Below are 98,508 nucleotides of genomic sequence, written 5' to 3'. Positions count from 1 at the left end.
AAATATATTTATTATTACAATAACTATAGGATCAAATTAAAATTAAACGGCTTGAGTCCAGTACAATACCGAACTAAAGCCGCTTAAATTAATAGTCATTTTTGTCCAAACTTTTGGGTGCACTACATGGTCGCGGGGTTTTGTTTTTTAGTTGAGCGTTTAGTCGAGTTCCTTTTGTATAACCCCGATTTCTTGGATCAAGTTTAAAAGTTGGGGGATTAGGCATAAAGCTTATATAATCTAAAGAGAAAAAATTCTACGTCCCGTACGCCTCGAAGAGCGTTTCTAAAGGACTTTATCTTCGCATTAAATGATTCAGCGGCAGCATTGGTAGCTCTATTCCTGAAGAAGTTCAGGATACTCATATAATGTATCCTCATAGATTTGACAACGGTTTTAAAGGATAATAACCCAGACTCGTCTACATCGTTGTACCATAGTGCAAGTTTTTTAAAGGCCTCTTCTTTACATTTAGAATGCTTGTAAATTTCACCCAGCTCAAGGGATAATTGATAGGACCTTTGAATAAGGGGATAATGGCTAAACAGCAACTCTGCCCGCTGTTTTTGCTCCTTGGTCCATAGTCTTGGGTGTTTAAATAATAGATATCTACTTCTGGGCAGTAGTTGCTTGAAGGTATCCCCATTATCAAGCCGGGTTGGTTCCCATTTCACTTTATTGCGTTTGGCCTGTTCATATTCCAGGTTCTCTTGTTCCATGGCCTCCCAGCGATGTTTTATTCTTATGGGTCAAGTTGAAAAGTTGGGGGATTAAGTAAATTTATACGCATACAATTTGGTTAATCTATAGAAGAAAAATTCAATATCCCGCGCATCTCTAGGAACGTTTCTAGAGGACTTACAAAGGAGCGGATCAAGTTGAATAGTTGGGAGATTAACCTACCCGTTAAATACAACTATATATATTCCCATCTTCGTAAAACTCATGAAGGGCAGCGCGATATTTATGCCAGTTGGCCGGCAGAGGTAACGCGCCGACAGATAATGAATGAGTATTGGAGTAATGGATGCCATTAGATAGTGTGGAAGCCTATATCATTAGTTTACAAAATATCCAATTTGTGATATTGAATAATACAAAAATCAACCCGCCGGGTAATCAATTTTTTATGGACGATAAACAACGTAGTAAAAAATTTTAGCAGGCGATAAAAAAATCGTATTTTGATTTTATAAATTCCACCCCTATGAAGCAAAATACAAACGGCCCTCAATTAATTGATACTACTTTTTATTCTATTGGATTTCCCTTTGAAGATCAAGAATTGCTCGTCACAAGAACACATTATCTATCATTAATTGAAGGTTATTTAGAGAAAAGCACAAATGTTGTATTTCTGGAGGGGGATACAGGTGCAGGAAAAACAACTATCTTGGGGCAATATGCAAAGCAGAAATTTAAGGAATGCATTTCCGTTTTTTTTAACCCTTTGAATAGTTTAGATTATAATATGGAATTTTTTTGCGAAAATATTGTTTTACAACTTAGGCACTTACTTGGTGAAAATGTGGATGCAAATTCAAATGAACATATTAATCAAGATACATATAGGACTACTACCTTTCAGGTGCGAAAAAAATATAAAAATTCCAATAAAAAAATAACACTAATTATTGATGGCCTTGAAAATAAAGGTTCCGATGATATCATAAAAGAGATTCTAGATCAGCTGCCATATGGAAACGAAATTTTCAATTTTGTTATTACATCAGACTCATCATTTAAAAGCAATTATTTTAAGAATCGGAATGTGAATGCCAAAACAATCACCGTTACCGGTTTTTCTGAACGAGAAATGGAAGATTTCTTGGGATTTGCTATTGAAGATAAGAGAAGTATTTTTAAAGTTACTAAAGGATTTCCTGGTAGGCTCAAGACACTTAAGCGAATATTGGCAACGGGTGAATATTCCTTGAATGACATTTCAGAAAATTCCCAATACAATGATTGGATTAATTTGGATTGTCAAAACGTAGATTTAAATAATTCGCGAATAACAGCCGTTTTATCGTTGGTGGCGCTCAGCGATATCGCTTTTTCAGTAAATGATATCGCTCAGATTCTGTTAATGGATGAAATTGAGACAAAGCATTTGATAGAGTTATCATCCGTTCTCGAAGTAGGCAATAAAGTTCAGTTTATCTCTTTTGATTACAGAAAGTACTTTGTGAACAATTTACGCACTTATAAAAAGAGAGTAGAAGAGTTGCTGATAAACCATTATAAAGCTATTCATTCCCCGCTAGCAATGGTTGAACTCCCTCGCCTTTATTCTGAAAAACAAGAGTGGAAAAATGTAATAGATGTTTTCGATGATGAATATTCTAATCGAATCATAGATAGTACAGAATCTATTATTGAGGTTAACAGGAGCTTATTATTTGGACTGAAGGCTGCACAGAACTTGAGCTCAACTCCTGATATGTACCGCTTTGCACTAGAAAGTAGCATGATTCATGAATTAGATAATTTTTTATTTTGGGAGTCAGAGGTGAATGCTAGAATTGCTATTAAAGACTTCTCTGGAGCAATATCATTGGCAGAATGTGCGATTTTAAAGATTGATAGATTTCAGCTGTTATCTTTAATCGCTAGAAAACAAAAGGAGATTCAGAAATATGTTGATGAGGATTTAGTTAGCTTGATTCAAGAAATTTATTTGAACACAGACTTTAGTACGGCGGGCTCTAAAATTTATGATATTGTCGCAAATTTAATTTATGGAATTCCAAACTTGGCCATTGAAATAATTGAGAAATCGTCAGGAAGTACCGTCGATACTGGTATCAATGACTGGATCGTAGCTAAGTTATCTGTAGCTGCTATTGACTCCAGCATAAAAGAAAAGGAAGATCCGGAGAAGTCAAAAACAATGCAAGCTCTTGAAAAGATGGGTAATGAAGATAGCCAAAAAATCAGCAAAGCGATATCGATGCTTGTCGGTAATTACTCTGGGGGAAAAGTTTTAGACGATGCTAAGCGAATTTCTGATTCAACGGAACGTCTTCGCCTTTTGAGATTGTGGTTAGTGAATAATCGTTCAAATGATTCGAATCTTGGACAGGTAATAAGAGTCGCACTTGATGAATTGGTTGCGTCTACATCTGAAGGAACTTATACTCTGGATAATTTGAAAGAACTTTCAGATCGCCTACCCTTTGTAAAGGACAAAAAAATATTAGACGAGTTATATTATCGATTTAAACAAATAGAAAAATCAACCCTGAAAGCAGGTTTAACTCGGAATAAGATAATTTATAGATTAAACTTATTTCATACTGAATATAATCTAAACGATGTTTTGGCATTTGATTCTTTGAAATCAATAATAACAGAGGCTGAGAAAATTGACGATACTCTTATTCAGCTTGAGAGTTATGCGGAAATTTATTGCAAGCTAAATTGGATAAATAGCAATCAATACCGACAACAGTATAATTTTGCCTACAGTCGAATTCTTCGTCTATCAGAGATTTTATTTAATTCAACTGCTAATCATTCGGCTTTGATTAAGGTTACAATTAAAACTATCGGAAAGCAAAATCCGGTATTAGCTCTCAAAATTGTTACCCTTATTAATTTACAGTGGAAGCGCGAAAGTGCTAGACATAATATTCTTGATGCCTATCTTAAGAATGGAATAAAGAGAATTAATATTGATCTCTTGATAGAGATACAAAAAAGCTTTGAATTTCCTAAATCTCATGAGCGGTTTTGCATAGCTATCCTTGATAGATATTCAGAAGCCAGTTCGCTACCTTCTGAGGTTATTAAACGGGTACTTCCAATTTTTAATATAGCAAGCAAAATTAAGTCGCCTTCAGGTAGAACATATGCCTTTGTTAAAGCATATCAGGTAATCGGACTGAATGATTATTGGAAAAATAAATTAGCCGATAGATATGAGAATTTAATAAAAGCGAGCCTGAAAAAAATAGAAACTGAATGGGAGAGGATTGACGTTGGATTCTCCGTTTGTGCTGATACATCCCAAACTAACATTGATTTTGCTAAAGTGATTTTTGATGAGACGAGTATAGTAAAGAATGATAATTGGATTGATTCTAATCACGTTGCAAAAACTTATATTCTAAGTCTGAAACTTGTTATTTTGGCAATGTCAGGCTTAATGGCTACGGATGATTTGAAGGAGAACGAAGTAAAGATATTTGGTGAGTTGATTGATCGTATTCCCTCAGAAAGCGAAAGGATAAAATTATGGACTGAGTTAGCTTTTTATGCGTATTCTTATGACAACTACCTATCACTTGCTAAGAGAATTTGTGATAATAATATTTCCCCAATCTTAGATAGTTTGATACGGAAAGATCTTGATGTTAGCCAACTTCTCGATTCGTTTACCTTGGTGTACGTATTTATGCAAACATTAGCTATTGAGAAAATTGAGAAATTGCCTGAAGAATTAAAAGAACGAGTCTATGATAATATTTGCTCTTTCTATGTAACTGCGGAAAATCCATTTGTCGAGTACGATTCTCATAATAATAATTACAACCCAAATTTTACCGATTTATCAAACGCTATTGAACTTTTGAAAAGAATGTCGACTGACTTCCTGATTTACGGACAAGTAACAGCAATAACAAAAGGCGTTGCAGAGAATAGAAAATTATCTAGGCCTCAGATTGCTGAATTTGTTTCTAATCTGACTAAAATCATAAGTACGAAACTTCCCGATAAACGGAATATTAAACATAAAGGATACTCTCTCCTTGCCCAGGTGAAAGTTGATCGTATTAACAAAGATCTTCCTAATGTAGCAGCCCATTGGACAGCTGTTATTTCTACTGCCAATCAAATTTCGAATTTATCAGATAGAATTTTTGTGAAAAGTATTTTACTTGAAGATTTACCTTGGGATAGGCTTCCAAATCAACTTCAGACAGAAGTATACCAGGGAATAGTTGACGAAATTGAGAATCTGACTAGTTACTTTGAGTATGTGCAACGTGTGGCTGATGTTTCGGAGGCGATGTTTTCTGTGAATAAGACTAAATGGAAAGATATAATTAAAAAAGCTTTTCATGTGTGTAATCAAATAGAAGGAGGGTCGAGTGCATATAAGTCCCAGCAGAAAATTTTAGATACAATTTATCGATTAGATAGCGCCTACGCGAAAGAATTGGTTAAAATTGCGTCTGAGGGGGAATCACCTTATAGGTTTAATAAGCTTCTGCAAAGACGAATGGAGTATCACGATACGGTTAAGAAAATTAATGAAGGAAGGACTTTGGAGGAAAGAGATAAGGAGAATAAAAGAAATACAGTAGATGCTATTGCTGGATCTCTTAGATTGATTAGTTCGGGTAAAATCCCATCAAAGAAATTTTTAGATGCCTCATCTTTCCTTTTTTTAGGGAATAGCCTCCCTCTGCATGAGGTATATCCGGTGTACCAATACTATTTATTCAATTGTGCTCAAACATACAAGACTAAACAGACAAAGGGGCCAATTGCTAACCTTCATAAGGAAAATTTCAAAAAGGCTGTGAATTCAACAAATTTGATTCGCATTTTATCATATAGAAAGAAAGGTGTAGAGTCGACTTTTCGTCAATTCTTTATAGATGAAGAATTTGCTACAAACCTAGCGGTTAAGCCAGGAAGCAGAGAAGAAGCGTTATCTTTTATTCGGACATGGTTGAGTGATCAAATGCAAGACTTTTTAATCATTGCTGATCCTTATTTTGAGAAAGAAGATTTGGATTTACTGAAAATTGTGAATGATGTTAACAAGGATGTTTCGGTAAGTATTCTAGGGTCCCTTAATGGTTATGATAGTATGGTTGAACAGAACTTCAAAGAATATTGGAAGAAAATTTCTAGTATTGAGCCTCCATTTACACATGTATACTTTTGCTGGATCCCTGAAGATGGGAATGGAACTCCTTTTCATGATAGATGGATTATTACAAAGGATAGCGGTTTAAGATTAGGAACCTCTGTAAATTCTGTAGGCAGGAAAAAAGAGAGCGAGATTTCAATTATGACAACGAATGACGCTTTTCGAATTAAGGAGCAACAACTAAGTGAATATCTTCAAATGCGTAAGCGGCATGTGAATGGATTTCGAGTAACATATAAAACTTTTTCTCTATAAAGTTCCGGTTGTGTTGTCATCTGTAAATGATGAAAGAAATCTCTATGATATCAAAATCAAGGGTATTATTACAAAAGTATGTCAGGGTAAAAGTATGTTGGGGTAATTAAAGATTTTGTTTTAATCGCTCATTAAACATAATATATCTAACCATATAAATATAATGTGAATTATAAGATGAATTATAAGATAAAAAAAGGCATTTTGGATACTAAAGGACAGTCATTAATATCTTCGCTTAATGCCCATAATTATGCTATATAAATAGGTCCAACATCAGAAGACGGTAAGTGGATAACTGAGAATCTTTATTTATGTCCTATTTGCTTGAAGTATTTTTTTTATTTGAAGGACAATGAGTTCGATAGAAACGAGGAGTTTACGGAAGATCATTTTCCTCCCAAAAGCGTTGGGAAGGCAAACGATTTTGGTGTGTAAGAAATAGCAGGTATAAGTACCCCAAATTTTTGTAGGGACTATTTCAGTAAGTGTGTAACTTAAAAATCGGAGGATTAAGTTAAGAGCTAGACTCTCCCTCTTTTATCAAAAAGAGGGACTATTTCAATAAGTGTGTAAACTTAAAAATCGGGGAATCAGGATAATAATTAGATTCTCACCCTTTTATCAAAAATAGTTAAAAACTGATTCAGGATCATACCCCAGTTTCTAATGGGCATGGTCCATTTTTTTGATACTTCCCGTAATGGCAGGTATACAGATTTAAGCACGGCTTCATCGGTAGGGAAGGATAGCTTGTTTTTGGTGTATTTTCTAATTTTACCGTTCAGATTTTCGATGAGGTTTGTCGTGTAGATGATCTGTCTGATCTCCAGGGGGAAGTCAAAGAAGACATACCCATCAGCGCACCACTGATCGCAGTCAGGATCAAACCTATATTGCGCACCTTACTGAAAAAAGGTGGGGTAGATGCAGTGAGTCGTTGTGCAAGTTTCATATACACAATTTAGCGTTAAGAAATGCCGGTCCATAAATGCCGGTGATTACATACCGGAAATGTCCACCAGTGCAAGGGCATTGTAAGTGCCATTTTTAAGGCCATACATAGTCCCGTTAACGTGCTGGTAAAACTCAACACCCAGTGCCAGGAACAGCGGTTTGGTGCTGTTCGCTGTCACATTCACCGTCAATGCCATAACAGCAGTAGGTGTAGCGTCGATGGGCAGTTCAGCGCTGGCAGTATTGCCATTCACGAACGTTTCCACTTCGAAATCAATCTCCGCACCGGCAGCCTGCACCTTGAAATGGGTAGCACCCATAGGAGCGGCCACCATGTTCACGGGAACGAACGGCGGAATGTCCACCTTCAGGGTGCCTGCAACGCGATCAATGGCGGTGATGAATGGAGCGTACAAAGCCCCGGTCAGCCGGCTGTTGTTGTTAAACTCAAAACCTTTGAGTAACTCAGCCTCTCCATCAATCACATTGCGAAGGCCTCTGGCGTTGGTGGCATCTGCCTGGATCACCTTCACCATTTCACGGGTCAGGCGCGACGCCATATAGCTGTCTCCGATGTTCAGTAGCATGGCCCGGAAGGCGGTCCGCAACACTTTACTTGCTTTACCAGCACGGCCGAATTCTGCTCCGTTTTCACGGGTACGGATAAACGCCGGATCGGTGGCAATCCTGTTGGCGTTCACGCTGGTTTTTTCACGTGCCAGGTGTCCGGATTTCGTCTTGTAAAACGTGATGTTGCCGATGGTTCCTTGCAGGGGAATAATTCCACTTTGTTTTGCCATATAGAAACAATTTTAAACAAGAATAGGGCTGTTTACATAGCCAAGCCCGTTAGGCTCACATCTGCGCAGGATGTAATAGTTTTATTGGTAACCATTCCAAACCTAAGCCGGTATTTTTGTTCAAAGAAATTTTCATTCAGATTAGCTCATTTTAATATGGAATTGTATCTGGAAGGGTAGTGGTTAATACAAAAAATGGCGATGAATGTCTGTTATATGTATAGAACAAGCTATAGGAGATGGGTAAATTTAGATAGTTGATGTACACGCTAACCGCACTGGTTGAAATTATCTGTAACTATGAGCCGTATCAACAGCGTGTTTAGAGTATAAGTATTTCACTAAAGTGATAACAGGATACCGTTATGTCCATTGAATATTACCGGTAGAAGTGAACGCCGGAGGATTTGGCGCTGAACTGGGGTCGCTTACCCGGGTTCTCATTTACTTCCGGCGCAAACATTCCCCCGGACACCGCAAATATCGATCGCCCTCACTCAAATATTCATCTCGCCCCAACGGTGTAATTCCTTCGGCTATTTTTACGTCATCATTAAAAACTACATCACATGAAAAAGTTACAAAAACTGGTTGCCAAAGAGGTAACATCCCCTGAAACCCTGAAAGGTGGCAGATTAATGCAGTTGGAAGCTTTCACCGACGGTGGTGACAAAACTACCTACAACACCGCCTCCTGGAATGGCAGACACTATGTTACTGACGTAAATCAGGACCCCGGAAATTAATCGTACTCCGGAAAAATGTTAACCTGTTAAATTGGAAAAACGATGAAAAAGAAATTGTCAAAACTGAATGCAAAGAAGGTGGAAGCACCTGCAGCCATTAAAGGTGGCCTGTTACAAATGGTCTCCGATACTTCAGGCGGCGATTGTTACTTCACCACCGCCTTTTGTACCCAAAGAGGGGATCAGTTCTCCTGCGATCACAAAACAGATTGTTAATGGATCACCCGGAAAAAAAACCGTTTAACCTTTAAATTAAAAAAACATGGACAAGAAACTGTCAAAACTGAATGCAAAAAAAGTAGAGAACTCCGAGGCAGTTAAAGGCGGCCTGATGGCGCTGGCTAGCATGGAAATGGATGGAGGCGTTACTACCCACTCTGCTACCCAAAGAGGTGATCAATACTTCTGCGATCACAAACAGGACAACTAATCAACCTTTATTTATTCATTCATTCAATATTACAATACATGAAAAAGTTAGAAAAACTGGTTCCAAAAGCGGTAGCATCGCCTGAAACACTGAAAGGCGGCTTAATGCAGCTGCAATGCCTGGAAAGCGACGACAAAACTACCAGCAACAGCGCTTCCTGGAATGGCAGACATTATGTTACTGATACCAAAGCGGACTAAGTACCCCCAAAAAAAAGCAGTTAACCTGATAAATTAAAAACAATATGAAAAAGAAATTATCCAAACTGAGTGCAAAAAAAGTTGAGGCCCCTGAAGTAATTAAAGGTGGCCTGATGGCACTGGCTAGCATGGAAATGGACGGCGGTGTTACTACCCACTCTGCTACGCAGAGAGGTGATCAGTACTTCTGCGATCACAAACAAGACAACTAATCAATCATTGCTCCTTCCGCATCATGATGAAGGAAATCAAGGAACTGCCAGCTATTGCTGGCAGTTCTTTTCCCGCAAAAAATCATATCCGGTCATGTCTAAAAAGATACTCATATTAAGTCAGTCCTACCTGGAAAGTACTACAGACCAGGTTTGCCAATGGATGGACTATTTGAAAATACCTTACCGGCGGTTGAATGGTGAAGACTTCTTCCGGTTTCAACAGCTTAGTGATCTGCCGGATAATACAGAAACCGCCGTGGTTTGGTACCGCAGGAAAATCGCTCACTTTCCCGCAGAGTTTAGCCTGAAGCAACCGGACATTAACAGCCAGTACACCCTGAAACGTTTTCTGGTAGACGAATTCAACGGCCTGCATTCTTTTCTGTTTCATTCCATTGACGCCCAAAAATGGCTGAACGATCCCCTGTCAGAGAAAAACCTGAATAAACTGCAGGTATTACAATTGGCCCGCCGGTTAAACATCCACACGCCTTTTACGGAAGTGGTCACTACCAAAGCAAAAATTATGGCTTTGCTGGAACAATACCCCGCATTGATCGTAAAGCCCCTCAGCGAATGTATTTTACTGGAGGATACGGAGCGCCGGGCTTATAAAATGCTGACCAGTACCATCGATCAAAAGAGCTTGAGCGCAGTACCGGAAACGTTTTTCCCCTCTCTGGTACAGGAAAGGATTGTCAAAAAATTTGAGATCAGGACCTTTTACCTGGATGGTGCATGTTATTCCATGGCCATCTTCTCCCAAAACAACCGGAAAACAACAGATGATTTCCGGAATTATGATAACCATCGGCCCAACAGGACCGTACCCTATAAATTACCCGCTGAGCTGGAACATAAACTGGACCAGCTCATGAAAATACTGCGCTTCCGCACGGGATCCATCGACTTGATGGTGGACATGCAGGGGAACTATCATTTCCTCGAAATTAACCCCGAAGGTCAGTTCGGCATGGTATCCCATCCCTGCAACTATTACCTGGAAAAAAAATTCGCACGGTTACTTCATCAATCTGTTCTCCATGAAAAAGAAATACATCAGCAACCTGAAAACAAAGAAAATGCTGCCCCTGCCACTGTATTTTCTGAAGCAGAGTGAATCTGTTGCCTCCCTGCCCATCACGAAGTTTGAGAAAGCCTCGAAGGTTAACGCGGAAGGATTCGAACTGTATAATTTCTATAAACCGATCTCAAAATTCTGATTTTCTGTCATGGAATATCTAAATATATACGCAAACTGTCAACTGGTAAAGGGCGCCAATATGTCGCTGCTCTGCGATCTGCAAATGCGCCGGTTTTATCACCTGCCGAATGATACTGCTGAAGTATTGTTGTTCCTGCAACAATATTCCATCGACGAATGTATCGCGCATTATGGGGAAGATAACCGGGAAGCTATCACCGGTTATGTGGACTTCTTCGTCAGCCGTGAGCTGGGATTTATCGACGACCGTATCCTGCCGGAGCTTACCGCAATGGAGCTCACCTGGGACCGCTTTGCGGATATTACCAATGTTGTTATTGAATACCAGGAAACCATCGACTATAGCGGACCATTTTTCCGGGAGCTGCTGGACCAGCACCTGGAAGGGCTGGAGATCAGGTTTTATCAACCAGTGGCGCTGCCTGAACTGAGGGAATTACTGGCATTGTTCAGCGATTCCACGTTGCGGCATATCAAACTGGTACTACACTACGAGAAAAGCCTGAATAAAGCCACACTGGACGAACTGGTGAAGAAACACCAACGGGTAAAATCCCTGTTACTACATAGTTCCCCGGAGGAAAAGCTTGAAAAAATATTCTCGAATTCTGTACCGGTATACCATTTCACCGGAGAAATCAACTCCTGCATGGCCTGCGGCGAAATACGTGCCAACCACTTTACGGTGAACACGGAACTGTTCACCGAAAGCCTGCGTTTTAATAGCTGCCTGAATCGTAAACTGAGCATAGATCAGCAGGGATATATCAAAAATTGCCCTTCTATGCGGGAGAACTATGGCCATGTCGCAGATACCTCCCTGCAGGCAGTGCTGGACAACAAAACGTTTAGCCGTTACAATCATATCCGTAAAGATGATATCGCTGTTTGTAAAGACTGTGAATTCCGGCATGTATGTACTGACTGCCGGGCTTATATAGAAAATCCACAGGACATCTATTCAAAACCCCTGAAATGCGGGTACAATCCATACACCAACAACTGGGAAGAATGGGCGCAACATCCGATGAAACAAGCCGCTATCGGGTGGTATGGAATGGCAGAGATAATCAAATGATATGAAGCTGAAAAAATTTCCTTTTTACAAACAGCCTGACGGGAAGGATTGTGGTCCTACCTGTATTAAAATCATCAGCAAGCATTATGGCAGGCTGACAGATATACAGGCTATCCGTACCCTCGCGGAAACAACGCGGGAGGGCAGCTCTTTAGCGGGATTGTCTGCGGCTGCGGAAGGATTGGGATTTAAGTCACTGGCGGTGAAAATAGATTTTTCCACGCTGGTGGAAGAGGCACCACTGCCTTGTATTTGCCACTGGGGACAACAACACTTTGTTGTCGTTTATAACATCAAAAAATCAGGCGGACGTACCCTCGTTCACGTGTCCGATCCGGCCTACGGGCTGATTACCTACACCCAGCAGGAATTCATTGACAGTTGGATGGGCAAGGGAAAAAAGGGAAATGATGAAGAAGGAATTGCCCTGCTGCTGGAAACTACGCCCGAATTTTACGAATCAGAAACCCATACACCTGCTAAGAGGAAGGATATTTCCTTCCTCTTTAGCTATTTTTTCCGGTACAAAAAACTGATTACTCAGCTCACCCTCGGCCTGCTGGCCGGTAGCGTGCTGTCACTGATCTTCCCCTTTCTCACACAGAGTATTGTAGACATCGGCATACAGAACCATGACCTGAATTTTATCTACCTGGTACTACTGGCACAGGTGATGTTGTTTGTGGGAAGAACCGGAATAGAAGTGATACGCAGCTGGATCTTGTTACATCTGTCCAGCAGGATCAATATCTCCATTGTATCGAATTTTTTTATTAAGCTGATGAAATTGCCCATCAGTTATTTTGATACCCGCATGACGGGGGACATCATGCAGCGTATTAATGACCACCAGCGCATAGAACAGCTGATGACCAATTCGTCGCTGAATACGCTTTTCTCCATGGTGAACCTGGTGATCTTCAGTATTGTATTGCTGTTGTATGATTACCGGCTCTTCCTGATCTATTTGCTGGGCGGGGTGCTGTCTATTGCATGGATCTCTTTCTTCCTCAAAAAAAGAAGAGACCTGGACTATAAACGTTTCTCCCAGGTATCGGAGGAACAAAGCAAGGTGATGGAACTGGTGAATGGGATGCAGGAAATCAAGATATACAATGCTGAAAGACAGATGCGCTGGGGCTGGGAGTTTATGCAGGTAAAACTGTTTAAGATCCATATCAGTTCCTTGTCCCTGGAGCAATGGCAAACCGTTGGTTCCAATTTCATCAACCAGATGAAAGACATCTTTGTCAGTTTCCTGGCAGCCAAACTTGTACTCGACGGTAACCTGACACTGGGTATGATGCTGGCAGTACAGTATATCATCGGTCAGTTGAATGGCCCGCTGGTACAGCTGATGGATTTCGTAAAGCAGGTACAGGACGCTAAGATATCCCTGGAAAGGTTGAGCGAGATCCACGAAAAAGAAGACGAAGAACGCAGTGATATACAAACGGTGATGGATATACCGGAACAGGATATTGTATTGGATAATGTTTCTTTCCGTTATGTAGGCGCTGGTTCCCCTGTATTTGAAAACCTGAGCCTGCGTATTCCGCATCGTAAAACCACTGCCATTGTCGGTGCTAGTGGTAGTGGTAAAACTACATTGCTGAAGTTGCTCATGAAGTTTTATGATCCGGTGGAGGGAGAAATAAAGATTGGCCATGCGCCCCTGAAACATGTTTCGCCGCGCTACTGGCGTGATCAATGCGGCGTGGTGATGCAGGAAGGGTATGTGTTCAATGATACCATCGCTAAAAATATAGCCGTCGGCATTGATGATATTGACCGGCCACAGTTGCGCAAAGCGGTTGAGGTGGCGTGCATCAGGGATTTTATTGAAAGTCTGCCCCTGAATTACAATTCAAAAATCGGCAACGAAGGTATCGGTATCAGCGGTGGCCAGAAACAACGCCTTTTTATTGCCCGGGCTGTCTATAAAGCGCCGGAGTATATCTTTTTCGATGAAGCTACCAGCGCGCTGGATGCCAATACGGAAAAGGCTATCATGGGCAACCTGGAACAGTTTCTCAAAGGGAAAACAGCGGTGATCATCGCTCACCGCTTGTCAACCGTGAAAAATGCAGATAAAATCATCGTACTGGATAAAGGAAGGGTAGTAGAAGAGGGGAGTCACGACGAACTGGTGTCGCTCAAAAAAGAATATTACAGGCTGGTAAAAAATCAATTGGAACTTGGAAACTAAAAAAGATATACTGGACACCGTGCAACTGCATTCGGAAGGGGTGCAGGACATTCTGACGCTGCCTCCGCACTGGATGATACGCTGGGGTAACACCGTTATTATGTTAATCCTGCTGCTCATTTTACTGATGAGCTATGTGATCAAATACCCCGAGTTTGTACCTTCCAAGGTGATCATCTCTTCCAGCAATCCGCCGGAGAAGCTGGAAGCACGCACCAATAGCAAGGTGGAAGAAATCTTTGTGGAAGACCACCAAAAGGTAACGAAGAACCAGCTTTTGCTGGTGTTGCAGTCCACTGCAGACTACCGGGACGTGATCCGCCTGCGTAATATCATGGATTCGCTGGATAATAAGGCATTGCCCCATTTCCCCTTGGTGGAAGTAGCCCGGTTTAAGCTCGGGGAGGTACAGGCTGACTATAATGCTTTTGCCAAAGCGCTCACAGATGAACAGCTATATACCCGCTTGCAGCCCTATTCTCCGGACTTCGCTGCGACAGAGAAGAGCCTCACGGAGTCACGTAACCGCATCCGCACCCTGCAACAGCAAAAAGAGCTGGAGCAAAAAAAGTATGAAGTCTCCAAACGGGAGTTCGACAGGTACCAGGAACTGTTTAACGAAAAAGTGGTGTCTGCGGCGGAGATGGGCCAGGAGAAAATCAAATTCCTGCAGGCGGAACAGAATATTGAAAATCTTAATGTTACGATTTCCCAGTTGCAGGAGAGTATACTGGGTATAGAAAAAACGAGAAGCGGTGTGGCTATCAACGCGCAAAAAGACCAGATTAACCTGAGCTCACAGACCGCCCAGCTGTTTGAGCAATTGCGACGGTCTGTTAAATCCTGGGAGCAAAACTACCTGTTCACCTCTTCCGTAGACGGCGTGGTAGGCTTTCAGCAGTTCCTGGGTAAAAACCAGTTTGTAAAGTCAGGTGATATACTCGTTGCCGTTATGCCGGAAGATAAAAATATGCTGATTGGCCGCCTGCAGGTACCAGCCACTAACTCCGGCAAGGTGAAAGAAGGACAGAAGGTACTGCTGAAACTGGACAACTATCCTTACCAGGAATTCGGCTCGGTACAGGGCAAGGTAAAAAGCATCGCTAATACCCCCGATAAAGATGGTAACTACTACGTGAATGTGATCCTCCCGGATGGCCTGAAAACCTCTTTTCACAAAACACTTGCCTTCGATAAAGAACTAAAAGGCAATGCAGAGATTGTTACACAAGACCTACGGTTGATAGAACGTTTCTTTTATCAGCTGCGAAAATTACTTCGGTTCGGGTGACCTTCAGCAAAAAAAACGGACAGTTTAAAAGGGGAGAAAAAGGTAATTATTGATGCTGCAAAGAAATGAATGATTTAATGGAAACCCAAGTCTGTCTACGGTAATAACCTTCATCTATTGGGTCTATTTCAAAGAGAGGATCTGCCAGGGATGCTTTTTAGTATATATGCTTCTGAGGACTGGAGTAACCTGCTACAGTTGGTGTATAGCAATCCGGGGAATATGACAGCCGCCATGATCTTTTCCAAAGATTCAGTCAATACCTTGCTACAGTCTAATAGTATCATTGATCCGACAAAAGAAATATCCCAACCGGAGAAAGCTATTGTCAGGTAATAACTGCTAAATATGATGTCCCCAAAAGTCATAGACCTTTTGGGGACATTATAAAAAACATGCTGGCGAAGTAAATAACTAATGCCAAAGCTATCTGTACAACCTCAAAAAGGGATTTATACAGTCAATTCGCCTTTCAGGCTGAACATTATGATCATAGTAAAAAGCAGTGCTATCAACATTAGGTTGGGCACTCCATAAAAAAAGAGGGCGCCCTTTGAGACACCCTCTTTACTTTTATCAACAGGAATCTTATTTTACCTCCAGCTTATAAGGCGGCGTATCCGCTGCCACCAATGACCTGAACTGTTTAAAGCGTTCTGTATTCTGTTGCTCACGGCCCAAAATTTCTAGATGAAATTTCATTCCGCTAACCTCTTCCTCCGTGTACTGATTCAGACTAAAGGCGCCAGATATTCCCAGATGCGCCTGGCAATTAGCACAGCCCCCAACATCCCAGCGGCTCAGCACAGACTGATAACCGACAAGATATCTTTTATCATCCCCTTTGGTGGCATATACACCAACAATAAAGGAGCCTTTGATACCTCCTCTGCTAAGCCCTGAAATATAGAGATGCAGATCGCTTCGCTTTGAATCAACAACCTTGGCAGCTCTTGCAGCTGCAACAACATCGTTTTCCGACAATGAGCCATCGGTATAGGTGTAATTCAGCTGTGATTCAATATTTATGCAATCTTCTGAGGTGAAATAGGTAGTATCTGGTTTTATAAATGGTTTCAGCGCAGTTTTCATAGTCAGTGTTTCATTCTCCGTTTGCCCGTGGGCAGGGCCTTGTCCGTTGCCACCATTGAAACCATTTGAGGTGCCCAGATCTGCGGGGTCCTCGATGATGTCAAAAGAATCCGTAAAACCATGCTTTTGCTGCCATAACCAAAACACACGATCTATATTACAGTGGTGAAAAAAGAAGATAGGATCCAGTCCTGCTGTATCGTTCTCACCCATATCACCATTTGCATCTGGTAGCTGAGATAAATCATAGCCTCCGTTATTTATGCCGGTAGGAAGATTAAAACCACCAACTGCCAAATGAATATCGTTGTGCGGATGCTCCAGTGCAGTGTACCCTTTACCATAATAAGCAGCAGATTGCGTATTGGAAAATATCGTATAATTAGGAGCGTCAAGACAATCACTGAATGCCTTTGCTATACCTGCCGGTCGTGTTGTCCCGTCTCCTGGGCCACATCCGGGTATGTAGTAAGTCACATTATTAAGCCATTGTAATACATTCGCATTCAGCAAGGCAATATTGGCGTTAGGATCGAAGAAATTAGCATTATACTCGTAAGTAGTGGCCTGGGCCTGCGGCGTGCCCACAAGGCCTGACAGCGGGTATCTTACTGTTTGGTAACCTTGTGGTTTGCTATAAACGGAGTCGTCATTGTTCACCTGGTCAGTTATTTTTTTAGGAAAAATAAATGAGGCCAGCGGATTGTCGATGGCATTATTATCATCCGGTACAATGCCCTTATCACGCAAACACTGCGGGAACTCTCCCTTGAATGTAAACTTCGGAGCTGTAAGTGCACGCGGTATACCATATGTTGTTGAGTAGGAATCTGTCTCATCCCAATAGGGTTGCATTACATCCTCACAACCAGGAGTGGCCTGCAGGGCTTTTTCCAGCTTGTATACATATACCCTGTGCCAGGTGGGGAAAAGCACATTCTGGTGATTACAGTAGCCACCCCACCATTGCGGGTTTGTAGCGCCTTCTCCGGCAAATGGTTCTCCGTGATACCCACCTATCACAAAAAGAGAGTTAGGGTCAGTAGGCGGTAATGCTTTAATATAAGCCCATGCTGTCATCAGTTTTTCCAGATCATTATTGATGCCTGCATCATAATCATTCTGAATTTCAATTATAGAGCGGCGAACGCCTTTGCCATTTCTTGTCATAGTTAAGCAATTTTATGTTTCTTGTGAATAAGTTTCAAGGATACATTGGGGAAATTATTCAATAAAGATCCTGTCAGGATCATGCCAACGCCCACAATCAGCGACCATTGCGCGCCAGGGAAGAACGCGCGGCTGCTCATAATAAAAACCGCACCCAGCATGCTGATAATGAAAGGCAGGTAGCCTGCCACTCTTATCCGCTTATACAAAAAGAAAAGATGTATCGCCAGGAAGACCATCATTACAGGCAGCAGCCATTTCATATAAGGTAGCTTCGCCAATCCCAGGCTACCGAACATACTCATATAAACAGCCCAGCACATAGGACATTTCGGAAAAAAAGCAATCAGGATGCTCAATATGACCGAAGGTACACTCCTGGCTGTTTTCGAGGACATCGTCCCCGATGATGGCTGCTCATCGGAATGCCTGACATGGCAATTACAAGTGTTGCATTCATTTAAATTTTCCATAGCCCATATTGATATTGTAAGAGGAAAGGCCGAAAGGTATTTTTACGTAATCCAGCCACGGATAATGATTTTATCCACGTCACTAAATAATTAAATCTCTAAATATCAACGTATTCATTTTTTCTTTTCTGCTTTCTCCAGCTTTTCAAATGAAGCTATATACGCTTTCAGTTTGTCGTCTGTTCTGTCGATATCTGGTACTTTATCCGGCTGATTAGAAGTCGCATCCATCAAGAAAGAGAAATCAGCTCCTATTCCCTGGGCAGCGCCATGGCAGCCCTGACAGCCTCCCATACTGTAATGTTTTCCATTTATGAAAACATTATGACGTCCATCATGAGGATGCTTGAAGCCGCTTCCTCTGAAATTTCCCAGTGTTCGATCTGATTCTATGACATAGTTAGCCAGGTAGAAGCTGAATGAAGTGCTATCATTAGTAGGCATGCCCTGCACACCTACCAGGCGGTAATTCAACCAGATGGATTTTGGATTCTTTTTCTTTAATTGATCCTGTACATATTTGGTGGAAGCATCTGCCACAACGGATATTGGATGAAAACGATCGTATCGTTGTGGTGTAGGATTGCCTTTTCGTGGCAACTCTATGTAACCCATGCTATCATTTTCAACATCTACATGTTCAAAGGTAGCAAAGGTGAAAGCAGGGTAGTTAGCAAGTTTATGGATGATATGAATACCTATAAGCCCGTATGTTTTGTTTACGGAAACCGTTTTACCTGTTTTCGGATCCTTTTCATAGACAATTACTTTCCGGGTAAAATGGGTATTTGCTTCTGCGTCATTGGTCATCTCTCTCCAGGCGCTCTTTACCTCCAATGCCCCGGTATATTTACCAAAACGTGTATCAGGATCCTTAGCGTTTCCACATGGCAGGCAAAATATACCGGGAGGGCAATTACAATTGCCTCCTGTATACTTACCACCTGGATAGTCTTTTGGATTATAATAGGCTGAATCCTTTTTGATATTGCTGGCAGTTTTATTTACCGCAGCTATTAAAGACGCCTCATCAGGATAATTCTTACGCTTGTAATCATATTCATCCCTGTTTACTTTTGCCTGATACAATACCTGATATTGGGTATTGTACAGATTGACTTTTGCATACAGGTCACAGGAGCCAATTTCATTGTTCTCGTCCAGGTTATTGAATAAAGTTGTATCAACACTATTATCCTTGCGGGGAATATATTTTTGATAATCATACCTCGGAACCTTATCGAAAGGGAGCGTATTCCCATGATTAGGTCTCAGCTCAACACGATGAGCATAGGTTTCCCATACTACCGGATCATTCATTGGGTAAGCGCTTTGATCATTATATGTCCATTGGGGATCCGCATATCCTCTGTATACGTGCGTATTTTTCTTATAACTTGATTTCCAGTTCAGCGCAAAAAACTCATTCCAGGCAAAGCTGCATAGAGCGGCAGAATCAGCGTATTGACTCAGTGTATTGGGAACGGTCGAATCGAATGTTATATTAAAACTAAACTGTTCCGCTTTTCCATGCACAGCCGCAGCCCTGGTGGGCGACTGCTTAAAAGAAACGATCAGGGCTGCCCCTGCTGCAATACCGGTGGTAATAATGAGGAGTGCTTTTTTCATAAGCTGAAGTGTTTGATAAATGGATAGAATTAACATTTTCTGTTGAAGAAATGAAATGACAGATCAGGCAAAAAGTACAATGCTTTCTGGCTTAATCAGGACAAAAAAAATAGGTAATATGAGCGCGTATCAAGTGCTGAGGTCAAAGGTTATTTGAGGGTTGAATTAAATGCTGTAACGGGTAACGTACTGTTGAATCTTATGAAACAGGGCGGATAGTTCTGAATAATGATTGTCTAATCTATTTAAAAAAATCCAAAAATCAAATTTTTTCTATACTATTACAAAGAAGCGGTCTAAAAAACATGGTTCATTATATACTGTTCGGATTGCTAATTATAAATTAGATAGAAAATATTGACCGGTTAGGAATATATTTTTTATAAAAAAATTCTTCCCGTCAAACAAAATAACATCTGCGCTTGTTGTTAAGGCAGCAACTTTTTATCATTAACTCAAAATAACCGTGATCTAAGGCGTTATACCCTACCCAAGATTACTGCACGAAAAGACTGGAAAAGCTATAACAAAAACATTTACGGGCATAAACATTCATCTGTAATGTTAACGGTTAGTCTTTACTGCCAGGACTTTACAGCCGTTTCATTCATGAATGCTTAATACATTTGGGGGATACTATGCCCTGTCATGATTGTTTTCTTCGTTTCCAATAGCTATTTCTTAAATAAATGGCGGATACCGAAAAGCCATAACAGAGTAGGTATAAACTTAAAAATCCTATTTTATGACAACCACAAGAACAAAACCAGTAAAAGGTGCTCACACAGATCAGTATGAACCAGCTGATATTGAAATTACCATAGTGATCGACACAAGCTATATAATTAAATATTGTGAAGATCACAAGATTGATCTTACCAAGTACACACAAGATAATCCATATCCGATAGACCATGATAGCGAATACATGGTTTGTACCGGATCACGCGGAATCATCAGTGGTCAGGGTACCGCCGACTTAAATTTCAAAGCACATGTAGAGGATACCGTTTCTTTCCGTGCAGTATCTGCTTCTGATAATCAGGATAATGCAGTGATTTTGTATGGTATTGTTAAGAACCCGAATGTATCAGGTAATGACGACGTATTTGACACATTTCAATATACCCCTGTAACAAGAACAGGTGCAGTAGTAGTAAATCCAGACAAAGATTCAAATGGGTTGCCTCCGAAACAGAAATCAGTCACCTTTTATTCCTATAAAGCAACGGTAGGTCAACCTGGAACCGAAGCATTTATGGTGAATTTTGCGCTATACACGTTGGATGATTCCGGAAATAATCAAACCATATATGGCTATTTCCAATGGGATCCAACCATTACGGTACCAAAACAATAACACACACATATCCAAAACTTAAGGCTGACTAAAAAGCATATGCCCGGTATATGTTTTTTAGTCAGCCCTCTGCTGTCATGCTATATCTGTGCATATTTAACCCTTCACATTTCTGGTAGTTATCTTACGGGGGGCTTGTTATGTTATAAACGCTCACTGCAGCTCTTCCCGATAGGAGATCTTATCTACGATCCACCATTTCCCGTCTAACTTTACCAGGTTAAACCGGTCAATGAACCGGAAGGTGTCAAAGGTCAATTGTACGTGGGCCGACCCGGTGTCCCCATCCCAGGTATATGACAGAAGTTCCGGTTGGCACTCCTGCAGTGTTGCCTGGGCAACCAGGTCCAGGTATTGTGGCAGTGTCCATTGAACCAGCTTTCCGGCTATGATGGTCCTGATGCGTGCATCGGGGTGAAACGCCGCCCGGAGCCTTTCTATGTCTTTTACCGGACGTCCCTGTAGATAGTCATTCAGTGTCAGCAGGATCAAATGCTTTTCGTCTGCTATACCGGCTTTGTTTACTGGAGTTTTCATGTGCTATACCCTGTTTTGTTTTGATGATACAAAGCTATGGCCTCACGCTGTTTTGCTGGTTGGTGTTATCAAATGAATAATTGTGAAATTCAAAGAATAGGATATCCCATACTTCATGGTGTCGATGAAAGTCGGTCTCGGCAAGTTATCCAGAACGCCGGCTTCCATTTTTATTGTATCATTGTGCTGCACCTTTCCGGTAGACCAGTTTCCAGACCAAATAACAACCATGAAAACGAACCTTATCACCCTGCTTCTTATCCTGGGCGTGTTCCGTGTAGGTTTCGCGCAACAGCCCGATATCGATAGTTTCATAAAAAGAGAAATGTTGGAACGGCGCATTCCCGGGTTGCAACTGGCGGTGGTGAAACATGGAAAGATTGATTTGATGAAGTCATACGGCATGGCTAACATTTCCAACCGTGTTCCCGTAAACAATCACAGCATTTTCGCGATTAACTCCTGTACCAAAGCTTTTACCGGTGTAGCTATTATGCAGCTGGTGGAGCAAGGGACCATTTCACTGGATGCTGCGGTAGGGGATTATATCGATAGCCTTCCTGAAAAGTGGCAACCGGTAAAGATCTGGCAATTACTGACACATATTTCCGGGTTGCCGGATTTGTTGAAACTGTTAACCGCCACCGGCGGTGGCTTACCTGCCGGCGCAACAGAAGCTGCTATATGGGAGAAGCTAAAAACAGTGCCCATGGAGTTTCCCACGGGAGAGCAGTTCAGTTACAACCAAACCAATTATGCTTTGCTGGGAAAGATCATCGACAAATACAGCCACCAGCCATTTAGTAAAGTATTTGAAGAAAAACAGTTCCGACCGGCCGGCATGAAGGAAACAGTTTTTGGCGATTCAAGAGAGGTAATCCCTGATATGGTACAGGGATACAGGTATGTAACATATATGGATGGGCAAAACCTGCCCGCTGAAAAACTGGTGATGAACTATGCAGAATTTGCCCCAGGCCGGCGAACAGCCTCCGGCCTGAACAGCACTGCCGGTGATATCGCTAATTGGATCATCAGTTTGCAGCAAGGTAAACTGTTTTCTTCCAAATCTTCCCTTACCCGGCTTGGGACGCCCGGCACTTTTAACAACGGTACGCCCACGCAATGGGCGCTGGGCTGGATGACTAAACCACGTCCCCATCATCGTGCCATTATCGCCACCGGCGGCGGACGCTCGGCATTCGTCGTTTATCCGGATGATGACCTGGCGATTGTTGTGTTAACCAACCTGGCAGGCTCCTACCCGGAAGACATTTTGGATGAACTGGCGGGATACTATAACCCGGATATTCCGGCCGCTGACCCAATTACCACCTTGCGCATGCAGCTTAATAAAAAAGGATTTGACCAGGCATTACCTGTTTACAGGGAACTTCAAAAAGCACGGCCTGGCTTTAACGCACCGGAAACGGAGCTGAACGACTGGGCCTACCGGATGATGAGCAGCCGGCGGCTGAAGGAAGCCACTGCTGTATTCAAACTGGTAACAGCAATTTATCCCGACAGCTGGAATGCTTATGATAGTTATGGGGAGGCACTGCTAAAAGGAGGCCTGCGGGAAGAAGCCATTAAAATGTACCAGCAGTCTATTAAGCTCAATTCCAATAATACCAACGGGAAGAAAATATTGCAAAGTTTACACCAGTAGGCTGCCGTGCAGGAACTTGAGCAAGCATTGTTAAACCTTATTATTACCAGTTATTATCATCCGTTTTCTTCTATGATAAGGGAAAACGTGCCGGCCGACAGCTTATTCTGGATGCCGGGAAAATAAAAATCCGCTCCGGCAGGCCGGAGCGGATACCTGTTATATCCCGATCATTTCATCATGTGGATAGGTTGCTTATCTTTTGCAGATAAGCTACTGGATAGTGGCCATAACAGTTTTTAATATAACCACCGTGCGGCTATCTTGTCATAGTTTGATAATACGGTAGCCCCGACATTGCACTGACCTCCATTCATCAGAGAATTTGCATCAGTAGCAGGCGTGCCGGGGACTATCGCACCGTTGGGTTCATTTGTGTGGGTGATGGAAATGTTATGCCCAATTTCATGCGTAATAGTGCGCTGGCGTTGTGCGAAACTGTTACCAGCAATAAGCGTTTTGTTGATTTGGATAAGATTACCAGCGCTGCCACCGGAAGGAAAGGTGCCCCGGCCGCAGATACCTTCACCGAGATCGGCATCCCTGATTAATATGTCATAGGGTGCATCGTCAACTATGCTGAAGTGTAAAGCTATATCGCCCCCGATATTGTTCCACTGGTCAATAGCAGAATTGATTTCAGGCATCATCGAAGTCATGCTGGGATCTACTTTGATGCGAACATTCAACGCATTAGCAGCAGTCAGCTTGCTACCTGACCACCTTTGCTCTGTGGACGCTTTGCCTCCAGGAACTTTCATGTCTTTAGGGAAGCGAATATCGTCATCAACGATATATGCGTCGCCGTTATCAACGATATTGCGCTGGGAAAAGCCCAGGCTTTGAATGTAAGTGAGCACTTTGGCTGCATTATCTTTTTTTTCAGGAGCTACAGGCGCATTAGCGCTTTTGCTGCATGAAGCCAGAAGTAGTGCTGATAGTACAATAGAAGAGAGTGTTTGAATGTTCTTTTTCATTGTTAATTTGATTTTGGGTAATTGTGGATAGTGATCGAAATATACAGGATGACATGTACAGTAGCAGAAATATTGCTATTTCGCTTCACTGCTGGTATGTTTTTAAGTTTAAAGCTTATTGCTATCGGGAAAACCTCCAGACTTGCGGTAGATGGAAGGATTCACACGGGTTGTATTTGGGTTTTTACAGGGTAAATTGTAGGTTTTATACTGCTGTAAACAGGTTACACCGTAATCATATTATATGCAAATAGGGCTCGATCTGCATCATTTTTCCAGGTTCACAGCTTTATCTCTTTTGTTATGGGTATTATTTTAATTAAGAAAAGGCGTGCATTTGATCATTGTCACTTACTGAAGGTATCTTATAATTACCTGGGCTATTTCAGCAGTTATGGCAAGATACGTCTTATCCTTTGCTACTGCAGGAAAAAATAAATTGCTCACTGGTTGAATGCACCAAAGATATCCAATGAAAATATACAAGGCTTATCGAATATTACCCCATTGTATATAAAAATTAACTTGTTTTAGTTAGGATGCTTGACGATAATAATATCGCACATTAGCTGTCGAATCCGGATAGCGTGACGACTGGTCGATGGTAAAACTAATACCTCCCTGGGCAACGCACAGCGAAAATTTTAGAAGCTCCTGCTTTTCAGACAATACCGGCATGTCTTGATTTTTTCAAAAATAAGTCCGAACTTACTATAGACGACCCAGCGCCGTCCACCCCAAACATTAATCCTTATGAGTATGCCCAATGCCGTGAAATGGATTAAGCTGGAATTTGTTCGTATCCACGAAAGTATGTTGACGTTGAACTATGAAGATAGTTCCGGGGAAAAGGCTATTGCCTGGGAAGCGTTTCAGATGCTTGAGTTAGAAGGTTGGCCAGAACCGTTGTTTATCGATCCTGTTCTATTGCAGTATATAGGGATATTTGTAGATAAACTGCCCAGATTGCTTGGAGACGAAAAGGAATCATTTTCCGTCTTTGCAGATATCGGGGGAATCTCCCTGTGGCCTCACCTGCCACTACTCCGAAAAGACGCTTTAATCCGGCAATTGCTGCCTGTCATTATCCCCCGGGGGGCTGATTGTCAGCTCTACTATTTTAATAAGTATATTCTTTCAAAGCCGGCAAAAAACTACCGGAGCAGAATTGGCTATGGGTTCGTCAATGGGATGCTGGTAGATCAGCTGTCTGATTTAATTTCCCCGGAATTCCCATTTGAGCGATTAAGCTTATTTGAAGGCTGGTCCTTATACGATATATTAATATTGGGGTATTGGGAGCTCATGAGTATTTTGCGGACAGGGGGATTTAATGAGTCCAATCGATTGATCATTGTAATAGTATCTGATGTTGACTATTACGACTACCAGGGAGATATTTTGAATTTTATTTATGAGACGCTGAAACTATTGCCTGTTAACAGTATTATCCTTAATTCATCTACCAGCCAGTTACGTTATTTACAACAATTATTTTATGGGTTGGCCAACGGTGTTTCTTTGCATGAGCAGTTGGGTTCTATCCGGGAAGAAAATTTGTATCCTACCCATCCGATATTAATGTCCAGCCCGGATGGTAATCTGGATTTCCATTTTCTCCCTAAGAAGGATAATATATTTGTAACGGAGGCTGCTAATGAGCGGATGTCCAGCACTAAAGGTGAAAAATGGATACTGATAGATGACGACGATAATAAAAGTAAAAATAACGACGCCAACATACAAGAAAAGGGTCGTAAAGTAGATGTAGCAGTTGAGGAGGGGGAGCGCCCCGGGAAGTGGTTAAGCAAATATTCGCGGATAAAACGTGGTGCTTTTTATCGCCTCCATGTCAAAATAGGTCAGATAGGGTCGCATAGCCTGATGACAGGGAAGGAGCCTTCGATAGACCCATTGCTGCCTGACCTTAAATATGAAAAGGGACACGAGATTGATATCGTGGTGTTTCCAAAGGATTTTGCATTGAAGTCAGCATCGTTGCAGACGATATTTTTACCGTTGGAAGGAGAATCGAAGGTGGCCACGTTCGACCTGGTGACCCCTGAAGAGGGGAAAATAGCCAGCTTGAGGATAGGCATTTTTCACCGCAATGTTTTACTGCAGTCGTTTATCCTGGAGGCCAGGATGGCAGGCTGGATCAGTTTTTCTTTGCTTCCGGCTATTAGTGTAAGGTTGGATATTGCCAACTCGGAGAAATTTGATAACCTCAGTGAGCTAAAGGAACGGAGTTTGTTTATTGGCGTGAACGGGAATCAAAATGGAACACATTCGATTTTCTTTAAGAAAGAGGAGGTCGCAGAAGAGATTGCCGGGATCAATCAAGCCGATATTGAAGCGGCGCAAACCCAATTTTGCCAGCTGATCAGGGATATTTATGGTGGACAGGAGGTGCCCAGGTATAACCTGAAAGAGCTGGAAGGGCGGCCACTTAGCGAGTCGTTTTATGAAGATGTACGCAAGTTGGCCAAGTTCGGCTCTGGTAGATATAATTTATTTTTTGAACCTTCCAAAACGCCCCTGGGTAAGAAGTTAAAGGAGATCAGGGAGATTTCTGACCAGCAGATCACGATTGCCAGGCACCAAATGGATTTTGCCTTTCCCTGGGCAGCTATTTACGACTATCCGATGCCCACAGACATAAAGGGGAGTGCTCCGCACCCTGTTTGCACCGGTAAGCCTTTTGATCCTGGTCTGTACAAGGATTTTTATGATGCGTCCTGGCAGGGATGCCCGCATAACCCTCATTATAAATGTTATTGTACTTCAGGTTTCTGGGGTATACGTCACCGTATAGAACAGCTGTTAACTACAAACGCTGCAACTAATTCGGTAATGACATTGAGCGTTAGTGCCAATCACCGTATTATTTTCTCCAAAAATTCTACCGACCAGGCCACTATCCAGTTAAGCAGCGATTTGCAATCACTTCCGGCGCAACTCACAGAGATGACTTACGATAAGGATCTCCTCTCGCTGTTGTGGGATAGTAAAACCAGGCCGTTAGTGCTCGCCGTGATCGGGCACCTGGAAACAAATCCCATCAATGGCGAGCCGGATTGCTCCAGGATTATTACGTTCCCGAAAGCGCTATGGCCTGCAGGCCTTGGCACTATTCCGCCTGAGAAATGGATCTACCAGCAACTATTGCAAAATAAGATTATGCGCGATGATGCCTGGGAAGGAGAGCCCCTCCCCATGGTGTTTTTAATCAACTGCAGTAGTATGGCCATGAATTTTAATAGCCTGGACTCTATCTCCAAAGCGTTTCATACCGCCGGCGCAGCTGCTATCATAGGTACGGAGGGTACCATACACGCCAGTATTGGCACCCGGTTCCTAAAGCAAGTGCTCGAAGATCTCTATTTGAGGCAAATAGAGCTGGGAGAGGCTATCCAGGCATTTAACAAGGGTATGTTTGCGTTAGGGGCCCCGGTGGCATTTATCTTTACCTGTTTTGGTAATAGTAATCTCAAACTTGTCAAATAAATAACCTCATGAATAAGGTCTTTATTTTTTTTGTATGGCTGGCATGCTGTTTTGGAATGCCCGTCGCAGTAAATAGCCAGGCTCCGGGTCCTTTTTCAGCCGGACTGGATGGTACGGTGAGTATCGATACGATTTCGATTCCTATGCCACTGGAAAATGGCCACCCTTTGAAACTGTCTCTTGCTTCCCCCAGGCCTTATACGGTTAAATCAGGCGGTAACCTGTTAGGAGAGCAGTATACCCGGGCATTTAATATCTACCTGGATGAGAAAGGGTTTCCAACTATAGGGATTGTCGTAGATATGCGGTTGCTGGCAAAGGCTGGGACTTACGAATTAGCGGTAGTGGTTAAGAAAACCGATTCTACCCTGGAGACTATCACGGTAACATTGCTGCGTCCCGCTCCTGTCCTGGATACGATTAGCACCGCCCAGGTTACTATAGATGGTTGCACGCCCTCTTACAGTACAGCGCTTGTATTGAAAGAAACAAGTAAGCTGGCCAATATTAGTGGGCTCGTGGTACACCCGCCTTATTTTAATATCTGCAATGACAGCACGTTGATAGCCATCGACAAGCGCCCTGTTAATCTTCCTGCCGGTACTGCACTCGAGTTTATTTATCATCTCAATAATACCAGTATAGATAAACTGCCTCTTGGAAAAAGCATAGGATTTGCCCAGGTTACCTCACCCAATTTGCAGACGCCCCTGGTTATTCCTTTTGAGATTATCAATAAGCGCAGCTCCTGGTGGATAGTCGTAGCCATTGTACTTGGGCTCATTACGGGCCTTGTCGTAAGACACTACCTGGCAGATAAAAAACAATGGGAGCAACAGCGGATGAATGGATTCATCTGTATTGAAAATATCCAAAAGGAGGTGGCCCAGATACAGGATAAGCCCTATCGCGATGCCGTAGCGCAACTTTTACTGGGGCTGAATGCGTTGCTCGAAAAGGCAGGAGGGGCCGCCTATTTTACCGGTGTTGCCGATCCGGATATTGCCGCGAAAATACAGGAAGTAACTACGGCCTATAACGGCCTAAAGGCAGGCCTGGAACAAAGATTAAAAGACCTTGATGGACAACTTAAAAAAATAGCTGGCTGCTTTGAAAATGATCCTCCTGATTCTTTGATGACAAGGAAACTGGCTGCCGCCGGGCTTTCCTATAAATTTGTCTTAGAAAGGATGGAAGCCTTTGATCCCACTGCCGCGGAGCCCTCCCTGGCAAAAACTATTTCCGGTATTAGAGAAGCTATAGGAGATATTAAAAGCTATTTGCTGTCTGTTCAGCAACTATTTTCAAAAGACGAGAGTTATCCGGCCAGCATGCCTCAGCAGCTGAAAACCACTATCAAAACCACGACAGGTACGATAATGGGGAGCCTGTCTGAATTAAAGGATGATCCAAACGATCTCCAACAGTTAACCGCCAACGTTACCGTTTTGCGAAAGATGTCGGGGAAACTTACCGCCTTAATGAATTTCTATGGTGAAAGCCTGGACAAAGCGTATAAACTGCCGGCAAATAAGAATAATCCTGCTGTCGTGAAATTTGTACAGATCCTTGCAGCATGGAAAACTAAGCTTTCAGACATCGCCACCAATGCAGCTGGCTCTCCGGATGCAGCTACCTATTTTGACGCTTCTTTTGTCCGGCAAATAGAACAGCAGTGGGCAGAGGTACTGAAGGTAGAAGATCCGGCATTTGGCTCCGAGGCGGTAAGTCCTGACACCTATAGTTACACTGCTGTAGCTACCGGCGGGCAACAGCCGGCCGTGCCGGCGACTAATATATTTGACAGCAACAGCCCATTCTGGCAACAGATCAGCGCTGAAACCACTGTTACCAGGAAAAAACTCATATTTTATGGGCTTCTGCAGACCATTATATTGGCTGTTATACTATGCGCCATTGCCTATAATACTTACGGTCCAGGCTTTATTGGCACCTTTAACGAGCTACTCGTTTATTTCCTGTTTGCCTTTTCAATTGATATTACGGTGGATACAGTGCTCAAGTATAAAGGGGGGAAGGTGGTATAAGGTACTTCATGCGGTAGCGGGGAGATGCCTGGTTAGTCCTCTTTCAACAGCCCGTTAAGCCTGCTATATTCCACGGCTTCCTCTATGCTGTTCACCTGGAATTTACGCAGGATGTTCATCCGGTGCGCTTCTATCGTACGAATACTGATGTTCAGCGATTCCGCAATGTCTTTGTTGTTGCGCCCCTGGCTGAGCATTCGCATGATTTGTTCCTCGCGGCGGGAGAGGGAGATATCGGGTGTGCCGCCGTTTCCGGTTGTTTGCCGGGCATCCAGGTATTTCTTTACGAGTACGTCGCTGACTTCGCCAATGAAGTAATACCGGCCCTGGTGAATGGTACGGATGGCGCTAAGGAATATTTTGTTGCTGGTATCTTTCAGGATATAGCCGCTGGCGCCCATTTCCAGGGCGGCTGCTACATAATCGGGTTCGTCAAAGAGACTGAAGAAAAGAATTCTTACACGGGGATTTTTTTCCAGCAGCTGAATGCTGGTTTCCAGGCCGTTCATTCCAGGCATGCGGATGTCCATAATGATAACATCTGGTTGTAGCTCAGATAGCTGCTGTATCGCATCTTCACCGCTGCTGGCTTCACCTGTCACTTCCATATCAGCTTCGCTGTTGATCAGCTGTTTTAAGCCATTCCGGAATATTTCATGGTCATCCACTAAAAAAACGCCTGTCTTTTTCATTGCTAAAATGTTAACGCTAACTGTATAATTGTTCCGGTGCCGGGCTGTGAATCAATCTGGAGCGTTCCTTCAAGCAATTCCGCCCTTTCTTTCATATTACGGATACCATTTACTTTCCTGGCCTGTTCGTTAGAGTAGAGCTGGTGACTGTCGAAGTGAAAGCCTTTGCCATTGTCTCTTATGGTTAGCTGCAGGAAGTTGGCGGCGCCGTCAATATCTATTTCAATGATGTCTGCATTCGCATGCTTAATGGCATTGTTTAATGATTCCTGCAAGATACGATAAACGCCTATTTTAACTTCTTTTGGCAATGTTGCGGCTGATAAGGTTTCTTCCAGCCGGAAGTCGATACCAGGTGCGGTCTGCCGGCATAGCCTGAGCAGCTCATCAATAGCGGCCCGCAGTCCGAAGTCCTCCAGCACGCTGGGCAGCAGGTCAGCGCAAATGCGTTTGGTTTCGTTGATAATGCTGTACATCATGGTATTTACCATGGCAATTTCAGGATCGCGCTGCATGCTGCGGTCTTCTATCTGTTCCAGCTTCATCCGGAGGCTGGTCAGCATTTGCCCGATGCCATCATGTATTTCCGCGGCAATCCGCTTGCGTTCCTTTTCCTGTCCGTTGATAATGGAGTAAGACCGGATGCGCTGTTCCATTTCCTGCCGCAGTAGTTTTTCCTGGTTAGCCAGCTGTACTTCTTCGGTTAACTTTCGGGCCTGTTCCTGCGCATCTACCAGGCCCCGGATAATTTTGCGGATGCGGGTAGATAATGGGTAAAAGATCAGTCCTGCTTCCAGCATCAGGGTAAACAGTACCAGGCCAAGCACGATGTATTCAATTTCCTTTAGGTTGCGGATACGTTCCTTTGAAATACGGTCATAGTCGAATACAATCAGCTCCATGCCCAGCAGGTACGATTTCTCATATGCCAGGATGGTTTGTACATACGGGCGTATACGCGATGCACTAAATGTGGTATCCTGATTCAGTACAATGATCATGTTGCTGGCGGCGCCCCATATTTCCTGGTGCGGGTTGCGGATGATTTCAAACATCTGCTTCAATTCATCCTGGTCGTTTGCCGGCAGGTTAAGGAAATTGCTGCCAGACTGTAAGCCTTCGTGCGATTTCTGCCACTGCTTCAATGTATTTATAAACTCTTTCCGGTTATCCTCTATATCGCGGCCCGACTCCAGCAGCAGTGCCAGCTTACTAAGCGTTTGACTGTAGGTGCGCAGCCTGGCTGCAAAGTTGATCACGTGCGCATCGTTCATCTGGTGGCTCAGCGCCTGCTGGATCTTTATCTGGCTGAATACAGACAACAACGCAATAGTGGTGAGTGCCACCGCATAAAGGATGGTGAAAATCTTAAAAATACTTCTTTCTTCAGATACAGGATGCATAATGGTAAAGATAAACAAAACCCCTACTCGCCTTAGTTATACGGCAATATGTTTTTCTAGCTCGGTGTGTTTCAGCTCTTCAGCAGTACCATCCAGCACCATCCGGCCGCGGTCCATAAAATAGTAATGGTCCGTTACCTGGTTGGCAAAATCAATTTTCTGTTCTACCAGTAAAACAGACAACCCTTTCTCCTGCACCAGCTGTTTCAGAATGCCCCCGATCTCCTGGGCAATGGAAGGTTGTATCCCTTCTGTAGGTTCGTCGAGAAGCAGGAGGGAAGGGGCGCTTACCAGCGCCCGTGCAATAGAAAGCTGTTGTTGTTGTCCCCCGCTGAGGTTTCCTCCCGCGCGTTTACGGAAATCTTTCAGTATGGGAAACAGCTGGTAGATCTCTTCTTCCGGGACCTTCGCTTTGCGGTTGGGATGCGCTTCCAGCCCCAGTAGCAGGTTTTCATACACGGAAAGCTTTGGGATGATTTCCCGGCCCTGCGGCACGTAAGCAATACCAGCTTTTGCTTTTTTATGTGGCGGCAGGGAGGTAACGTTTTCGTTATTGAAAATAATACGGCCTTCCTGCACCGGAAGCAGGCCCATGATGGTTTTTAGCAGGGTGGTTTTTCCTACGCCGTTGCGCCCCATTACGGTAGTAATAGCTCCTTTTTTTACCGCAAGGCTGGTGCCACGTAAAATGATACTCTGCCCGTAAGCGGCGGAAATATTGTTAACAGTTAATACCGGTGTGTTACTCATAATGTTTCAAGTTGTGCGTTAGTACGTCCCAAATAACAATCTATTACCCGCTGATCGTTCTTCACTTCAGCAAAGGTGCCTTCCATTAGTCTTTTCCCGCGAACCAGTACTGTTACCAGTTCGTTGGCTATCTGTTCTACGAATTTCATATCGTGTTCTATCACAATAATGCTGTGAGATTTCGACAGTTCAAGAAGCAGGGCCCCTGTACTCTCCGTTTCTTCGTCGCTCATGCCCGCTGCGGGTTCATCTATGAGCATAAGCGTTGGGTCCTGCAGCACCACGATGGCTATTTCCAGCCATTGCTTTTGTCCGTGCGACAGATCGCCGGCGGGTTTATACATTACGTTGGTGAGCGACAGTTTCACTGCCACGTGGTGTATCTTCTCTTCCAGCGCGGGCGTGGATTTGAAGAAAAGGGAGGTGAAGATATCTTTCTTCATTTTTGCGGCCAGTAACAGGTTGTCGTACACAGTGAGCCCCGGAAATACGGATGGCTTCTGAAATTTACGGCCAATGCCGGCCTCCGCTATCTTTACTTCCGATTTGCCGAATATAGATTTGCCGTTGAAGGTAATTTCTCCTTTGTCGGCTTTTGTTTTCCCGCAGATGATATCCAGGAAGGTGGACTTGCCGGCGCCATTAGGGCCAATAATTACCCGCAGTTCTTTGTCGCGCAGGCTGAAATGATCGAGGTCCAGTGCATGTACACCGCCAAATGATACTGACAAATTATTTACATTGAGTAGCATATCAGTGGGTTTGAGATGTTTTGAGCCGGGCTGCGGAAAATTTCTGCCGGATGGTATCTCCCAGTCCCATAAATCCTTTATCGAAATATAATACCGTAATTACAAACAGGAAGCCCAGGATGAATAGCCATGAATCCGGGAATAAACTGGTGCAGATGCTGTAGAGGAAGTTTACCAGCAAGGCGCCTATCACCGCGCCTTTCAGGTTGCCCCTGCCACCAAGTGCCACCCACATGACCATTTCAACCGATGCTTTTACATCCATACGACCTGGTGTTATGATGCCTGTTTGCGGAAGGTACAGCATGCCGCCAACGGCTGCTAACAGTGCCGCCACTACGAAAACGGCCAGCTTGTAGTCTACCACTTTATATGCGGTGTAGCTGACCCTGGATTCGCTGTCGCGGATAGCCTGCAGTACTTTCCCGAACTTGGAATGCGTTATCCGGTAGCAGCAGAAATAGGCGGTACAGAGTACGGCCAGTGAAACCAGGTACAGTGCCAGCTTTACGGAAGAAGAAGACAAGGGGTAACCCAGGATGCTATTAAAGTCGGTGAGACCGTTGGTACCGCCAAGGTTGGTTTCATTCCGGAGAAATATTAACCACATGGCTAACGTCAGCGCTTGTGTGATGATGGCCATGTATACGCCTTTGATCCGGCTTCTGAACAGTACCAGGCCAATGATGAAAGCAAATGCCGCCGGGATCAGCAGGCATAGTGCCACCGACCATCCAAAGGAATGGAATGGCTGCCAGAAGAATGGCAACGTTTCTATTTTATTCCAGGCCATGAAGTCGGGCAGGGTTGCCCCGGATGCTACCGTTTTCTTCAACAGCAGGTGCATAGCAATGCCGTAGCTGCCCAGGCAGAAGAAGAATGCCTGGCACATAGACAGGATACCGGTATATCCCCAGATAAGGTCGATACCCAATGCAGCGATGGCAAAGCAGAAGTATCGCCCCCACACGGAAATAGTGTTTACGGAGAGAAAACCGGTCAGGTAGCCTGCGGGTAGCAGGATGGCAAAGAAAGTGATGAATAGAATATATAGCAGTGTGTTGTTTTTCGTTTTCATGTTCCGTTTTTTTTAATCTTCAGCAATGCGGCCTTTGTCGGGAAACAGTCCTTTGGGTTTATACTGCATGAACAACATGATGAACACGAGGATAAATACTTTGCCGTATACTGCCTGGAAGAAAGACTCGGATATCTTTGTAAAGAAGCCAATACCCAGGCCCGAAAGTATAGTTCCGGCCAGCTTGCCCACACCGCCTGTAACTACTACGAGGAAAGAATCTACGATATAAGTCTGGCCCATATCGGGTACCACGTTGCCGATCAGCGTAATGGCGCAACCGGCCAGCCCGGCGAGGCCCGAGCCGATAAAGAATGTGATGGATGCCACACGCCTGGTTTCTATACCGAGGCAGGCGCTCATTTGCCGGTTCTGCGTAACGGACCTGATCTGTAAACCAAGCCTGGTACGGTACAGCATCAGGTAAGTAAATAATACCACGAGCATTGACAGCGCGATGATGAAGAGGCGGTTGTAAGGTAAGGTCAGATGTGGCGAAACCTGCCATCCACCTGCCAGCAGTTGTGGCGTTTTAACAGCTGTCAGATCGCCGAATAACAGGCGGGCAGTCTGGATCAGTATCAGGCTCACTCCCCAGGTAGCCAGGAGGCTCTCCAGTGGTTTGGCGTACAGGTGACGGATGACCAGCCGCTCCAGCACCCATCCCAATGCGCCTGCCACGAGGAAGGAGCATGGTAGTGCAAAGAAGAAGAAAAGATCTGTCTGCGGAATTCCCAGTGCTTTGGTGAATACGATCTGCGTGCAATAGGTGGTATAAGCGCCGATCATCATAAACTCCCCATGCGCCATGTTGATAATACCGGCTAAGCCATATACAATGGCAAGTCCCAATGCAATCAGTACGAGGATGCTGCCAAGACTCAAGCCACTGAAGAAGTGCTGAACACGCTGGAGGTTATCGTAGCGTTTTTCCAGGCCAGCGGCTTTTGCCGCAGCATATTGGGCTGTTTCCTGGTTCAGGAAGCCTGACCTGGCGTAGTCCCTTAACAATACAGGTGCATTGTCGCTCCAGTTGTCGGCTATGCTGTCGATGTTAGCTTTGGCACTTACTGTGGTGGAGGCCTTGTATAGTTGTATAGCGTATAGTGCATCTTTCCCCGTGCGGAGTGCATCGGCATTACTTTCCTTTGCCAATGCAGCTTTCAGAATACTGAGCGTTGCGCTATCACTCGTGTGTTTGAGCTGTGAGTAGGCGAGGCTGCGTTTCTGCGGGTCGCTGTTGAAAAGGTTGAACAGCGGGGCAATTCCTGCCAGTTGCAGGCGGTCAGCCCGCGGGATGTCTACCGTTTTGAGGGCAGACAATGGCAACAGCAGCGGTTGCCCGCTGCTGTTGGTGAGGAGAGTATTATTGGGATAAAGAGAATAAAGCCGGTAGGTTCCTTCGCTGGAAGGATTGCTGTCTATCGTAACCGCTTTTTCATCCAGCAGGTATAGCTTTTTATCGTTAATCGCCATCAGCAAAGGAAAGGTGGCCGGTATGCGGAGAATGGCCAACCTGCCAATAGCCTGTGTGCGCACGGAATCGGCCGTTGGTTGCAGAAGCTGTGCGGTGTAAATGGAGGCGCTGTCCTGGCCGGCCGAAAACAGTGGCAGCAGCAGTAGGCAACACATCAGCATCCGTAGTAAGGAAGTATTCATCGCATCATTTTTGATAAGTTGGAAATAGCCTGTCTTTAATGAATAAAGCCCGTTTATTTTTTAGCGTAGGTGCCGTTGTGGTTAACCCAGTCACAATCTTTATCGGGAGAGGTGAGTGGCGACCATGGCTGTGGGTCTACCAGTCCTCCGGATTTCCAGATGATATCAAATTGTCCGTCGGGTTTGATCTCGCCGATCACTACCGGTTTTGCCAGGTGATGATTGCGTGGGTCCATTTTTACGGGGCCGTCAGGTGAATCGAAACCCAGGCTGTATAATGCGTTACGTACTTTTGAAACATCGAAGGAACCTGCTTTTTCAGCGGCTTTTGCCCACAGGTATACGCCGGTGTAAGCCCAGCAGATAGGGTCGTCAGTTACTCTTTTGTCGCCGCCGGGTAAACCTTTTTTCGCGCAGAAGGCTTTGAAATCGGCCACAAATTTTTTATTCTCCGGCAGGTCGTTTGACTGGAAGTAGTTCCATGCAGCGAGATGGCCTACCAGGAATTCGGTATCCATCGATCTGAGTTCATCTTCCGCCACGGAAAATGCCATGATCGGACAGGTGGCTGAAGAGAGGCCCTGGTTAGCAAACTCCTTATAAAAAGGCACATTGGAATCGCCATTGATGGTGGAGAGTATGCAGGCTTTACCATCTGCAGCAAAGCGTTTTACTTTAGAGATAATGGTTTGGTAATCCTGGTGATGGAACGGCGTATATTCTTCAATGATGTTTTCTTTGGGAATGCCTTTAGAGAGGAGGTAGGCTTTGAGTATTTTATTGGCGGTGCGTGGAAATACATAGTCTGTACCCAGCAGGTAGAACTTTTTGTAGCCTCCGCCTTTTTCACTCATGAGATATTCGGCAGCGGGAATCAGTTGCTGATTGGGAGTGGCACCGGTGTAGATAACGCTATTGGAGCATTCTTCTCCTTCGTATTGCACCGGGTAGAAGAGCAGGCCATTGTTCTGCTCAAAAACCGGGAGAACCGATTTACGGGATACGGAAGTCCAGCAGCCAAATACGGCAGATACCTTTTTATCGATCAGCAGTTCTTTCGCTTTTTCGGCGAACAGGTCCCAATCTGATGCCGGATCTACGATGACTGGTTCTATTTGTTTACCGAGTACACCACCTTTGGCATTGATTTCATCTACGGCCATCTGTACGGCGTCTTTTAAGGAAACTTCAGATATAGCCATCGTGCCGCTGAGGGAGTGGAGTACGCCTATTTTCACCGTTCCTTTTGTGGCGGAGGAGTCGCTGCCACCGGTTTTTCCGGCGCCGCTGTTACAGGAAGAAAAGAGTGCGGTAGCGCCCAGCAGGAGGATTGATAGTTGATGCAGGAAAGCGTTTCTCATGTTGACTTATATTTTATGGAGAGATGATGGAATGTTTGATAATCAGAAAATGAAAAATTGAGCCTGAAGCCATACTTGCCCGAATGTCTTTTTCGTATAGTCGTCTGGTATAGCAGTGGCTACATGGTAGGTACGGGCGGTATAGGAGAGGCGTAAGTTAGTGCCGGTGCCGTTGAAAAAGTAATTGAGCCCGCCACCCATTACTGTGCTGGACTTGAGTTTGTCGAAGTTCGCCGGTTTAACGGCGCCGGTTTGGGCGGCATCCGCGTTAACATCCTGGTTTTCGTAGCGTATCCACGGCTGTAGTTTCGATTTTTTGAAATAATAGCCGAGTTCCAGGAATTGGACCGTTTGTTTGGGAATGAGCGTGGCGAAGGAGTATTTGGAGTCTGTTTGTGTACCGCCGGTCATGTACTGGTAAGCAGCATTGAGTGTAATAGAGCCTGCATTGCCGAGTGGGTGGTCAAAGAATACATCGGTGCTGAGGTTGTAGTAATTCGCTTGCGCGTCCACACCGGCTGCCCAGGTCAGCGTTTTGCCATTTCCCAGTTTGGTGCCGGCGTAATAGTAATCTTTTTCAGCGTCCAGGAAGTTATAGGCAACGCGTCCTACGGTACGAAGGGGGGCGCCGCCGTCCACGTTGCGACCAGTGAATACACCGAGACGGTATTCCAGTTTGTCGTTTGCGAGAAACCCGCGGGCATTGATACCGAGATCACGTCCGAAGTTGCCCTGCAGCGGACTATTCGCAAACAGGTTATACGGATACTGGAAGAAGGTAAAATCGTTGGCCATTAACCCGGCAGCGCCCTGTAGCCCATTACGGTTATTGGATACCAGCTGCATGCCTGCTATAAGCTGGAATGCCGGGTTAAAGGTGTATTCGAGCTGCGCATCGAGGATGATGGGAGAAACTTTTACATTCTTTTCTCCGTTGGATTGGATACCAATGGGCGAGGGTATCTCTGTTTCCATGAAAAAGCTGGCTTTTTTAGTGAGTTGCCCGCCAACCAACACCCTGGCGCGATAAACAGAAAAGCCCTTGTTCCAGTCTTTCGCGGTTTTGTCGTCACTGGGGGTACCAAATCCTGTTTGCTCCCCGGAAGCAAACATATGTACAATGGCGCCTACCTGGATAGATGGCTTAAAGGGGAGCTCTGATGACTGGAAAAGGGTAATATTCCTGGTACTATCGGTGCTGGTATTTAAGGATGCCGGTAATTCAATTAAGTAACTGCCTCTCTTTTTCTTTCTGGGGGGATCGTTGTTCTCGGCTTTCACAATAAAGGGAGCAGTGGCAAACAGGAAGATAAATGTGGCTGAAAATTTCATAAAAGAAGTAATTAATAATTGAACAATCTACTTAAGTACTTTTTTGGTTGATCGATCAGTGTACTTAAGTATAAAAGTAGAAGATTAATTTACTTAATTCATAAAATTTTTATGAAAATGATCTAAATTCTTGCCATTAGTTGATTTTATTGATATATATATTTATATATAATATAAATGTGCTTGTGGTTTGTTTTTATATTAATATATTGATATAAAATTGTTTATAAGGATTTACTGTATAATTGAAGCGATAATTGAATGAATTCATATTTTCATAATTTGAATAATTATATAAAAACATAATATGATTTTCGAAAATGAACTTACAAAATGTGGGATGCGTTTTTCTGAATCAGGCATAATCTGCTGCAATGCCACAAACAGGCATCGCAGCAGCTGCAGACATGCAGCCACTGCGATGTCTCAAAATGATCAGCTGGAAATACGCCAGCCAGTTATTTCTCGCTGGCATATTTCCTTAAATAAGAGATGTTATTACTTATGGGAGGGATCGTCCTGTACATTCACATAGGTTACTCCGGATGGGCCGAAGCCAGTAATTTCGACAATAACCGGTTCTTTTCCGGTCATCGCAAAATGGTTTTGTCCCGCCACCTCTGAATAGATACTCCCCGCGGGTAATGCTTTGAGTTGTGTTTTATCAAATTTATCGCCATAGCCAAAGTACCAGGTACCGGACAATACAGTGGCCGCCCGTTGATCAGGATGCAGGTGGGCAGCAATCTTTGTATTTGGTGCTATCTTAAGCAGGATGGTGTAGATACCTTGTTTGGAAGGGTCGCCCATGACAACAATTTCCTTAACGGCAGAATAATTCGATGAGCCGGGAGCATTGGCCCCACTACTACTTTTGAGCGCCTTGATTTCCGTCAGGTTCAGGCGAAACTGGCCGTTACCGGAAACCTGGGCCTGGACAGCACCCACGCTGAATAAAAGAACCGGCAGAAGAAAAGTACGTATGCTTAACATAAACGTTTATTTTAAATGATGAGAGAAAAATGGTTATTTACCCAGGAAAAAGGTCAGCAGGTCTTTTTGTACCTGCGCGGTATTCTCTTGTACGAGCCAGTGCCCGGAGCCTTTAATATTGGAACCTGTTACATTTTCCGCTACGAGCTTGCAGTGCTCAACGAGGAAGGCCGCTCCAAAATGTTCTCCACCCATGGCGAGTAAGGGCATCGTCAATTTATGTTTCATGAACTGAACATTGTCTGCCGCATCCTGATTAAATGCGTCAAACCAGTGGAAAGCCCCCGTCATAGCACCTTTTACTGAATAGGCCCGCACAAACTCCGTCACTTCCTCCTTCGTAAAAGGATCTTTTACATAGCCCACTACCGGCCAGAAATTGGTCATGAATAATTGTTCTTTTCCTGCCACCAACTCTCCCGACGCCGGCCATGCAAAGAAGCCAAACCACCACGCCGAGCCTTTTACCTGGCTCCATACCGGCTCTACGCCAGGTAAGAGTGCATCCAGTAACGCAAGCTTTTTTACTTCGCCGCCAAATTGTGCCGCGTAGGCGTATGCCACCATCAGCCCGATGTCATGCCCGGCAAGATCAATAGCGTTGTAGCCTAGTTTATTCATGAGGGCATGCATATCGGCAGCCATCGTTTTTTTGTCATATCCTGCGGCGGGTTTATCGCTTTCGCCAACACCCCGCAGATCAGGAGCGATCACCGTAAAATGTTTGGAAAGCTCGGGCAACAGCCGGTTCCACATGTACCAGTTCTGGCCAAACCCATGAACAAGTAGCAGGGGCTCACCCTGGCCGCCGATGACGTAGTGGATGTTTACACCATTTACCAGTGCATACGCATGCTTAAAACCTGCCGGGGGAGCCGCCGGTGCTGCGGCTTGTACTGCAACGACGCCGTTGCCTTCTGCGGATTGCTTTTTTTCTGCTGGCTGATTACAAGCCATTGTCAGGGCAATAATAGCAACCGCAAATATGCTTTTTATCATAGTCGAGGATTTTAGTGGTGATGATGAGTTAATGATGAATAGATAACAGCAGTCGACTGGAGTCAGGCGCCTTGCCTGTTCAGCCAATCCAGGATAAAATCAGCATCCTCTTTCCAGGTGGGTTGCCCCAGTACAAAATGATTTCTTCCTTCAAATGCTTTATAATCCGTTACTGAATTGCTTTTCCGGTATTTTTTATAATTGGCGTAATTCAGGGAAGCGGGTATGGTATGGTCGGTGGTGCCCGAGGTAAGCAACAGGGGCGCATGCGGGTTCCTGAAATTTACCCGCGCTGCTTTGGTAATAGTATCCCGCACAATCAGTTTTGACTCGGGGATGGCCTGCTTGTAATAAGCGTCTTTCTGTGCATCATCATTCATACCATTGGTGAACGCATATTTCCATTGGTCAAACGACATCATAAATGATTTTTTCGCGGAGGTGAAAAAGCCAAGTGGCCCCCAGCCGGCTTTCAGGAATGACCATTTAAAGGTCATAATACCCTGGGGAGGTACGGAATGAATGGCTACCCCTGCATAGCCCAGTCCCTGCTGCAATAATAGCTGAACTATCAGCCCGCCGATGGAATGCCCGATCAGGATGGGTTTTTCCGGAAGGGCTCTTACTTTTTCATCATAGTACCTGGTGAGGTCCTGTAATCGGTTAGCGGCAATCTGCTTGTTGGGGTGACTGTTGCGAAGTTCTTCAGCAGGGGCATTTTTATGCGGCCAGGGTGGAGCCATCGTTGTATAGCCTTTACTTTCAAAATAGCTGCGCCAGTCGTCCCAGCAACTATGATGGACAAATGCGCCCGTAAGAAATACAATAGTTCTTTTGGAAGGAGGTATCATGGTTTTCAATATTTACATTCAGCATGTCTAACCGGGTGCCAATAAATCATTTGGTTAGCAATCAATAGATTAGGATGTCTTTCAGTGCGTCATCTGTACGATATGCCGTGATTTTCAACGAGCGGCCACGAAATATCGTGATTCATTTTTTTGAAGCAGGTCAGGACAAAATTTAAAGACACCTACATGCCTGATACATCGTACATTTATAGATAGAAAGAGGAATTGTGTGATCGCCCCGGTTAAAGCCAGAAATATGCTATTGCGAATAATACTTGCAGGGTCCCTCATTACCTTTGTGAACCTTTGTTCAGCGCAGGTTACCTCCAGCCTGTCGAAAGCACAACTATTGAAAGAGATAAAAAGAGAATTGCCGGACAGCATGCGTCAGCGCTATTATAATCAATTAGGGGAGGCCTATGTTGCTGAAGCATTCAGGAAAAATGACGTTATCGACAGTGCATTCTTTTTCCTGAGAAAATCAGTGTACCTGGTTGACTCCAGTAATGTAGCAGATAACGAAATCACTCGCCAGGGCTTATCGCTTCTTGGTATGGCCTATATACGCAACAAGGATTTCCGTAGCGGCATAAAAGTTTTCGACCAGGTAATTAATAGCTATAAAAGAACAGGGAATAAGGAAAAGGAAGCTGATACACGGATGAGCGAAGCGAGTTGCCTTTCTTATTTTGATGTATTCCCCGATATAGTGGAGCAGCATTTTAAAAGCGCTTTTTTACTTTATACGATATGCGGAAAAACAAAAAAAATAATTGATGCAGAATTGGAGCTTGCCAATTTTTATATTCAAAATAACAAATTTTTTTTAGCAGAGGATGATTTACACCTTGCTCTAAAGGATACCATCAAAAATAATTTCTACCGGGTACCGGAGATTTATTGCCTGCTATCAACAGCAAGCCGGTATGAAGGCAATTTCAACAAGGCATTGAAATATGCCTTCAAATCAGTAAACAGCTTAAAACCCGATAGAGACAGCGACATCCTTATTATATGTTATGGAGAGTTAGGGCTTGTTTACCAGGAGCTGGATCAACTGGAATCCAGCATATACTGGTACAAAAAGTGCCTGGAAGTCAGAACAGGCATCCCGACAGATCGCTTTGCTTATTGGACCGCCTATCTCACCATACTTCAAATGATCAAGGCAAATCAAACCAAACAAGCCTTTGATCTGCTGCGAAAGCTCAGCAGCAGCTATCCGCCCGTACATGTCGACGAAAAAGCGAGCCTCAGCCAAAGCCTTGCGCATTGCTATAACGCCATGCATAATTATGATAAAGCTGAAATGTACTTTTTCGACATGCTTAAGCAATATGATAAGGGCGACAAAAATAGTGAGATATTAATGATAGCCAACTATGATATAGGGAAGTTCTTTGCAACCAGGCAGTATTATAAGAAAGCAAAACCTTACCTGGAAAAAGCAGCAGCGTTAAGCAAGTATACAACAGCATCAAGAGAAATGGATCTCCATTTCCTGCTGTTCAAGGTGGATTCCGCAGAAGGTAATTTTACGGCAGCCATTCAGCACCAGCAAAAATCCAAAGCCCTCAGTGATTCCATTTTTACCGTGACAAAGAACCAACAAATAGAAGAGTTGCTGATACAATACCAAACTGAAAAAAAAGACCAGAATATCCGGTTACTTGAAAAGGAAAGCAAATTGCAGCACACAGCACTCGTATATGCCCACCAAACGCGCAATTGGTTAACTGGTGTGGCGATTCTTTTCGTGATTATTTCAGGTTTACTTATTTATAATTCGCGGTTAAAGCAGCGAACCAACAAAAAACTCCAGGAGCAGCGAAACGAGATCGAAGAGAATAATTATGCGCTCCAGCATTTGGTGAAAGAGAAAGAATGGTTGGTCAGAGAAATTCACCATAGGGTAAAGAACAATTTCCAAATGGTCATGGGCCTGCTCGGTAGCCAATCTGAATACCTGGAAACAAATGAAGCCATTAAAGCGATGACGGAGAGCCAACACCGCATCCAGGCCATGTCGCTTATTCATCATAAACTGTACCAGTCCGATAATCTGTCTGCCATCAACATGGCTCATTATATTCACGACCTGGTGGATTATCTCAGGGACAGTTTCGATATCCGGCAGTCGGTATTGTTTAAGTTGCAAATAGAACCAATCGAGCTAAATCTCAATTACTGTATTCCTATGGGGCTATTGTTAAATGAAGCAATAACCAACGCTATCAAATATGCATTTCCGAAAAATACCAAAGGTGAAATTACTATCCTTTTTAAAAGAGTAACAGGCCATGAGCTGCTCCTGGTCATCAGAGACAATGGTATGGGGCTGCCATCGTCCTTTGATATCAGCAGGCTGGGGACATTAGGTTTAAAACTGATGAAAGGTCTCAGTGAAGATATCGACGGCGTGTTAACAATCAATAGCAATGGCGGCGCCGAGATTATGATTAGATTTATATATGACCCGGAGAGGGCTAATTAGACGACCATGGAAAAACAGCAACTTAATCCGATGAAAGAAGAAATACTGATAGTGGAAGACCAGTTTGTGGAAGCTGATTATCTTCGGCTGATGCTAACCCGCGCCGGTTACCGCGTTATAGATATTGCCCGTTCTGTAAACCAGGCATTGCTATTTATACAACAGCAACGACCGGATTTTGTTCTCCTTGATATATTCCTAAAGGGAAAGCAAACGGGCATCGATCTTGCCTGGCAGCTGCAGGAGCAGGGCATTCCATTTATTTACCTGTCTGCTAATTCAAGCGAAGATGTCTTAAATGAAGCAAAAGCAACCCAGCCATATGGCTTCCTGGTAAAGCCCTTTAGAGAAAGGGATTTACTCGTTACACTTGAAATCGCAAAGTATCATCACCAGCACAGCCTGGAAGCCAAATACAGGAAGGAGGCCCAGTTAAAGACAACATTAAACAATATTGTTATTGAACCCCTGGAATCGGAGCACAAATTCCTGAAAATAATCACCGCTATCCAGCCGCACATTCCATTTGATTTCGCCGCACTGGGATTTGAGCATACGCTTCAGCCAGATGTCAGCAGTATATCTTTTTTAAGGGTGGGATTTAACCAATATCAACCTATTGGGTTCACGGAGCTATCAACGATTACACGAAAGACCGGAGAAGAGTTGCTCCACCTGCAGTCAAATAATGTGAGCGCAACGAACGTGGTATTTTATAATGATGAGGTATTTGATAATATATGCGGGCAAACTTCCCTGGACAAATTATTGGCAAACAGTTTTCATTTGCGATCTTATCTCTGCATCCCGATAAATACCCCTGGGGGCAGGTCATTCAGTTTCCGGTTATACAGCCGCAGGCCTGACGCTTATAATGCAGAACATACAGCACTATCTGAGGTGGTACGGCTACAGTTAACCACTTGTTTTGAAAACATACTGCAAGGGGGAAGAGCGCATAACGCAGTTCATCATGCGCCCCCGGCGTTATCCGGCCATGCAGCCGTGGGCCGGCCGGTTGCTTTTGAAGGTATCATCGGGAAAAGCCACCTGTTATTAAACGCACTCGACATGGTTGGTGAGGTCGCCCTGATGGATACTTCCGTATTGATACTGGGGGAGAGCGGCACGGGGAAGGAAAAAATTGCAGATTGCATTCACGCTTCTTCAAACAGGAAGAGTGGTCCTTTCATAAAACTAAATTGTGCAACATTACCGTCATCATTGATCGAATCAGAATTATTCGGGCATGAAAAAGGGGCTTTTACAGGAGCTTTGGAAAAGCGGATCGGGAAGTTTGAAAAGGCAAACAAAGGAACCATTTTCCTGGATGAGATAGGCGAAATGCCGGTAGAGTTACAGGTCAAGCTCCTGCGTGTATTGCAGGAAAGAGAGATAGAACGGGTTGGAGGAAATGATGTGATCAAAATTGATGTGCGGGTGATTGCCGCAACGAATAAAAACCTGGAAAAGGAGGTGGCGGAAGGCCGCTTTCGCCTCGACCTTTATTATCGCTTAAATGTTTTTCCTATTCACATTCCCGCACTCAGGGAACGTAAAGAGGATATACCTGCATTAGCCTATCATTTTATGAACCGGTACAATCATAAGGCAGGCAAAAGGATCAGCGGTTTTTCTGATGATGCATTGAAGAAAATGATGATGTATGACTGGCCGGGAAATATCCGTGAACTGGAAAACCTTGTGGAAAGACAGGTATTATTAGAGAAAGGGCCAATTATTGAAGATGTTTCTCTCCCAATACACCGGGGCATACCGGAAGCGCCCGCGATAGACGAAAAGCGTATGAAGACCATTCACGAAAATGAGCGGGACTATATCGTTGCTGTGCTGAAAAAATGTAATGGCAGGATATGGGGGAGTGGCGGCGCCGCGGAAATACTGAACCTGCCCCCTACCACCTTAACATCAAAGATGAAAAAGCTCGGAATAAAAAAGGGGTATATCAGTTCTGAAAGTGAAAAATAATAGTGTAGCAACAGGCAGCATAGCATATGCCTGCTAACGTTTCATTAGCAGGCATACTGTTGTTTATTTTGCATCTGTCATGGCGGAGAGGTTCATTTGTATCTCATTTTTTTCTGGTTGTAAACGAAATGCCGCGCCATTGGTAGGTTTGGAGAAACTGCCTTTACTAACGGAAAGCAGGTAATTAACTCCTTCAAAGTTGCCGTCAACCTGTCTGGGTGAAATGTTGGTGAACGGCAGCCTGGCTCCCGGTGCTGTTTCGAGATCCAGGAACCAGTTGACGGACCGGTTGCCCGTTAGCCTGATGGACGCAGTTTTCTCTCTCAGCCTCATTTCTATGGTTCCGCTCCCGCTGAGTGGCCAGCATACCAGTACGGTTTCCTTATCCATATTTTTGAATATGGGATCTTCGCCTTTTAGCACAACTTCCTTTCCATTAACCAGCGCCTTAAGCCGTAAGCCTGCCAGTTGTTTGGGTTTACTCCAGAGGTACCCATCTACCACGGGTAATGTAAAGAACGTGCATTCATTGGAGGTGGCTTTCCGGGTGGTGTAGATATCCGGAATATTTTCATTAAAGAGATGAATGTCCCGGATACGGAAACTGCCATCTTCCCATAATATGTTGATCCTGTAGAAGCGGCTGTTGTACCATAAGGTTTTGCGGTCGCTTCCTTCGATATCTCTTGTAACGGAAAACGAGGTGGCTGGTGTTACTTTGTAGTTTGCTTTGAACCATTTGCCCGATTGTTCCAGCGTTTCCAGCCTGATCTTGCCGCTGTCCCTGAGCCTGGCGATCAAAGGCATCTGTATTTGAAAGCCTTTGGACATGGCATCCCAGGTGAAAGAATTTTCCTGGCCTGCCTGGGTGTAGTTAAAGTTCAGCGCGGGGGCCTCAGTGAATGTTTTGAAGAACCAGTTGACCCAACTTTCACTACCGCCAGCCCCGGGGTATACCGGCTCCAGGGTGATCACACCCTGTCTTTGTGCGCTGATGCCCTGATCATATTGCCGGACAGGGTCGCTTCCCAGCATCCGGAAAACGGGTACGGGAATCTGGCTGGCGGCCTTTTGAGCCGGCATGTAAGAGTTGATCCTGCTTGGGTAATAGGCCTGATTCCAGTAGCCTCCCCACAATGTATAGCCATCAGTGCCATACTGGTCTTTACAATTTGCAGAAGCAACGATGCTGTATTTGTCATACAGGTATTGTAAGGTATGAGCATCAATAAACCAGGAGGCAACGGAACGGGGATAATAACCAAATATGCTTTTGAAGCTGTCCATATATGCATCTGCTATCTTTTCTCGTTCAACCGGTGTATAGCCGGTGCTAAAGCCAATATCGGCATGCCAGTCCCAGGGATAGCGGCCCCGCCATTTTAGTCCCGCTTTTTCGATCAACGGTTGCGGAAGCTCCCACCAGGCGCCTATCTCAAATGAATCCCTGGGCAAGCCTTTGAGTAATTCCTGGTAGCGATGATCCATCAAGGCATCATATTGCAACAGGAATGTACCTGTCAGGTGATATTGCCTCATGATGTTTACCTGCTGTACTACGGTCTGGTATAGCACGTCTTGTGTGATGCTGTGATCCCTGGGTTCGAGCAGGCGAATAAAATTGACAATGTTGACAATCCTCGGCCCCTGGCCGGTAGCCTTCCGGGGTAGGCTGGTCATGCCTATAACGGTCAGCAGCAGCACTGCTATTGTTCTTGTTCTGATCATATTGAGCTATAAAAAAGTTAAGCATGTTTGGGGTTACCAACCCGGATTTTGTTCCAATGCTTTTCCATTGGCGGTATAAAAGGCTACTTCTTTTGTGGGTAGTGGTTGTAAATAATCTTTTGACGGATTGAATTTCCGGTTTTTCTCCGTAATCAGGAAGCCATTTGCGTCTACTTTGGTTAAGTAAGAAGGGTCGCTGTAAGGCGCCCGGGTGGCCCAATCGGTGCCGGTGATCTTAATACCCTTTACATCCTGGGGTAGTTCGGTTTCCGCTGTTTTCCAGCGACGGATGTCATCATACCGGAATCCTTCCAGGGCCAGTTCTATGGTACGTTCCCGTCTGAGTTCCGTACGTATGTCGAGCTGATGGGCAACCACAAAGGCGTTGGTCAGATGCGGCATATTCGCCCTGTCCCGTAACTTGTTTACAGACAGGTTGAGGTCACCATCGCTAATGATGCCATTTTTTTCGAATATTGCTTCTGCATAAATCAGCAGCACTTCTGCATAGCGGATCAGGTGACGGTCAAAGTCAAACAGGCTGGCATCTCCAAGGCGGCCGGAGTTATTTGCTGCCGGATCTTCCGACATATACTTGTATAGGATGTATCCAGTATTAAAGTTACGCTGCGGCTTATCTGGCCAGTTAGCCACTTTGGTTACGGGGTAGAATACCCGGTTGGTGAATGTGCCGGGGATGATCATGGTCATGGTCATTCTGGGGTCCCTGTCCTGGTATTCGGAAGTGAACGTGCCGTAACCATGAAACACGGTACCGGCGGCTGTGATGGGCAGCCCATTTTTGTCGAGGTACATGTCTGCCAGTTTACGTGTTGGATTATAGCCATCCTGGTCATACATATAAGGCGCGTCCTGTCCTAATATATTGCGGGCAAACCGGCGGTCCAGTATACACTCCTTCGAATCATCTCCGGGCTCCAGGAAGAGGTAGCGATAGCTTTGTGCGCCGCTGCCGGTATACAGCGTGTATACACCGCCGTTAATCACTTCCCTGGAGCTGGCTATGGCTTTATCCAGGTATTTAGCGGCGTCCGCTACTCCCCGGAATTTCTCCCAGGTACCTTCAAAAAGTGCTACCCTGGCGGATAAGGCTAGTGCGGCGCCTTTGCTTATCCTGCCTATGTCCGGAGTGGAAAGTTCCGATTGTAAAGGCAGGTCGTTTTTTGCTTCGTCCAGGTCTTTTAGGATCATATCGGCTGTTTCCATACGGCTGGCGCGTGGTGTAAACAGTTCGGGATCTCCGGTAGAAAGCACTTTGGTAATAAGCGGAACCCCGCCATAGATTCTTAGGAGCTTCCAGTAATACCAGGCCCTGAAAAACTTTGCTTCTGCTACATATCTTTTTATATCAGTGTCTGTAGTGCCGGCGCCCTTTTCAATGATAGTATTGGCAGACCTGATATATCCATAGCTGGTATTCCATTGGTCGGATGTTTCCGAGGGTTGCAGGTTGCCGTTGCTAACGGAGTTGGGTACATTAAATGCGATATCTGATTCAGTATCTTCTTCACCAAATCTATCCAGGCCATTGTACAGGTTGTTGGCCGCCAGTTTGAAGTCACTGTCCGTTTTCCAGAAAGTGGCATCGGTAATACTATCTTGTGATACCAGGTTAAGGTGCTTGTTGCAGCTGCAGCAAACAACTGTGAACAGGAACAGGTATATTTTATAATAAGAGAGTTCAACTTTCATAATGCGCCGTAATTAAAATTTTACATTTAAGCCCAGTGAATACACTTTATTGAAGGGATAGGTGCCCTCGTTACGATAGCCGTCTTCCGGGTCGAAATTACCGCCCAAAGTGCCTTTTGAGAAGGTGAAAAGATCCTGCCCACTGAAATAAACACGTGCTGATTTTATCCTGGCTCTTTTTGCAATGTGCTCAGGAATAGTGTACCCCAGGGTGATCACCTTAAACCGGAGATAGGCCACATTCCGGAGTGTGAGGGCGGATGCGCGGTAATTATAGTTTTTTACATCATCATATCCTAAATTGCCTGGCAGGTACCGGGGATATTTTGCATCCGGTCTTTCCGGCGACCAGGTTTTGCCGTAGAAATATTGCAATGAGGGCCAGAAGAAAGTATTGGGTTGGCTGATGGCGCCTTCATAAATCACATCCCGTTTGCCAACACCCTGGAGGAAAACCTGTACATCAAAATTTTTGTAGCCTGCGCTCAGGTTGGCGGAATAGGTATACCTCGGAGTAAGATTGCCCAGGTATATCATATCGCCGGACAGGCCTTTGGTTTTATCGCCGAAGGCGGTCAGCTTTCCATCGCCGTCAACATCTTTATACATTACATCACCCAGCGAGATCCGGGAAGGAATGCCCTCCAGTTTTTTATAATTATCCAGTTGTTGCTGGGTTTTGATAATTCCGTCATACACATAGCCAAAATAGGAGTAAATGGGATAGCCTTGCCGGTACTTATTCAGCCCCTCGCCATAATTATCTGTATTCTTCAGCTCCACGAGTTTATTCTTGCTGTCGCTCAGCTGCAGGGACACACCGTACCTGAAATCATGTACCTGGTCTTTCCAGGTGAGCATCATTTCAAAACCTTTGGTGTTCAGTTTGCCCTGGTTGGTAGAAGGAGGCGTGGCGCCAAAGGATGCCGGCACGGCTACATTTACGAGCATATCGTTGTTGATCTTGTTATAGTAATCGAAGGAGAACGAGAGTCTCGATTGCAAAGTGGCGAGGTCGATACCAATGTTACGGGTTTCTATGGTTTCCCATGTCCTGGTAGACGACGCGGGGTTGGCGTTAGCGCCCGTCAGACCGGCGTTGGGGGAGCCTATGGGATAGTTGCCGTTAATGGAAATAAGCGGGATATAGTCATATAAACCCAATCCTTCCAGGTCCTGGTTTCCCATTTTGCCATAGGATAATCTCAGTTTCAACAGGTCAAGTACATTCATCTTTTTGATGAACCTTTCTTCAGACAGGTTGTAGGCAACTGCCGCTGAAGGAAATACTGCGCTCCACCGTTTATCTGGCGAGAATTTGGAGCTTCCGTCGGCCCGCGCGGTAAAGTCTACAATCAGTTTTTCCCTGAATGTATAACTTAACCTGCCGAAATAGGACACCAGTGCCTCGTTGTTCAGGTACCCGGTAAAATTTGCGTAGGCTGCTTTGGTCCTGTCGGCCAGGTTTAATGTAAAGATGTCGTTGCTGATAAAATTATAACCGTTGGTAGATTGGCCTTCTCTCCTGGTTTGCTCCAGGGAGGCGCCGCCGGTGAGATTAATGCTATGGTCCTGCGATAGTTTCTTATTATAATCCAGGTAGGCCTGGTACAGCTTATTCAATACCTTATCATTGCTGTAATTAGCAGAATTGGGTGTATTGCGCACATCCTGTATGCCTCCGTCCCAGTTATAACGGGTAATCGTACGGTTGGTAGTGCTGCCATTTGCATAGTCAAGTCTTACCGCACTTTGCCCGGTAAGTTTAAGACCCGGAATGATGGTGTAGTCTATTTTAATATTTGCGCCAAAGCGGGAAAGGTTGCTTAGTTGTGTACCCCCTTCGGCCAGGTACTGTGCCGGGCTTTCATAGCCCTGGTAGCCGTAGAACTGTCCTGCTTTATTGTAAACAGGCTGATAGGGGAATTGCCTTGTTACATTTGTGAGGGCGCTGCCAAGCAAAGTAGGCGTCACCACTGCCCTGTTATCAAAATAGGAGCGTGTTTCCACCGCGAAATGATTATTGAAGCGGAAATCATAATTGAGGCGGATGTTATAGCCGTTTGAATTATTTTCTCCAAATCGTACGATACCATTATCGCGGTTGTAGCCGGCAGATAACAGGTAGTTGTTATTCTCCCCCCCGCCGGAAACGTTGATATTATGCAATTGCTGCGTCGTGTTTTTGTAGATGACCTTATTCCAGTCGGTATACCCATAGAAGCCGGGATAGTTGGTAACGCCATAGTTCCAGCCGGTGGGATCCGGCGGCGCGTTGGTGGCAATTTTGTCAAACACTTCCTGCGAAAAACCGTTGATACCCGCATTGCGCAAGCCTTCATCCATGAACCTTGCAAATTCCATTGTGTTTTGCATTTTCCTCAGGTAGGTTGGTGTCTTATAACCAATATTGGTGGTGTATGTAACGGAAGGAGGCCCTTTTTTTCCACGTTTGGTGCTCACGATGATCACCCCGTTGGCTGCTCTGGCCCCGTAAATGGCGGCCGCAGCATCTTTTAAAACTGTTACTTCTGCAATATCATTGGTATTGATTGTATTGATGTCTCCGGGGATACCGTCGATAAGCACCAACGGGGCGTTACCGTTTACGGAGGAATAACCCCTTACCTGGAAGCCATAGGTAGTGCTGCCGGGTTGACCGCTTGCCTTGGTGATGGTAAGGCCTGGTATTGTACCCTGTAAAGCATCGTAGCTGTTATTTAGCGGCCTGCTTTCAAATACATCAGATTTTACTGTAGTGATGGCGCCTGTGATGGCTCCTTTGGTCCTGGTGCCATACCCTACCACCACTAATTCTCCCAACCTGGCATCTGAGTGGGCTAGCTTTACCTGCAGTGTTGTTTGGCTGCCTACAGGTACCTTTTTTGTTTGAAAACCTACATAAGAAACAACGAGTACAGTACCAGGCCCTGGTGCATCCAGGGCAAAGAAACCTTTTTCGCCTGTACTGGCGCCAATAGCAGTTCCCTCCACCACTACAGATGCACCTATTAATGGCTCACCATTGGTTTCATCGGTAACAGTGCCGGTTATTCTCAGCTTTTGTTTCCTGTAATCATTGATCTCTGGCTGCCTGGCAGGCCTGGCCATAATTAATACCGTTTTGTTGGAAATAGAATAGCTAACCGGCTGATCGTTGAAACACTTGTCCAGTACTTCCTTCAGATTGGCATCCTTTACATTCAGGGTAACCGGTTTTACATGTTTGATTACCTCGTTGTTGTAAAGAAAATCATAGTCTGTTTGCTTTTTGAGTTGGGCAATCACTTCTGTAAGCCTGGCATTGTTGACGTTAACAGAGATTTTCTGCGCAAAGGTCTCTGCTTTTAGCTGGATGACGGCTATAACTATTAGAATGGCGGTGAGCTTCATTTTTAAGTGGAAATTGGACCGGGCATAAGAATGCCGCCTGAACAATAATTCAGTAAATTTTTTATACATTTGGTTGTCAGGTTTACGTTAATGTTATGATACAGCGTTAATCAGGATGCCTGGCAAATAGCCAGGGACGCTTCCGACGTTCCTGGTTTTCCTGGCGATCCAACGTGGAAATGTGTTAGTTTCGTTTTCTCAATATTGCTCCTTTTTTAAGTGTTTGATAATATTGTTATGGCATTTCAGGTTTACTGAACGGGTGTTGTAACGGTCACTTTCCCGGGAAAGAGTTTAAAATGTACATGACCGATCCGCTCCAGGTTAGTAAGTATTTCCTGCATGTTGGATGAGCGTGAGAAAGTCCCTCCAAATCTTTCGCTGCCCGGTGGTTCCCTGTATTCGATATCTACATCATACCACCTGCTTATTATCTTCATAATGCTTTTTATATCCTGATTGTCAAACAGGAAATAGCCGTTCTTCCAGGAAATGGCATCATCTGGATGTACGGGCTGGATGTCCAGGCCCCCGCTGTTATTAATGATCCTGGCCTGCTGGCCGGGCTTCAGCACGCCGGTGGCGCCGGAGATGGTGTTCGTCACCTTCACGCTACCGGTCAGCAAAGTGGTGCTGATTTCTGGATCATCGGGGTAAGCCTTCACGTTGAAATGAGTGCCTAACACAACGATCTCCTGCTTGCCGGTATGTATTTTAAACGGCTGACCATCCCGGGGAGCTACTTCAAAATAGGCTTCACCGCTTACCGTTACGATCCGTTCCTTCGCGTTAAATGCAACAGGGTAGGAGATGGAAGAGGCGGCGTTGAGCCATACCTGTGAGCCATCAGATAAGGTGAGATGGTATTGCCCGCCCCTGGGAGTGGATAAAATATTGAGTGCCGGCACGGCAGCTGAGCTTTGTTTGGAATGACTATATACCAGTTCCCCATCATCTGTTTTGTTAATGGCAACGGAGGCGTCTTCCGTGAGTTTGCCGTTGTGTGCTTCTTTTAATACGATTTGCTGTCCATTGGATAGTGTTAGTGTAGCGCGGTTACTACCAGGCTTGTATTCAATAGCCGAATCCTGGTTCGCAGCTATTGTTGTGTAGTTTCGCTTTTTACCCGGTGCGATGGCGAGAAAATACGCCGTACCTGCCAACAGGAGGAGTACGGCGGCGGCGGCAGCCAGTGATTTCCACCTGTGCCCATAAGCTGGCGCGCTATCCTCTAGCTGCAAAGATTGCCACACCTCATTTTTAAGTGTTTCTATCTGCCCGTCAGAAACATCCAGTGGCTCCCGGCGTCTTTCGATATACCAGATTTCCAGTAAAGCCATCTCTTGTTCTGTTATGATGCCTTTTTTGTATTTTTCTAATAATTCCCTGATATCTGGTGTCTGCATATAAAATCTTTCTGTAGCCTTATTATATTGACAGGGAGTGGTGGGGGCAGGGGGGTAAAAAAAATAAAATAATTTTAACGGGGTAAATATTATCATTACAATGCATTACGCTAGTAAACCGGGTGTTGGTTTGACACTTATTGTGTAGTTTTAAAATAGCTAAATCTTTTATTTTCCACGGGATGAGTTTAATCATGGCAGAATATGATCGCATGAATGATCTCGAATTGGTTAATTTGATCAAGTCTGGCAATAAACGTGCTTTTGCTCAAATATACGACCGCTATTTTGGCGTACTCTATTTACACGCCTATCGCCAGTTAAGGGATAAGGATGAGGCTAAAGATCTGCTCCAGGATCTTTTCTCTTATCTGTGGAGCCACCGGGAAAGCCTCTCACCGTCATCTAATTTCTCCCATTACCTCTATATGTCTGTAAGGAACAGGGTGCTTAATATCCTTGCCCATAAGTATGTCGAAGACAAATTCCTGTTATCGTTGAGTCATACCGGTAGCCGGGCAGAAGCTGTCACCGACCACCGGGCCCGGGAGCGCCAGCTGGCTGTAATCATAGAGCAGGAAATACAGTTACTACCCCCAAAAATGCGGGAGGTGTTTGAATTGAGCCGGAAGGCGAACCTATCACATAAGGAGATTGCAGTCAGGTTAGGACTGAGCGAGCAGTCTGTCAGAAGCCACGTAAAAGGAGCACTGAGATTGCTTCGAAGCCGGCTGGGGTTATGGGTATATCTGTGTATGATAGCCGGCGCCATAGCTGGTGCCAACTAGCCTGGTTCTCAAAAAGTATGACATTTTACATTTTTAAAGGGATACTAAATGGAATAGCCGGGAACTGCCCTGTCAACGGGAATAACAACTTTTTAACATTATAAGACGGCATATCAGTCCAACCACTTCGCCGTTTCATTTGTTTAATGATTATTATGCTAAAAGATGGGTTTCGCTATAGCAATTGATCGATGAAACAATGTCCCTGTAATTCCCTCAAAAAATTTAAAGTACCCCTTAAAAAAACAATTGAAATGCGTACACTATTAAAAGTTACCTGCCAGGTAGAAGCATCAAACAAGGCCGTGGCCGATGGAACACTTCCCAAACTCATGAAGTCTACGGCGGAAAAATTAAATCCGGAAGCAAGTTACTTTTTTGCGTCCGACGGATGCAGATCGGCGATGTTCATCTTTGATCTTAAAGATCCATCTGACATACCAGGGATCGCTGAGCCTTTCTTTATGTCGCTTAACGCCAAAGTAGAGTTTAGTCCTGTTATGAATGCCGAGGACCTGCAAAAGGGACTTGCTAATGGAGGGACGTTGAAGTAAAAGTCAATATCGGGATAGTTATGGTGTTAGCCCTTGCCCCAATGGGATATTCATTCTCTCTTCGGAATGGAGTGACGGGCTATTTTGCTTTATTCAACAACGGTGACATCAAATACTTTTGTATTGATGGCCTGACCATCTTTTTCCCATACTCTTCTTTGTTCAAATGTAACAGTTGTACGGCCTGGTGAAATGCCGGTGATCAAAAATACTTCATCGTTACTGGTGCCGGCATCACGGCGCATTGAATCTACGGTATAGTCATATGGCTTTACTTCAACACAATGTTCATTTTCAACTTTAACGAACCATTGAAAACCTGCTGTACCTAAGCCTGGTAAAATGATAGGAAGATCGCCTCCTGCTTTCAATTCTTTGGGTATGATTTCCATATATCAGTTTTGGCAAAGTTACGAATTACGGATTACAGAAGGGAAGCGCTTTTTAAATCAGGCAGCTTCACGCTATCGCCTCCATATGGAGCCGATCGGTAGTCCGTAATCCGTAATTCGTAATTTATTGCTTATGCAAACCATTTATGGTACATAGCAGAATCGGTGCCTTCTACAAAGCAGTCGAGCCGGCCAGCCTGCCAGGATGATACGCCTACGGCTGAGGATAAAATGCCGCCCAGGTTTTCATCTCCGCTCCAGGCTTTGCCATCCCACCATTTGTGCATCATGTTGTAGTTCTGTCCGGGGAAGAATACATCTATCCTGTTAGGTCCCCATGAAACGGCGCCAGGGCTATCAAACATGTTTGACTGCAGGTTTTCCCAACCGCTCCAGCCTTTGTCAAACCATTTGTGCCAGAGTTTATTGTCTGTTCCACGGGCAAAGCAGTCTAATCTGCCAGGTGCCCAGGAAGATACTGCCGGTGCGGAAGTAATAATGCCTCCAAGGTCTTCCCATCCATGCCAGGTACCATCAAACCATAGATGCCACATGGAGGAATTCATACCACGTGCAAATATGTCGATTCTGTTAGGACCCCAACTTACACAGGTTGGTTCGGAAGAAAGGGTTCCTCCCAGGTCTTCCCATTGGCTCCATCCACCCTGGTAGTATCTGTGCCAGAGGTGATGATTCAGTCCTAATGCAAAGATGTCCAGCCGGCCGGCGGTCCAGGAGCAGATGGCAGGAGCGCCCTGTATTTGTCCGCCCAGGGATTCCCAACCCTGCCAGGAAGTACCATTCCACCATTTGTGATATACGGCAGAATCCAGACCGCGTACCACTACATCGATCCTGTTTGCTGCCCATGAAACGGCATTAGGCCTGGAAGTGAGTAAACCGCCCAGGTTTTCATAGCCGTGCCATCCTGTTTTTTGAGCAGGGAGCACTACACCACTGGCAGTCCAGAATGGGAATTCTGTATCTATTCCCGCTTGTCCATAACCGATTTTAAAGAATCCACTTTTACCCCATCCAGCGCCCCAGGAGTTTTTACAGATCCAGCAATGTTCTGCTTCGGAATACCCGATAACAGTAACACAGTGTAATCCTTTGTCAACGCCGCTTACATGGGTATATACGCCGTCTGCATAAGAAAAGAAATCTTCAAAAACGTGCATGACTGCGGAGCAGGGACCATAGGTAGAAAGATAGTTTTTGCGGTCAATTACATTTGCGATGGTAGTAGAATTGGTGATTTTTACCGCACGGGCGTCCCTGTTAGGTCCTATCGTGCAGTGGGGAGGTTGTTTCCAAATGTTGTTGTCGGGGAATGCGGTAGCATAAGGGAAGCAGGCTTCGTCGGGGATGCCACGGGTTTTTATTTGACTGAAAGCGTCGGTAGGCCACCAACCGCCGCAATTAGCGCCATGATTGGAGCAAAAATGCAGATCTGCTTCAGAAAGATCTAATAACTGGCCATGTTCTATAGAGGCCATGGCTTCTGTAACAGAAGTGGTACAGAAGGAAACGCAGGAACCACATCCTCCCTGATCTTTTACAGGGGTAATATGGTTGCCGTTGTGATTACGCCAGTCTACCTCAGGGGCGTAATTGGCTACAGGCGCAGCGCCTGCGGTAGGTTTCATTACGGATGCCAGTTCCGCAGTGTTAACAATAACGCCCAGCAGGGCTTTTTGTTGATCTTCGGGCAGTTGAGAAACGGATGTTTCCCTTGCCTGCCATCGGTTAGGGCTTTTTGCAAGATCAGCAACGAGATCTGTGATTTTCAGGTTCGACATAAAATGGTCTTTTTTTGAGGTGAGTAATAGAAAGAATACTTTTTATGGATAGTAGGGCCTCTGATGCTATGACAACATATCAACAGCGGTAAATGAAGGAATTTGGGGTATTAACTATAGCACCAGTCATAGAACAACTTAACCAGCCTAACGATAATAGTAAAGGAAATTTTGGGGCAAAATCACAACGCCTTTCGACAGCAATTACATGACAGGAAACACCTGTGTTTTTTAACGAACCCGAAAATAGGAAGTAATGGGAAACGAAAAAAAAATACTTTTATAACAATCGTTTGCAGCAGAAAAAAAATAACAGAGGCTCTACCGGGGTGTATTACCATGAATATCTCGAGAATTTATCATAGCAATATAATATGCTATACATCTTTGTTTTTTTGAGAGTCGTGCAGGGGCGGTTTCGCCAGGATCATTAAAAAGACAATGGCCCTCATCAAACGGCTGCGTATGCTTTGAACTGTTGGAGGGAAGCCAGTGATATTGAAAAAAGCCCTTGGATAGAAAATCCAGGGGCTTCCCGATAATAAATAACCTTTTTCCGCCAGACCAAGCCTCACAAAAGATCTGTAGATAGATATCCACGGTCTTTTTCAATGGAGGATTGAATGTATCATATTTATCCATGCCACGCAGTGAGTGTTAAAGTTCCAATATTTTGACATACAGAATAGCCAGTAATCTCTAATACTGCAGGCGATAGCAAAACTATGGGAAAAGCGTTGTTTACACGGGATATAATTGTATCTATTCCGGGGTAAAACTGGTGATTGCCTTTCTAACTGGCGCCAGCCTGTGCTTTCGTTGCTGTTACAAAAAAATGCCCGTAGATATAGATCTGCGGGCTTTTAAAAAAAATGGGGAAAGATATTAGTGCATATTTATAGATATGCATCGTTATATCTTACAAAACACTACCGTATCCTAATATGCCTATGCCGGGGCTGATACGTGTCAAATGTACATATTAACCTGGATGCGCAGGGGGAAATAAGTGTGTGTTTCGGGGTAAAATTATATAATCTGGAAGCGCATCACAGTATCATAAAATTGCCCCAAAAAAAAGGAAAATATTACCCCTGTGCCCGGATTGTTTTGGGCTATTTTTACGGTTAATCCGGGTTGCATAGACAATGAAATTAAATAGAGAGAGCACATTTTATTTTTGAAGTAACTGGTACACTTGGTGAAATCCTGCTGATCTATATCTGCAGGTGATTTTTAAATTATGCAGGTGTTAATTGAGCACTGCTGCACCTAAACCAGAATAACATTTATTCCCACTCCCGCTGAGGGATATGGTTTTATGCACACGGTCAGAATATAAAGCGCTAATATAAAAGTGGAACAATAGTCCTCACAGGAGATAGCTATTCCTGTGATTTCTGAATTGCAGCAAGAATGTATGAGGAAGAGCAAATTATTAATTGTTGAGAGTAACTGTGAGATATCGTTGATGGTAGGCGATTGTATTACACACGATTATCAGATACTGACGTCGGCGGATGGCATGCAGGCATGGGCACTTGTAATTGCTGAAGAGCCAGACCTGATCATTGGCGAGTCTAACATTTGCCACTTGAATGAATATGACTTATGCAAGCAGCTAAAAACTGATGAAAGGACATGTCATATACCATTGATTATACTGACGGAAAATACCCGGGAGGAGCATCAGGTCGAAATCCTGGAGTGCGGGGCAGATGTATGTCTGTTCAAGCCATACCACAGGCAGCTGTTACGATCTTATGTCCAGAATATGTTGTTGCTGAAGGAGGCGCTCCGGCAACGGTATGGCAAACAGATTTTTGGCGTGCCACTCGATATGGATATGAGCGTAGCGGATGTTGTTTTTGTGAGAAAGTTGGCGGCTGTTGTTGGCAGACGAATGAATGAACACCATTTCAACATGACCCTGCTCGCCAGGGAAATGAATATGAGTAGATCGCAATTGTACAAGAGATTTTACGCCGCTACCAAATTAACGATAGGTGCATTTGTTCGTTACCTTCGGCTGGAAAAGGCGGCGGTGCTGCTATTACATTCCGGGTTGAATGTAACAGAGGTGGCGTATGAGGTGGGTTTTAGCGAGCGCAAGTATTTCAGCAGGGAATTCAAACGTTTCTTTGGCCAATCGCCCGTAGATTTTGTGGCGGATAAGATGAAGGGTTCGCAGTGAGCGCATTGTACTTAGTGGAGGGGAGCCTGGCGTGTCTCTACATAACATCGTAGCTTTTTATTGTCGGTGCTGGGATCTTGTCTTCTTTATTTCTGTCTGATATTCCGATGGTGATATGCCAAAGTATTTTCTGAATTCCTTACTGAAATATTTTCGTTCACTGAAACCTACTTCCCAGGCTACTTGAGTGATATTTCTCCTTTCAGAGGAAAGGAGAAATGCTGCTTTTTTCAGTCGCAGTGATTTGATAAGTTCGGCAGGCGAAACATGGGTTATTGCTTTGAATTTTTTATAAAAAACAGCCTTGCTCATCCCCAGTTCTTTTGCAAGGGCTGAAATACCGAAATCAGCATTGTCGATACTGGCTTCGATAATTGCCGTTACCTTCTCTATCAAGTTTGTTTTTACGACGCCAATTTCTACTGCCAGCGGTTCCAGGAATATTTTTCCGCTGTAACATTGACGGAGCGTTTGCTGCAGGCGGAGGAGATTGGCAACGTAGGCGCGCAATACCTGGATATTAAATGGTTTGGTGAGATAAATGTTGGCGCCACTTTCCAATCCTTCTAACTGTTGTTCTATCGTTGTGTTGGCAGTCAGCATAATTACTGGAATATGACGGGTACGCTGATCTTTTTTGAGGTTGCGGCAAAGCTCATGGCCATCCATCTCTGGCATGACTACATCCGTGATGATGAGGTCTGGCAATGCCGTAATGGCTGTTTCCCATCCTTGTGTACCAGTGGGCGCTTCCAATATTTCATAATCTCCTTTAAGTTGGTTCCTGATAAACGTTCTTACTTCATCAGAATCCTCGATAGTCAATATTTTGTTTTCTCGCATTTGGTGCTGTTTGATGATTAATAGGACTGTGTCCGTTGAATGTGTCTGTTTCGGCTGATCTAACTGGTAGTTGGCCCATTTACTACCTAACGGCTAGATTAAATGCAGCTATCGGATAACAGCATTTTAGAATTTGGTTGTGGAACTCAGGATGAAAATGTTACTTTAAATACAGCACAATAGTTTGTAGGACGCCTGGCGGGAACATCTATCATCAAATTGTTTCTCATTTGACGAAAATTTATTTTTTGACTAGAGCCGAGGAGTTTCATTGTCTTTATTTTTTTAACGTCCGCGTTATTTAGCCCCAGGGAAGATAAACTGATTTCGCTTTGTGCAGGGTTCAGCACAAATATATACAAATGGTTTCCACAAGTGGTAAACCGTACTTCATCATGCCCATAAGGATTGCTTTTAACCGTTCGTTGATTGAATTGTTCGGAATTTACCTGCTTTTTCACTGCTTCCAGGTCAGCATTCGTTATGTTATTGGCTTGTTTTAAAAATGAATTTAAATTGTCGCCATAAATTTTCCAGGGCTTGCTGGCATAAACCGCTTCGCCGTTTATATGCAACCATTGTTTCAGGTCTTCTAAAATTGCACTATCCTCAGGTGGAATTATACCATTGGGCTTTAACTCAATATTTAAAACCAGATTACCGTTTTTGCTAATAACGTCCGTAAGCATTTCGATAACAGTACGTGAGTTATGTACCATTTCTCTATCTTTTTTATAGAACCAGTTGGCGCCTGTAGTGATAATACTTTGCCAGGGCGTGGTACTGATTTTATTTGCGGTACCGCATTCAATGTCCTTCACAACACTGGGTTCATCAGCAATTTTTCCCGCAACTATTGCCGTTACTTTTCCGTGTTCTTTCAAACTGTTATATAGGTAAGTGCGGCACACCTCCTTACCATATTTGCCATATGGAAACCCGTAACCGTCAAACCAGAGCATATCGGGTTTGTAATTGGTAACTAATTCTTTCATGCGGTTAACGTAATTCTGTTTTACACTATCGAGCCATTCAGCAGTTCTTTTTGCAGGAGGGAGGCCATATAAATCGGCGGGATCAAGCCCTTCCCACCATTTGCCTTTGCCATCCGCCTTAGTAAGGTTCCCATCATAGGGTATTCCCTTTTTGGGACCCGTTTCATCGGCGCCAAATGCAGGCAGCCACCAGTTTAAGAATCTGTCGTCGTGGGAGCTCACGGCAAAAGGCAGGTGATATTTCCTGGTTGCTTTTTCGAATTCTCCAACAATGTCACGCTTCGGACCAACGTTTACCGAATTCCATTTTTGATAGGTGGAATTAAAATTATCGAAATGATCATGATGGTTGGCAAGGATAATAAAATATTTGGCCCCTACCTTTTTAAAATAGCTGATCAAAGCGTCAGCGTCCAAATATTCTGCTTTCCAGGAATGGATAACTTCCTTAAAACCCACATCCGAGGGATGCCCATAGGTCTTTACGTGATAAGGGTATGCATTTTTGCCAAAGGTTTCTCCCCCTACATTTTGCATATACATATGCCTGGCATACCAGCCACCGCCTTCTTCCGGTTGCGATTGAGCTCCCCAGTGGAGCCAAATGCCAAAACGGGCTTCCATGTACCATTTTGGGAATTGATAATCTTTACAGAGTTCTTCCCAAGTGGGTTCTATATTTTGCGCCGATAGCTGCATATTTAAGGCTGTAAGAATGAACAGGCAAATGATTCTTATTTTTTTCATGTGTTTTTTGTGCATTTAACCAGGGTAATTTTAATATACAAGGGATTGTAAACAATACATAGGGTTTTCGCTTCGGAAAACGGGTAATTTTAGATGATGGGAAATGATGAGTTGCTTATTCCACTACATTATAGACATGACCACATTCTCCGGGGAAGTCTTTCAGTTCTATTTCCTTATCAAATTTTCCCAACGTTTTTCCGGTAAAGAAATCGACAAGCGTGTAAGGGGTCTTTATTGGTATGTGGTAGCTGTTATGATTTTTCTCGCAAAGAGGCGTGGAAGAGGTATTGACATTCGTTCAGATTTCCTGATAAAATGAGACAATCGGGATCATTCCACCATAGTTTTCCATTTTGCCAGCTACGATAAAGATTCTCCTTACCGGTACGTTGCATTGACTGCCAATCAACCACAATGTCCATAGATGTTCTGGACGCATGTATTGATTGCTTCCCGGTGGACTCCATCAACATTTCCTGTCACCAGATGATTTTCTTCTTTAACATGAAATACCTTTCCGTCAATTACGAAAGTAGTTTTAAAATTGTTCGGGATTTCTGCATCAAGTGATTATTTTTGGGCCTATATTAGCAAAATGAGAAAATTGTGAATGGAATTATGTTAATATGAAGCCTGTTTTTGCAAAAGTACTGGAGGGCCTTGAGAACGAAGTTTTCCTTACCAGGATAATACAGCGCCCCTATTTTACGACGGAATTTCACTTTCATCTGGAATGCCAGTTCACCTACATTGTTGAAAGTGCCGGACATAAAGTGATCGGCGATTGTGTAGAGAGTTTTGAACCAGGTGAGCTCACACTACTGGGATCTTATATACCGCATGTATGGTACAATGACCCGGCAACGGTGTCTTCAAATAAGCAACGAAAAACTCCTGCAAAGTCAGTGGCATTATTCTTTAATCCGGAAAAAATGGGGGAGTTGTTGTCTTTTTTTTTTAGCACCAAAAAACTGCTGAGTGTGTTGGACCTGGCCAAACGTGGTATGAAATTCTATGGTCATACAAAAAGCTCACTGGCAGCCTTGCTGCTACAGATGGCGGAGGAGCCACCAGGGCCTTCGAAAATGATCCTGTTGCTACAGGTATTGCAGATTTTGTGCACTACAAATGAGTATGCGCTGCTTGCCGGACCAGGATATGCGAACCGTTATTCCGATCGCGATAGCGCAAGAATGGAAAAAATTTTCAGATATGTGTTTGCTAATTTTTCAACGGAAATAAGCCTTGATAAGGCTGCCGGGCTGATACATATGAACAAACAAGCTTTCTGTAGGTATTTTAAAGGTCGTACCCAGCGTACGTTTGTGGATTTTGTGAATGAAGTACGCATTACACAGGCCTGTAAACTCCTTGCAGCTGGTGATGATTCGATTGGCGGTATTGCGTATAAATGCGGTTTCAATACACTCAGTAATTTCAACCGTTATTTCAAAAAGATAAAGGGCACTTCCCCGAGAAATTACAGACAGGATCTTGAAAAGTAATTTGCTGCCTGAATTTCCTGATATATAACGAACAGGAAAAAGATCATTCGTAATTATTCTCAAACCATCATGTGTGAATTGACCATATTAAATTATGGTGTACATAATTTAATGAATTTATTAACCAGTCGTTAACAAGATAGCCTGCCATAAACGATTTTACCCCTAGAAAAGGAAGAATAGCCCCCTGTCGGATCTTTGTTAATTCAATTGCCGGAAATACTTTTGTTTGATATTGTCATGTGTATTAAATACTTGTGCATGGGTATCCCATTCCTTTCTATAACTCCAACGGACAAACGTAATCACTTCAGGAATTGCCGAACACCCTTACTGATTGCCTTTCTCTGCCTGGTATTTCTCGTGCGGGTACATGCACAGTTTACTATTACGGAGAATTTTAAAAACAATACAGCTGGTAATGTAACGCTGGGTGGTACTGCGAAACTTACTTCCGGTACAATTGATCCTGCTGGCAATGGATGGTTGCGGCTTACGGAGGATCAACCCGGTCAGGTGGGATATGCATATGTAAATCAGTCGTTCCCATCAACACTTGGAGTAGTGGCTGACTTTGAATATCTCTCCTGGCGATCAGTCAACAACGCAGGTGCAGATGGGTTTTCTATGTTTCTTTTTAGTGACACGGTTACTGCATTTCGCATTGGCGCCCCGGGAGGTAGCCTTGGATATGCAAATAGTAATGGTACGCCGGGGCTCAATGGTGGTTATGTGGGAATTGGCGTAGATGAATATGGCAACTATGGAAACTGCGGATTTGGGAAGTCAGGAGGCCAGACTACCAATTGTGGCACCTTGTTCAAAGACTATATTTCCGCTCGCGGACAGGCTCCCACCTATACATATCTCAGTGGCGCCTACGCAGGAACATCACTGGATTATGATGTAGTAACCGCCTCCCGTCCGACACAGACGCAGTATTACAGGAGAATCCAGATGACAATCCTGCCGAATGGTCTCGGACAGTATACTTTGACGGTAAAATGGAAAACTTCCCCTACCGGAAATTTTTCCACCTTATTCGGTCCTTATACAATGCCAACACCTCCTCCGGCCCGGCTTAAACTGGGCTTTGCTGCGTCTACCGGCGGATCTTATAATAAGCATGAAATTCGTAATCTTATTATCACCACCCCGGGTAATATCCGGGTGCAGAAACAGGTAGACAAAAGTATCTCCATACCAGGAGATACACTGACTTACCAGGTTACCACATACAATGAAACTGCCTCGGCATTAAGCAACCTGCCAATAATAGATAATTTTAATCCTGCCAATGGCTTCAATGTTACCAGCGTTGCGTTCTCCAATGGCGGATTCAGCGGTAATACCGCCAGTGGTTATACGAATTCCAGTTTTTCTAATGTAACGGCCAATATGGTGGCTAATAGCAGTATCACCTTTACCGTTAAGGGAACTGTTCAGGGAAAGCCACCTGGATTAGGTAACCTAATCAATACGGTGTATGTAGACCCTGCCGCTACCGGCATCTCTGATAACGACCCTTCCAACGATACCTCCCGGGCTACCACACAGATTATCATACCGGACCTGGCCATCACCAAAACACATAACGGTAATATCCGCAAGGGTGCTAGTGGCAATTATGTATTAACCGTTACCAATGTGGGGGCTGATGTAAAAATGGGCCCAAGTACCGTAACAGTCAGGGATGTAGTGCCTGCGGGACTCGTTGCCGGTACGCCTACCGGTACCGGGTGGGACTTTACCGGTACTTCCGGAAACTCTATTGTAGCTACCAGGACAACCAGCCTGGCGGGAGGAGCGTCGTATCCTGTCATCACCATACCCGTGACAGTACAGTCGACCGCGCCGGATCGCATTATCAATACGACTACGGTGGCAAATGAATATGAGACCATTCTTAGTAATAATACTGCTAGCGACACAGTAGATACTCGTCGTAAGATTGACTGGGAACTGGTTTCACTGGTTGTACCTCCATCCAGGCAAGCCTGTGCGAATACCCCATTTCAGGTACAGGTAAATGTGCGGAATAACGGTCCGGACATGGCTGTGAATGGACGCTTCAATTTCAACTTGCAAAATGCCGCCAATACGATATCACTGGTAAGCAGAACCATTACTTCAGGCACCGGTAGCTTCGGCGCCGGCAGCAGCACTTCCGCAAATGGATACGTGGATTCTGTAAATCTTTCCAGTGGAGGTACTGCGAGATACCTATTTTCTATAAATGCTTCGCCTGCAGTTGCCGCTAGTCTAACAGCATCGCTCCTGCGCGCTGCTACGGACCTGGATACGGATGCATCCGATACAGCAGTGGCTTTTCCTTCTGATCCACAGCACGAGTGTGATGGGGCACCTTCCGGCGCATCGTGTAACAATATCAAGTCTGATACTATTGTTATAACTGATCCCCCAACACCTTCCAATGCAGGCAATGACCAACGATGGTGTAATCTTGCATCTGTTACGCTGAACGGTAATGCGCCGTCTTCAGGAACCGGCTACTGGACACAGTTTGATGGCCCCAATACCGCTACTGTTACCAATGCTGCACAAGCTAACAGCACAGCTACCGGCCTGTTGCCGGGTACCTATCATTTTGTATGGACAATCAGCAACGGCGCCTGCTCCAATTCATCAGACACGATGGCAGTAGTGATTGACGCTCCACCAACTACGGCAAATGCCGGCCGCGATCAGCAGCTTTGCAATGCGACTTCCGCTACAATGGCTGCTAATACAGCTGTTTCCGGCGCCGGCAGCTGGAGCCAGGTAAGCGGTCCAAATAACGCTGTCTTCGCAGATGCAACGAATGCTGGTACCAGTATCAGCGGACTGGTCCCTGGTACTTATACTTTCGTATGGTCTATAGGTAACGGCGTTTGCCCGTCGTCAACGGATACAATGCTGATCATCAATTCTCCTGCACCTTCATCAGCTAATGCAGGCCCAGACCAGGTACTGTGTAATGTTACAGTTACTACGATGACTGGTAATGCGCCAACGGCTGGTACCGGGAACTGGACCACTATTGCTGGCCCGGCCGGAGCCACTTTTACTGATCCTGCCTCCCCAAGTACCAATGTAACAGGATTGCAGGCTGGCGTTTATCATTTTGGATGGACTATCTCCAGCGGTAATTGCGCCGCATCATCTGATACCGTGCAGGTAACAGTTAATGCACTACCCACAGTTGCCAATGCAGGCCCCGACCAGTTGCAAAATAACAGTGGCCTATTTACGATGAACGCCAATGCACCTTTGAGCGGCACGGGCGCCTGGGTGGTTAAGAGCGGCAACGCCAGTATTACCGATGTTACCAACCCTAATACTACAACCACCCTGCAGCCCAACACTAGTGCTGTTTTAACATGGACTATCTCCAGTGGTAACTGTCCGGCTTCCGTGGATACCGTGATGCTGAACTATGTGCGCCTGGCAGACCTGAAAGTAACGAAATCGGACGCAGGTAATACCTATCGCACTGGTACCGGACTTACCTATACCATCACTATTGAAAATCTTGGTCCGTCAGATGTTTTCGGGGCGACAGTTCAGGATGTATTACCGCCGCAGTTGGCCAACCCGACATGGACTTCTGTTGTAACCGGTGCAGGAGTGGGTATAGACCCGGCATCTGGCAATGGTAACGCCATCAACGCCAGTTTTGATATGCCTGCGGCAGCGGGCAACAAAATCGTGCTTACCGTGACTGGCGCCGTGGCTGATACTGCCGTTGGTGGAAGTGTTATCCGGAATGAAGTGGAGGTGAGTGCGCCGTCCGACGTACCGGATCCCAACCTAAATAATAACATCTCCAGTGTAACCGGTATTGTTCCAAACAATCCGCCGGTTGCCGCAGATGATCAATATATAACAAAGAGGGATGTGCCGGTAAGTGGTAATGTGCTGGCCAATGACCATGATCCCGAAAACCAGCCATTAACGGTATCAGCTACACTACCAGTATCGCCGGCGAATGGCAGCGTGGTACAGCATGCTGATGGCACTTTCACTTATACGCCCAATCCCGGATTTGTTGGTACTGATACTTACTCGTATAACGTTTGTGATAACCAGGGCAGCTGTACAGCCGCAACTGTAACCATCACCGTTCAGCCGGGAGAAGCCGATCTTTCTGTTACTAAAGTGGCGAACCCTGTAAATGCCGTTGCTGGACAAAACCTTGCCTATACAATTACCGTCACAAATAATGGACCTTCTACGATACAGGCAGGAGAAACATTCATTGTTGGTGACAACCTGCCGCAGGGCTTCACTGCGCAAAGTTATTCAGTGTCGGCGGGCACCTATACATCTGGCTCGGGCCAATGGACTGGTGCAACCCTTGTTCCCGGACAGCAGGCAACTTTGACCATTGCAGGTCAGGTTGCCCCAGGATTTACTGGCGGAAGTCTTGCCAATACGGTTACAGTAAATCCACCGTCGGGTGTTACGGATACTGCTCCCAATAACAATACAAGTACCATTGTTACGCCGGTAAGCCGCGCAGTGGAGGTAGTGGTGACTAAAACGGATAATTCGTCTTCCTATACGCCTGGTACGCCGGTTGCTTATGCAATCACGTATGTAAACCACGGACCATCTGATGTACAGGGCCTGCGTGTTACAGATGTTTTGCCTGCGGGTATTACGTCCGCTACCTGGACATATACAGCTGCTTCCGGTGGGCAAAGCGGAGACGGGACAGGCGCAATTGATACTACTATTGATCTGCCCGCAGGACCAGGCGTCACCTTTCTGCTGACGATGAATGTACCTTCCAGCTTTACCGGCCAACTGGTAAACACGGCTATCGCCACCGTACCTTCCGGCTATACGAATATTAACCCCGGTGCCAACGCTGCTACCGATACTGATACACTCGAATTAAGTATTGATCCGCATATTGAGAAAGACGGCCCAGCAAGCGTAATTGCCGGTGATTCTATCATATATCACCTGAAGGTCTATAATAATGGTCCATCCGATATGGCAGGCGCAATTATAGGTGATGTGCTGCCTTCGGTTATCCAAAATCCTACATGGACAATAACAACTGCCGGCAACGCATCTGCGGGCGTGCCCGGTGGATCCGGTAATATAAATTTCAGCGCCAATCTGCCGGCAGGCAGCGGCAATGTAGTGAATGTTACTATTAAAGGTGCTGTTGATAAAGCCGCTGGTGGACAGTTTAACAACACTGCGACTGTTACGCCATCGGGGCAACAGGCCGTATCTTCCAATAATGTTAATACGGTTGTTCAGAATAAAACTGGTATCACCGTTGTAAAGGAGAGCACGCCTGCCGGAAACGTGACTGCCGGAAATACTATTCAATACAAGATACACGTTACCAATGCCGGCCCATCTGATGCCACTGGTGTAACGATCACCGACCAGGTACCTGCGTCTGTGCTTAATCCAACGTGGACAGTAAGCGCAACTGGCGCAGCGGTCATATCAGGCGTAACTTCCGGCAGTGGTAGTGATATCTCCACTACTGCAGATATTCCTGCCGGCGCAGCAAACGAAATCGTGGTTACGGTGAATGGAACCATAGCGCCGGCTGCCACAGGCACTATTGTGAATACAGCTACGGCTACACCTTCCGGTGGTTCGGCGGTAAGCGCGAACAACAGTGTACAGGTAACAGACCAGCCAGGACTACAGGTATTGAAAACAGGCCCGGCTTCTGCCGACGCAGGAACCAATATAAGCTATACTGTGACAGTTACCAATAGTGGCCCTTCCGATGTGCCAAACGTTTCCATCACCGATATTGTTCCGTCGGCAATAATTAATGCCAACTGGACTGCCACTACTTCAGGTAGTGCCACTATTGCTAACGGTGCCAGTGGCATTGGGAATAACGTACAGTTGGCTGCCAGTATCCCCGCTGGAACGGGCAATAGTATTGTTGTAACAGTAACGGGCACACTGAAAGCAGATGCTTCAGGCATTATTACAAATAGTGCTTCTGCGCAGGCAGGCGCTCATGCGCCGGTAACGTCCAACAGCGTAACTACTACAGTCAATAATAACCCGAGAATGGTAGTCGATAAATCGGGGCCTGCTACTGCATCAGCAGGTTCCCGAATCGACTATTTGATAAATGTGAGCAATGACGGGCCATCCGATGCCTTCAATGCACAGCTGGTGGATACCGTGCCGGGCATGTTGCACGATACATCAGTAACCGTTACCACCTATGGCAACGCTACTGTAACCTCGGCCATCATCACAAACGGTATATTAAAAGTAACCGGCAATTTCCCTGCGGGATCAAATAACCATGCCGTGATATTACTCAGCGGCACTATCGATCCTGCCTTCAAGGGAATGATTACCAACCAGGCATTTGTCGATACCGGTAATCATCCGCAGGTAGCCTCAGCGCAGGTGCTGACAACAGTTACCAGTGATCCGAAACTGGTACTCACAAAGAGCGGCCCCAATACAATTGCAGCAGGGCAGCAGATCTCTTATCAACTTGTACTCACCAATATTGGTTTATCTGATGCCTCCAACATCACCATACAGGATAATGTAAGCAACCAGTTGAACAATGTTAACTGGACAGCGTCTGCCGGAGGGCAGGCTAATATAATGCAGGGCGGCGCAGGAACAGGCAATGCTGTGTTCATAACAGGTAATGTTCCGGCAGGATCAGGCAATAGCATTACCGTAACTATCACAGGTATAGTTGCGCCGGGAGCCAGTGGCATGCTGCGTAATTTTGGCACAGTTTCCGGACCCGATGCACCACAATTGAACTCCGATACTGTTAATACGGTGGTGAACAACCAGCCTGGATTACAGATCACGAAGGGCGGCCCTGTACAATCTGTTGCAGGAGCCAGGATACAATATACGCTGGATATTACCAACGTTGGTCCTTCCGATGCGCAGGCTGTAAATATCAGCGACCAGTTACCCACCGCGCTGCGCGATATCAACTGGACAGCCACCGCCTCAGGAGGCGCTGTTATCTCTGGTGGCGCAACCGGTACATCCAGTAACCTGGCTATTATAGCTGATATTCCGGCTGGTAATGGACGGATAACCGTTACGATTGATGCAAGGGTGAATCCGGCTGCTTCAGGAACCATTAACAATACAGCTACAGCAACCACGGGTGCAGGCATGCCAGTATCATCATCTGTACAAACACTTATAACGAGTGAACCAGTATTGTCTATCAGCAAATCAGGGCCGCCAACTGCGCATGCGGGAGAACAGGTTATCTATACGGTGGTAGCTGCCAACACCGGTGTTTCAGACGCTAACAATGTGACCATACAGGATATAGTGCCGGCACAGCTAACAAGCGTAAGCTGGAATGCTGTTACGGGAAATAACGCTACGATTACCAGTGGTGCTACCGGAAGTAGTAACAATGTGTTGGTGAACGGCAATCTGCCGGCAGGTGTGGGCAATCATATTAGCATTACTGTTACCGGTACCATTCCTCCGGGATTCACCGGCACGTTGAATAACGTGGCATCAGGCTTTATGCCGGCAAAAGATACGGTGAAGAGCGATACCATTGTTACTAATGTGACCACGCAATCCATACTGCAGGTGGTTAAAGGTGGATTTGACAGTACTGCTGCCGGCGGCCCGGCTCATTACGAAATCACTATTACCAATAATGGACCATCTGATGCCGTAGGCGTTAGTATTGCGGATGTAGTGGATTCACACATCAATAATGTGACCTGGCATGCAACAGCAATAGGAAACGCACAGGTAGCAAATGGCTCCGGTAGTGGCAATAGTATCAGTATGACGGCAAATATACCGGCAGGCAGTGGCAACAGTGTGATATTGCAGATTGATGGTACGGTTGATCCGGCCTATACCGGAGATATTAAAAACGTTGCTACGGCCACCGCTCCGGGACAATCATCGGTAACTTCCGATACTTTTGTTACCCATGTAACGAACATACCATCCGTGAAAATGACGAAATCAGGTCCTGCCGAAGTAGCCGCCGGGGATCAGATTTCCTGGACACTCACGGTGAGCAATAATGGTCCGTCAAATGCACCGGGTATTACCATCAAAGACACTGTACCGGCAGGTGTGAGTAATATAAGCTGGACTACTGTCGCCAATGGCGCCTCGCAAGTAACAACTGGCGGCAGCGGCACTGGCAATATTGTAAATGTCGGTGCAGATGTAATACCGGGTGTTGGTAATACTGTGACAATAACTGTTACTGGTACCCTGGACGCTGGTTATACCGGCGCACGATTGTTTAACAGGGCAGTGGTGGAGGTACCCGGGCGACCAACCATAACAGATACCATCAGCACCCGGGTGATTCAAAAGCCCGGCATCCAGATTGTAAAAACAGGGCCCGGTACTATAAGTGCCGGCGAACCGGTCACATATACTATTACTGTCACCAACAGTGGTCCGTCGGATGCAGTGAATGTGGCGATTGCAGATACGTTGGCAACCGCATTACAGCATGTTCAATGGACCGTTGCAACTACCGGTGCCGGCACCACAGCCGGCACCACCGGTGGTAACTCGCAAAATATTAATATCAGTGGCAATATCCCAGCTGGCAACGGTAACAAGATCGTTATCACTGTGAACGCAATGCTGGATGCCGATTATACTGGCGCCAGTCTGGATAATAAGGCTATCGCAACTCCTCCCGGATGGCCGGCAGTATCGTCAGTAGTAACAACAACGGTTACACGTAATGTGGATCTTCATATAGTAAAAAGTGGACCGGCCAATGCAGTTGCTGGTGACGCGGTCACTTATACAATTACAGTTACTAATGAAGGCCCGGCAAATGCTAAAGCTATACAGATCACCGATATCCTGCCATCAGCAATCGTAAATGCTCAGTGGACAGCTACAGGTAATAATGCAACTGTTTCTTCCGGATCAGGTACAGGTAGTGTGAATATCACTGCCGATATTCCGGCTACGGGCAATGCATCTGTGGTGATTGTGATTAACGGAAAGATTGATGGCGCTGCCGCAGCAGGTTTGATTTCCAATACAGCCTCGGCTACCCCTGCTTCCGGAGAAACCGACATCTCACCGGCAACATCAACAGTAAATACCAATATTACCCGCTCGGCAGACCTGTCCATTGTGAAGAGCGGTCCAACCAGCCGCGTAGCCGGGCAGGCTATCACCTGGCAATTGGATGTCACCAATAATGGTATTTCCGATGTTAAAGGCGCGTTGATCCGTGATGCTATACCAACCAATGTCACTATTAATAGCGTAAACGTTGCTTCACAGGGGGTAGCGGTGGCCGGTACTCCTGTAATCTCCGGTAATAACATTGCGGTGAGCGCTGATATAGCAGCAGGTAGCGGCAACAGTGTGACCGTATTAGTCGCCGGCACCATTGCCAGCGCTGCTACAGGAACATTGTCAAATACGGCCACAGTATCAACGCCTGCAGATGTTACAGAGTCAATTCCAGCTAACAATAGCAGTACCGTTAATACTACGATCATTACAGATGTAGGCCTGCATTTATCCAAATCCGGTCCTGCCACAGTGAACGTTGGCGATACAATTCATTATACATTGCTTTTGTCAAATAATGGTTCATCAGATGCAACCAATATAGCCATCGCCGATAATGTGCCTGCTGATATTACGAATGTTACCTGGACCGCTGCGACGACAGGGAACGCCTCTACATCAGCCTCCAGTAGTAGCGGGAATACAATCAGCCTTACTGGTACATTGGGGGGAAATTTGTCAGGAGAGATACAGATTGATATAAGAGGAGTGGTAAATCAGCATGCGGGGAATACAGTCGTAAACACGGCAACAGCTACTTTCAATGGCATTAAGACCGCTACAGTCACAACTTCAGTAAATAAATCTGCTAACCTTCGTCTCACTAAAACAGGGCCTGCCACGCTTGCTGCTGGTCAGCCTATCACCTATGTAGTGAAAGTCACCAATGCCGGCCCGGCGGATGTAACCAATGTTACTATCAGTGATATGGTACCATCCGGCATCGATAACATAACCTGGACAGCTTCCGCAAGCGGTGGCGCCAGTGTAACACCAGGCAGCGGCACAAACAGTAACATATCCTTGCAGGCAACCATGCCAGCCAGTACAGATACTATCACACTGATCGTACATGGCATTGTGACGGCTGGATTCACCGGAAATCTTGTGAATACCGCTACTGCAACGCCACCTTCCGGTGTAACTAACCCGGTACCGGCAACGGCTACTGTTACCACAATTGTAACATCAGAACCCGGTCTGGTGATTGTGAAATCTGGCCCTGCAGAAGTGCTGTCAGGTAACGCTGTCACCTATCATATTAATGTCCGCAACAACGGACCATCTGATGCGCCAAATGTTTACATAAAAGATACGGTGCCCGCACAGCTTACCAATGTAAGCTGGACGGTTACAGGCAACGGAACACCCATATCCGGCACTGGCAATATCATTAATGTAACCGCTAACCTGCGGGCAGACAGTGCCATCTCCGTATTCGTTACCGGGGTTACCAACCCTGCGTTCAGTGGAGCTATTTCCAATCGTGCGGTGACAGGCGATGGCATAACTGAAGTATCGAGTAATACGATCAATACCAATGTAATTAATCAGCCGGCCTTGCAGGTGAGTAAATCGGGTCCGGCACAAATAGCAGCAGGTCAACCGATCTCCTATGTGATCAGCATTGCAAACGCTGGTCCGTCCACAGCAAATGGCGCAACCATAACGGATGTAATACCAACGGGTATTAGCCATGTAACCTGGACAGCCAAAGCCGATGGTGCGGCGGCTATCAATGGAGGAGATATTACCAATGGCGATGGTAATGTATCATTTACTGCCAATATCCCGGCAGGTGGCGGTAATAGCATCCTGGTTACGGTGAAAGGACTGGTAGACCCGGATGCCAGCGGCTCCCTTACGAATGTGGTTAGTGTAACACCGAATGGTGGTGCGCCTGTAACGGCAACGGCTGTATCAAATATAGTGAATCAACCAGGTATACGTATCCAGAAATCCGGTACAGATTCCGCCGTTGCCGGCAACATGATCACCTACACAGTGAATGTATATAATGATGGTCCTTCCAATGCTTCCAGTGTAAGCATTGCGGATGCAATCCCTGCGCAACTGCAGCAGGCAGTTTGGTCCGCCACAGCAATCGGTGGAGCAACGATCAATGGTGGTAACGTCAGCAATCAGACCGGCAACGTTTCGTTGACGGCAAATATCCCGGCAGGCGCTGCCAATTTGATTCAGATACAGATCTATGGTACTATCAGCCCAGCCTTTAGCGGAAGTATCTCCAATACAGCCACTGGGATGGTCAACGGACAAGCTATTAGTTCCAATACTGTTACCACAAAAGTAACAAACAAACCAGGTGTACAGTTACTGAAATCTGGTCCAGGCATTGCTCTTGCCGGAGGCGATATAACCTATACATTGGTACTTAGCAATGTTGGCCCGTCAAATGCGGCAAACATTGCAGTGAACGACATATTACCAGTTCAGATACAGCACCCGGTGTGGTCAGCCACAGCAGCAGGTGCCGCCAGCATTAGCGGAGGCGACATCAGTAACCATAACGGCAATGTTGTCTTTACTGCCGATGTGCCGGCTGGCGTCAATAATAAGGTGCTGGTAACTATTACAGGACATATTCCATCATCCCTGAGTGGTACGCTTACCAACGTAGCCGGCTATACGATTGGTGGCAGCAGCGGCGGCACTACCCCGCCAGTGAACACGGTTGTGAAAGTAAATCCTGGACTTAGCCTACGGAAGTCAGGCCCGGATACTGTGATAGCTGGCAGCCACATTGTCTATACTTTACTGGCAGCTAACAACGGTCCTGCTGATGCCGCCAATATGAACATCTTCGACGTTATACCGGCCTCCATAGCCAATGTCAGCTGGACTACCGTCGCTACCGGCGCCACTATCAATAGTGGCAGTAGCGGTTCGGGTAATAATTTAAATGTAACAGGCAGTATTACTGCGGGTGGCAGCATTACGGTAACCATTAATGGCACTATTGCGCCGGATGCTACCGGCAACGTAATGAACAATGCATCATTATCTTATAACGGGACAGTCGTTACCCGCGATTCTGTGAACACCCGGATCATTAACACACCTGGCGTGTCTGTCAGTAAATCTGGCCCGCCACAGGTAAATGCCGGCAATACTGTTTCCTATGAAATTGATGTGACGAATGAAGGCCCTTCCGATTTACAGAATGCAACAATAAGAGATCTCGTACCTGCCATGATCCGCAATGTAACCTGGAACATCACTGCTCACGGTAGTGCCACATTGGCTGCAGGCACGCCGATAAGTGGTTCAGGTAATGCCATATCTTTCCTGGGCAATATACCTGCCGGCAGCAACAACCACATAGTGGTAGCTGTTACCGGAATGGCAGATCCTGATTCAACCGGGACAATCACCAATACGGCGAAGGTAAAGGATGTTAACGGCAATGAGTATACAGGAAGTGTAGCTACGCAGGTTACGAAAGCATGGCAACTGTCCATTGGGAAAACCGGTCCTGCAGCCGTCAATGCAGGAGAGCATATAAGTTATATAGTAACAGCTACAAACCTTGGGCCATCGAACGCGAAGGGTATTACAGTTACAGACATGGTGCCATCCACTGTCACCAATGTTACCTGGACAGCAGTTGCCAATGGCTATGCAACCGTAACAAGTGCAACAACAGGTGCTGGCAATAATATCCTGGTAACAGGAGATATAGCGGCAGGAGCCGGTAATAACATATACTTGATTATTAACGGGGAGATACCAGCCAATACACCAGCAGGTACTATCAGTAACGTGGCTACATTGGAACGGCCGGATGGCACTACGATTCACTCAACACCAGTATCCACTGTGATTACCCGCAGTGTGAAGCTCAGCATCGTGAAACAGGCCGCCGCCACTGCGTATGCCGGCGATAGCCTGAAATACACGATTACAGTAAATAATGCAGGTCCTTCAGATACGTCCAATGTAGCGATCGGTGATATAGTGCCTGCTGCACTCACCGGAGTAAGCTGGAATGCTACCGCCGCCGGCGCAGCACAGATAGTAGGCGCATCCGTTGGCACAGGCAATAACGTGAGCCTGCATGCCAACCTGCCCGCCGGCGTAGCCAACACGGTAACGCTGACCATCAGCGGCCGGATTGATCCGGACTTTGCGGGCGCCATCACCAACCAGGCAACAGCCGGTAACACTGCTTCCAATATCACCACTACTAACGTCACAGCGGCATATGATCTTAAGCTCACGAAGACCGGCCCTGCTGTGGTAACTGCGGGAGATACGGTTAGTTATGTACTTACGGTAACCAATGGAGGGCCGTCCAATGCTAAAGGAGTGAGGATCACAGATGCCGTGCCGGCAACACTGACCGGCGTAACCTGGACTACCCGTACAAATGGCATAGCCACCGCTGGCAGCGGGGCCAGTGGCAGTGGAAACAATGTGGCAGTAACAGGCGATATCAACGCCGGCAGCGGCAACAGCATACAGGTACTGATCAGGGGAATAGTGCCGGCCAACACGCCAGCCGGTACTATCACCAACATAGGAGCACTCACTAGCCCGGATAATACAACGATTAATTCCACACCAGTGCTCACGGCAATTACCCGCAGTGCAAAGATCAGCATCGTGAAACAGACCGCCGCCACTGCACATGCCGGTGATAGCCTGAAATACACTATTACAGTCAATAATGCGGGTCCTTCAGATACTTCCAATGTGGCGATCGGTGATGTGGTGCCAGCCGCACTCACCGGTGTAAGCTGGAATGCCGCTGCTGCCGGCGCCGCGCAGATTGTAGGCGCTTCCGGTGGCACAGGCAATAACGTAGGCCTGCATGCCAACCTGCCCGCCGGCACAGCCAATACGGTAACGCTGACCATCAGTGGCCGGATTGATCCTGACTTTGCAGGCGCTATCACTAACCAGGCAACGGCTGGTAATATTGCTTCCAATATCACTACTACCAATGTCACATCGACATATGACCTTCAGCTCACGAAGACTGGCCCGTCTGTGGTCAACGCGGGAGATACGGTTAGTTATGTACTTACCGTCACCAATGGTGGTCCGTCCAATGCTAAAGGAGTGAGGATCACAGATGCGGTACCGGCAACATTGACGAGCGTAACCTGGACTACCCGCACCAACGGCGCCGCCTCCGCCGGCAGCGGGATCAGTGGCAGTGGCAACAATGTGGCAGTAACGGGCGATATCAACGCCGGCATCGGCAACAGCATACAGGTATTGATCAGGGGAGTAGTGCCGGCCAACACGCCGGCGGGTACCCTCACCAACATAGGAGCACTCACTAGCCCCGATAATACAACGATTAATTCCACACCAGTGCTCACGGCAATTACCCGCAGTGCAAAGATCAGCATCGTGAAACAGGCGCCGGCTACAGCCAATGCAGGCAACAATATCAGATTTGTGCTTATTGTCACAAATACTGGCCCGTCAGACGCGGATAATATCAGTATCAGTGATATTGTGCCGGCTTCGGTTACCGCCGTGAATTGGACAACCCTCATGGCAGGAACAGCACAGGTAACGGCCAACGCTACCGGCAGCGGCAACAATGTAAATCTCCTTGGCACCATCCCTGCGGGCGCAGGCAATAGCATCACCGTGCAAATCGATGGTCGCATTGCTGCTGACTACAGCGGCACAATTTCTAATACTGCCAATGTGGTAAATGGACCGCAAACCATATCATCTAATACCACATCGACGTCTATAATCTTTGTCCCGACACCGGTTGCGAATCTTTCTATAACGAAGTCGGGCCCTGCACAAATAGGATCGGGTGAGCACATTTCCTATACTATTATTGCTCAGAATAATGGTCCTGCGAGTGCCGACGGAGCAGTAATCACCGATATACTGCCGGCATCCCTGCAAAATGCGGGTGGTACCATAGTCGCTACCGGTGGTGCAACGGGTATCATCGGCATCAGTGGCAACGTAGCCCGTATAACGGCTGCAAACTTCCCGGCAGGAGCAACTATCCGAATTGTCATTAGCGGTAAGGTAAACGGTGATGGTACCCTCCGTAACTCGGCAAACATCACCCCACCGGCTGGTGTTACGGACCCGGATATGAGCAATAATACCAGCGCGCTGGTAGTAACAACTGTAGAAGGTGCCGATGTGGAAGTAGTAAAAACATTGCTCACGAATGAACCGCTGATGGTAGGTAGCAAGGCGGATTTCAGCATCGCCGTGAAAAATAATGGTCCCTCTGTTTCGAAGGGTATAACGGTAAGGGATACACTCCGCAGCAATATGGAACTGATTGGTAATATCAACAGCAGTGTAGGTACTATCAGCTACGACCCGGTTGGCAGGATACTGGTCTGGAACATCGATAGCCTCCGGTTAATGGAAGCAGCTACGCTGAGTCTCAGCGCCCGCATCGTCAATACCGGCACGGTGGTGAACCTTGCTGCGCTTACTGCGGAAACGCCTGATCCGAACAGTGGAAATAACATTTCTGTAACAACAGAGAAACCGGTTACCGGAACGGATATATTCATACCAAATGTTATTACCCCGAACGGCGACGGTAGGAATGAGAAGTTCCAGATCATTGGTATCTCCCGTTATCCAAATTCTTCCCTGTTCATCTATAACAGATGGGGTAATGAGGTCTACCAGTCGAAGAACTACCAGAACACCTGGGATGGGCAGGGTCTCAATGAAGGGACTTACTTCTACTTGTTGAGATTGAATACGCCGAACGGCGAAAGAGCATATAAGGGTTGGATAGAATTGCTGAGATAGAAAAGTTAAATGGTGAATTATGAAGAGAATAATCATAGTGATGGTGATATGTTGCTGTGGCTTGCTACAGTCTGCAGCACAACAAAATGTACAATTCAGTCAGTATGTTTTCAATATGCTGAGTGTAAACCCGGCCTACGCGGGTTATAAGGAAGACTGGTACTTGCAGGCGGCATACCGGCATCAGTGGGCGGGAATTCCTGGCGCGCCGCAAACGGGTATAGTTTCTATCGATGGATTAACAGGCGCCGGCGAACAGCGTGTAGGAGTAGGCGCACAACTTGGGATCGATAGGCTAGGCCCGCAGGAATCTCTGTCTGCCTATGGCTTTTATAATTACCGGATCCCGCTGGACGATGAAAATACCCGCCGGTTCTGTATCGGCCTGGGTGGCGGAATTACACAGTACAGCATTGATGGAACCGCGCTGAAGTATGTAGATGATGCAGACATGACTATTCCTGTGGGCAAAACCTCCACTATCATACCAGATGCGCGAATAGGAGTATACTATTATACACCGAAATTTTACGCAGGGCTGTCTGTAATGGATTTATTTTCACTATATACCGATAATACCCGTTACTACTGGGGTGGTCAGAATTATAAAACAATCCGCAAAACACAACACCTATACCTAACCACTGGCTATATGGTTGAACTTTCTGATCAATTGAAACTGAAGCCTTCATTGATGGTGAAAGAGGATTTCAAAGGTCCTACCAACCTGGATGTGACAACCTTTCTGCTGATCGCAGACAAACTCTGGCTGGGAGGTTCCTATCGTACCGGTGTAAAGCTCTGGAATAAACCTGCGTTGAATAGTGACCTCGATCCCCTGGATGCAGCCAGTGCGCTGGTGGAGTTTTACGCAACCCCGCAACTTCGTATCGGCTATGCATATGATATATCTATCAATAAACTTGCAAGCTATCAACAGGGATCACACGAGATTTCAATAGGTTTCCTGTTCAACAGCAAGAAATCCAGGATCACCAGCCCAAGGTACTTTTAACTTATTCGCCAGATGATGAAAAGCATAGTCCCATACATTTTCGTATATATATCAATGTTATCTTCCTTCCGGCTGTCGGCACAGGACCAGGAGCCGGTGGAAAGGAAAGCAGATGTATCCTTCCAACGCCAGGAATATGCCCGGGCGGCAGCGTTATATGAAAATCTTTTACATACCCATTACGGAAAAAGGCATGCTGCTATGCTACATCAAAGGCTGGCTACCAGTTACCGTGGCTTCAACCAATATGGAAAGGCTGCCTACTGGTATGAACAGGTGTTAAAGGACTCCTCCGCTGTACCGGCCGACAGGCTTAACTACGCCGACATGCTCAAAAGTCTCGGTAAATTTGCAGAGGCCAGGGAGCAATATCTGCAATACCCTGATCAACAACGTGTAGCCATGCGTATACATGGATGCGATTCCGCGGTACTGTGGCAGTCACTTCCTGTAAGGGCAACGATTGTTAATGTAAAAGGAATAAACAGTAGTAGTAACGATTGGGGGGCTGTGAAATATGGCAGGCAACTGGTTTTTGTGTCCGATAGTATGCGCGGCGATATGTGGTTTGTAAAAGGTAGCCGCCGGCGATACTACCGTACAAATACCGGATTCGGTAAAATATACACCGCAGAAGACCTGCCCTCTGGCACAGGTTATGTAAAAGATTTCTCTCCCCGTATCAACAACTTCCCATATCATACCGGGCCGTTATGTTTTTCAGCGAATGGCGATACCGCTTACGTAACTGTTACCGATCCGCAACGCAGGATATCTTTCAATAAAAAAGAAGCGCCGGTATATGGTGTACGTCATCATGACCTGGTGCTGTTTATCAAACAACGGGGGCAATGGCAGGGTCCAATCCCATTCCCATACAATAGTCAGGAGTATTCTACGGAGCATGCTGTGCTGAACAGTGCCGGGAATATCCTCTATTTTACGTCCGACAGGCCAGGCGGTATTGGCGCAACAGATATCTGGTACTGTGAAAAGAATGTCGATAACAGCTGGGGCACGCCGCAGAACTGCGGTAGTAGCATAAATACCGCCGATGAGGAAGCATTTACTGTAACTGCCCCGGGCGATCGTTTGTTTTTTGCCAGCAAAGGATGGCCGGGCATGGGAGGCTATGATGTTTTTTGCACCGAAGGCAGCAAAAATCATTGGTCTGCTCCTATGAATATGCATTTGCCATTCAATAGCCCCGGTGATGATTTTTATTATTTTGAAGATGGAGATGGAAAAGGATTCTTTTCTTCTAACCGCGAAGGCGGCGCCGGGGGAGATGATATTTACAGTTTTTCGTTTCCCCCGGCTGCCCCGGTCATCCCGGTGCTGGCGCCGTTACTCCGTATACCCCTGCAGGTAGATATTTGTACAACCAGTTCGCTGTGTGTGTACCTCTTCAATAAAACCCGCGGCGTAGGCTGGTGTTATGTGATTTTACCGCCTTACGGCGAGATTGAAGCCAAGCTCGAACCTGATGCCAACTATGTGCTCCGTCTGCATTATGCCAACCGGGTAGATAGCGTGGAATTCAGCACAAAGGATGGCGTGGATTCGGTTTACAAGAAGATATGCAGGTAGGGGAAAGTAAGCGTGCTCCTAATAGGAATCAACTACCTGCTTTCGTTATACCCCAATTTTTGTTGGGCTCCGGACCTAGTTGAATTTCCATATTTCCCCCCTGCAATATTTGGTGAACAGGCAATTGGAAGCTGTTCAAGGTTTTGCCATTCAGCTTCACAGACTGGATGTAGATGTCTTTCTCCTGGTCCTGTCGAATAACCTTGATATTAAATGTCTTGTACTTTTTGAAGCCTTCACCATAGGGTAATTGCAGGCTGATATGATCAAAGAGTGGACTCGTTAGTTCCAGTTGTGGGTTTTCGCCAACGCAGCCCTGCACACTAAAAAGTCCAATGCCCATCAGTACGCCCAGAGCGCCCATTTGACCTTCGTCTTCGTCGCCGTTGTAGCCGCTTTTATAGTCTGTGCCGCCAAAAGTTAGTTCTTTGACTTTGCGTACCCAATATTGACTAAGCCATGGCGCGCCTGCATAATTAAACAGGTGGGCCATGTGGCAGCCTGGCTGGTTGCTATAATCTACATAACTGAATTGCCAGTCGCCGGGGCAAATGAAGCGGTATTTTTCAGTTTCTCTAAAACAGGTATCCAGCCTTTTAACAAAGGCTTCTTTGCCTCCCATTATATTGATGAGGCCGGGAAGGTTTTGTGGAACATAGAATGAAAAAGTTGCCGGGCTGGCTTCTATAAATCCACGGGGTTCTCCTTTTTTCTTTAAGTCGATGGGAGCGAAGGGAGTTACCCAGTTGCCGTTTTCGTGCCGGGGGCGTGCCCATCCAACAGCGCTGTCGAAAACATTGCGCCAGTTTTCGGAGCGAAGGGTGAAGAGCTTGGCATCTTCATTTTTTGCCAGCTGCCTGCCTAATTGAGCCAGGCACCAGTCCTGGTAAGCGTATTCGAGCGTCATGCCTGAGCCGCCACGGTGCATGCCGTCTCCGCGCTTTTCTATTTCCACCGGTACATAGCCCAATTTAACATACCAGTCGCAACCGCCGCCTGTACCAATCGAATCATAGCCGGCGTGATCGCGAACGCCGCCCGGAAATGCATTTTTCCTCGCGCCGGCATAGGCCGTTGAAAGATCGAATTGCGCTCTGCCGTTATTGGCGAGTGCTGCCAGTAGCGGTGTGCTGCAGTCTCCGGTCATCGTGAAATTTTCTTGTCCTCCCCATTGTCCCCGGCCCAATATGCCATTATTCTTATAGTACTCAACAAGTGTTTGGGCTACCTGGTTGCCATAATCCGGGTACATCAGCGTCCATAGAATATTCAGGTTCCATTGCGTGCCCCATAGGCAGTCCATATCTATGGCATTCCATTTCGGTTGGCCGTGGCCATTCAGCGGAATGTGACGAACAACCGGTGTAGCGCCGCCACGATCCATGTAGGAGCCGTCTACGTCGCTGTATATACGTCGCCCGATAGCCGTGTGCATCAGGTCAGTATAGTGTTTAATTTGCTGCGCCTTGGTGCCGCCGCTTACCTTGATGCGACCAAGGTAGTCGTTCCATTGTTGTTTGGCCCTTTGTGCTACAGCGTCAAAATCCCAGCCCGGGAGTTCTGCCTCGAGATTTTTGATGGCGCCTTCGATGCTGACATAAGAAATGGCAACTTTATAGCGTAGTTGTTCATTGGCTTTCAGGTGACGGAAAGTGACGTATGCACCAGCGTCTTTGCCCCGAATTTGTCCATCGATGGCCTCCACTAGTTGTGTACCTTGCCAGCCCGCGAAGTTGTCAAATGGCTTTTGAAATTCAGCAACAAAATATATGACGCAGGTTTGCTTCCGCCGTCCGGTGGGATTCAAAACAGCATAGCCACCAATGCGGGTGTCGCTTATTTTTTTTGCGAATGCTTCCGATACGCTAACATCTGCAAGCCTGGCACTCAGGGGAAAGAGAATATGTGCTTCGTCACAAGCAGGGAAAGTTTCCCGGTGCATGCCTACCCGGGTGGTGGCAGTCATTTCAGCGGTGATGCCACTTTCCTCCAGTTTAACCTTGTGATATCCGGGGCGGATGACTTCATTGCTGTGAGAAAACGCTGAACTATTCGCTTCAATTCCCAGGTTGCCTTTGCATTTACCTACTACCGGCATGCAGGCAATGCCGGGCGTTTGCACCATGTGGCTATGGACGAAGAAAAGAATACGTTTGTCTTCATAACGATAGCCTGAATTCCACAACCCGTTGCCCTGGTGTGTGTCGGGGTGCAGCGCTACCATACCGAAGGGCACAGATGCCGAGGCAAAGAAGTCGATACGTGGCTGCTTGGTATCAATGGTCGGATCTGCCAGGGCAGTGAGATCGGCATTGTTTTGTTTTGTATCAGCATTGGCTGATGCGTTAAGTACCTGTGCTGTTGTATCCTGGATACAGATAAAATAAAAACAAATGCCAAGGATTAATTTATGCATAGATGGTTGATGAAGTGCTATAAAATTAGAAAGATAAATATCTATAAAGGGCTATCCAAACGCATTGATATATTATTTATTAAACAGTTGAAAATTTGAGCGTCATAATAATATTTCTATGCTTTATTGACCATTATCGATGTTTTTTTTGCAGTATGATTTCAAGTCTCCTGCCAGGTAATATATTTGGTGGCTGATATTTAGCCTGTTTTCTAGCCTCCTTTAGAGTAAATGGGAGCGTCAGGCGCATGGCTCATTTGCACATCCGGCTTTTCATTATAGAAAATGTGGCATTTGTTCTCCCTTCAAATTTTTTACTCATTTTTACACCATTGAAAGTCGTCAACAGGATTGTCAACCAACTATATAAATAATGAGAAGGAGCTCGTTCTGCAGATAGCATCTGGGAGTGAGCGGGCATTTGGTGAATTTTTCTCCTACTATTATCCCCAACTATTTTCGTTGGTCCGCCGATTCTCCCTTAATGATGAAGATGTACGAGAAGCACTGCAGGAAACCTTTCTGCAGGTATGGCTGCAACGCGACATGTTGGCGGAAGTCCAGAATATGAGAGGCTGGCTGTTACGTATTGCAACGCGGCAATGTAGAGCTGTGCTGCGTAAAAACCTGGTGATCCAGCGCAGCGAGCATAAAATATACGAGGATGCATTAATGGATGCTCAGCCAATGACAGAAGCAGTTCCTACCAGTGTAGCTGAAATATCTAAGCTGGTCCGGGACGCCGTTATGCAGATGCCAGACCAGCGTCGGCGCATTTATCAGTTGAGTCGGGAAGAGGGGCTAAAACCCTCAGAAATTGCCACACATTTATCGCTGTCAGTCAGCACGGTGAAAAATACATTGGTAACAGCTTTGAAGCAGATCCGTGATCACCTGGCGCGGGCAGGTTATCCGTTACCCTGGCTGCTCATTTGCTGGATGTTTCTTTATGCATAGCTGCATCTCATACCATCCCGGTTTACAGACGGAAAAAATATTTTTGAAAAGATTAGTACGTTTGCTTTCCCCACGCCACTTTAATTATTGAATACTAAATTATGGATGTATCCCGTCTTAGCTATTTACTGGAACAATATAAGTCCGGCCAACTCTCCGCTTCGGAAGAGGGGGAACTGTTCAGCTTTGCCGGCGAAGGAAATGAGCACAACTGGGAGGATTTGTTGAATCCATGGATGAATGAAGAGGCAGGCTATGCTGAAAATCTGAGCTCCGAATTTATTGCGGGGGAGCTGGCATTGATACTGTCTGCCGACAGGCAATCAGTTGGTATCGTACGCGAAATGGCGCCTGCTACGCAACGTACCCGTTTTATACGTCGGTGGGGATGGGCAGCAGCCATATTCGTTGGGATGTTGGCTATGGGCACCTATTACTTGATGGATCACAGAGATAAGCCTGTAGGGCATACACTTGCGAAGCTTTCCGATATTCAGCCCGGTTCCTCCAAAGCAGTATTGACGCTTGCTGATGGATCAACAATAACGCTGGACAGCGCTGGTAACCAGGTGATACGGCAGGGAGTGGCGGCAGTACACCAGCTCAATGGTAGTTTGCAATATGAAGCAAATGGAACGGAAACAGGTATTAGTTATAATCGATTGAGCACGCCAAGGCAGGGGCAGTTCCAGCTGGTACTGGCAGATGGTACAAAAGTTTGGTTGAATGCCGCCAGTTCGATCCGCTATCCAACCGCATTTACCGGAAAAGAAAGAAGCGTGGATGTAACGGGTGAAGCATATTTTGAAGTGGCCGCCAACGCAAGTCAGCCCTTTATAGTAAGGGTAAACAACACTGCAATACAGGTGCTCGGCACTTCCTTTAACGTAAATGCATATCCGGATGAAAAGCAACTTAGTGCTACATTGATATCGGGGGTAATAAGCGTACAAACGCAACGGGAAAATACATTACTGGCGCCAGGCAAAACGGCGTCAATCATGCCAGACGGAAGTGCCACTATATCCACTGCTAATATTAAGACAGTGATGGCCTGGAAAAATGGCCTGTTCCGGTTTGAAAATGCTGATATTAAAACAGTGATGCGCCAATTGGCACGCTGGTATAATATAGCCGTGGAATTCCGGGGTGCTGTGCCTCAAACCACTTTCAGCGGAGAAATAGAAAGATCGCTCACGCTCTCGCAGGTGCTGCTGGGGCTGGGTTCCAGTGAGTTACATTATACTTTAGAGAATGGAAATAAGCTTATCATACAACCATAATAAGTGCTATAAACAAACCAAAATCTAAAAGCAGGGGAATTTCCTGATACAAGTTTTGTGGACAAAATGAAGAAACCGGGTGCCAGCGATTGGCGTCCTGCCGGCGGCTTTTTGCCACGTTTAACTTGAACAGCCTTGCCCGCTGCTTATTTATTAAACTCAAATTCGCAAAAGTATGCAAATGAAGGGTTACACTATCCCTATTTTCCCGCATCTGCGGCAAAAGAAGCGTGAAAAAATCAAGAACCAACTATTCGTTAAAGTCAGCACAACGCTACTACTGGCTTTATTACTACTTGTCGGCGTCGCAGCGCAGGCGCAGCAAGTCAGCTATTCCGGAAAAGCATTGCCTGCAAAATTGTTCTCCGACATTTCAGCGCAGACGGGTTACAAGTTTTTTTATTCCAACGAAGCATTGGCTGGAATAGGCCCCATTTCGGTACAGCTGAAGGAGGTGCCCCTGGAAAAGGCATTGGGAGTGATGCTGGAAGGGTTACCCCTTGAATTTGTCATCCAGGGTAAAACGGTTTTTATCAGGAAGAAGGCGGAGAAGAAGCATACTCTTGCTCCTGACCCGGCCGAGGTGCAACAGGATGTACCACGTGTTCATGGCCTGGTAACTGATGAGCAGGGAAACGCATTGCCTGGTATAACCATCATGACAAAGCGCGACCATCGTGCAGTACCAACAAATGAAAACGGATATTTTGTATATCCTGCTGAGAAGGGTGATACACTTATATTCAGGAGTATCAACTATCAAATATTGCTGCTTCCCGCGAAATTTGGTGAACAGATGAAAGTGATACTGAAACAGCAGGTATCCCAACTGTCGGCTGTATCGGTGTACAATACCGGCTATCAGCAGCTGAGCAAAGAAAGGGCTACCGGCTCGTTTGCCAAGCCGGATATGGATATAGTAAAGCGCCGTGTAGGTGCCCGGGATGTAACCGATGTGATTGGCCGGCTGGATGGACAGGTAGCGGGGCTCACTGTTAAGTCGGGCCTTAATAATATGGGGTCCAGGTCAAATGCTAATGGCGTAGTGACGAGAAGAAGCCTGATACGCGGTAATAGTAGTGTGTTGCTCGACGGGGAACCACTATATGTTATTAATGGATTGGTGTCTACGGATTTCAGTGCGGTGAACCCGGATGATATTGAAGATATCACCATACTCAAGGATGCAGCGGCAGCTGCTATCTATGGAGCACGTGCCGCAAATGGAGTGGTAGTTGTGACAACACGCCAGGGTAAAAAGAATCAGCGCATGAATATAGACTATGCTGGCTCTGTTACCGTTCAAAGCAGACCGGAGTGGGCACATGATCCAATGCTCAACAGCCAGCAGTATATTCAGGTTGCCCGCCAGTTATTCGATCCGGTACGCTATCCATGGGCCAGTGTTTCCACAGGTTATGTAGCTCCCCATGATGTTATTCTTTATAATAAGTATCGTGGACTGATTTCCGAGGAACAAGCCAATAAGAGCCTCGATAGCCTGGCCAGTATTGATGGCAGGTCACAGATGGCCAATCTTTTTTATCAGCCCGCCATCACTCATAGCCATACGCTTTCTGTTTCCGGAGGCAACAACATTTATTCCTACTACCTGTCTTTAGGTTATGCAAATATGCAGGGCATTCATACCGGCGAGCAGGATAATACCTATAAACTCAATCTGACGCAACAATTCAACCCCGGCAAAAGAGTGAGCATTACACTGAACACGTCGCTGAACGATGCAGTGTACACCAGTGACGGTATCATGAGTATTGGCAGTGATGTGCTACCATATCAGCAACTGCGGGATGCAAATGGCCGAAGCATTAACATGCCTTATATGACCGGCTATGGCGATTCCCTGCGTCAGGATTACCAGACGCGCAGCCGTATTAATCTCGATTATTATCCACTGGATGAACTCAACTATCAGCATAATAAACGCACCAACCTCACGATGAATGTAAACGGAAGGGTGGGGGTACAATTGTGGAAAGGGCTGCGTTTTGAAGGCGTTTATGGCTATCAGAAAACTCCTGGTACCTACGATATTTATAGCGATAATAAAAGCCTCAATATGCGCAAAACGATGTTGAGCCTGACGGTGGCGCCTACCGCTGCATCCACACCTGTTTACTACCTGCCATTGACGGGTGGGTATTACAATGCCATCAATAACGATCAGCATAACTGGATGGTGCGTAATCAGCTGGTGTATACTGCTCAGCCAAGGGGAGGGAAGGATGCACTCACCCTGCAGGCAGGCCTGGAGGCGCAGGAGCAGTATAGCTATAATACCGGTCTTAGTATATATGGTTATAATCGGTCATTGGGTACATACCCTGTGCTGGACTATCTCACCATGTCTAAAGGAATACAGGGTACTATAACAGGCACAGGTTATCTGAATGGTAGCATCTTCCAGATTGCCAAAACAGTATCAAGGTTCAATTCCTACTTCGCTTTGGGTAGCTACTCTTTTAATCAGAAATACAGTCTCGACATGAGCTGGAGGCAAGACCAGAGCAGCCTTTTCGGTAGTGACGTATCGTCTCAGAACAAACCGGTGTGGAGCATAGGTGGCAAGTGGAGAATGGATAAAGAGCCATTCCTGTCGGGTGTAAAATGGGTAGATGCGCTGGCGCTGAGAAGCACCTACGGTATCCTGGGGAATTCTCCTTACGTAGGGGCGGCAACGCTATATGATGTGCTGTATCCCAATGCACAGGTACAAAGCGGTGGCATCGCCGGCGATGGCCTGGATGTAAATCGTCCGGCAAACAGAAAGCTTTCCTGGGAAAGTGTTAAAACCGTCAATGTAGGAATTGACTTTGCGCTGTTCAATAATCGTATCAATGGTAGCATTGAAGGATATCATAAAACAACCGTTGACCTCCTGAGTTATCTTCCAGCAAATCCATTTACCGGATTTAGTCAGATCACTGGTAACCTGGGAAAGGCCGTTAATAAGGGGATTGAAATCACACTCGGTTCTGAGAACATCAGGACCAAAAATTTCAGATGGACCACCCGCTGGGTATTCAGTTACAACAAAAATGAACTGGTATCCTGGGGCGTGAAATCGCAACAGACCAAGGCGGTGTATACCAGAATTGGCGCCTCCTACGTGGCCGGCTATACCATTAGCCCATTGTTCGCCTATCGCTATGCGGGACTCGACAGCCTGGGTGACCCTCAGATAAAATTGGCAAATGGGAAGGTCACAAAAAATCCCTACATCGCAACTGCCGACGACGTGGTTTATATGGGTGTTACGCAGCCTAAATTCAATGGAGGTCTTACCAATACTTTCAGCTATAAAGGTTTTTCTCTGTCGGCCAATCTCATTTATAACCTGGGCCATGTGATGCGCAGGAATGTAAGTTTCAAAAGCTCTGGCCGACTCTCTGACCGCGCTTATTTCGGTGGCAATCTCCGGACAAATTTTCTTGACCGCTGGCAGAAACCTGGTGATGAAGCATTTACCAATGTGCCTTCCTATGTACCCAGCGTAGCAGTGGATTATACCAGGAGAAACATGGATTATTATAACTATGCCGACATTAACGTAGTTAGCGCATCTTACATCAAACTCCGTGATATTTCCCTGACGTATGACCTTCAACCGGATTTGCTTAAACATTTGAATCTGCAACGCGCCAGCGTATTTATACAGGCCAGCAACTTCATGGTATGGAAGGCGAATCATTACGGTATTGATCCGGAATACAATGCCGACCCAAGTGTCGGGACCTATTTTTACCCAACGTCTAAACACAGTTATGGCCTGGGATTAAGGGTTACGCTATAATTCAATCATAAACCACCTAGCATAATGAATAAATTATTATATCGCCTGATCTTTATAATTACTCCACTGACTTTTACGGCTTGCAGTAAAAGTTTCCTGGAGGTGGTGCCACTGGGCTCTCAGGTGGCATCTGCTACAGCTGATTATGACAAACTGATGAATAGCCCGTATTTGTATATGGCACGCGGCGGGGGAGGCTGGCAGGAAGAGGTATTGATGGGAGATGACCTGGCTGCAGAAGATGGCCTGTTTAGTACCGTTTCGCAGCATATGACGCGGCTTTTCCAGTGGCAGGATATCGTTTATTATCCGAATGATGCGTACCAGCGACCGCCATTGCTACTTCAGAGTCTTAGCAGCAATCAGTATCAGCTGAATAAAATTATCAATGAGGTGATGAATTCCACGGATGGAACGGATGCGCAAAAAAGAAGTATTCGTGCGGAGGCCAGGGCTACCCGCGCCTGGTGCAATTTTCAACTCATCAACATTTACGCAAAACCATACCTGGCTGCTACCGCTGCCTCCGATCCGGGTTTTCCCATCATCACACAGGCGGATGTATCAGCCACTGTTTTTAAGAGAGGTACTGTACAGGAAATGTACGACTTCATCATCAAAGATTTCACGGAATCTATACCTGATCTGCCTGTAAATCCTGCTATTCGTACCCGTATGTCCAAAGCCGCAGCAGAAGGCTTATTAGGTAAAGTCTATTTGTTTATGGGGCGTTATAGTGATGCCCTGCCATTGCTGAATGCAGCCTTCAATGATTTGGGAACCGGCGGCGCGAAATTGTACGATTATAACCAGACGTTGGGAACCGGCGGCGCTTTCCTGCCTATCAACAGAAACACTGGTCCTGCCAATGGACCTGGTAATAATTTTACTGACCTCACGGAATCCGTGCTCTTCAAAGTATACTATAACGGTGGCTATAATGGCAACATGTATGGGAATAACGGGCTGGTGCTGACGCCACAAACAGCAGCGCTCTTTGATACCTCCGACCTCCGTTTGCAGCTGTACACCAACAAAAACCCTGATGGATCACTTAATGCCGGAGGGCGCCTGAGAAAGTATGGCATTCAATACTCGAGGTATGGTCTGGAGTTATCGGAATTATACCTGCTGCGTGCAGAATGTAAAGCGAGGCTCAACGATCTGACAGGCGCTGTAGCGGATGTGGAGATATTGCGTGTTCACCGTATGCCGACTGCGGATGCACCGGTACCCGCCGCTGTGGCAGGTGATCGCGTAGCACTGGTCAAATTCATTATCGAAGAACGTATCCGGGAATTTGCGATGGAAGGTTACCGCTGGTTCGATATGCGTCGTCTTTCTGTAGACCCACTTTTTTCCGGAATAACATTTACGCATACACTGTATAATAAGGATGGCAGCACCGTGGCATATACCCTTCGCCAGCCGGACCGCCTGGTGATGCAGCTGCCGTATAATTTCCTGCAGTACAATCAGGACATGCCCAATAACCCATAAGTAACAGTATCAATAGCAAAAAATAAAATGAACAGCATCGTAAAAATTGAGCATCTCTCTCATAAGTATTCCACCACCTGGGCGATCCGTGATATCAACATGGAGTTCAATCAAACGGGTATAGTAGGACTGTTGGGCTCCAACGGCGCGGGGAAGTCCACCACCATGAATATCCTTTGTGGAACGCTGAACCAAACGGAAGGCCAGGTATATATCAATGGATTCAGCATGAGGGAGCAGCCGCAACTGGCCAAAAAGGAAGTGGGCTTCCTGCCGCAACAGGCGCCGCTGCACCTTGAACTGACGGTAGACGAGTACCTGACGTACTGTGCCAACCTGCGGCAAATGCCGAAGGACAAAGTGCGGAGTGCTGTGGAGGCCGTGAAGGAACGTTGCAGTATTGCCCATTTCAGTAAACGGCTGTTACGCAATCTCTCCGGTGGTTACCGGCAGCGCGTGGGTATTGCCCAGGCTATCATCCATAGCCCGCGCCTGGTGGTGCTCGATGAACCAACAAATGGACTTGATCCTAATCAGATCATCGAGGTAAGGGCGCTGATCAAAGAAATAGCGAAGGATTGCCTGGTGATCTTTTCTTCACATATCCTCACAGAGGTACAGTTGCTTTGTAAAGATATCAGGATGATTGAGAGCGGAAGGATTGTTTTTGCAGACACTATGGACGCTTTTAATAATTACGTAGAGCCACGCAGCGTGGTGATGCACCTGGAAAATCCGCCGGCGGAGGCTGCGTTCCTGCAGCTGGCAGGTGTTACAGGAGTGGAGTTTCTTACAGAAAAGCAGATGAGGATACATTTCAATACCGACCAGGGAATTGCAGAAAGGCTGACCACAGCAGCAGTCCATAACGGCTGGCGCCTGCGTGAGATCACCTTCGATAAAACGGCTTTGGATACCATCTTCAAACAATTGTCCATTAAATCATTTCAATCTTAATTTTCCCTCCAGTAATAAATGAAAACGACTTTCAAAATTGCAAAGACCGAACTGCGTACGCTGTTCTATTCGCCGATAGTCTGGTTCCTGATGATCGCGTTCCTGGTGCAGTGTGGACTGACCTATACGGGACTTTTGCAGAACCACCTCGGTTACCAGGAATCCGGTGGCCCGTCTATGGAGTATCTGAAGGACCTTACCCGGAAAATATTTCTGGACCGGTATACCTTGTTTGATACCGTTATGGAGAAGCTTTATCTCTATATTCCACTACTGACCATGGGGCTTATCAGCCGGGAAACCAGCAGTGGTACTATTCGCCTGCTGTATTCTTCACCGGTAAAGGTCTGGCATATTGTACTGGGTAAGTATGTGGCCATGCTGATATATAGTCTGTTGATGGTAGCCATTGTTGGTATTTTTATGGTGATAGGCGCCTCCAATATTCAATCAGTGGACGTTGGGTTACTGTTGTCTGCCACATTGGGCTTTTACCTGTTGCTTTGCACTTATGCGGCCATTGGTCTCTTTATGTCCTGCCTCACCACTTACCAGGTGGTGGCAGCCGTTTGTACTTTTGTTGCAATTGCTGCACTGAGTTATGTTGGTTCCCTTTGGCAGGATATTGATTTTGTCAGAGACCTGACCTATTTCCTCTCGCTGGCAGGGCGTACCCGCAATATGCTGGGTGGACTGATCTCTTCTACCGATATTATCTATTTCGTTCTGGTGATCGGTATGTTCCTATCCTTCAGTTATATTAAACTGAAAAGCGGGATGGAATCACGGCCTGTGATGGTAAAAGCAATGCGGTATGTGGTTGTATTTGCATTGGTACTGGTGCTGGGATATGTGAGTTCACGTCCCGCTCTTACGGCTTACCACGATACAACGGCTTTACAATCCAATACGCTTACACCTGATCTGCAGCGTCTCACCAAAGGATTTGACGAAGGTCCGCTGGAAATTACGGTATACAGCAACCTGTTAAACAGATTTGCCTTTTTGGGCGATCCCCATTATCGGAATAATTATATCCGCGGATGGGAGCAATATTTAAGATTCAAACCTGATATTAACTTTCACTTTGTAAATTATTATGACAGTACATTTGATGATAGCAAGGGAGATCTCAGCTATTACAAAGGTAAAAGTCTGGACGAGATAGCTTTACAGAAGGTAAAGGCACAAAATCTGGATATAAAGCAATTCAAAACGCCGCAAGAGATAAAGAAGATAATTGACCTGAAGCCGGAGCTCAACCGCTTTGTTGTACAACTGAAGTATAAAGGTAAATCCGCGTTTCTCCGCATTTTCAATGACATGATGATGATGCCTGGGGAATCAGAAATAGGCGCAGCCTTTAAACGTTTGCAGCAGGATAAAATGCCGAAAATAGCCTACCTGAGCGGAGAATTCGAACGCAATATCTATAACTCGGGAGAACGGGATTATAAGAAGCTGAACAAGAATCCAATATTCAGACGTGCACTTATCAACCAGGGATTCGATGTAGACTCCATTTGCCTGCAAACCTCCGATATTCCGGCGGATATCACCACCCTGGTAATAGCTGATCCAAGAGAGCCTTTCAATGAAGCGGTATTAGCAAAACTCAGGCAGTATATCGACAGGGGAGGAAACCTGCTGATTGCAGGTGAACCAGGAAAGCAGGCCATGCTCAATCCCTTACTGCAAAGCCTGGGTGTACGGCTGATGGATGGTATCATTGCACAACCGAGTAAGGAACTGGCGCCAGACCTGGCACTGCCATATGCCACGGTTACTGCTGCTGCTCTTGCCAAGGTGATGGCAAATGCTGCTGACGACAGTTTGCGTATATCTATGCCTGGTGCCGTTGGACTTGACGCCGACAGCAACAGTGCCTTTACGGTAAAGCCGCTATTGGTATCTGATGCCAGCCAGAGCTGGATTAAAAAAGGTATACTGACATCCGACTCCGGCAGAATCTTATTTTCTGTGGCTGCCGGCGATGAACGGAGGTCAGTGCCGCTGGCACTGAGTCTTACCAGGAAAGTAAATGGTAAAGAACAGCGCATTATCGTTGCCGGAGATGCAGACTTCCTTTCCAATAATGAATTGTCGGCGGTGCGTACCGATCTGAAAACATCCAATTTCCTTTTCAGTACATCGCTTTTCAGCTGGCTAAACTATGGCGAATTCCCGCTGGATATTACACGTTTAGAAGGCAAGGACAACAAAGTTCTTATCACACAAAAAGGACTGGAAATACAGAAGATATTTTTGTTATGGGTATTACCGGGAATGCTGCTGGCGCTTGGAGCTGGAATACTGATCAGGCGTAAAAGAAGGTAAGGAGTCATATTGGAGACGGCCAACGAAAGAGTTGCTTCTCCGTATAACGGTAAATCCCCATGCGGCAACTGGCTGCATGGGGATTTATTATTTGGTTGGTACAGGCTAACACTTAAGTGGTATTGGCTTGTACGTTAAACAGCCTGATTAGATATATCATTACAATTCTATGAATTGTATTAAATTGCGATTATACTTATGTAAGTATCAGCACTCATTTTATTAGTCATTACACATTGTAGAAATCAGGAAAAGTGATGGATCGCGAACTTCTGGAACAGGTGGCGGGGGGGGATGAACAGGCTTTCCAGGTTTTGTTTAGTACATACCGGGAGAGATTATATCATTATATATTGGGGATTGTAAAGTCAGCCCAGGTTGCAGAAGAATTAGTCATGGACGTGTTCTTAAAGATCTGGATTGGGAGGGATGTTGTGCCCCAGATTGAAAATATGGACGCATTCTTGTTCAGGGTGGCATGTAACAAGTCGATTGATTTTCTCCGAAAGGCATCCACCAGCCGTGTATTGACAGACATTACATGGGATAATATACAAATTGCCGAGAGTAGTGACCCCGAAAGTCGTTTAATCCACCAGGAGTACGACCAAAAATTGAGGGAAGCCATAGATTTGCTTCCGCCTAAACGTCGTGAAGTATATCGTTTGAGCCGGGAGGAAGGCCTTAGTCATGCTGAAATTGCCGAAAAGTTAGGAATAGCCCCAAGTACAATAGCAAATCAAATTGTTGATGCTCAGCGTTTTATCAAATCTTATCTGTTCAGTCATCTGAAGATTACTATCATATTGGCCCTACTTGCACTGGAATTAAAAAAAGTTAACAACGGGTAGTAGTAGTTGATGTTGTTTACGTCTTCTTATTGGAAGACTTGAATTTCCGTAATACTATCGTTATGCATTCCAATAGCGGGATAAACAGCCAATTAAATGAGCTGGTGGAGAAATATACCAGCAATACCTGCTCGCGGGAAGAGCTGGAGCAGTTGCTGCTGCTGGTTAGAGAAGCTAATACTGATCAACCGCTGGAAGAAGCACTACAATTATATTGGGAAAAAGTAAAAGCCGAAAACAAGCAGGCGGGTATTGATTGGGATGCCAAGATGCGGTTGCTGCTGGAAGAGGTTAACGCACAAACGCCTATGGTTCATATCAACCGCAAATTTAACTGGAAACGGATAGCGGTGGCGGCATCTCTCATTATGTTGCTAGGCCTGGGCTACTGGGCACTGCGACCTAAACAGGCGCCTGTCAAGGGGGCATTAGCCACAAAAGATATAGTAGCTCCTATTAAAAACAGGGCGATGATCACTTTATCGAATGGAGAAAAGGTAGAACTGGATGAACAGCAGGATGGTACTGTTATCCACCAGGGTAATACAACAGTAGTGAAAACAGCAGGGGGGAAGGTTATTTATGCTGCGGCAGGATCTGGAACTGCTACATCGGGTCTGTATAATACCCTTTCCAACCCAAGAGGCAGTAAAGTGGTGGAAATAACGCTTTCAGATGGATCGATGGCCTGGTTAAATGCCGGATCGTCCATTACCTATCCGGTGGCCTTTAGCGGCGGGGAAAGAAGAGTACAGTTATCCGGTGAGGCCTATTTCGAAGTAGTGCACGATACAAGAATGCCATTTAAAGTAAGTAAGAATAATATGGAGGTAACGGTATTAGGCACACACTTTAATGTAAACGCCTATGACGATGAATCGGCCATAAGGGTAACCTTGCTGGAAGGTGCTGTAAGAACGGCATTGAATAATAAGCAGGCGGTTGTCTTGAAACCAGGGCAGCAGGCACAGGTAATAAATGACATCAAAGTACTGAAAGACGTGGATGTACAAAAAGTAGTGGCATGGAAACAGGAGATGTTCAGTTTCCATGAAACAAATATTAAGGAGGTGATGCGCCAGGTGGCACGTTGGTATGATGTAGATGTCGAATTCAGGGGAGATGTGTCGCAGGTCAATTTTGGCGGATCAATCTCCAGGAAGGCAAGTTTATCGGAACTATTAAAGATACTGGAAGAAACGAACCTGGTAAAGTTTGAGTTGACTGGAAGAAAATTGACGGTAATACCCAGGTAGCCAACCTTATTGAGAGTATATAATAATAAAAACAGTGGCGAATAAAAAGCCGGAAGTGCTGTCACACTCCCGGCGGAAGATGAGCTTCTAATAAAACAAATCGTGTGAAGGACTGCTTAATTTTTCAGCTCTAACAAAACAAAGGTATGCTATTTATTCCATGCTGGCGCATTGCACAGCGATCAACCAAAACTTGCCTGCCAGCGAGACAGGCACTCCGTGTGATGAAGTTGACGACTATTTTAATGCTTACTACACTGCTCCTGGCAGCAGCGACCGGGCGATCACAGGTAGTTAGCCTCTCGGTTAAGAACCTGCCGTTTGAGAAAGCATTGGCGGAAATTCAGAAACAAACCGGCTATGAATTCATATACAGTTCGCAGTTGATGAAGACAGCCCGGCCTTTAGACATGAATGTAAAAAATGCCGGAATTGATGAGGTCCTCCGGCTTTGTTTTCGTAACCAGCCCTTCCAATATTCGATTATTGGGAAAACCATT

General features: G+C 45.6%; 60 protein-coding genes and 1 pseudogene (1 of these 61 running past the window's edge). 33 read left to right on the top strand and 28 right to left on the bottom strand.

Annotated features, from left to right (window positions below; all coding sequences use genetic code 11):
• Window positions 1-87 (top strand): IS3 family transposase (locus HGH91_RS07545; RefSeq protein WP_168737886.1); only part of this gene is annotated, 87 nt, incomplete at its 5' end.
• Between the two features lie 131 nt (window positions 88-218).
• Here the strand turns inward: HGH91_RS07545 and HGH91_RS07540 are convergent.
• Window positions 219-719: a transposase gene (locus tag HGH91_RS07540; protein WP_168737804.1), complete on the bottom strand. Its 501-nt coding sequence runs from the start codon at window positions 717-719 to the stop codon at window positions 219-221.
• 488 nt (window positions 720-1,207) lie between these two features.
• Here HGH91_RS07540 and HGH91_RS07535 point away from each other — a divergent pair, with 488 nt between their 5' ends.
• Window positions 1,208-6,142, top strand: a complete 4,935-nt coding sequence (locus HGH91_RS07535) for a hypothetical protein (RefSeq protein ID WP_168737803.1) — start codon at window positions 1,208-1,210, stop codon at window positions 6,140-6,142.
• A gap of 605 nt (window positions 6,143-6,747) precedes the next feature.
• On the opposite strand, the pseudogene HGH91_RS07530 reads toward HGH91_RS07535, so the two are convergent.
• Both HGH91_RS07530 and HGH91_RS07525 read right to left on the bottom strand, forming a co-directional pair.
• Window positions 6,748-6,990 (bottom strand): annotated as a pseudogene (locus HGH91_RS07530) (transposase); the annotation flags it as partial.
• Between the two features lie 153 nt (window positions 6,991-7,143).
• A complete protein-coding gene (locus HGH91_RS07525; protein WP_168737802.1) occupies window positions 7,144-7,899 on the bottom strand; it encodes a hypothetical protein in 756 nt (251 codons plus the stop codon).
• A 569-nt stretch (window positions 7,900-8,468) separates the two neighbouring features.
• Here HGH91_RS07525 and HGH91_RS07520 point away from each other — a divergent pair.
• The 9 genes from HGH91_RS07520 to HGH91_RS07480 all read left to right on the top strand — a co-directional run bounded on the left by HGH91_RS07520 (window position 8,469) and on the right by HGH91_RS07480 (window position 15,293).
• Window positions 8,469-8,645 carry a hypothetical protein gene (locus HGH91_RS07520; RefSeq protein WP_168737801.1) on the top strand — a complete coding sequence of 59 codons (177 nt, stop codon included), beginning with the start codon at window positions 8,469-8,471 and terminating at the stop codon, window positions 8,643-8,645.
• A gap of 42 nt (window positions 8,646-8,687) precedes the next feature.
• A complete protein-coding gene (locus tag HGH91_RS07515; protein WP_168737800.1) occupies window positions 8,688-8,861 on the top strand; it encodes a hypothetical protein in 174 nt (57 codons plus the stop codon).
• A gap of 46 nt (window positions 8,862-8,907) precedes the next feature.
• Window positions 8,908-9,075 (top strand): hypothetical protein, encoded by a 168-nt coding sequence (locus tag HGH91_RS07510; protein ID WP_159455959.1) that lies wholly within the window; start codon window positions 8,908-8,910, stop codon window positions 9,073-9,075.
• 38 nt (window positions 9,076-9,113) lie between these two features.
• Window positions 9,114-9,275: a hypothetical protein gene (locus HGH91_RS07505; RefSeq protein WP_168737799.1), complete on the top strand. Its 162-nt coding sequence runs from the start codon at window positions 9,114-9,116 to the stop codon at window positions 9,273-9,275.
• Between the two features lie 44 nt (window positions 9,276-9,319).
• Entirely contained in the window at window positions 9,320-9,487 is a 168-nt protein-coding gene (locus tag HGH91_RS07500; protein WP_168737798.1) for a hypothetical protein, read from the top strand.
• Window positions 9,488-9,581: 94 nt separating this feature from the next.
• Complete coding sequence (gene gwsG, locus HGH91_RS07495) at window positions 9,582-10,610, top strand: grasp-with-spasm system ATP-grasp peptide maturase (RefSeq protein ID WP_168737797.1); 1,029 nt, start codon at window positions 9,582-9,584, stop codon at window positions 10,608-10,610.
• 112 nt (window positions 10,611-10,722) lie between these two features.
• Window positions 10,723-11,793 (top strand): grasp-with-spasm system SPASM domain peptide maturase, encoded by a 1,071-nt coding sequence (gene gwsS, locus HGH91_RS07490; RefSeq protein ID WP_168737796.1) that lies wholly within the window; start codon window positions 10,723-10,725, stop codon window positions 11,791-11,793.
• Window position 11,794: 1 nt separating this feature from the next.
• On the top strand, window positions 11,795-14,002 hold the full coding sequence (locus HGH91_RS07485; protein ID WP_211092216.1) for a peptidase domain-containing ABC transporter: 2,208 nt from the start codon (window positions 11,795-11,797) through the stop codon (window positions 14,000-14,002).
• On the top strand, window positions 13,992-15,293 hold the full coding sequence (locus HGH91_RS07480) for an HlyD family secretion protein (RefSeq protein WP_168737795.1): 1,302 nt from the start codon (window positions 13,992-13,994) through the stop codon (window positions 15,291-15,293). The genes HGH91_RS07485 and HGH91_RS07480 overlap by 11 nt, the downstream gene beginning before the upstream one ends.
• Window positions 15,294-15,881: 588 nt before the next feature.
• On the opposite strand, the gene HGH91_RS07475 is transcribed toward HGH91_RS07480, so the two are convergent.
• The 3 genes from HGH91_RS07475 to HGH91_RS07465 all read right to left on the bottom strand — a co-directional run bounded on the left by HGH91_RS07475 (window position 15,882) and on the right by HGH91_RS07465 (window position 19,657).
• Window positions 15,882-17,555, bottom strand: a complete 1,674-nt coding sequence (locus HGH91_RS07475) for a tyrosinase family protein (protein ID WP_168737794.1) — start codon at window positions 17,553-17,555, stop codon at window positions 15,882-15,884.
• A 2-nt stretch (window positions 17,556-17,557) separates the two neighbouring features.
• Window positions 17,558-17,953, bottom strand: a complete 396-nt coding sequence (locus HGH91_RS07470; RefSeq protein ID WP_168737793.1) for a hypothetical protein — start codon at window positions 17,951-17,953, stop codon at window positions 17,558-17,560.
• Window positions 17,954-18,142: 189 nt separating this feature from the next.
• Entirely contained in the window at window positions 18,143-19,657 is a 1,515-nt protein-coding gene (locus HGH91_RS07465; protein ID WP_168737792.1) for a hypothetical protein, read from the bottom strand.
• A gap of 745 nt (window positions 19,658-20,402) precedes the next feature.
• On the opposite strand from HGH91_RS07465, the gene HGH91_RS07460 reads away from it, so the two are divergent.
• Window positions 20,403-21,017, top strand: a complete 615-nt coding sequence (locus tag HGH91_RS07460) for an inclusion body family protein (protein WP_168737791.1) — start codon at window positions 20,403-20,405, stop codon at window positions 21,015-21,017.
• A 153-nt stretch (window positions 21,018-21,170) separates the two neighbouring features.
• On the opposite strand, the gene HGH91_RS07455 is transcribed toward HGH91_RS07460, so the two are convergent.
• On the bottom strand, window positions 21,171-21,554 hold the full coding sequence (locus HGH91_RS07455; protein ID WP_168737790.1) for a nuclear transport factor 2 family protein: 384 nt from the start codon (window positions 21,552-21,554) through the stop codon (window positions 21,171-21,173).
• A 229-nt stretch (window positions 21,555-21,783) separates the two neighbouring features.
• Between HGH91_RS07455 and HGH91_RS07450 the strand changes: the two genes are divergently transcribed.
• Window positions 21,784-23,223 (top strand): serine hydrolase, encoded by a 1,440-nt coding sequence (locus HGH91_RS07450; RefSeq protein WP_168737789.1) that lies wholly within the window; start codon window positions 21,784-21,786, stop codon window positions 23,221-23,223.
• A gap of 239 nt (window positions 23,224-23,462) precedes the next feature.
• Here HGH91_RS07450 and HGH91_RS07445 read toward each other — a convergent pair whose 3' ends face one another.
• Complete coding sequence (locus HGH91_RS07445; RefSeq protein WP_168737788.1) at window positions 23,463-24,200, bottom strand: M57 family metalloprotease; 738 nt, start codon at window positions 24,198-24,200, stop codon at window positions 23,463-23,465.
• Between the two features lie 753 nt (window positions 24,201-24,953).
• Here HGH91_RS07445 and HGH91_RS07440 point away from each other — a divergent pair.
• Together HGH91_RS07440 and HGH91_RS07435 are read left to right on the top strand one after the other, a co-directional pair.
• The gene (locus HGH91_RS07440; protein WP_168737787.1) at window positions 24,954-27,707 is read left to right on the top strand and encodes a hypothetical protein; all 2,754 of its coding nucleotides are present in this window, start codon (window positions 24,954-24,956) and stop codon (window positions 27,705-27,707) included.
• Between the two features lie 8 nt (window positions 27,708-27,715).
• Window positions 27,716-29,755 (top strand): hypothetical protein, encoded by a 2,040-nt coding sequence (locus tag HGH91_RS07435; RefSeq protein ID WP_168737786.1) that lies wholly within the window; start codon window positions 27,716-27,718, stop codon window positions 29,753-29,755.
• 32 nt (window positions 29,756-29,787) lie between these two features.
• Here the strand turns inward: HGH91_RS07435 and HGH91_RS07430 are convergent, their stop codons facing one another.
• The 11 genes from HGH91_RS07430 to HGH91_RS07380 all read right to left on the bottom strand — a co-directional run bounded on the left by HGH91_RS07430 (window position 29,788) and on the right by HGH91_RS07380 (window position 41,625).
• Window positions 29,788-30,447: a response regulator transcription factor gene (locus tag HGH91_RS07430; RefSeq protein ID WP_168737785.1), complete on the bottom strand. Its 660-nt coding sequence runs from the start codon at window positions 30,445-30,447 to the stop codon at window positions 29,788-29,790.
• A gap of 2 nt (window positions 30,448-30,449) precedes the next feature.
• Window positions 30,450-31,850 carry an ATP-binding protein gene (locus tag HGH91_RS07425; RefSeq protein ID WP_168737784.1) on the bottom strand — a complete coding sequence of 467 codons (1,401 nt, stop codon included), beginning with the start codon at window positions 31,848-31,850 and terminating at the stop codon, window positions 30,450-30,452.
• Between the two features lie 36 nt (window positions 31,851-31,886).
• Complete coding sequence (gene urtE, locus HGH91_RS07420) at window positions 31,887-32,600, bottom strand: urea ABC transporter ATP-binding subunit UrtE (RefSeq protein ID WP_168737783.1); 714 nt, start codon at window positions 32,598-32,600, stop codon at window positions 31,887-31,889.
• The gene (gene urtD / locus HGH91_RS07415; protein WP_168737782.1) at window positions 32,597-33,352 is read right to left on the bottom strand and encodes an urea ABC transporter ATP-binding protein UrtD; all 756 of its coding nucleotides are present in this window, start codon (window positions 33,350-33,352) and stop codon (window positions 32,597-32,599) included. Before urtD ends, urtE begins: the two co-directional genes overlap by 4 nt.
• A 1-nt stretch (window position 33,353) precedes the next feature.
• Window positions 33,354-34,430 carry an urea ABC transporter permease subunit UrtC gene (gene urtC / locus HGH91_RS07410; protein WP_168737781.1) on the bottom strand — a complete coding sequence of 359 codons (1,077 nt, stop codon included), beginning with the start codon at window positions 34,428-34,430 and terminating at the stop codon, window positions 33,354-33,356.
• A gap of 12 nt (window positions 34,431-34,442) precedes the next feature.
• Window positions 34,443-36,089 (bottom strand): urea ABC transporter permease subunit UrtB, encoded by a 1,647-nt coding sequence (gene urtB / locus HGH91_RS07405; RefSeq protein WP_211092215.1) that lies wholly within the window; start codon window positions 36,087-36,089, stop codon window positions 34,443-34,445.
• Between the two features lie 53 nt (window positions 36,090-36,142).
• Window positions 36,143-37,450: an urea ABC transporter substrate-binding protein gene (urtA, locus tag HGH91_RS07400; RefSeq protein ID WP_168737780.1), complete on the bottom strand. Its 1,308-nt coding sequence runs from the start codon at window positions 37,448-37,450 to the stop codon at window positions 36,143-36,145.
• A gap of 42 nt (window positions 37,451-37,492) precedes the next feature.
• Complete coding sequence (locus HGH91_RS07395; RefSeq protein ID WP_168737779.1) at window positions 37,493-38,782, bottom strand: hypothetical protein; 1,290 nt, start codon at window positions 38,780-38,782, stop codon at window positions 37,493-37,495.
• A 498-nt stretch (window positions 38,783-39,280) separates the two neighbouring features.
• Window positions 39,281-39,775: a cupin domain-containing protein gene (locus HGH91_RS07390; RefSeq protein WP_168737778.1), complete on the bottom strand. Its 495-nt coding sequence runs from the start codon at window positions 39,773-39,775 to the stop codon at window positions 39,281-39,283.
• Window positions 39,776-39,808: 33 nt separating this feature from the next.
• Window positions 39,809-40,774 (bottom strand): alpha/beta fold hydrolase, encoded by a 966-nt coding sequence (locus HGH91_RS07385; protein ID WP_247651666.1) that lies wholly within the window; start codon window positions 40,772-40,774, stop codon window positions 39,809-39,811.
• Window positions 40,775-40,836: 62 nt separating this feature from the next.
• The gene (locus tag HGH91_RS07380; protein ID WP_168737777.1) at window positions 40,837-41,625 is read right to left on the bottom strand and encodes an alpha/beta hydrolase; all 789 of its coding nucleotides are present in this window, start codon (window positions 41,623-41,625) and stop codon (window positions 40,837-40,839) included.
• Window positions 41,626-41,881: 256 nt separating this feature from the next.
• Between HGH91_RS07380 and HGH91_RS07375 the strand changes: the two genes are divergently transcribed.
• Entirely contained in the window at window positions 41,882-44,119 is a 2,238-nt protein-coding gene (locus HGH91_RS07375; protein WP_168737776.1) for a histidine kinase dimerization/phosphoacceptor domain -containing protein, read from the top strand.
• A gap of 6 nt (window positions 44,120-44,125) precedes the next feature.
• Window positions 44,126-46,108 (top strand): sigma 54-interacting response regulator, encoded by a 1,983-nt coding sequence (locus tag HGH91_RS07370; RefSeq protein WP_247651665.1) that lies wholly within the window; start codon window positions 44,126-44,128, stop codon window positions 46,106-46,108.
• A 63-nt stretch (window positions 46,109-46,171) separates the two neighbouring features.
• On the opposite strand, the gene HGH91_RS07365 is transcribed toward HGH91_RS07370, so the two are convergent.
• The 4 genes from HGH91_RS07365 to HGH91_RS07350 form a co-directional block, all read right to left on the bottom strand.
• Complete coding sequence (locus HGH91_RS07365; protein ID WP_168737775.1) at window positions 46,172-47,836, bottom strand: hypothetical protein; 1,665 nt, start codon at window positions 47,834-47,836, stop codon at window positions 46,172-46,174.
• Between the two features lie 33 nt (window positions 47,837-47,869).
• Window positions 47,870-49,549 (bottom strand): RagB/SusD family nutrient uptake outer membrane protein, encoded by a 1,680-nt coding sequence (locus HGH91_RS07360; RefSeq protein WP_168737774.1) that lies wholly within the window; start codon window positions 49,547-49,549, stop codon window positions 47,870-47,872.
• Between the two features lie 12 nt (window positions 49,550-49,561).
• A complete protein-coding gene (locus tag HGH91_RS07355) occupies window positions 49,562-53,011 on the bottom strand; it encodes a TonB-dependent receptor (RefSeq protein WP_168737773.1) in 3,450 nt (1,149 codons plus the stop codon).
• Between the two features lie 182 nt (window positions 53,012-53,193).
• Window positions 53,194-54,348: a FecR family protein gene (locus HGH91_RS07350; protein WP_168737772.1), complete on the bottom strand. Its 1,155-nt coding sequence runs from the start codon at window positions 54,346-54,348 to the stop codon at window positions 53,194-53,196.
• A 194-nt stretch (window positions 54,349-54,542) separates the two neighbouring features.
• On the opposite strand from HGH91_RS07350, the gene HGH91_RS07345 reads away from it, so the two are divergent.
• Together HGH91_RS07345 and HGH91_RS07340 are read left to right on the top strand one after the other, a co-directional pair.
• Entirely contained in the window at window positions 54,543-55,136 is a 594-nt protein-coding gene (locus HGH91_RS07345; RefSeq protein ID WP_168737771.1) for an RNA polymerase sigma-70 factor, read from the top strand.
• 254 nt (window positions 55,137-55,390) lie between these two features.
• Window positions 55,391-55,690 (top strand): hypothetical protein, encoded by a 300-nt coding sequence (locus HGH91_RS07340; protein WP_168737770.1) that lies wholly within the window; start codon window positions 55,391-55,393, stop codon window positions 55,688-55,690.
• 89 nt (window positions 55,691-55,779) lie between these two features.
• Here HGH91_RS07340 and HGH91_RS07335 read toward each other — a convergent pair whose 3' ends face one another.
• Together HGH91_RS07335 and HGH91_RS07330 are read right to left on the bottom strand one after the other, a co-directional pair.
• Complete coding sequence (locus HGH91_RS07335; protein WP_168737769.1) at window positions 55,780-56,082, bottom strand: protease inhibitor I42 family protein; 303 nt, start codon at window positions 56,080-56,082, stop codon at window positions 55,780-55,782.
• Between the two features lie 131 nt (window positions 56,083-56,213).
• Entirely contained in the window at window positions 56,214-57,884 is a 1,671-nt protein-coding gene (locus tag HGH91_RS07330) for a C1 family peptidase (RefSeq protein WP_168737768.1), read from the bottom strand.
• Between the two features lie 1,420 nt (window positions 57,885-59,304).
• Here HGH91_RS07330 and HGH91_RS07325 point away from each other — a divergent pair.
• On the top strand, window positions 59,305-60,078 hold the full coding sequence (locus tag HGH91_RS07325) for a helix-turn-helix domain-containing protein (protein ID WP_168737767.1): 774 nt from the start codon (window positions 59,305-59,307) through the stop codon (window positions 60,076-60,078).
• 57 nt (window positions 60,079-60,135) lie between these two features.
• Here the strand turns inward: HGH91_RS07325 and HGH91_RS07320 are convergent, their stop codons facing one another.
• A complete protein-coding gene (locus tag HGH91_RS07320; RefSeq protein ID WP_168737766.1) occupies window positions 60,136-60,921 on the bottom strand; it encodes a response regulator in 786 nt (261 codons plus the stop codon).
• A 146-nt stretch (window positions 60,922-61,067) separates the two neighbouring features.
• The gene (locus HGH91_RS07315; RefSeq protein ID WP_168737765.1) at window positions 61,068-62,663 is read right to left on the bottom strand and encodes an alpha-L-fucosidase; all 1,596 of its coding nucleotides are present in this window, start codon (window positions 62,661-62,663) and stop codon (window positions 61,068-61,070) included.
• 629 nt (window positions 62,664-63,292) lie between these two features.
• Here HGH91_RS07315 and HGH91_RS07310 point away from each other — a divergent pair.
• The 4 genes from HGH91_RS07310 to HGH91_RS07295 all read left to right on the top strand — a co-directional run bounded on the left by HGH91_RS07310 (window position 63,293) and on the right by HGH91_RS07295 (window position 82,637).
• Complete coding sequence (locus tag HGH91_RS07310; RefSeq protein ID WP_168737764.1) at window positions 63,293-64,171, top strand: AraC family transcriptional regulator; 879 nt, start codon at window positions 63,293-63,295, stop codon at window positions 64,169-64,171.
• A gap of 261 nt (window positions 64,172-64,432) precedes the next feature.
• A complete protein-coding gene (locus HGH91_RS07305; protein WP_168737763.1) occupies window positions 64,433-80,032 on the top strand; it encodes a gliding motility-associated C-terminal domain-containing protein in 15,600 nt (5,199 codons plus the stop codon).
• A gap of 19 nt (window positions 80,033-80,051) precedes the next feature.
• Window positions 80,052-81,047: a type IX secretion system membrane protein PorP/SprF gene (locus HGH91_RS07300; RefSeq protein ID WP_168737762.1), complete on the top strand. Its 996-nt coding sequence runs from the start codon at window positions 80,052-80,054 to the stop codon at window positions 81,045-81,047.
• Window positions 81,048-81,101: 54 nt separating this feature from the next.
• Window positions 81,102-82,637 carry a tetratricopeptide repeat protein gene (locus tag HGH91_RS07295; RefSeq protein WP_168737761.1) on the top strand — a complete coding sequence of 512 codons (1,536 nt, stop codon included), beginning with the start codon at window positions 81,102-81,104 and terminating at the stop codon, window positions 82,635-82,637.
• A 28-nt stretch (window positions 82,638-82,665) separates the two neighbouring features.
• Here the strand turns inward: HGH91_RS07295 and HGH91_RS07290 are convergent, their stop codons facing one another.
• Window positions 82,666-85,053 carry a GH92 family glycosyl hydrolase gene (locus tag HGH91_RS07290; protein ID WP_168737760.1) on the bottom strand — a complete coding sequence of 796 codons (2,388 nt, stop codon included), beginning with the start codon at window positions 85,051-85,053 and terminating at the stop codon, window positions 82,666-82,668.
• A gap of 351 nt (window positions 85,054-85,404) precedes the next feature.
• Here HGH91_RS07290 and HGH91_RS07285 point away from each other — a divergent pair, with 351 nt between their 5' ends.
• The 9 genes from HGH91_RS07285 to HGH91_RS07245 all read left to right on the top strand — a co-directional run.
• Complete coding sequence (locus HGH91_RS07285; protein WP_168737759.1) at window positions 85,405-86,010, top strand: RNA polymerase sigma factor; 606 nt, start codon at window positions 85,405-85,407, stop codon at window positions 86,008-86,010.
• 101 nt (window positions 86,011-86,111) lie between these two features.
• On the top strand, window positions 86,112-87,293 hold the full coding sequence (locus HGH91_RS07280) for a FecR family protein (RefSeq protein WP_168737758.1): 1,182 nt from the start codon (window positions 86,112-86,114) through the stop codon (window positions 87,291-87,293).
• A gap of 181 nt (window positions 87,294-87,474) precedes the next feature.
• Window positions 87,475-91,107: a SusC/RagA family TonB-linked outer membrane protein gene (locus tag HGH91_RS07275; protein WP_168737757.1), complete on the top strand. Its 3,633-nt coding sequence runs from the start codon at window positions 87,475-87,477 to the stop codon at window positions 91,105-91,107.
• A 24-nt stretch (window positions 91,108-91,131) separates the two neighbouring features.
• A complete protein-coding gene (locus tag HGH91_RS07270; RefSeq protein WP_168737756.1) occupies window positions 91,132-92,607 on the top strand; it encodes a RagB/SusD family nutrient uptake outer membrane protein in 1,476 nt (491 codons plus the stop codon).
• Between the two features lie 27 nt (window positions 92,608-92,634).
• A complete protein-coding gene (locus HGH91_RS07265) occupies window positions 92,635-93,564 on the top strand; it encodes an ABC transporter ATP-binding protein (RefSeq protein WP_168737755.1) in 930 nt (309 codons plus the stop codon).
• An 18-nt stretch (window positions 93,565-93,582) separates the two neighbouring features.
• The gene (locus HGH91_RS07260) at window positions 93,583-95,901 is read left to right on the top strand and encodes a Gldg family protein (protein WP_168737754.1); all 2,319 of its coding nucleotides are present in this window, start codon (window positions 93,583-93,585) and stop codon (window positions 95,899-95,901) included.
• Between the two features lie 257 nt (window positions 95,902-96,158).
• Entirely contained in the window at window positions 96,159-96,752 is a 594-nt protein-coding gene (locus HGH91_RS07255) for an RNA polymerase sigma factor (RefSeq protein ID WP_168737753.1), read from the top strand.
• Between the two features lie 62 nt (window positions 96,753-96,814).
• On the top strand, window positions 96,815-98,008 hold the full coding sequence (locus tag HGH91_RS07250) for a FecR family protein (protein WP_168737752.1): 1,194 nt from the start codon (window positions 96,815-96,817) through the stop codon (window positions 98,006-98,008).
• 146 nt (window positions 98,009-98,154) lie between these two features.
• Window positions 98,155-98,508 carry the 5' portion of a TonB-dependent receptor gene (locus tag HGH91_RS07245; protein ID WP_168737751.1) on the top strand. The gene runs 3,222 nt beyond the window's last position, so 354 of the gene's 3,576 nt are visible here — the first part of the coding sequence; it begins with the start codon at window positions 98,155-98,157; the stop codon falls past the right edge of the window.

Origin of the sequence: Chitinophaga eiseniae (assembly GCF_012641265.1) — a bacterium.
Classification (GTDB): Bacteria; Bacteroidota; Bacteroidia; order Chitinophagales; family Chitinophagaceae; genus Chitinophaga; species Chitinophaga eiseniae_A.
This window is presented reverse-complemented; position numbering and strand designations above follow the sequence as displayed.

Excerpts from the sequence above, each read along its gene's own strand:
- HGH91_RS07540 (WP_168737804.1), bottom strand. The coding sequence starts at position 719 with ATGGAACAAGAGAACCTGGAATATGAACAGGCCAAACGCAATAAAGTG.
- HGH91_RS07535 (WP_168737803.1), top strand. The coding sequence starts at position 1,208 with ATGAAGCAAAATACAAACGGCCCTCAATTAATTGATACTACTTTTTAT.
- HGH91_RS07525 (WP_168737802.1), bottom strand. The coding sequence starts at position 7,899 with ATGGCAAAACAAAGTGGAATTATTCCCCTGCAAGGAACCATCGGCAAC.
- HGH91_RS07520 (WP_168737801.1), top strand. The coding sequence starts at position 8,469 with ATGAAAAAGTTACAAAAACTGGTTGCCAAAGAGGTAACATCCCCTGAA.
- HGH91_RS07515 (WP_168737800.1), top strand. The coding sequence starts at position 8,688 with ATGAAAAAGAAATTGTCAAAACTGAATGCAAAGAAGGTGGAAGCACCT.
- HGH91_RS07510 (WP_159455959.1), top strand. The coding sequence starts at position 8,908 with ATGGACAAGAAACTGTCAAAACTGAATGCAAAAAAAGTAGAGAACTCC.
- HGH91_RS07505 (WP_168737799.1), top strand. The coding sequence starts at position 9,114 with ATGAAAAAGTTAGAAAAACTGGTTCCAAAAGCGGTAGCATCGCCTGAA.
- HGH91_RS07500 (WP_168737798.1), top strand. The coding sequence starts at position 9,320 with ATGAAAAAGAAATTATCCAAACTGAGTGCAAAAAAAGTTGAGGCCCCT.
- gwsG (WP_168737797.1), top strand. The coding sequence starts at position 9,582 with ATGTCTAAAAAGATACTCATATTAAGTCAGTCCTACCTGGAAAGTACT.
- gwsS (WP_168737796.1), top strand. The coding sequence starts at position 10,723 with ATGGAATATCTAAATATATACGCAAACTGTCAACTGGTAAAGGGCGCC.
- HGH91_RS07485 (WP_211092216.1), top strand. The coding sequence starts at position 11,795 with ATGAAGCTGAAAAAATTTCCTTTTTACAAACAGCCTGACGGGAAGGAT.
- HGH91_RS07475 (WP_168737794.1), bottom strand. The coding sequence starts at position 17,555 with ATGACAAGAAATGGCAAAGGCGTTCGCCGCTCTATAATTGAAATTCAG.
- HGH91_RS07470 (WP_168737793.1), bottom strand. The coding sequence starts at position 17,953 with ATGTCCTCGAAAACAGCCAGGAGTGTACCTTCGGTCATATTGAGCATC.
- HGH91_RS07465 (WP_168737792.1), bottom strand. The coding sequence starts at position 19,657 with ATGAAAAAAGCACTCCTCATTATTACCACCGGTATTGCAGCAGGGGCA.
- HGH91_RS07460 (WP_168737791.1), top strand. The coding sequence starts at position 20,403 with ATGACAACCACAAGAACAAAACCAGTAAAAGGTGCTCACACAGATCAG.
- HGH91_RS07455 (WP_168737790.1), bottom strand. The coding sequence starts at position 21,554 with ATGAAAACTCCAGTAAACAAAGCCGGTATAGCAGACGAAAAGCATTTG.
- HGH91_RS07450 (WP_168737789.1), top strand. The coding sequence starts at position 21,784 with ATGAAAACGAACCTTATCACCCTGCTTCTTATCCTGGGCGTGTTCCGT.
- HGH91_RS07445 (WP_168737788.1), bottom strand. The coding sequence starts at position 24,200 with ATGAAAAAGAACATTCAAACACTCTCTTCTATTGTACTATCAGCACTA.
- HGH91_RS07440 (WP_168737787.1), top strand. The coding sequence starts at position 24,954 with ATGAGTATGCCCAATGCCGTGAAATGGATTAAGCTGGAATTTGTTCGT.
- HGH91_RS07435 (WP_168737786.1), top strand. The coding sequence starts at position 27,716 with ATGAATAAGGTCTTTATTTTTTTTGTATGGCTGGCATGCTGTTTTGGA.
- HGH91_RS07430 (WP_168737785.1), bottom strand. The coding sequence starts at position 30,447 with ATGAAAAAGACAGGCGTTTTTTTAGTGGATGACCATGAAATATTCCGG.
- HGH91_RS07425 (WP_168737784.1), bottom strand. The coding sequence starts at position 31,850 with ATGCATCCTGTATCTGAAGAAAGAAGTATTTTTAAGATTTTCACCATC.
- urtE (WP_168737783.1), bottom strand. The coding sequence starts at position 32,600 with ATGAGTAACACACCGGTATTAACTGTTAACAATATTTCCGCCGCTTAC.
- urtD (WP_168737782.1), bottom strand. The coding sequence starts at position 33,352 with ATGCTACTCAATGTAAATAATTTGTCAGTATCATTTGGCGGTGTACAT.
- urtC (WP_168737781.1), bottom strand. The coding sequence starts at position 34,430 with ATGAAAACGAAAAACAACACACTGCTATATATTCTATTCATCACTTTC.
- urtB (WP_211092215.1), bottom strand. The coding sequence starts at position 36,089 with ATGAATACTTCCTTACTACGGATGCTGATGTGTTGCCTACTGCTGCTG.
- urtA (WP_168737780.1), bottom strand. The coding sequence starts at position 37,450 with ATGAGAAACGCTTTCCTGCATCAACTATCAATCCTCCTGCTGGGCGCT.
- HGH91_RS07395 (WP_168737779.1), bottom strand. The coding sequence starts at position 38,782 with ATGAAATTTTCAGCCACATTTATCTTCCTGTTTGCCACTGCTCCCTTT.
- HGH91_RS07390 (WP_168737778.1), bottom strand. The coding sequence starts at position 39,775 with ATGTTAAGCATACGTACTTTTCTTCTGCCGGTTCTTTTATTCAGCGTG.
- HGH91_RS07385 (WP_247651666.1), bottom strand. The coding sequence starts at position 40,774 with ATGATAAAAAGCATATTTGCGGTTGCTATTATTGCCCTGACAATGGCT.
- HGH91_RS07380 (WP_168737777.1), bottom strand. The coding sequence starts at position 41,625 with ATGATACCTCCTTCCAAAAGAACTATTGTATTTCTTACGGGCGCATTT.
- HGH91_RS07375 (WP_168737776.1), top strand. The coding sequence starts at position 41,882 with ATGCTATTGCGAATAATACTTGCAGGGTCCCTCATTACCTTTGTGAAC.
- HGH91_RS07370 (WP_247651665.1), top strand. The coding sequence starts at position 44,126 with ATGGAAAAACAGCAACTTAATCCGATGAAAGAAGAAATACTGATAGTG.
- HGH91_RS07365 (WP_168737775.1), bottom strand. The coding sequence starts at position 47,836 with ATGATCAGAACAAGAACAATAGCAGTGCTGCTGCTGACCGTTATAGGC.
- HGH91_RS07360 (WP_168737774.1), bottom strand. The coding sequence starts at position 49,549 with ATGAAAGTTGAACTCTCTTATTATAAAATATACCTGTTCCTGTTCACA.
- HGH91_RS07355 (WP_168737773.1), bottom strand. The coding sequence starts at position 53,011 with ATGTATAAAAAATTTACTGAATTATTGTTCAGGCGGCATTCTTATGCC.
- HGH91_RS07350 (WP_168737772.1), bottom strand. The coding sequence starts at position 54,348 with ATGCAGACACCAGATATCAGGGAATTATTAGAAAAATACAAAAAAGGC.
- HGH91_RS07345 (WP_168737771.1), top strand. The coding sequence starts at position 54,543 with ATGGCAGAATATGATCGCATGAATGATCTCGAATTGGTTAATTTGATC.
- HGH91_RS07340 (WP_168737770.1), top strand. The coding sequence starts at position 55,391 with ATGCGTACACTATTAAAAGTTACCTGCCAGGTAGAAGCATCAAACAAG.
- HGH91_RS07335 (WP_168737769.1), bottom strand. The coding sequence starts at position 56,082 with ATGGAAATCATACCCAAAGAATTGAAAGCAGGAGGCGATCTTCCTATC.
- HGH91_RS07330 (WP_168737768.1), bottom strand. The coding sequence starts at position 57,884 with ATGTCGAACCTGAAAATCACAGATCTCGTTGCTGATCTTGCAAAAAGC.
- HGH91_RS07325 (WP_168737767.1), top strand. The coding sequence starts at position 59,305 with ATGAGGAAGAGCAAATTATTAATTGTTGAGAGTAACTGTGAGATATCG.
- HGH91_RS07320 (WP_168737766.1), bottom strand. The coding sequence starts at position 60,921 with ATGCGAGAAAACAAAATATTGACTATCGAGGATTCTGATGAAGTAAGA.
- HGH91_RS07315 (WP_168737765.1), bottom strand. The coding sequence starts at position 62,663 with ATGAAAAAAATAAGAATCATTTGCCTGTTCATTCTTACAGCCTTAAAT.
- HGH91_RS07310 (WP_168737764.1), top strand. The coding sequence starts at position 63,293 with ATGAAGCCTGTTTTTGCAAAAGTACTGGAGGGCCTTGAGAACGAAGTT.
- HGH91_RS07305 (WP_168737763.1), top strand. The coding sequence starts at position 64,433 with ATGGGTATCCCATTCCTTTCTATAACTCCAACGGACAAACGTAATCAC.
- HGH91_RS07300 (WP_168737762.1), top strand. The coding sequence starts at position 80,052 with ATGAAGAGAATAATCATAGTGATGGTGATATGTTGCTGTGGCTTGCTA.
- HGH91_RS07295 (WP_168737761.1), top strand. The coding sequence starts at position 81,102 with ATGTTATCTTCCTTCCGGCTGTCGGCACAGGACCAGGAGCCGGTGGAA.
- HGH91_RS07290 (WP_168737760.1), bottom strand. The coding sequence starts at position 85,053 with ATGCATAAATTAATCCTTGGCATTTGTTTTTATTTTATCTGTATCCAG.
- HGH91_RS07280 (WP_168737758.1), top strand. The coding sequence starts at position 86,112 with ATGGATGTATCCCGTCTTAGCTATTTACTGGAACAATATAAGTCCGGC.
- HGH91_RS07275 (WP_168737757.1), top strand. The coding sequence starts at position 87,475 with ATGAAGGGTTACACTATCCCTATTTTCCCGCATCTGCGGCAAAAGAAG.
- HGH91_RS07270 (WP_168737756.1), top strand. The coding sequence starts at position 91,132 with ATGAATAAATTATTATATCGCCTGATCTTTATAATTACTCCACTGACT.
- HGH91_RS07265 (WP_168737755.1), top strand. The coding sequence starts at position 92,635 with ATGAACAGCATCGTAAAAATTGAGCATCTCTCTCATAAGTATTCCACC.
- HGH91_RS07260 (WP_168737754.1), top strand. The coding sequence starts at position 93,583 with ATGAAAACGACTTTCAAAATTGCAAAGACCGAACTGCGTACGCTGTTC.
- HGH91_RS07255 (WP_168737753.1), top strand. The coding sequence starts at position 96,159 with ATGGATCGCGAACTTCTGGAACAGGTGGCGGGGGGGGATGAACAGGCT.
- HGH91_RS07250 (WP_168737752.1), top strand. The coding sequence starts at position 96,815 with ATGCATTCCAATAGCGGGATAAACAGCCAATTAAATGAGCTGGTGGAG.